Consider the following 115,343-nt stretch of genomic DNA (forward strand, 5'->3'; position numbering starts at 1 on the left):
GACCATTTGGCCCTTGCGGTTGTACATCGTCGACGTCGTCAGCCCCCGGCCTGCGACACCGCTGGTCGACATCTGATCCGAGAGGACCCAGTCCGTCAGGTCGACCGGCCGGTGAAACCACAGTGCGTGGTCGATGAGGGCGTTGAACGTGCTGACGGGGGTGGCCCGCCGCATGACGAGTGCCGGCTCGACCATCGTGGTTCCGGAGAGATAGGTCAGCAGGCAGCTGTGCAGCACCTCGTCATCCGGAACAGATCCGTTGGCCCGCCACCACATTCGCAGCCGTGGCGACGGCTCGCGCAGGTCGATGGCAAGCCGTGGCGGGGGGTCGACGTAGCGCAGCTCGAAAGGCCGGGGTGCGACCCAGTGACCGTCCAGTTCGTCCGCGTACGCGGCCAGCTGCTCGTGCATCGGCGCCAGCGAATCGGGACCGGCGATGTCGGGCATCGGCTGTTGGTAGTCGAGCGAATCGAATGGCACGTTGAACGACGCGAGCGCTTCGAGCAGGATCTGCCCGTCCTGGCGGGCCGTGATCTTGCGGGTGGACAACGTGCCACCGTCACGGGCCACGTCGACGTGGAGGTCGACGGGCTTGCGGGCATCGCCGGCTCGCACGTAGTAGACGTGCACGCTGTGCGCCGTGCGGCCCGGCGCGGTGAGGCTCGCCGCCATCAAGGACTGGGCGGCAATATGGCCCCCCACGATGTGGTGGCTCGGGTTGTCCAATTGCGTGGCGACGAAGTGGTGCTCGTCGACGCGAGCAACGTTGAGCGTGTCGATGACATCGGCCAGGATCGGCCAGGGGTAACTCACCCGGGAATCTTGTCATCCGTTTCGCCGAGGTAGCGGCCCGGGGCGTCCACCAGAAGAGCGATTTGAGCCAGCACGCGAGTCATGCCATCACGAAACGATCCTTCCGGCATCTTCGACGTGAATTGATCCGCCGGGAGCTGCCATGCCGTGATCGGCCGTCCGCGCACCTTTAGGCGGCCGCGCCTGGGGGGTCCGCACGGACGCCGAGCACCGGCTGCCGACGACGGCCATGGCCCCACCTCGCATCCCAAGGCCAACGGCCCTTGTCGTCAGCCCACACCAATTGCAGGGCACGGACACGTGGGCCGAAGAGCCCGACCGCGGACTTCAAGTGGACATCCGGATGCTCGACCTCGACCACTTCGACAAGAAATCTGTCTTGGTAATCGATATGCATTGCCGGTGCGAGCACCGTACCGTCGTCGACGATCATGTGAGCAATGGAATTGAGGACGCGACAGCTCGTGTCGGCGGGCAGACCCGTCATCAGCAGTTCGGGTAGCCCCCTACTGTGTAACCCGACCGTGTAGGCGAACGGCCTGTTATCGCTCTCGACGTACTGAACCGCCCAACCGTGGTCGCGGATGGTTGCACGCAGTACGTCCAGGTAGTCCTCGGTTGTGGCGCTTGGATTGTCGCATTGCCAGCACATCGCAGCTCCCTCTCGTAGTGGTTGCGCACCAGCATGCATGCACCCTCCGACAAGAACCTCCACCCGACCTGGCCACGGTCGTCTTGACCACTCCCCGACATAGTCTCGGTCCTCGCACCTAGGTGCCGTCGCGGTCATGATCAGCGCAAAACGCTGCTGGTGCAATCTCTCCACCGTCGTCAGATTCACTGCATCTCGACCAGTCGCCGCCGCAGCGCTTGTAGGTTCTCAACCAACATGGCGGACGCCGTTTCTCCTACCTGCAGTTTTGCAGAATTCTCATCAAAATGGCGGACCGCTTTTTCTCATCTTTGTGGCGGATCTTAGAACCGTACAGTTATGCCGGAATTTAACGGTTCGCGAACTCGCCTTCCTGAAACACCGCGGCTGACCTTATTTTGGCTCTTCAAAATACCTTGCCCCACAGGATATTTGGCCTCGGCCGGCCCCTTAAGTGAGCGTCAGGGACCTGACACGACGGTGGTATGTTAAATGAGGGTCATCCGGCTGAAACTGCGAATCAATAACCCCTTCGACGCGACCGCACCGGACGACCGACGACGCCGAGCCTGCACCCGCCATTTCCACGTCATGGAGTTTGGAAATCCGCCACCCAAGACTGGAACGAATTTCCTGAGCTCGAGCTCCTACCGCGCCATGTTGGCGAATCGCGACAGGTGCAGCTGGTGGGCGACGGTGACCGTCTTGGTCGGGCCGTTGCGGTGCTTGGCCAGAATGAAATCCGCCTCGCCCCCGCGCGGGTCGTCACGCTCGAAAGCATCCGGCCGGTTCAGTAGGATGACCATGTCCGCGTCCTGCTCCAGCGATCCCGACTCACGAAGGTCGGACAGCATCGGCTTCTTGTCGGTGCGCTGCTCGGGACCACGGTTCAGCTGGCTGATCGCGACGACGGGTACCTCGAGCTCCTTGGCCAAAAGTTTGAGATGCCTTGAGAATTCGGAAACCTCGAGCTGCCGCGACTCGACCTTCTTGCCCGACGACATCAGCTGCAGATAGTCGACCACGACCAGACGCAGATCTGCCTTCTGCTTCAGCCGGCGCGCCTTGGCGCGGATCTCCATCATGGTCAGGTTCGGCGAGTCGTCGATATACAGTGGCGCCTCGCTGATTTCGCTCATCCGCCGCGCCAGCCGCGTCCAATCGTCGTCGTTCATCCGGCCCGAACGCATATCGGCGAGTTTGATTTTCGCTTCCGCCGACAGCAGCCGCATCACGATCTCGGACTTGCTCATCTCCAGCGAGAAGATCACGCTGGCCATGCGGTGCTTGATGGAGCACGAGCGCAAGAAATCCAATCCCAGCGTGGAGTTATGCGTGGGGATCATGGCGTTGCTCGCCAAATACATGTGGCTGTCGTTATCCACTTCGACACACCGCACCGGAACGGTCTCGATCGGGCGGACGTCCACAACAAAGCGTGATCCCGAGTGCTGGGTGTTAGCACCAGCCCGGCGCTCCTTGTGCGCTATGGCTTTTCGCTGCAATGCGAACACCATGTCGTCGGTGCGGAACGTCAGCGTGTAGGCGATGCTGGACGACTCGCTGCGCCCCCGAACACGCTTGGTCGAGGTTTGGTAGCGATAGCCCAGGCTGACGATTAGCTCGGCCACATCGCAGGCCAGCCGATGGTTGGTGACGCAGAATTGGACGGCCCCGCCCACGGTCACTGTTCCGTCGGTGTCGAGCAGGCCGGCGAGCAGTTCGCGGCGCTGCGTCTCGGACCCCCGCAAGTAATCCGTCGGAATGTGCTTGTTACCAAGCACTCCCAGGGCACGCAGATGCGCCTGCAATGTCTCTGCGACGTACCCGTCTGCTTCGATTCGCATGATGAGTTCCGGATCGGCTGTGGTGATCTGCGCTGCGGCGCTGTCATCCCCCAGCCAGGCGCCCAAAGTGTATGGCTGCACTAAGAACTCGCGGTCCGGCAGGTCCAGCGCACACGCATTGACCACGCTGTGGTTCGGCCGCCGGTCTTTCGTGTCGCAACGCAACGTTTCGGCGATCTCGGCCGTCGTGCGCACGGCCGCAAAGGTCCGTTGATTCGTGTAACGGTGGTAGCCGGTCGCCGCGGCTTGCGCCGATCTCCGGGACGCGCGTGTATCGGTCAGCCACTGGTGCTCCGCGTCGGCGACGATGACTGTCCCGTCGGAGAACTCGACCTCGTAGCAGGGCCGCCCCAGCATCACTTCGGTGGCGGCCACCACCCGCGTGGGCTTCCCGTCCGCGCCCAGCAACTCATCGCCGACTGCGATGTCACGCATCGTCGTCCAGCCGGTCGGCGTCGGCAGCGGCGTGTCCAACGCCAGCGCCTTCCCCACTCCAGGCCTGGCCGCCACGATGATCATTTGCCCGGCGTGCAGACCGTTGGTCACCTCGTCGAGTTCGGTGAAACCGGTCGGCACGCCACGCGCCACCCCGCCGTTGGAGGCGATGGCGTCGATCTCGTCCATCGTCGGCTGCAGCAGATCTTCGAGCGGAACGAAATCCTCCGAGGTTCGCCGTTCGGCAACCTCGTAGATCTCCGCTTGGGCCCGGTCGACCACCTCGGCAACATCGGCACCCTCGGCGCCGGCGTAGCCGTACTGCACGACCCGCGTTCCAGCCTCCACAAGCCGGCGCAGCAGCGCCTTCTCGGCCACGATGTCCGCGTAGTAGCCCGCGTTGGCTGCGGTCGGCACCGTCGAAATCAGGGTGTGCAGATAGGGCGCGCCGCCGACCCGGCGCAGCAGGTTGCGGCGGTCGAGTTCGGCGGCGACCGTCACGGCGTCAGCGGGCTCCCCGCGCCCGTAGAGATCCAGGATCGCGTCGTAGACGTTCTGGTGTGCCGGGCGATAGAAGTCGCCGGGGCGGACCCGCTCCAGCACGTCGGCGATGGCGTCCTTGCTCAGCAGCATCCCGCCCAGCACCGACTGCTCCGCGGCCAGATCCTGCGGCGGTTGACGACTGAACTCCTCGCTGGGCGGCGGCGAGTCCATGCCAGGCGCCCGGTCATCTATGACAGCCACAGACTCAACACCTCCCTTACGAAAACATGATACGAACATACATTCGAGAGCCGACACTCAGCGACGTCGATCAAGGCACTCCCACTCCGGACCCAGGCACCCGTGAAGCCTTGCGCCGGGAAGACCGTAAACGTTGCTGGCCCGCTGTTAAAAGGGCCTCTGTTCATAAGGCTGTGCATCGTGTGTGCATATCCATCGACACCTGTGTTGAGTGGGGTGTGGAGAACCTGTGGAACAAAACGCGGCGCTGCGACATCCCTGCTGATAAGGGTCGTACACGACCGGTGAATTGGTGTGGAGAAGAATCTCTTCGGCGTGTCGTCGCAGGTTACTGCGCCGGGCGTGTTGGCTTTCGGCCATGTTTTCGGATAGTTACGAGGCGGTTAAGGGCTCCGCGCAGCGGCGTCGCCCGAATAGTTCGCCAGGTTTGCGGCGCCGCCCATCCACAAGGCAACCCTTTGGCTCACTGAGGACACAACAAAATCCGGCGGCCGCCGATTAAAGGCAGCCGCCGGATCTGAACAATCGGTGCTGCGTTAGCTGTCCGCGACGACGTTGAGCGCAACGTCGACATTGATCTCGGGGTGCAGATGCACCGCGACCGAATGGGTGCCGACCGCCTTGATATGCGACTTGGGCAACCGAATAATGCGCTTGTCGAGATTCGGGCCGCCGGCCTTCTTGATTGCTGCGGCGACGTCCCCGGCGGTCACCGAGCCGAACAACTTGCCGGAATCGGCCGCGGTCTTCACCGGCAGCGAGACCGGACCGAGCGCCTCGATCGCGGTCTTGATCTCGTTGGCGTGCCCCAGATCGCGCACGGCCTTGGTCTCGCGGGCCCGGCGGATGTCGTCGGCCTGCTTCTGTGCTCCACGCGAGGCGACGATCGCCAGGCCGCGCGGAAGAAGGAAGTTACGGCCGTACCCGTCCTTGACCTCGACAGTCTCGCCGACGGCACCGAGATGGTCGACGTCGGCCGTCAGAATCAGCTTCATCGTTTTCGTACTTTCGGTTGAGATCGGCGGCTATCGCGCCGACGAAGTGAAGGGCAGCAGGGCCACCTCGCGGGCGTTCTTGACCGCAAGCGCGATGTCGCGCTGGTGCTGCACGCAGTTACCGGTGACACGACGGGCACGGATCTTGCCGCGCTCGCTGATGTAGGTGCGCAGCAGGGTGGTGTCCTTGTAATCGATCGACTGGCCCTTCTTAGCGCAGAAGACGCATTTCCTTGTCTTGATCGGCTTTTCGGGAGCCGGGCGCCGTTTCGTGGACTTTGCCATGTGTTTGTTTCTTTCCGTTTGCTACTGGTCTTGTCTGGTTTTGAAAGTGGTGGACGTCAGAACGGAGGTTCTTCGTCACCGCCGGCGAAGGAACCCGATGCCGGGGCGCTGCCCCACGGGTCGTCCGCCGGTCCGCTGCTCGCCTGCGCGGGCGCCGACTGGCGGGATCCGCCGCCACCGCCGCTGCCGAAGCCGCCGCCTCCACCGCCACTGCGGCTGGCCTTGTTGACCTTGGCGGTGGCGTAGCGCAGCGAGGGCCCGATCTCGTCGACCTCAACCTCGACGACGGTGCGCTTCTCACCCTCGCGGGTTTCGAACGAGCGCTGCTTGAGCCGTCCGGTGACGATCACGCGTGATCCCCGGGTGAGGCTTTCCGCGACGTTCTCCGCAGCCTCGCGCCAGATGTTGCACCGCAAGAACAGCGCCTCGCCGTCTTTCCATTCCCCGCTTTGGCGGTCGTACATCCGGGGTGTGGACGCCACGGTGAAATTCGCGACGGCAGCACCCGACGGCGTGAACCGCAGTTCGGGGTCGGCAGTCAGATTTCCGACGACGGTGATAGTGGTGTCACCAGCCACTGTGTCCTCCTGGGTCCATCCCGGCTCTCGCCTGGGGACGGTAAACGGTCATGAGCATGTTCTCGCTGAGCCTACGCATAGGCGCCGACGGCGGGGAGCGCGCTCGCTACCCGACTTAGTGCTTGTCGGTGCGCATCACCTTGGTGCGCAACACCGACTCGTTGAGGCTCAGCTGACGGTCGAGCTCGGACACCGTGGCCGGGGCCGCCTTGAGGTCGACAACTACATAGATGCCTTCGGCGTGCTTGGCGATCTCGTAGGCCAGCCGGCGCTTTCCCCAGATGTCGACCTTGTCGACGCTCCCGCCGTCCTTGCGGACGACATTGAGGAACGTTTCCAATGACGGGGCAACGGTACGTTCGTCGAGCGTGGGGTCAAGAATGACCATGATTTCGTATGGACGCATGGAAACCTCACCACCTCCTCTGGTCTAAGCGGCCACGGGCGATCCGTGGCAGGAGAGTCGCCTGCGTCGGCAACCGCCCCAGGGTACCGGAACAGGTGCTGAGCGGCGAAATCCATGCAGCTACCGGGTGAATGCAGTAGTCCTTCGGTGCTGCGGGCGATAAATGTAGTAGTGCGTCCCGGCATGAACGGTCGTGGTTTCGTTACACGATGGCCGGCAACCGTTCAGGCCGATGGGAGCAACATTTCGTGGATTTCGGGTTGTTGCCCCCGGAGGTGAACTCGGGGTTGATGTATGCCGGTCCGGGGTCGGGGCCGCTGCCGGCCGCGGCGGCGGCCTGGAATGCGGTGGCCGCCGAGCTGGAATCCAGTGCCGCGGGCTACTCCACGTCGGTGTCCGAGCTGACCGGTTTGGCCTGGTTGGGTCCGTCGGCGCTGGCCATGTCGGGTGCGGCCGCCCCTTACGTGGCCTGGTTGCAGGCCGCCGCAGCCCAGGCCGGCATCACCGCCACCCAGGCGTATGCGGCGGCGGCCGCCTATGAGGCCGCGTTCGCCATGACGGTGCCCCCGCCGATGATCGCCGCCACCGAAGCCGAATACATGGCGATGTGGGTGCAAGACGCCGCCGCCATGCACGGCTACGCCGCCGACGCCTCCGCGGCGAGCACCTTGCGCGCCCGGCCTGGCCGGAACCGCGGGAATCCAACCCCAGGTCGACATCGACGCACTCATAGCCGCGCTCTCGGCCGCCGCCGAATAGCCCCCTACCCGCCTATTGCCGAGCTCGTTCGGCCAGCCGGTCGTAGGCGTCGAGCACCTCGGCGATAGTGATCACCGGGCCGTGCGGATCCTTCGCGTCGTCGTCCCACCGCCGCACCATGACCCCCTCTTCGGCGACGGGAATCGCACGGAACGCGGCGACCTCTTCGTCGCTCATCCCGCCGCCCTGCACTTTGAGCGAGGCGACCGAAGCGAGGCTGAGATGAGCGTAATACCCGGGGTCCGTGGCGACCAGGTAGCGCTTGGCCGGCACGTGCGCAGCGATGATCCGGGCGACGCGCTCACCGAGGTGTGCGCGCGCGAACTCGGCGCCGCACAGCTCGTGCGGAAGATCCGGCCATTGGGCAGCCACCGCACCGGCCCGGCCGATGTCGTGCAACGTCGCCGCGACCAGAAGCTCGTCGTCGGCGCCGGCCTGTTTCGCATGCCACCCGGTCTGCAGTGCATGCGCCCGCTGGTCCACCACCTCGCCGCCATAGGGCAGTCCGGCCAGTCCGTCGATGAGCATGCCCAACGATTCACGGGACAGGGTCATCGCGTGTCCTCGCGTGACCGGCTCGCCAGCACCGCATGCACGACCGGCCAGTGCCCGGGCGCGACGAGCGCCAGATCCGCCCGCAGGCCGGGCAGCAGCCGGCCACGGTCGGCCAGCCCCGCGGCATCCGCCGGACCCGACGTCACCAATGCGACGGCGGCGGCCAGGCCGATCCGGGCGTCGTCGACAAGGGTGAACGCCGCGGCCAGCAGGCTCGGCGGCAGGTAATCCGACGCGATCGAGGTCACCAAACCACGCTCGATCAGGTCACGGCCGGACGCGTTGCCGTTGTGGGAGCGGCCGCGCAGCACGTTCGGCGCGCCCATCACCACCGGCAGCCCCCGGTCACGCGCCGCCTGCGCGGCCGCCAGCGTGGTCGGGAATTCGGCGACCGCGCCACCTCGCGCCACCAACTCGTCCACCTCGGCTTCCGACACCGGGTCATGGCCGATCAGGCGGATCCGCCCGGCCCGCGCATGTTCGCCGAGCCAGCTCATCGCGTCCTCACGGATCCCGAGGCGCCCGCTGCGCTCGACGATAAGGTCGTCGACATGGCGCACCGCTTCGTCGGCGGTCATCCCGCGCGCACCAATCATGTAGCGCTCGTAATACGCACGGTCGGTGTACTGCCCCTGCCCGGGGGTGTGGTCCTCGTGCGAAACCAACGGGACGCCCACCGGCTTGGCGAGCCGTTCCTTAAGCGCCGCAAGCCCTTCCGCGCTGCGGACATCAAGCCGGTACAGGATCCGGTGATCCACCAGGCCCTCGGTCCGCGCTTCGACGGTCTCGCAGAGCAGTACCGCGCCCTCGATGGTGCGCGGCATGCCGCGGCCTATGCTCCGTTCGAACGCGGCGCCGTGAAACACCGTCGTCACCCCGGCCGCCCGTAGCTTGCCCTCGAACGACAACAGCGCGAACTCCATCGGTAGCTCGGCACCTGGCCGCGGCAACCGCTCGCTCTCCAGCCCGTCGCTGTGGGTGTCCACCAGACCCGGAATGCACAGCAGACCTTGACCGTCGACGTCGGCCGACAGCCCGGGCCGGTGTGGTTCGACCGCCGCGATGACGCCGTCGCGGACGGCCACCAACGCGTCGTCGATGACGCCGTCGGGCAACACCGCGCGGACGTGGCCGAGCACGTAGTCCGCCGGCGGCGTCGCCAACGGCCAGTGCCGCACCGTCCGTTCGAACACCTCGATCGTCATGCCACTCCTTCGAAAATCTCGGTCACCGCACCGTCTTTCGCGATGCGACCGTCGTGCATCAACACCACCCGAGATGCCAACCGCCGCATGGCATCCACATCGTGATAGACCCCGAGCACCGCGACGTCCCGGGTCGCCAGCGCCGCGATCAGTTCCAGCGCCGCTTCGCGATTGGCGGGGTCGAGCGCCGACACCGGTTCGTCGAGCAGCAGCAGCCGCGGCGGGCGTACCGTGCCGGCGGCCAGGTTCACCCGCTGACGCTCGCCGCCCGAGAGCACCGAGCAGTCCACATCCCACAGCACTTCGTCGAGGTTGAGCCGCCGCAACGCGTCCGCGGCCGCCTCACGCGCCTCGGCGCGGTCGACACCGCGGCGACGGGCGCTGGCGGCCACGAACGCCAACGGGCTGGTCCGCGGCGGAGCATTCAAAAACTGTGCCACGTAGCCGAATTCGCGACCGCGCAGCCTTGCCATTGCTCGGTCCGACAGTTTGGTCAGCTCGACCTCTTCGTTCGTGCGCAGCAGCACCGAGCCCGAGTCCGGCAGATAGGTGCGATGGACGCAACGAAGCAGCGAGGATTTACCGGCTCCGCTCGGGCCGGCCAGCGCGATATGCTCGCCGGCGTGCACGTCGAGGTCGACCCCGCGCAGTGAGTGCACGACGCGCCCGTCGATAGTGTGCAGCGTGAACGATTTGTGCAACGCCCGCACAGTCAGCACCGCTGCCATCGCGATCACCTCCTGGCCGCGGCGACGAGCCGCTGTGTGTAGGGCTGATGCGGGTCGCAGAACAGCTGATCGGTCAGGCCTCGCTCGATAACCCTGCCCAGCTGCATGACGACGGCGCGATCGGTCAGCGCCTCGATCACCGAGAAGTCATGGCTGACAACGACTGCCGCGACGTTGCGCTCTAACAGCAGACCGCGCAGCAGGTCCAGCACGCCGGCGGCCACCGACGCGTCCAGCCCGGTGGTCGGCTCGTCCAGCAGCAGCACCGGCGGTTCGGTCGCCAAGGCCTTGGCGATCTGCACACGTTGCCGCATGCCGCCGGAGAACGTCCCCACCGGGTCGTCCATCCGTGCTAGCGGAACCTCAACTCGCTCAAGGAGTTCGGCAGCACGGTTACGGATGTCGTGGTAGCCGCGCCAGCCCGCGGCGGTGAGCCGCTCGGCAATGTTGCCGCCGGCGCTGATCCGCAGGTCGAGGCCGTCGGCGGGGTTCTGGTGGACGGCTGCGATCGCATCGACGCGCAGCCGCCGACGGGTGGTGTCGGGCAACAGCAGCAGGTCGGTGGCGCCGTCGTCGACCGTCGCTAGATATACCGAACCCGTTGTGGCTCTTTCGCTTCCGATGACACATGCCAGCACGGTCGACTTGCCCGATCCCGATTCGCCGATCACACCCAGCGCCTCACCGGGTGCGACGTCGAACGACACATCCCAGGCCGCCACGACCGCACCGGTGTTCGGGCTGATCGCGGTGCCGTGTTCGGGCCCGGTGCCCTCGACCGCGTACACGCCGCCGGTGCCGTGCACCTTGCCGATCGAATCGACCCGCAGCATCCATTCGCGGCTACCTACCGGCATCTCGTGGCGAGCCGCCGTGCGTGGGCGGGTCGCCGGCCGGTTCGCCGCAGCGGCCCCGGCACGCCGCCGTGGGTCGGGCAGCAGGTGCAGTGGCGCCCGCTTGCGATGCGCCGCGCGGTCGGTGTCGCCGGCGCGCACCCGGGCACACCACTCGGTATCGCTGCACACGAAACCGCCTGCGGGCCCGGCCTCAACGAGAAACACGTCATCGCTGCCGCACAGTTTGCACACCGCGCCGTCCGCGTACTCCACCTCGAACGGCACGTCGTCGAATGTCACTGGGACGACGTCGGTGTGGGGCGGGACCGCGTAGATCCGTTTCTCCCGCCCGGCGCCGAACAGGTTGACGTGCTCGCAATGATGCAGCCGCGGCACGTCCCAGCGCGGAATCGGTGTGGTAGCCATGACGTAGCGCCCGGCGACCAATACCGGGTAACCCGTCGTGCGGGTGATCATGCCGTTGCGGACGATGTCTTCGTACAACCCGACCCACATTGCCGCATAATCGTTTTCGGCATGCATGCGGGCGCACTCGGCAACCGACTTCTCGACCTTGCGCAGCGGCTCGGGCACCGGCACCTGATACACCAACAGGTCGCCCGCCGAGAGCGCCTCTTCCGGGATGCGGTGGCGGGTCTGGACCACGGTCGACTCACGGGTGTCGGCCGACTCCGCGCATCCGGTGGTGGCCGCGATCATCCGGCGCAAGTTGGTGGCGTTGACGCCGCCGTCGTCGCCCTGGTCGATGACCTTCACGGTGTCACCGACGCCGATCACTGCCAACGTCACCTGCAGACCACCGGAACCCCAGCCGCGTGCCACCGGCATCTCTCGCGATCCGAACGGCACTTGGTAGCCCGGCACACACACCGCTGTCAGTGCGGCGCGGCGGATTTCGCGTTTGCCGATTTCGTCCAGGATTTCCGGCGGCGTGTCCTGTTCGGCAAGCTCGGCAAGCAGCGCGGCGGTGGTGGTCATTCGCAATCCCTCCCGGCGGGCTCGGGAACACGCACGGCGCGGCCCTCCCCGGCCGCCTGCAGCGCCTGTTTGCGTTCCACCATGGAGCGGAATGTCACGTAGTGCGGCAGCTTGAGATGCTCCAGGAATCCGCCGGAGTCCAGCCCATCGGTGGTCAGTAGCAGCAGCTGTTCGAGCGGACCGGAGCGGCCGAACCGGCGGTTGGCGACGTCCAGGTTCGCCATCGCGATGGCCTTACGTTCGTTGTGCCCGAAGCACATTCCGTACCCGACGTCGAATCTGCTGCGATCCTCCTCGGCGCCGTCGAGATCCTCGATGGCCTCGGCCTCGGTGACCCGGAACTCACCGATCGTCACCGGCTCACCGAGATGTGGATGCTTGACCTCCAACGGCAATCGCCCGTGCCGCACCTCACCGAGCGTGACCTCATGAATGTCGCCGTCGGGGCCGAGGATCGACCGGTACCACAGCCCCAACAGCGCGCCGGTGTCCGCGCGGGCCATCGTCGCCAGCGCCGCCGATCGCGGTGCCGGCGGCTGCGGCGGAATCCGGGTGATGTCAAAGGGTTCCGGGTCGTCGGCGGTGCGGTGGTCGACGACCAGGCCGGCCTCGCGCAGCAGGTCGAGGAAGCGTCGGGGACTGCGCTGCTGCGCGGTGCGCGGCGGCGTCGGGCCCCCATGCTGATCGTCGGCCGGCGCCGCGGGAGCTGTGTCCGGCTTGTCCAGCAGCCTGCGGGTGTAGTCGGTGGTGCGGCCCAGCAGTTGCGGCCCGTCCGGTTCCCGGAAGGCCGGCACGATGCGTCGCATGATGGTCATCCGGTTCGGGTCGATCGGCTCGCTGATCGCCAGACGCGGCAAGGTGGAGCGGTACGCGCGCAACAGGTGCGCGGCTTCCAGCGAATCACCTTCGGCCTGGCGCAGCGCGGCCGCCGCGGCGGCTTCGTCGAACAGACCTGCTTCCCCCATCACCCGGTCGACCGCCAGCCGGAAACGCGCGACGATCTGCTCTGAGCTCGCCCACGGAACCGGCGCGAAATCGCGGGCCCGTCGCACCAGATCCTCGGCGGCGAGAATGGCGTCCAACCCGCCGCGCGCCCCGGAATACCCCATCAGTTCTCCTCGGTGATCGTCGTGGTCCGGGGCAGGCCGACGATGCGTCCGTCGTCGGTCACCAGCAGGACGTCGATGCCGCCCGGGTATGCGGCGACCACCCCGGCGCGAGCGGCCACGAACCCGACCGTCATGCCTTGCGGCGCAATGGTTGTGGTATCACGCACACCCGGCCCCGTCAGCGTCCACCGCCGGGGTCCACCCTCCACATCGCGCACGGCGAACGACACCAGCGCGGCGTCCTGCGGTGCCTCGGCCGAACCGCGGGTGAAGCCGCGGACCTCGTCGGCGCTGACCGGTCTGACCGCGGCCACCAAACGCGCCATCTCGGCCGGCCAGATGGGGGCGGCCGTCGCGGTGGCGATCTTGTCGGCCCAATGCTCACCGGGGCGCTCCAGAACGCATACCCCGGTCGTCGAGTCGGCCAGGGCCATGATCGGAGTGATGGCGGGCGCCAGCAGCCGCAACGGTTCGCTGGGCAGTGGCATGGGTGTGCCCGGCCGGGCCAGCGCCTCGAGCACTGCCCGGAAGATCTGCTGCGAGTCCGCCGGCCGCAGCGCGGTCACATCAACTCCTCGAATTCGACGATGGTGGGGGCGAGTTCGGACCACTCGCGGTCCTGGCGCTCGGCTTGTCGCGCGGCGACCGTGTCGCACAGCCGGTCGACTTCGGCGGCGCGCAGCCGACCGGCTTCGACCTCGGCGTCGAGCACGGCGGCGGCCAGGACAGCCGCCCGGTCGTCGCCGAGCCGCATCGCCCAGCCGCGGTGGCCGGCCAGTTCGACCTCGGCGCGACAGGCCAGCACGTCGCCGAGCAGAAACCGTTCGCCGGCAACCGGCTCACGAATCTGGGTCGACACGAAACCGACCTCGGGGGCAACGAGCACCCGCACGTCGACGCCGTCGGCCAGACAGGCATCGGCCAACACCCGCAGCTCCTCCGTCTCGGCCTGGGCGAGCAACCCGCAGCGCCGGGCGCGATTCAAGGAATCACTCACCGGGTTCTCCCGGTGTGGTGCCCATGTCTTCGAGTTCGACCACCACCCGCACCGCGTCGGCCCGCGTCCACGCGCTGCTGCTCAGCAGCACACGACCGTTTTCGGCGTCACGGCTGATGCTCTCGATCCGCCACACCGGGTCACTGGCCTCGATGCCCAGGCACCGCAGCACACCGCGGGGCGGGATGTCCAGGCTCGCCCGGCACCACGCCCGCACCGGCCGCAAGCCGCCGAGCTGGCACAGCACGATGTTCACCGACTCCACGCTCTGCAGCGCGATGTCCAGGTTCGGTGCGGCCTCGATCGGGACCAGCTCCTGAGTGACCGACGCCAGCAGGTCGTCGATGAAGAAGTGCCGCACGATCCGGTACATCGGGGTGCCCGCCGGCCAGCCGAGCTGATCCGACTCCTCGGCGGCAAGCGCGATCCGCTGCACCTCCTTGGTCTGCGAGCGCGGAGTGGCGCCGCTTGCGATCACCGTGGCATGCCAGGACGGCGGCCTGTTGCGGGAGATCACGTAGTCGATGCGCCGATTGACGAAGGTGCCCGCCCCCTGGATCCGGCGGACCAAGAGTCGGCGCTCGAGTTCCTGCAGAGCCGACCGGGCCGCGGCGCGGCCGACACCGAACCGACTGGCGAGTTCGGGCTCGCTGGCCACCCGGGTACCGGGCGCGCATGCGGCCAGCTCACCGGCCAGCTGGTCGGCGATGTCCATATACCTCGCTGGTGTCACGCCATCACACTCGTCGGCCAGGTTGTCCGGACAACTTCACCGTGGTCAACGCCGACGCCACTGCAGGTGAACATCCCGAACAGTTGTTCGTTAACTTTCAGCTCACCTCGTGGCGCAGCCATACTGCCAGCGCCTCCACCGCCAGCACGGTGACGAACACCATCAGCAAGATCGTTGTCACCAAATCGAATTCGAGCACCTGCGCACCGCTGAGCAGGTCGAAGCCGATACCACCGGCGCCCACGATGCCGAGCAGGGTAGCTGCCCGGATGTTCACGTCGAGCTGATAGAGCACGTGCGCGATAAAGCTCGGCGCGGCCTGCGGCAGTGTTCCGGTGAAAAACACCTGCCCGCGCCCGGCGCCGGTTGCGTGGATGGCCCGCTGTGGACCCGGATCGACTTCTTCCAGCGAGTCCGCGACCAGTTTGCCCAACAACCCGATGCTGCCCACGCTGAGCGCGAGCGTGCCCGCCACCGCACCGAGCCCCGTGATCACCACGAATACCACCGCCAGTACCAATTCCGGAATGCCGCGGATCAGCACCACGAAGATCCGGAACATCTGCGCGACACGCGGATTCGGGGCGACATTGCGCGCGGCCAGGCAGCCGATGGGTAACGCCAGCGCGGCGCCGATCAAGGTCGCACCCAGTGCGATTTTCACCGTCAGCCACAGGTCTGACCACAGCTGCCCGAAGATGCCCGCGGTTCCGGGCGGCCAGAACAGTCCGGCATTCTTGGCGATCCCCCGCAATGAATTCACGAAATGGATCGGGTCCAGGTCCGCACCCCATGCCGATGTCAACACCACCAGCACGGTCAATACTGCATACCCGGCGCGCCGCATCCGCGCAGCCGTCCACGGCGGGCTGATCTGACCGCCGGTGTGCAGCGGCGGACTGTGCGTCGACTGCCCGCCGGTCTCGCGTAGCAAAGCCCGCCTAATCGACCCGGACAGCGACTCGACCAGGACGCACAGCGCGAGAACCACGGCGGCCAAAGCCATCCCGCGCCGATAGTCCAGTTGCTTGAATGCGGTGGCGATCGCATACCCCAGGCCGTTCACGCCGACGAAACCGAGCAGCACCGAAATTCGCAGATTGATGTCGATGCGGTGCAGTGCGGTCGCCACGAATGCCGGCATCACTTGTGGGAGCACACCGGCGGTCAGCTCCTGCCCCGCGCCGGCCCCGCTCGCGCGAATCGCCGCGCGGGGCCCCTCGTCGACGTGCTCGATCGCGTCGGCGTACAGCTTGGCGACCATGCCCGTCGAGTGCAAACCCATCGCCAGCACGCCGGTCATCGCGCCGAGTCCGAAGATCCGGAAGAACACGATGGCCATCACAACGTCCGGGACGGAACGAAGCATCACGATCAGGGCGCGGGCGCCCAACCGGGCCCCAGTGCCCGGTGTGGTGTTGGCCGCGGCCAGGATCGCCAACGGAATGCTGAGGATCACGGATAACACCGTTGCGGAAATGACGATCGCCAGCGTCTGTCCCGACAGCCGTAGCAGCTCCCCGGCGGGCGGAAAGTCCAGCGGCAGCGTGCGTCCCGCGAAACCCACCGCGTTGCGGGCGCCGTCGATGAACGTTGCGGCATTGATTCGCAGATCGGCAACGGCCCAGCAACCCACCACCACCAGGGCGCCGATGACCGACCAGGCCGCCGTGCTCCCTACCCGCGGTGCCGCCAGCGTGCGCGGCGCGGGTGGGACTGTCTCAGTGGTCACGCACGGGTCACGCGGGAGCGCCGGCGACTAGCAAAGGGTCACCATTTACGTTGGCGTACAGCGACATCGCGTCGTCGTGGTCGAGTCCGGCCACCGGCCGGTCGAGAACCACCCGCCCGTCGCGCAACCCGATCACCCGGTCGCCCCAGTTCAGTGCCAGCGTCACCTGATGCAGACTGCACAGCACCGTGAGCCGCTGCTCGGTGCTGATCTCCCGGATCAGCTGCATCACCTGGGCCGCCGATTCCGGGTCCAGCGAGGCGACCGGCTCGTCGGCGAGCAAGATCTCCGGCCGCTGCATCAGCGCCCGGGCCACCGCAACCCGCTGCTGCTGGCCGCCGGAGAGGGTGTCCGCACGTTGAAAAGCGCGTTCCAGCAAGCCAACCCGATCCAGGTGGCCGAGCGCCTCGCGGCGCACGCTGCGCGGGTAGCTGAACAGTCCGAGGCGGGGCCAGGACAGCCGGCCCAGCGCGCCGGTGCACACATTCTCCAGCACGCTGAGGCTGCCGACGAGGTGGAAGTGCTGGAACACGAAGCCGACCCGGCGCCGCAGGCGGCGAAGATCACCGGCCGTCGCGCGGCCCACGTCCGTGCCCAGTACGGTGACCGCGCCGGCGGTCGGCCGCTGCAGGCCGTCGACGTGGTGCAGCAGCGTAGATTTGCCCGAGCCGGACAGCCCCAGCAGGACGGCGATCTCACCGGGTGCGACCGAAAACGAAATGTTGTCGAGTGCGCGGATCTCGGGTCCGAAACTCTTTGTCACGCCCTCAAATCGGACGGCTACCTCTGCGATCATGACTGCCCCGCGCACTGCTTGGCGTGCGTGGTACGGCACACGTTGCGGACGCTGTCGTAGAACGCGTTGTCAACCGTCGCATAGCCCCAGCCGTTGGCTTCACCGAGATGAGCGCACGCCGGAGTACAGATGCCGTTGGCGTTCATGTAGTCGACATTGGCGTTGGGGAACGCGCCGATGATCTTTGCCTTCAGGTCGGGCGCGAGGTCATCGCTGATCCCGATCGGCGAGCCGGGAATCAGGTCCGACTTCCACACCACGGTCAGCTGGCCCGGCTTGAGCTGCCCCTTGCTCGGCAGGGTCGTGTCGATCATGCTTTCCTGCGCGAACCCGGCGTCACACTGGCCGTTGAGCACCGACAGGGCCGACGCGTCATGGCCGCCGGAAATCACTTGGGTCACATCCTTGTTCGGGTCGATACCAGCATTGATCAACGCCGCCGACGGGTAGAGGAAGCCCGAGGTCGAATTCGGGTCGACAAAGCAGATTTTCTTTCCGCGAAAATCGGCGATGCTGTTGATGCCCGTGCCGGGCCGGGTGATGCCGTAGGAGTGATAACCGGGCGGGGTGCCTTTGGCGACCGTCTCGGCTGCGATGGGGGTGACCTTGACACCGCTGTTCTGGGCGGTGATGAGCGAGAACGGACCGTACTGGACGAAGTCGGCCTTGTCGGCGCGCTGAGCCTCGATGGCCGACGAGTAGCTGGTGGCGCTTTGGAACCGGATCTGCTTGCCGGTTGCCTTCTGCAGCAACGTCATTAGGGGCTGGTAGGCCTGTTGCATGCTCTGCGCGTTCTCCGACGGGATGGCGGCGAAGACCAGCTCGTTGGGGTTGCGGCCGCCGGGCCCGCTACCGGACGTGGCGCTGGCGCCACACGCGGTCAGCAACACCGTCATCACTATCGCTATCGCGGCCGAGCCGAAAGGGCGTCGGGGGCGAGCTAACATCCGGGTTCTCCTTTTCGCCAGAAAGCGGCAGAGCAGATGCCCAGATGGTTCTGTGGGACGGTGCTGTCGAGGGGACCGGATGGTTACCAGAGGGCGAACTCCGGTAGTGGAGTCGCGTCACTCGACCGCACGAGCGCCAATGTCGGGTTATCGGCCAACTGGTCTTCGCTCGTCTGTATTCGGGACGCCCGGCCCTACGTTGGACCGCCCCAGATTGGCAGACCTCGGGAGTGGATGTCCGCGACAAATTGCCGCACCAATGTGTCGGATGGCGCGGGGACGATGGCGACGACGTCGCGCTTCACCGTCGGCCTCAGCCGGCGGACCGTACCGGCCGGGCGCGCTGACAACGCCGAGACTGGCACGATCGTGATCCCCATACCCGCAGCCGCCAGCTGGGCCGCGGTGCGTGGGCTACGGGTACGCAGCACCGGGCTGAGCACGACCTGATGCTGGGCGGCTAACTCATCCACCCAGATCGCTAGCCCGTTGGCTGGGTCGTAGTGAACGAAGGGTTCAGCCGCGAGCGCGTCGAATGGCACCGAGGCCAGCCCCGCGAACGAGTGCCCGGCCGCGGCCACCACGACGACGTCTTCCTTGCCGAAGACCTCGACGTGCGCGTCGGTGCGGCTGGGTCGTGGACCGATGGCAAGGTCGCTGCGTCCGCTTTCAATCACCTCGATCATGGCATCGGCGCTGGTGAATTCCGACAAATTGAGCTGAACGTCCGGACGTCTGGATCGCCACCGGCGCAGCACGGGAAGCAGCAGCCAAGTGGTCATGGTCTCGACGCAGGCAATGCGTATGCAGCCCGCACCCGCGCGTCCGACGCGTCGTCCCAGATCGACTGCCTGATCTGCGGCACGCAGAGCCACGCGGGCCTCTTTGGCGGTCGCGCGTCCGGCGGCGGTGACTCGAACACCCCGCCATAATCGTTCTACTACAGCTGCGCCTATCTCTTTTTCCAGGGAGGAGATTTGGTGTGAGAGCGCCGGCTGCGACATGTGCAGCGACGCGGCCGCAGCGCTCACCGAGCCGTGATCGACCAGGCCGACCAGGCATTCTAGCGTTCGTAATGTTGTCAGTTATGGAATGTATCTTCATGCGCTGAGCCATCCAATTTACGAATGCTACGCCGATGGCATAGCTAGCCGTGATCTTTGGCCTACACGGCTTTGTTGAGTTCAATCTTGAGCGTCGAAAGTGGCGCCGCCCCAGCGATATTGACGCTGCCAGGACGTGTCAGCAGCGTACGCATGGTGGAGGGGTAGGTCTGGTCGAACGCGCCTGCACGGTCCTGTCCGCTCAACGAGGCGCTTCCCTGCGCCTAGTAAGGCGACGTCCCAGTACAGCCCCACTTGCACACGCTCCTGGCAAGTATCTTGCCAGGTTGCTCCCGAGCAACCAGCCAATTCAAGTCAGCGAAGACCTCACGCGCCAATGGCAGGGTCGCTTTGGTCGGCGATTCGGGCTATGCGGTGTCGTTGATGGCCGGGATGGGTGCATCCCTGGGTATCGCAGGCGCCGATATATTGGCTGAAATGCTTTGTGCTGCAGTCCCATTCGAGCGAGCCTTTGCGGAATATGAACGCGCGCTTCGTCCGGTCGTGCTGAAGAAGCAGAGGCGCGTCCGGTGCGCGTTGGCTGGTACCGAGGTCGCGCTCCGGTCTATGGGCGCGTCGAGCCGTGCTCGGTGTTGCGCGAGTTCCGGTCATCGACCGCTGCGTGGGGGCGGTAATGGCTGGCAAGACGGAGCCGCTTATCGCCCAGATCAGCCCGTGAGCACACCGATCATCAAGCACGCAAAAAAGGAGCTACTTATGTCGGGACAAGATCGCTTGATTCGATTCATGGTGAGTCAGCCCGGAAAGGCGTTGGAAGTAAACGCGGTTCGCTGGCTTGGGTATTCACCGATGTCCCATATTTACGCGAGGCTGGGTGCGATCCCATACAACCATCCCCTGTTATTGACGACCACTGGGCGCAAAAGTGGACGGCAGAGCTCTGTTGTCTTGCCCTGGTTGGAGATCGACGGCAACGCTGTTGTCGGCCGCGTCAGCGCGCCCCGAAAGATCGGTGCCCGATCCCAACCGGGCATCTACCCGCGCAGCTGCGTGTATTCCCTCGCCCGGGCCCGCGTCGACTCGTCGGCCTTGGCGAGCGCGCCGGAGTCGAAAGGCGGCTGCGGGTCGTATTCGATCAGCAACTGTGCGGCCTGCGCGGCCTCGCGGTCGACGAGAAGCTCGGTCAGCCGCAGCGCCATGTCGATGCCGCTGGACACCCCCGCTGCGGTGATGATGTGCTGCGGCAGGTGCTCGACGACCCGGTCGGGGACGTAGCGCGCGCCCAACTCGTTGAGCAGATCGGCGGCGCGCCAATGCGTGGTCGCGGTGAGCCCGTCGAGCAATCCCGCGGCGGCCAGCAGCAGCGCGCCCGTGCATACCGAGGTGGTGAAGGTGGTGGTCGGGTGTACCGCCCTCAGCCAGTCGCGGATCGGTTCGTCGTGAATCAGCTTGCGGGTTCCGATGCCTCCGGGCACCACCACCACGTCGGGCGCACTGATTTCGTCGAAGCTGGCGTCGCAGGCCACGCCGAGCATGCCGTTCTCCGTGCGCACCTCGCCGCGTTGGTGCCCGACGAACGTCACGTCGATCGACGGAATGCGTTGCAGCACTTCGTAGGGCCCGACGGCGTCGAGTGCGGTGAAGCGCGAAAACAACGGGATTGCGACCAGAGTCATGTTTGTCCTTGAGTGCCAGCCATTTCGGTGTCGAGCAAAGGCTCGGATGCGACCGCTCGTCGCGCCCGGGCGGGACGCAGCCGGTCCGGCAACCAACCGGGCGGGGCGTCGGGGGCGCGGTCGAACGGTCCCCCGGCCGGATCGTCCACGCGACCGTTCCAGCGCACCAGATCTTCGTCGGGCCGGTAGATCTGACGAATCACCAACGCGCACAACGCCGCGACGGCGATGTCGCGCAGCAATACCGTCGTGGTGAAAAACTGCTCCGGCAGCGAGCGATTCGGGTTGCCGTACAGGTAGTACATCCGCGGCACCCACACCAGCGCGTCGATCGTCATCCACGTCAGCAAGACCCGTCGCTGCGGCAACGCCAGCACCGCAAGCGGCACCAACCACAACGAGAACTGCGGGCTCCACACTTTGTTGGTCAACAGGAATGCGGCGACGACGAGAAACAACAGCTGCGGCACCCGCGGCCGCTGCGGGGCGGTGAGCGCGATGTAAGTGATTGCCGCACAGCACACTATGAACGACACCGCGACCACCGCGTTGAGCACCGTGGGCGGCTCCCAGAAACCCAGCTTCGGATCGAAACCCCGCCATCCGGTGAAAGACTTCACCACGTTGTACAGCGAGTCCATGTCGTCGCCGCGCCGGGTGTTGAGCCGGAAGAACTCCGACCAGCCCCGCGGATACTTCACCAGCACCGGCAGATTGACCAGCAGCCAGGTCACCGCGACGACGCCGGCGGTGCGCGCCAGCGCACGGTAGCGCCCGGTTCGGATGGCCAGCACCAGCATTGGTCCCAGGAATAACAGTGGATACATCTTGGCGGCCGCGCCCAATCCGATCAGCACACCGGCGAGCACCGGTTTGCGTCGCGCCCAGGCCAGTAGCCCGGCCATCGCGAATCCCGTTGCCAGCGCATCGAAATTGGTGAATATCTGAAAGATCAGCAGCGGCGAGGCGGCGACCAGCGCCGCGTCCCAGATGCGCCGGCCGGACAGACCCGAGGTGGCCCACACGGTCGCCAGCCAGGCCAGTGCCAGCCCGAACGCGGCGATGTCGAAGAACACCACCACTTCGGCGATCACCGGAAGGGGTGCCAGCTTGCTCAGCGCGGTGTAGGTCTTGGCCAACGCCATCGACGCGTACTGGTAGAGCCCGGTCAGTACCGGATATTCCATGTAGCGCACCGCGGGCTTGCCGTCGTAACTGGTTTGCGGCGCACCGGTGGAGTCGGTTTCGATCCAGCTGGACTTGTACGGAAACATGCCCTTGTTCAACAACTCCGCGCCGTACAGCGGCACCGTGTCCGAATAGCACAACTCGTAGTAGGCGCGCTGGTTGTCCCAGTTGGCGACGCGCTGATCCCCGGCTCCCGTACCGCTGCTCTGCAGGCACGCCGCCTTAGTCGACCAGCCCAGTGCCAGGAAGACCAGGGCGATCACGAACATCACCCGCAGCGGCGTCATCAGCCGGGCGCGGCCGATCAGCGCGTGCCGGCCCACCGGCCCGCCGATCGCGTCGGCGAATGCGGCACCCAAAGAGTCTGTGCGGCTGGGGCAATCGCGGTTGTCCGCGCTCCGCAGATCCTCGGCCAGCGGCCGCGGGGAAATGGTGGCGCTCTCCTGCTGAGCGCCGGTCACGGCGGCGGTTGTCCGAATGGCGGGGCGGCCGGTTCCGGCGGCGGTGCCTGTCCCGGTGGCGGGGGCGGCGCCCCCGTGATCGTCGTCGGCGGGCCCACCGGGATCGTGATGCCCGGAGCCACCTCGATCGTGGGCTGGATGACGGTCACTTGCGGCGGAGGCGGCGGAGGCGGCGCGGGTACCCCCGCATAGCCACCGATCTCGGTCGGCTTGGGGAAGGTCTCGTTGGGGGTGCCCTTCAGCGCACCGTCCATCGTCGACTTCCAGATATCCGACGGCAGCCCCGAACCGTAAACCTCTGCACCCGAAGCGGTTACCAGCGGCACATTGTCCGCAACGGTTCCCACCCACACCGCCGTCGACAGGGACGGGGTGTATCCGACCATCCACGCGTCCTTGTTGGCCTGGGTGTCGCCCAGCTGCACCGTGCCCGTCTTGGCCGCCGAGGCCCGGCCGCCCGATAGGGCGTGGCCCCGCGAATAGGCGGCGATCGGTTGCATGGCGGCGGTGGTGTTGTCGGCGACCGCCTTGTCGATGCGTTGGTCGGCGCCCTTGTCCGAGTTGCCGGCGTCGAAAAGCACCTGGCCCTCGGCGTTGACGACCTTTTGCACCAGGTGCGGCGGGTGGTATACACCGGAAGCGGCCAGGGTGGCATATGCGGAGGCCATGTCGACCGGCCGAGTTTGGTACTGGCCCAGCACAATTCCGTTGTTGGGCGGTCCGCCCTTGCCGTCCTCGGACAGGGTGTGCGCGACGCCGGGGAAACTCTTGGCGACGCCGGCCGCGAATGCGGCGTCGGCGACGGCCTGCGGTCCGTTCTTGAGTTTGAGCATCAGCCGGTAGTAGGCCGTGTTCAGCGACATCTTGAGCGCCTCGGCGATATTGCAGGTGCCGCAATTTTCGCCGTCGACGTTGGTGATCTTGATGCCGTCGACGGTGAGCGGCGAGCTGTCGACCTGGTAGCCCAACCCGATGCCCTGCTGCAGGGCGGCCACCAACGCGAACACCTTGAACGACGATCCGGTCTGCAGCCCGGCCTGCGCGAAGTCGAAGCCGTTGGCATCCGAGCCACCGTAGTAGGCGCGGATGGCGCCGGTGTGCGGGTCGATGGACACCACGGCCGAGCGCATGTCGGGGTCTTGTCCGTCAAGGTATTTCGAGACGGCCTTCTCCGCGGCCTGCTGGGCCTTCGGGTCGATCGTGGTGGTGACCTGCAGGCCCTGAGTGTTCAGGGTCTGCTCGTCGATGTTGAACAGCTCCATCAGCTCTTTGGTGACCTGACGTTCGATCAGGCCATTGGGGCCGGTGGTCTGGTTCTGCGCACGGGCCTGATCGGGTGGCACGGTTTGTGGAAACTGCTGTGCCGCACGATCGCTCGCCGACAGGGCCTTGGTTTCCACCATGCCGTCCAGCACCCAGTTCCACCGGGCCTCGGCACCCTTGGGATCCACGGCCGGGTCCAGCGAGGAGGGCCGGCGAATCAGCGCCGCCAACAGCGCGCCCTCGGAAACGGTCAGCTGGTCGGTGGGCTTGTCGAAGTAGGCCTTGGACGCCGCTGAGATCCCGTAGGCGCCGCGCCCGAAGTAAATGATGTTCAGGTAGGCCTGCAGCACTTCGTCTTTGGACCACTCCCCCGACATCTTGGTGGCGATGACGAGTTCCTTGGCCTTACGCAGCAGGCCGGCGAACCCGTGCTGCGCGGAGCCGACGAGCGCGTTTTTCACGTATTGCTGCGTGATCGTCGACCCGCCCTGCAGATCGCCGTTGCCGAACAGGTTGTTCTCCACCGCCCGTGCGAAGCCGGTGAAGTCGAACCCGGGGTTCGAATAAAAGTTGCGGTCTTCGGCCGCGATGACGGCCTGACGAACGTGCACCGGCACTTGGTTGATGTTGATGTCGACCCGGTTGCCTTCGGGTGGAACGATTTTCGCGATCTCCGAGCCGTCGGTGGCCAGGATGGTCGAGACCTGGTTGGTGCGGATATTGCCCGGCTTGGGAATGTCGACGATGAAGTACGCCATCGCGAAGGTGACGATCGGCAACAGCACCAGGACCGCCGCGGACAGGTAGGCCGCGCGCCGCACCCACCGCCAGTTGATCTGCTCGACCCAATTCGGCCCAGCAGCCCGGTGGTTCGGCGCATCGGGTCCGCCGGTCCCGCCGGGCCGTCGCGGTGGAGGTGGCGGCGGCGGGCCTTCGGGTGGGCGACCCGAGAGCGGGCGGTCGCGCCGCGGCGGGGCGGACGACCGTCCGTCGAGCGCGGCCTTCACCTCCTCGATCGCGTCGCGGGGCGCGGGCCTCGATCCGGGACCGTCCAGGGCGGCCCTGACCTCGTCGATGGGGTCGGACCGCCGAGTAGACCGCTCGTCGACGACCGGAGGCAGGATCGTCGTCTGCCGGTCGTCGGGCGGAACGCGGCGACGGGTCCCGCCGTCGGCACGCTGCGCCGGGCGATCGGAATCGTCCGGACGTTCGGCGTGGGGTTCCTTGCTCATACGCTCAGTCGCGGACCCGCTCGGGTCATCGGGCGACTGATCGTGGCGCCCTTCGTTATTCAATGGCCGTGCGGGCGCCGTTGCGTGCCGTCCGCGGGCCGCGGGTTCCCTTGGGCGGGCGTTCCGCGCCGAGCACATACGACTTGACTAGGTGATTCCAGCTGCAGGTTCGGCACACCTCGACCACGTGAACCGAGAACTCGGTGAACTTCATCGCCAGCAGGATCAGCTCCTCTGCGGTGCGGGCCGAACCCGATACCGCGCCCAGGTGATCGCCGAACACCCACGACACGAGCGTGAGCTGTTCCTTTCGGCAGATCGGGCACATCACCTGGCTGGTTTTGCCGTGAAATTTTGCGGCGCGCAGCAAATAGGGGTTCGCATCGCAGACCTCGGTCACGCCCGTGCGGCCCGAGTAGACCTCGGCCAGCAGCGAGCGACGCCGAAGCGCGTAATCCACCACTTGTCGCTGCAGTCGCACGTTGACCAGAGTACGTCTCCCTCGGCACCGCCGATACGCAACCGAGGCTGTCGGCACCGCCGCGCCGCGGTAACAACGGGTGACTTCTACGATCATCCCCATGGCGAAATGGCTGGGCGCACCACTCGGCGGCGGAGTGACCACCGCGACGCGCGCCAAGGACACCGACCGGCAAGAGACCTGTGCGGTGCTGGACAACGCGTTCGCCGACGGCGAGCTGTCCGGCGAGGAACACCGCGAGCGCGTCAGCAGGGCCACCAATGCCGTGACGCTGGGCGACCTCAAGCTACTGGTGTCGGATCTGCAGGGCAGCACCCCGACGCGGCTGCGTGCGGCAAAGTCGAAGGCGGCGCCGGCGGTTCGCGCGCGAGGCATCGCGATCGCCGCCCTAGTGGTGTCGGTTTTGTTCGGCATGGGCCTCGGCTGGGGGCTGTACGGGAACACCAGCTCACCGCTGGACTTCACCAGCGACCCGGGCGCCAAGCCGGACGGCGTCGCGGCCGTGGTGCTGACTCCGCCCAAGCAACTGCATTCGTTGGGCGGACTCACCGGGTTGCTCGAGCAGGCCCGGAAGAAATTCGGCGACACCATCGGTTACCGGCTGCTCGTCTACCCCACCTATGCCAGCTTCTATCGCCCGGACCCCGCCGACGACCGCCGGGTGCTGGACTACGACTACCGCGGCGGCTGGGACGACCCGACCGCCTCCCCCAAGACCGATGCCAAGTCCGTCGCGGCCGACCTGGGCAAGTTCGACGTCAAGGCGGCGGTCGGCGTGTTGCGCGGAGCCCCCGAGACGCTGGGCATCAAGCCGTCCGAGGTCAAGTCGACGTACCTGATCATCGAGCCCGCCAAGGACCCGACCGCCCCCGGAACGCTGACCCTGTCGGTGTACGTGTCCGGGGAGTACGGCAGCGGTTCGATCGATTTCGCCGGTGACGGCACTCCCAAGCGGGTGAACTACCCGTCCAGCTGAATCGGCACCCGGGCTTCGAGCGCGCGCTCACGGCTTTGAGTGTGCACCCAGGGCGCGATTTCAGCTGTTTGCCCGCATGCCAACACCAGGTAGTGTTGTGGCAAATATATCGAGGCGATACTATTGCGCGACGCGTCGGTCGGACGTAACCAGCTATGCAAAGGAGGTGACTCGATGCTGGAGCTTGCCATCCTCGGACTCCTGATCGAATCGCCGATGCATGGCTATGAGCTGCGCAAGCGGCTGACCGGACTGCTCGGCGCGTTCCGTGCGTTTTCGTACGGTTCGCTCTATCCGGCGCTGCGCCGTATGCAGGCGGACGGGTTGATCGCGGAGAACGCCGCGCCGGCCGGTACTCCTGTCCGGCGGGCCCGGCGGGTGTACGAGCTGACCGACAAGGGTCGTCAGCGATTCGGTGAGTTGGTGGCCGACACCGGGCCGCACAACTACACCGACGACGGCTTCGGGGTGCACCTGGCGTTCTTCAACCGCACCCCCGCGGAAGCCCGGATGCGGATCCTCGAGGGTCGCCGCCGTCAGGTCGAGGAACGCCGCGAAGGTCTGCGTGAAGCCGTCGCACGGGCGAGCAACTCGCTCGATCGCTACACGCGTCAGCTCCACCAACTCGGCCTCGAGTCCAGCGAGCGCGAGGTCAAGTGGCTCAACGAGCTCATCGCCGCCGAGCGCGCGGCACCCGGGCTGACCGAGCCGACATAGCCACCCAAGGCATTCGAGACATAGGTAATTGAGGTTAGGAGAACGCCCTATGAGTCAGCACAAGCCGTTCCGGGCGCCAGACGCCCAGGCGTCCGAGGTACGTGTCGCCATTGTCGGCGTCGGTAACTGCGCGTCCTCGCTGGTTCAGGGCGTGCAGTACTACTGCGACGCCGACGAGAACAGCACCGTTCCCGGCCTGATGCACGTGAAGTTCGGCCAGTACCACGTCCGCGACGTGAAGTTCGTGGCGGCGTTCGACGTGGACGCCAAGAAGGTCGGCTTCGACCTCTCGGAGGCGATCTTCGCGTCGGAGAACAACACGATCAAGATCGCCGACGTGCCGCCCACCAATGTGACGGTGCAGCGCGGCCCGACACTCGACGGCATCGGCAAGTACTACGCCGAGACCATCGAGATCTCCGACACCGAGGCCGTCGACGTGGTCCAGGTGCTCAAGGAGAACAACGTCGACGTGCTGGTGTCCTACCTGCCGGTGGGCTCCGAGGAGGCCGACAAGTTCTACGCGCAGTGCGCGATCGACGCCGGTGTGGCGTTCGTCAACGCGCTGCCGGTGTTCATCGCCTCCGACCCGGTCTGGGCCAAGAAGTTCACCGACGCCGGTGTCCCGATCGTCGGTGACGACATCAAGAGCCAGGTCGGCGCCACCATCACGCACCGCGTGATGGCCAAGCTGTTCGAGGACCGCGGTGTGCAGTTGGACCGCACCATGCAGCTCAACGTCGGCGGCAACATGGACTTCCTCAACATGCTCGAGCGTGAGCGGCTGGAGTCCAAGAAGATCTCCAAGACGCAGGCCGTGACCTCCAACCTGCAGCGCGAGTTCAAGACCAAGGACGTGCACATCGGCCCGTCCGATCACGTGGGCTGGCTCGACGACCGCAAGTGGGCCTACGTGCGGCTGGAAGGCCGGGCGTTCGGTGACGTGCCGCTGAACCTGGAGTACAAGCTCGAGGTGTGGGACTCGCCGAACTCGGCGGGCGTCATCATCGACGCGGTGCGGGCGGCCAAGATCGCCAAGGACCGTGGCATCGGCGGACCCGTCGTGCCGGCGTCGGCCTACCTGATGAAGAGCCCGCCGAAGCAGCTGCCGGACGACATCGCCCGCGCGCAGCTCGAAGAGTTCATCATCGAGGGTTAGTTCGAACGAGCGCGCCGCCGCGCGGCGTGCTGCCGAACCGGATGCACCGGGCAGTTCGCACACTCTTTTTTTGTGTCGGGTGTGCGCGCGACTTCGGGGCGTGCGCTGACGGCTGAAATACCCCGGCGTTTCGCACCCTGGCCGCACACTCAAGCCCGGGACTGCACACTCGATGACACGCGTGCTGTGCAGTCGCTTAGCATTACGCGGAGTACCCCTCCACCGACGAGTCAGGCCCAGTCACGGATGAAAGTCCAGCCCGCCGCGTTCCTGCGCACGACACTGCCCCTCGACATGTCCCGCCTCGCCGAGCTCGACGGCGGGCGCTACCACTCGATCTGGCTGCCGGATCACATGGTCAGCTTTTGGCCGGACTCGATCTGGACGCCCGAATTCACCGACCTCGCCACCGTGTCACCGTCGCCGCATCGCCATCTCGACGGCCTGTCGGTAGCGGCCGCCGCCGCCGTGCTGACCGAACGGGTTCCACTGGTGAGCGCGGTCGTCGACACCGTGCGACGCCACCCGTCGCTGCTCGCCCAGACCGCGCTGACCATCGACCATCTCGCCAAGGGACGATTCATTCTCGGCCTGGGCAGTGGCGAGAGCGAGAACACGCTGCCGTACGGCTTCGACTTCTCGCGACCGGTCAGCCGTTTCGAGGAGGCGCTGACCGTGATCCGGCTGCTCTGGGAGAGCGACCGCCCGGTCGACTTCGAGGGGCACTTCTACACGCTGCACCACGCGCGCTTGGACGCCGAGCCTTATCAAGGACGGTTCCCGCAGATCTGGATCGGCGCCAGCGGCCCGCGCATGCTCGATATCGCCGGCCGCCACGCCGACGGATGGTGGCCCGCGGGGGCCTGGACCCCCGAGCACTACGCCGAGATGCTTTCGGCGGTAAGGGCATCCGCCGAGCGCGCGGGCCGCGATCCGCGGGCGATCACGCCGGGCTTCATGCAGGTGTGTCTGATCGGCGCGAGCGAGGACGCGCTGGCCGAGATCCTGCGGGCGCCGCTGGTCAAGGCGTTCCTGCTGCAGGTTTCGGCAGAGACATTGCGGGGCTTCGGGTTTGAACACCCGATGGGCCCGGCTTGGCGCGGGTTCCAGGACATCGACCCCGCGGTGCTCACCCGCGACCGGATCCTGGCGTTCCTGGACAACGTCGAGCCCGAGATGCTGCTTGCGGTCGTGCCGCACGGCACACCCCGAGACGTTGCGAAGATCATCAAAACCTATGTCGATGCCGGGTTGCGGGTACCCAAGATCCTCGACTACGGCGCCATGGCCGGCCTGGCCTACGCGGCGACTTCAGCTACGAATGTCCTTGCGGCAGAGGACGAACTGATGCAGCTGTGCGGAGATCTTTCGTGACCGCTCAACTGGATGCCGCCGAGTTGCTGCGCCGGGCGCAGGCCGAAACCGGGTTGCACGACTACGGCGACCCCACGTTGCCGGAGCGGCTCGCCGTCGCCGCAGACCATCTGAACAACCTCGGCATGGACGCCGACGGCACCCGTGAAGCGGCGCGGGTGTGCCACTGGTTGCTGACATCACGGCTGGAATTCATCGAGGACCGCAATCGCTACCCGATCGGTGACGAAGTGATCGAGGCGCCGATGTTCGTGACCGGCGAACCCCGTTCGGGGACAACGCTGATGCACGCACTGATGTCCGTCGATCCGCGCGCGCGGGCGCTGCGTTTCTGGGAGGTGATGTACCCGTCACCGCCGCCGGGGTTGGCCGCGCCGGACGACTCCCGCCGCGACCGGGCCGATGCGGACTGGCGCGAGATCAACGCGAAGATGCCCAAATGGCTGCACAGCCACCCCTACAACGACATGTTGGGCGACGGCTTGCCCGAGGACGAACGCACCTGGGCGTTCGACTTCCGGGTGATGACACCGACGGCGTGGTGGCGGGTGCCGATGCAGTCACTAGTCGGCGGCCTGGCCACCGATCCGGCCGCGCAGTACCGGCTGCACAAGGCGATGCTGCAACAGCTGCAGTACAAACGTCCGCGAAAATACTGGGTGCTGAAGGGTTTTCACGGCTTCCGGCTGCAGGAGATGTTCGCGGCCTACCCCGACGCCACCCTGGTGTGGCTGCACCGGGACCCGGTGCAGGTCGCGGCGTCGCGCACCATGATGATGGCCGATATCGCCGAGGGCATGGTCGGTCCGGTCGACCTGCACGCGCTGGCGAAAGTGCATCTGGAGTTGACCCGCGCCGGTGTCGCCAACACGATGAGCAACCCCATGGTCGACGATCCGCGCATCCTGCACGTCCGCTATACCGATTTCATCGCCGATCAGGTGGAAACCGTGCGGCGCTATTACCGGTTCAGCGGCCGGGAGGTCACCCCCGAAGCCGAATCCGCGATGCGCGACTATCTGGCCAACAATCGCGGCGACCGCTACGGCAAGTTCCGCTACTCCACGCAGCTGTTGGTGGACATCGGCGAAAACCTCGACGATTTGCACGCGGAATTCCGGCCCTTCCGCGAGCGATTCGGCGTCGCGATCGAAAACCGGGGCTGACGAGATGCCGTCCCACCAGCGCCTGTCCGTGCACAACGTCACGTTCTACGGTGCCGCGTTGGCCGAGCTGGAGACGCACTGGGCAACGCTGGGCGTATCCCGGTTGAGCATCCTGGACAGCCAGATGCTCGATTCAGATTTTCCAAAGCTGTTGCAGCACAGTGCTTATACCGTGGAGGCGGTCTATCACCTGTTCGCCGGCGGCCGGCTGACCGCTGACCCGCAAGCCGCGCGGGATGCGCTGCTGCCGGTGATCGACGCCGCGGCCGGAGTCGGGGCGCGGATGGTCTACCTGCTCACCGGCGGCCGGGACACCCTCACCTGGAACCAGGCCGCCGACCGGTTCGCCGCGATGATCGCCCCCTGCGTCGCGCACGCCCGGCAGGCCGGCGTCGCGTTGGCCGTCGAGAATGCCTCCAGCCTGTACGCCGACCTGCACATCGCCCATACCCTGCGCGACACCGTTACGCTGGCCGAGATGAGCGGGCTCGGCGTCTGCATCGACGTGTTCCACTGCTGGGCGGAAGGCGATTTCGAGGCGATGGTGCGGCGGGCCCTGCCGAGAACCGAGCTCATCCAGCTCAGCGACTACGTACTCGGCGATCGCGCGCTGCCCGGCCGGGCGGTTCCCGGCGACGGCACGATTCCGATCGAAGGATTCGTCGCCAACGCGCTGGCGAACGGCTACCCGCATGGGTTCGACCTGGAACTGATCGGGCCCCGAATCGAGCAGGAGGGTCGTCTGGAATCCGCCCGGCGCGCCTGCGCGGTCGTTGGGTCGATGCTGGACAGATTGGGTGCGTGACAATGGCTTTCGGCGATGGTGCGGACGACGCGGAGCTGCGCTCGGCGTGGACCGGGTTCTGCGCGCGGCTGCAACGCGCGGGCGACCAGGTCTTCAAAGACGCCAACGCCGCGTCGGGCGCGCAGCGGGTGGACGCGTTCCGCTTCCTGACCCAGAACCTGGGCCAGGCCTTCGATCTGTCGCTCGAGACCCGCGACACCGGCTACCCCGTACTGCACACGTTCTGCGGCCCGACCCGCAAGCTCGGCGGGGATTGCGGGGACTTCACCTACCAGCAGGTCTGGATCGACGGGCAATCCACCTACCGGCTGTGCGGAAATCGTGGCACCGCAAGGTTTTTCAACGTCACCGTGCAGGGTGCGCGGGTTCCCGGGCCCGGCGTGCTGCACGAGCCGTTCGGTGACACACCGGAGGCCAACCTGTTCGGCCGTCAACTCGGCGTCGGCGACGACGGCGAATTCGAGATCTACATCGGCGGCACGGAGCGCGGCCCCAACTGGCTGCCGACCACCGAACAATCGCGAAAGCTGTTCATCCGCCAGGGATTCGACCGCTGGGACGAGCTGCCGGCGCAAATGCGGATCGAGCGCATCGACATGTCCGAGCCCAAACCGCTGCCCAGCCCCGCGATCATGGTCGAGGCGATGCAATGGGCCGGCGATTTCGTCACCGGCCTGATGTCGGACTGGCCTGAGTTTCCGTTCAGCTACGGCGGCGTCGACGCCGCGCACCCCAACACGTTTGCGCGCGTCGGCACGACCGACGCGGACAGCAAGCGCGGCCGCGCCGCCGCCAACATGTACTGGGAGCTGGCACCCGACGAAGCGCTGATCGTCGAATTCGACGCCCACGCCGGGCTGTGGATGTTCACCAACATGGGTGTCTTCTTCAACAGCATGGACTACCTCTACCGCCCGGTGAGCTACACGCCGAGCCGCACCAAAACCGACGGCGACGGCCGCATCCGGCTGGTCATGGCGCATCGTGATCCGAATGTCCACAACTGGCTGGACACCCAGGGCTTCGAGCGCGGGAACCTGACCTACCGCCACATGCTCGACGGCGAACCCGCCGTGCTGGACACTCGAGTCGTCAAACACGACGACATCGCGCGCGTGCTCCCGCCGGACACCGTCATGGTCAGCGCCGCCGAGCGCAGCGCCGCGATGTGGGAGCGATTCCGCGGCATTCGCCGCCGTTATGTCCTCTAGTGTCAAAGATCGTGACCGAGATCTCCGAAGACGAACTGGCCGGGCTGTCCGAATTCTCGCTACTGTCCGAGAACGCCGAGCAGGCCGGTGTCGCGGGTCCGCTGCCCGACGTGGAGCGGATCGAGGTTGATACACCGAACGGCAAAGTCAGCACGCTGCGCTGGGGCGGCGGCACTCCCCCACGGGTCGTCTTTCTGCACGGTGGCGGGCAGAACGCCCACACCTGGGACACCGTCATCGTCGGCCTCGGTGTTCCGGCACTTGCCGTGGACCTGCCCGGCCATGGCCATTCCGGCTGGCGCGAAGACGGCGACTACTCCCCGCAGCACAATGCCGACGCCGTCGCGCCGGTGCTGCGCGACTTCGCACCCAATGCCGATCTCGTGGTTGGCATGTCGCTGGGCGGGCTGACCGGAATCCGGGTCGGCGCGATCGCACCGGAACTGGTCCGCGAACTCGTCCTCGTCGACGTCACCCCGTCGGCGTTGCATCGCTACGCCGAGATGACCACCGAGCAACAGGGCACCGTCGCGCTGGTGCAGGGCGAACGTGAGTTCCCCAGCTTCCAGGCCATGCTCGACGCGACCGTCGCCGCGGCACCGCACCGCGAAGTCAAGGCACTGCGCCGGGGCGTGTTCCACAATTCGCGCCGGCTCGAGAACGGCAACTGGGCATGGCGCTACGACAGCATCCGCAAAGTCCCCGACTTCGGTGATTTGTGGAATGACGTCGACGCGTTGACCGCACCCGTCACCCTGGTGCGCGGCGGTTCGTCGCCGTTCGTCACCGACGAGGATGCGGCCGAACTCACCAAGCGCGCAACGCATTTCCGGCAGGCATACGTCGTCGAGAACTCGGGGCATTCGGTGCAAAGCGATCAGCCCCGCGCGCTGATCGAGCTGTTGACCGGGGTGCTGGGCGCACGCTGAGAGTCTGAGGCTCCTACGGTGGAGGCATGACCCATCCCGTTCGCATCGGTGTCCAACTGCAGCCTCAGCACGCCCCTGAGTACCGCCACATCCGCGACGCGGTGCGCCGCTGCGAGGACATCGGGGTCGACGTCGCATTCACCTGGGACCATTTCTTTCCGCTCTATGGTGATCCCGACGGCGCGCATTTCGAATGCTGGACCGTGCTGGCGGCCTGGGCCGAACAGACTTCGCGCATTGAGTTCGGCGCGCTGGTGACATGCAACTCGTATCGCAATCCGGAGTTACTGGCCGATATGGCGCGCACCGTCGATCACATTTCCGAGGGCCGGCTGATCCTGGGCATCGGATCCGGTTGGAAAGAAAAGGACTACGACGAGTACGGCTACGAATTCGGCACCGCGGGCACCCGCCTCGACGACCTGGCCGCGGCATTCCCCCGGATCACGGCGCGGCTGGCCAAGCTGAACCCCGCACCGACCCGCGACATCCCGATCCTGATCGGCGGCAAGGGTCCGCGAAAGACCTTGCGGCTGGTTGCCGAGTACGGCGATATCTGGCACGGCTTCACCACCGTCGACACCTACCCCGCGGCGGCGGCCGTGCTGGATGAACATTGCGCCGCCGTCGGGCGCGACCCGTCCACCATCGAGAGGTCGGCCGGTGTCGAGGACAACAGCGGAGTTCGCCGCGGCGAGGGCATCGCCGGGTTGATCGCCAACGCCGAGGGACTTACCGCGTTGGGGGTGACGCTGCTGACGGTCGGTGTCAACGGGCCCGATTACGACCTCAGCGCGGCCGAGGCATTGTGCCGCTGGCGCGACAGCCGATAGGCCGTCACTTCGGGTTCGCCGTCAATTCATCCGGCAAATACCTTAACGAATCCGCAAATACATGAGAAACTTTCCACCGCTGATCGCTGGTGCGGAGCTGAACAGACGTGAAAGAGACTCATGCCGAAGAAATATGGGGTCAAAGAGAAGGACCACGTTGTCAACCACATCCTCAACCTGGTTCTGACGGGGAAGCTGCGCAGCGGCGACCGGGTCGACCGCAACGAGATCGCAGTCGGCTTGGGCGTGAGTCGCGTCCCGATCCAAGAGGCCCTGATCCAACTCGAGCACGACGGCGTCGTGTCGACCCGCTATCACCGGGGCGCGTTCGTCGAACGGTTCGACGAAGCCAGCGTGCTCGAGCATTACGAGCTTGACGGCATGCTCAACGGCATCGCCTCGGCGCGCGCCGCACGCAACCCCACGCCGCGGATCCTCGGGCAGCTCGACGCGCTGATGCGCGCGCTGCGCACCGCGAAGGATTCCCGGGTCTTCGCCGGACTCGCCGCGGAATACCGGCGCACCGTCAACGACGAGTACGCCGGGCCACGACTGCACGCCACCATCCGCGCCTCGCAGGACCTCATCCCCCGCGCGTTCTGGATGAGCTACCAGAACAATCGCGACGACGTGCTGCCCTACTACGAGGACGAAACGTCGGCAATCCACCGGCTCGACCCGGATGCCGCGCGGGCGGCGTGCGTCGGCCGCGCCTACCTGATGGCGCAGACCATGTTGGCCGAACTGTTCCGGCGCAGGGTTTTTGCGGCACCTGACGACGCCCGCCAGGTTGATTCCGACCCGCTTCCGATACTGGCGGGGTCCGAGGCCATCTGCACACAGACGTCGATGGCGGTCTAAATCGGCTCTCGCCGTGACGAGTTGCCACCCGGTCGATACGGTGACGGTGATGAACTCGTGCGAAGGCCCGCGCGCGAAGCGCGGAGCCAAGCTGTTCGGACTAGCCGCCACGATTTTGATCGTGTGCGGCCTGGTGCTGGCCGGACCCGCGTTCGCCGACAGGAATCAGTGCGCGCCGGGCGGGGTGGGTAGCGCGCGACCGTTGCCCAAGGACCTCACCACCGTCGAGGGCGGCGTCGGTCGCGACGAAGGCAACACGACCGCGACGGTCGAATCGCTCAATGCGATAGATCCCGGCGCGCTGGGCTTGAGTGCGCCGGGCGTTCTGACCGTCGGCACCCTGTCGGATGCGCCGCCATCGGTCTGCGTCGATTCGACAGGCGTATTCACCGGTTTCGACAATCAACTGCTGCGCGCGATCGCGAAAAAGATCGGCCTGCAAATCCGCTTTGTCAGTACGGATTTCTCCGCTCTGCTGGCCCAGGTAGCATCCCGGCGCTTCGATGTCGGTTCGGCCTCGGTACAAGCCACCGCCGCGCGGCGTCGCACCGTCGGGTTTACCAACGGCTACGACTTCGGCTACTACGCGCTCGTGGTGCCGCCCGGATCACCGATCAAGAGCTTCAGCGATCTGGCCGAGGGGCAGCGAATCGGTGTCGTCCAGGGCACCGTCGAAGAGCACTACGTCGTCGACACGCTGCGTCTGCAACCGGTCAAGTACCCCGGCTTCGCCACCGTCTACGGCAGCCTCAAGACACACCAGATCGATGCCTGGGTGGCGCCGGCCGCGCTGGCATCGAATCTGATGAAGCCGGGCGATCCCGCGATGGTGGTTGCGAACGCCTTCACGCCGGGTCACTTCGTCGCCTATCCGGTGGCCAACGAGAATTTGCCGCTGATCAATGCGCTCAACGCCGGGCTGGACGCCGTGATCGCCGACGGCACCTGGGCGCAGCTGTATTCCGAGTGGGTCCCGCGACCGCTGCCACCGGGCTGGAAACCCGGATCGAAAGCCGCCCCGACACCACACCTGCCGGACTTCGCCGCGATCGCTGCGAGCCTGCACAAGCCCGCGGGCCCGGTCACGCCGAAATCCACTCTCGCGCAATTGCGCGACCAATTCTTGGACTGGGATCTCTACAAGCAGGCCATCCCCATTCTGCTCGAGACGGGACTGCCCAACACGTTGATCCTGACCAACAGCGCCCTGGTCATCGGGCTGGTGCTCGGCATGGTGCTGGCCATGGCGAGCATGTCCAATTCCTGGTGGCTGCGCTGGCCGGCGCGGGTCTATACCGATATCTTCCGTGGCCTTCCCGAAGTGGTGATCATCCTCATCATCGGGATGGGCATCGGGCCGCTCGTGGGCGGGCTGACCAACAACGATCCCTACCCGTTGGGCATCGCCGCACTGGGGTTGATGGCCGCCGCCTACATCGGCGAGATTCTGCGCTCCGGAATCCAGAGCATCGACTCCGGCCAGCTGGAAGCCTCGCGCGCACTGGGATTCAGTTATCCGGCCGCGATGCGGCTGGTGGTGGTGCCGCAGGGCATCCGGCGCGTATTGCCCGCACTGGTCAATCAGGCCATCGCGTTGTTGAAGGGCTCCGCGCTGGTGTACTTCCTGGGCCTGGTCGCCCAGCAACGCGAGCTGTTCCAGGTGGGGCGGGACCTCAACGCGCAGACCGGCAACTTGTCGCCGCTGGTGGCCGCCGGCCTCTTCTACCTGTTGTTGACTGTTCCGTTAACACATTTGGTGAACTACATCGACACACGGCTGCGCAGCGGCAGCTCTGCCGACGATTCCGATGAACCTTCGGCGATGTTCACCTCCACCGTCGGCCAGGGCATGATATGACCGACGACACCGCGGGCCGGGCGTCAGTCTCCCTGGAAGCCAGGGACATTCACAAAACCCTCGGTGGCACGAAGGTGCTGCGCGGCGTCACGTTCGAAGCCCCCGCGGGTACGACGGTAGCCGTGATCGGACCGTCCGGCTCGGGCAAGTCGACGCTGCTGCGCGCCCTCAATCGTCTTCACGAACCCGACAAAGGCGACATCCTGCTCGACGGGAAGTCGGTGCTGGACGACGATCCCGACGAACTCCGCCAGCGCATCGGCATGGTGTTCCAGCATTACTACCTGTTCCCGCATCTGAGCATCCTCAAGAACGTGGCGCTGGGCCCGCGCAAGTTGCGCGGCCTGTCCACGGACGCGGCCAAAGAACTCGCGCTTACCCAGCTGGAGCGAGTTGGCCTGAAGCACAAGGCCGGTGCCCGCCCCGGCATGCTCTCCGGCGGCCAGCAGCAACGCGTTGCGATCGCCCGCGCGCTGGCGATGGCGCCGCAGGTGATGTTCTTCGACGAGGCGACGTCCGCGCTGGATCCGGAGATGGTCAAGGGAGCTCTACAGCTCATCGCCGACCTCGGGGCCGACGGTATGACGATGATTGTGGTCACGCACGAAATGGGTTTCGCCCGCTCGACGTCGGACACCGTGGTGTTCATGGACCAGGGCAAGGTCGTGGAATCCGGGCCACCAGAGCAGATATTCGAAGCGGCCAAGACCGAGCGGCTGCAGCGATTCCTGTCCCAAGTGCTTTGACGGGCTAAAAATAGTCGTCGTAGCTACCTTGTACGCCACCGATATCGGGTTAGACTGCCGACTTATGGCGGACAGCGAATCCACCGCAGCCGAGGTGACGGAGCTTGCGGAAGGCTTGCACCGCGCGCTGTCCAAGCTGTTTTCGATACTGCGCCGCGGTGACCCCAGCGGAGTAGTCGCGGGCGAATTGACCTTGGCGCAGTTGTCGATCCTGGTCACCCTGCTCGATCAAGGACCGATCCGGATGACGGATCTGGCCGCGCACGAACGGGTGCGGACCCCTACCACGACCGTGGCCATCCGCCGGCTGGAGAAGATCGGATTGGTGAAGCGCTCTCGCGACCCGTCCGACCTGCGGGCGGTGCTTGTCGATATCACGCCGCGCGGCCGCGCGGTCCATGCCGAGTCGTTGGCCAACCGGCACGCGGCCCTCGCGGCGATGCTCAGCCAACTCCCCGAGGCCGACCTGAACATGCTGACCAGTGCGCTGGCCTCACTGGAGCGCCTGGCCTCGGGCGAGCCGACATCGGGCCCCGCCGGAGGAGAATCGCCCGCACGCAAGCGTGCGTGAAAGTACCTCTTTTCCAACAGCATTGGCGATGTCCGTAGACTGAGCGCCATGCCAACCGCTCTCATCACCGGTGCCGGCGGCGGTATCGGCTCCGCCATCGCCACGGCGCTGGCCCCGACGCACACGCTGCTGCTGGCCGGTCGTCCGTCGGCCCGGCTCGACGCCGTCGCGCAGCGACTCGGCGCCACCACCTTCCCACTGGACTTGACCGACATCGACGAGATCGAGGCCAGCTGCGAAATCGTCGACGAGCTCGACGTGCTGGTACACAACGCGGGGGTGTTCGTTCCGGGCCGGGTCGCCGAGTCTCATGTCGACGAATGGCGTGCCACCTTCAGCGTGAATGTCTTTGGGGCGGTGGCCCTTACGCTGGAGCTGTTGCCCGCCCTGCGCAGCGCCCGTGGTCAGGTGGTGTTCATCAACTCCGGGGCGGGACGTACGGTTGCACCGAGGATGGCGTCCTATTCGGCCAGCAAATTCGCATTGCGCGCCTTCGCCGACTCGCTGCGCGCCGACGAGCCGGGCCTGCGAGTCACCACGATATTTCCGGGCCGCACCGACACCGAGATGCAGCGCGACCTCGTCGCGTTCGAGGGCGGTGAGTATGACGCCGCCAACTTCTTGCGACCCGAAACTGTCGCGGCGGCGGTCGCTCACGCAGTGGCCACTCCGCGCGACGGGCACGTCCACGAGGTGGTGCTGCGGCCGGGCCGGGGCTAGCAGGATTTCAGACGACCAGGTTCACCAGCCGGCCGGCAACCACGATCACCTTGCGAGGGGTGGCTCCGGCCAAGAATGCCTGGACCTTTTCATCGCCGAGGGCAGCGGCTTTCAGGGTGTCCTCGTCGGCGTTGGCGGCCACCACCACGCGTCCGCGCACCTTGCCGTTGACCTGCACCGGGTACTCGACGGTGTCGTCGACAAGATAGGCGGGGTCGGCTTCCGGGAACGGGCCGTGTGCCAACGACGTGGTGTGCCCCAATCGCGACCACAACTCCTCGGCCAGGTGCGGGGCCAGCGGTGCCAGCATCAGCACCAACGGCTCGATCGCGGCGCGGGGTACCGCGGCGCGATACTCCTTGGTGAGGTGGTTGGTGTACTCGATCAGCTTGGCCGCCGCGGTGTTATTCCGCAGGGCCGCATAGTCTTCCGCTACACCCTCGATGGTGCGGTGCAGTACGCGCAGGGTTTCGGTGTCCAGCTGCTCCTGGCCGTCGGCCACGCGGGATTCGCCGGTGCTCTCGTCGACCACCAGCCGCCAGACTCGCTGCAAGAAGCGTTGCGCGCCGATGACGTCCTTGGTCGCCCACGGCCGGGACGCCTCCAGCGGGCCCATCGACATCTCGTACACCCGCAGGGTGTCCGCTCCGTATTCGTCGCAGATCGTGTCGGGTGAAATCGAATTCTTCAGGCTCTTACCGATTTTGCCGAACTCCTGAAAGACTTCGATCTCGCCGTCGGGTCCCGGGTAGAAGAACTTGTCGCCGCGTTCGATCACCTCGTCGGCCGCGACGTACGACCCGCGGGAATCGGTGTAGGCGAACGCCTGAATGTAGCCCTGATTGACCAGCCGGCGGAATGGCTCCGACGAGGTGACGTGACCCAGGTCGTAGAGCACCTTGTGCCAGAACCTGACATACAACAGGTGCAGCACCGCGTGCTCAGCACCCCCGACGTACAAGTCGACGCCGCCGGGATCCTGCGGACCGTGCTCGGCCGGCCGCGGACCCATCCAGTACGCCTCGTTCTCCTTGGCGCAGAACCGTTCTGAGTTATGCGGATCGGTGTAGCGCAGCTCGTACCACGAGCTGCCGGCCCACTGCGGCATCACATTGGTGTCGCGGCTGTAGGGCTTCAGGCCGTCGCCCAGGTCCAGCTCGACGTGCACCCAATCGGTTGCCTTGCCCAGCGGCGGCGACGGTTCGCTGTCCGCGTCGTCCGGATCGAACAGCACCGGCGAGTAGTCCGCGATGTCGGGAAGCTCCACCGGGAGCGCGGCCTCGTTCAGCGCGTGCGGGCGGCCGTCGCTGTCGAAGACGATGGGGAAGGGTTCGCCCCAGTACCGCTGGCGCGCGAAAAGCCAGTCACGCAGCTTGAATTCGATCCGCGCGCGGCCGCGGCCCTCGGACTCCAGGCGGGCGGTGATGGCATCCTTGGCCGCCGCGACATCCATTCCGTCGAGGTAACCGGAGTTCACCAGCACGCCGTCGCCTGTGTACGCGGATTCCGAAATATCGCCACCGGCAATGACTTCCACTATCGGCAGGTGAAACGCGCTGGCAAAGTCCCAGTCCCGCTGGTCGTGGCCCGGCACCGCCATGATGGCCCCGGTGCCGTATCCCACCAGTACGTAGTCGGCGATGAACATCGGCACCGGTTTACCGTTGGCCGGATTCGTCGCGTAGCTGCCCAGGAAGACTCCGGTCTTCTCCTTGCTCTCCTGGCGCTCGAGGTCAGACTTCGCGCCGATCGCGCGCCGGTAGGCCGCTACGGCTTCCGCGGGTGTGGTGGCGCCGTAGGTCCAACTGGAGTCGACGCCGTCCGGCCAGGCGTCGGCAACGAGGTCGTCCACCAGGTCGTGCTCGGGAGCCAGCACCAGATAGGTTGCGCCGAACAAGGTGTCCGGGCGCGTGGTGAACACATCGATGTCGACGATGTCGCCGCGCGCCGTCGTCGCCGAAAACAATGCCTCGGCGCCGGTGGAACGGCCAATCCAGTTGCGCTGCATGGCCTTGATCTTGTCCGGCCAGTCCAGCAGGTCCAGGTCGTCGAGCAGCCGGTCGGAGTACGCGGTGATACGCATCATCCACTGCCGCAACCGTTTCCGGAACACCGGGAAGTTGCCGCGGTCGCTGCGGCCGTCGGAGGTGACCTCTTCGTTGGCCAGCACCGTGCCCAGGCCCGGGCACCAATTCACCATCGAGTCGGCCCGGTACACCAGCCGGTGGCCGTCGATCACGTCGGCGCGCTCCCCCGCCGACAATGTCGCCCAGTCCCGGCCATCGTCGAGACGACGGGCACCGGAATCGAATTCGGCGATCAACTCGGCGATCGGACGCGCCTTGGCGGCCCTGGTGTCGAACCACGCGTTGTAGATCTGCAGGAAGATCCATTGCGTCCACTTGTAGAACTCGACGTCAGTGGTCGAGAACGAACGCCGACTGTCGTGTCCGAGGCCGAGCCGGCCCAGCTGCCGGCGGAAGTTGACGATGTTGGCCTCGGTCCGGGTGCGCGGATGGGTGCCGGTTTGCATCGCGTATTGCTCAGCGGGCAGCCCAAAAGCATCAAAACCCAAGGCGTGCAGGACATTACGACCCGTCATCCGGAAGTAGCGGGCGTATACGTCGGTCGCGATGTAGCCCAAGGGGTGTCCGACGTGCAGCCCGTCACCCGATGGGTACGGGAACATGTCCTGCACGAACAATTTGTCGTCGGGCACCGGTACGCCGTCCGTCGGCGCCAGCGACCCCACCGGGTTGGGCACATTGAACGTCCCCAGCCGCGCCCAGTTGTCCTGCCAGGTGGCCTCAATACGCCCGGCCAGCTCCGCGGTGTAACGGAATGGCGGCGCGTCGGACTCGGTCGGAGCACCCGCAGAGTTGCTCCGAGACGAGGCGGTCGGCGATTGGGTCACGTGAACAGCGTATAAGGACGGTCTGGACGGGCGTGTCGGCCACAGGTTGATAAAGGTTGCGTTGCGCGGAGATCAGAGGTTCATCCCAGCTCTGTTTCGGCCCTGTCCAGCGCGTTTGACCTCTGGTTACAGTCACCCTCTATACGACGGATGCTGGTGGACCAGCCATTCCGGAAGGACCGACAGAGATGACTCAGATCGCCGCCCCCGGGCGTGTAATCGCCGGCGGTTTCGCCGCCAGTGTGATCGGGTTCGCCCTTTTTTCGGGTGCCACGGCTTCGGCCGATCCTCTGGTTCCGGTGCCACCGGGTCCGATCGTGCCGGTGCCCGCGCAGCAGTACATCCCTGCGGCCCCCGGTACGGCCAACAGCAACCGGTTCGTCCCCACCCCGCCGGCGGCGAATCCGTTCGCACCGCCGAGCCTCGCCTCCGCTCCCGCAGCGCCCAACAACATCGCGGCTCCGGCCGCGACGCCCAACGCCGCCGTGGTCGCGCCGGCACAGCCGACCGTGACCCCCGCGGCCTCCGGAACGCTGCGCGACTACTTCCAATCGAAGGGCGTCAAGCTCGAACCCCAGAAGCCGCAGGGATTCAAGCCGCTCGACATCACGCTGCCGGTGCCGCCGCGCTGGACCCAGGTGCCCGATCCCAATGTTCCGGATGCGTTCGCGGTGATCGCCGACCGGCAAGGCAGCAGTGTCTACACGTCAAACGCGCAGGTCGTGGTCTACAAGCTGGTCGGAACCTTCGATCCCCGAGAAGCCATCTCGCACGGCTACGTCGACAGCCAGAAACTGCTTGCCTGGCAGTCCACGAACGCCTCGATGGCTGACTTCGACGGTTTCCCGTCGTCGGTCATCGAGGGCACCTACCGCGAGGGCGATATGACGCTGAACACCTCGCGCCGCCACGTCCTTGCCACCTCGGGCCACGACACCTACCTGGTGTCGCTCTCGGTGACTACCGACCGGGCCGTGGCAGTCGCAGACGCTCCCGCCACCGACGCCATCATCAACGGGTTCCGGGTGGCCGCTCCCGGCGCCGCCGCCCCGGCCCCCGCCGCACCCGCGCCGAGCGCCGCACCCGCGCCGAGCGCCGCACCCGCCGCGGTTCCGGCCCAGGCGCCTGCCGTCGCACCCGTCCAGCCGCCCGTCGCCGCACCTACCCAGGTTCCCGCGCAGCTGGGCGTGCCCAACCAGCTGCCCTCCCCGCAGCCCGCGCCCAACCTCTTGGCCCTCGTACCTGGGCTTCCGCCCCTGCCGAACTTCAGCAGCCTCGGCTCGCGCTAATTCGGCGCCGACACAAGGGGTGTGGAGCCCGGCGCGCGCATCCGCGATCGGCCTCGTATTGTGAGGCCATGCTGATCGCTGGGGTGGTGTGCGTCTGTGCGGCGGTGGCTTCCGCCGGGTTCGGAGCCTGGTCGCTCTCTCACAACCACGCAGTCGCCGGTACTCAACTGGCGCTGCGCGCCATGGCGCCGACACAGTTGGCGGCCGCGGTAATGCTGGCCGCAGGCGGTGTGGTGGCGCTGGCCGCCTCCGCGCACACCGCGTTCGTGGTGCTGATCGTCTGCGTGGCCGGCGCCCTCGGCACGCTGGCCGCCGGCTCGTGGCAGAGTGCACGCTTCGCGCTGCGCCAAGAAGCAGCGGCGGCACCCAGTTGTGCCGGCGAGTGCAGCGCCTGCACACAGTCCTGCCACTGACGAAACCCCACCGACGCGACGTCGTGCGATAGGCCACCATGCTGAGGCGCTTGTCGACGATCCTCGATCTGTTTCTGCTGGCTTTGGCGACAACCGTCGCTATTGCCTCCCTCTTCCCCGCCCACGGCGACGCCGCCAAGGTCGCGTCGGTCGCCGCGGAATCCGCGATCGCGCTGCTGTTCTTCTTGTACGGAGCCCGGCTCTCGCCTCAGCAGGCCTGGCACGGCGTCCGGCAATGGCGGTTGCACCTGCTGGTACTGGCCACGACGTTCCTGTTCTTCCCGCTGCTGGGGCTGGCCGCCCGGGCGTTGGTGCCCTCGATCCTGACGACCGATCTCTACAACGGCGTGCTGTTCCTCTGCCTGGTCCCGTCGACCGTGCAGTCGTCCATCGCATTCACTTCGATTGCGCGGGGCCATGTTTCCGCCGCCATCGTCAGTGCCTCCTTGTCGAACATCCTCGGCATCGTGCTGACCCCACTGCTGGTGGTGGTGCTGATGAACACCAGCGGCGCCGTCCACGTGGACGGCACTTCGATCCGCGACATCGTGGTGCAGCTCTTGCTGCCCTTCGGCGCCGGCCAGCTGGCGAGGCCATGGATCGCCGGGTTCGTCAGCCGCTATGCGGCGGTGCTCAAGGTCGTCGACCGGGGGTCCATCCTGCTGGTCGTGTACACGGCCTTTTCGATGGGCGTGGTGGAGGGCATCTGGGTCAGCGTCGACATCTGGCAATTGATCCTCGTCGGCCTGGTCGCGACGGGACTGCTGGCCATCGTGCTGGTCGCCACGACGGCGACCGGCCGGCTGGCCAGTCTGGACCGCGGCGATGCGATCGTGCTGCTGTTCTGCGGTTCGAAGAAGAGCCTCGCGTCCGGGCTGCCGATGGCGCTGGTGTTTTTCCCCAACAACATCGTCGGCCTGACCATGTTGCCGCTGATGATCTTCCACCAGATTCAGCTGGTGGTGTGCGCGGTGATCGCCAGCCGGCTGGCGCGTGAGGCGGACGAAACGTCGGCGCCGGCGCAGGTGGGGGAGGAGGCCTAGTTTCGGCTGACGTCGATCGGGTGGGTGGCCAACAGCGACAGCGGCAGCGGCTGCCGGCGCAGGACCTGCCCCCACAGGTCCTCCTTCGCTCCGACGAGAACGTCAGATGGCAATGCGGACAACACAATCCAGTCGTCGCGCTCGATCTCGCCTTCGAGCTGACCGATGGTCCAGCCCGAGTAGCCCGCGTAGATCCGGACACCCTCGATCAATGGCGCGATCAGATCGGGCTCGGCGTCGAGGTCGACCATTACGATGCGCCCCGCGACATGCCGCAAACCGGGTACACCCTGCGGGTCGGCGCCGATCCGCAACGCGGCCAGGCACAGGGCAGCGTCGCGCTTCACCGGCCCACCGATGAACATCGTCTTCGGCTTGGCGGCGAGTTTGGCCCACTGCGGCAACACGTTGTAGACCGCGGTCTCGCTGGAGCGGTTGAGCACCACGCCCAGCGTGCCGCCGTCGTTGTGCTCGACGATGTAAATGACGCTGCGCCGAAACGTCGGTTCCAGCAGGTCGGTATTGGCAAGCAGCAAAGTACCCGCACGCACCCGCTGGGCAGCGGGTGCGATGTAGTCTTCGGGATCCTCGGGCGGCGGCATCAGTCCATCATCGCACTCCCGTAGCATCGCTCGGCACAAACAAACGCCGCCCGTAAGTATTTGTACTGTTATTACTGCGACGTCGAGTGCGACGATCTTTGTCCAGCCCAATCGTGGAAGTCGGTCCTGTGTTCCAAACCCGGATGCCCTCGCGTGCACCCGTCGAACTCTGGCAATCGGTGCGCGCAATGCCCGATCTGCGGCGGGTGATTGCGGTGCGCATGGCGAGTCAATTCGGTGATGGGCTTTTCCAGGCGACGGTGGCCGGCGCGCTGCTGTTCAATCCGGACCGGGCCGCCGACCCGTTGTCGATCGCGTTCGCATTCGCGGTGCTGTTCTTGCCCTATTCGCTGCTGGGACCGTTCGCCGGGGCCCTGATGGACCGCTGGGACCGACGCTGGGTACTGGTGGGCGCCAACCTGTGCCGCCTGCTGCTGATCCTGGTGATCGGCACGATTCTCGCGGTGCGCGCCGGGGAGATGTCGCTGCTGCTGGGGGCATTGCTCTTCAACGGCTTTTCACGATTCGTGGCCTCGGGACTGTCGGCGTCACTGCCGCACGTGGTGCCGCGCGAAAAGGTGGTGACGATGAACTCGGTCGCCACCGCCTCGGGCGCCATCGCGGCCTTCTTCGGCGCCAACTTCATGCTGATCCCTCGCTATTTCGTGGGCGGTAGCGATCGGGGAGCGTCCATCATCATCTTGATGGCCGTGATTCCGGTGTTGGTCGCGTTGCTGCTGTCGCTGCGGTTCGGACCCCGGGTGCTCGGGCCGGACGACACCAAGCGGGCGATCCACGGATCGGTTGTCTATGCGGTGATCACCGGGTGGTTGCACGGCGCGCGCACCGTGGTGTCCACGCCGACGGTCGCCGCGGCCCTGTCCGGCTTGGCGTCGCACCGGATGGTGGTGGGCATCAACTCGCTGGTGATCCTGTTGCTGGCGCACCACACGAAAAGCCCCGCGTTCGGCGGCCTGGGGATCGCGCTGGTGTTCTTCGCCGCCTCGGGGCTCGGCTCATTCCTGGCCACCCTGTTGACCCCTCCGGCGGTGCGCCGCTGGGGGCGCTACGCAGCGGCAAACGGTGCGTTGGCGGCGGCCGCGCTGATCGAGTTGGCCGGGGTGGGACTGACGCTGCCGGTCATGGTGGGGTGCAGCTTCTTCCTCGGGGTGACCGGCCAGATGATCAAGCTGTGCGCCGACTCCGCGATGCAGATGGACGTCGACGACGCGCTGCGCGGCCACGTGTTCGCGGTGCAGGATGCGCTGTTCTGGGTTTCGTTCATCGTCTCGATCACGGTGGCCGCGGTGTTGATCCCACCCGACGGGCACGCGCCGACGTTCGTGCTGTTCGGGTCGGCGATCTACCTGGCCGGGCTCGCCATACACAGTGTCGTCGGCCGGCGCGGTCAGCCGACTACCATTCGCTAGGAGGTCAAGATGGCGGATCCCGGGCCGATGGTGGCCGACCTGCGTGCCGAAAGCGACGACCTCGACGCGCTGGTGGCGCCGCTCGCGGCAGCGCGCTGGGCCGACCCGACGCCGTCGCCGGGCTGGAGCGTCGCACACCAAATCGCGCACCTGTTGTGGACGGATCGGGTCGCGCTGCTCTCGGTGACCGACGAGCCGGGCTTCGCCGCGGTGCTGGCCGAGGCGATGCAGGACCCCGTCGGTTTCGTCGACGCGGGTGCCGAGGAGCTGGCGACCACCCCGCCGGCCGAACTGCTCGGCGAGTGGCGGACCACCCGCAAGCGGCTGCACGACGCGCTGCTCACGGTCGACGCGGGCCGGAAATTGCCGTGGTTCGGGCCGCCGATGAGCCCGGCGTCGATGGCCACCGCGCGGTTGATGGAGACCTGGGCGCACGGGCTGGACGTCGCCGACGCCCTCGGCGTCAAGCGGGCGCCCGCCGCGCGACTGCGCTCGATCGCCCATTTGGGGGTGCGCACCCGCGATTACGCGTTCACGGTCAACCAGCTGACCCCGCCGTCCGAACCGTTTCTGGTTGAGCTGCGCGCACCCGACGGCGACACCTGGTCCTGGGGTCCGGCGGACGCCGCCCAACGCGTCACCGGGACCGCCGAGGACTTCTGCTTCTTGGTCACTCAGCGCCGTCCGCGCGGCGCCCTCGACATCACCGCGCACGGTCCCGAAGCCCAGCGCTGGCTGGAGATCGCGCAGGCGTTCGCCGGCCCGCCCGGGCCCGGGCGATGAGCGCGTAGCGCGAGGAGAGCCGGGGCATTCACCCCAAGCCCGGGCGATAAAGGATAACGAAAGCCGCCGCTAGGTCTCGTCGGTCGGCTCGCCGGCGCCGACCACGACGCGAACGCGGGCGACGTCCTTGTCGGCCTGGCCTTCCTTGCCCTGGCCCAGCATGCCGGCAGGCGACATCGGCATCGGCGAGCCGCCAATCCCGCTGCCGGTCGAGACGGTGGGGCCGCGCAGTTCGGCGGCGTTGAGCACGCCGGCACGCAGGCTGGTTGGCCGCCCGCCGGTTTCCGGCTCGAAACTGCTGGTGGGGCGGGTGTAGCTGGTCAGGCCGGCGCCGGGGAAGCCGCCACCGCCACCCACGCCTCCGCCGCCGGCTGCGCCCCCCAGGGGACCGGTTGCCCCGGCCAGCACGGCGGGCTCCGCGGCGGCACCGGCCGCTCCGGCGTTACCCGCTCCTGCCGACGAGAACGCCCCGGTCATCGACTGGAGCAGCCCCTGCGGCATGCTGGCCATCCCCTGGAAGGCATCCATCGGGGCCTTGACAACCTGCTGCAGTGGTTCGGTCAGGCCGGAGATCATTTGCAGAGGCTGTTGCATCAGTGAACTGAGCTGGCTGCCGCCCTCCGCGGGTGTGGCCGCTGCCTGCCCCGCACCTTGGGTCGCCTGGCTACCGACCTGCGTCGCGCCGTTCATGCCGGCCTGACCGGCAGCCTGTGCCACCGCCGACGCGGCGGCCGCCGGCCCGGCCGGCGAGGCACCCATCGGGGCGACGGGCGGGGGAACGGCCAACGCCGCGGTGAGTGTGGCCAGCGTGCTGGCGTAGGCCCAGCCGATGGTCGAATTGGTCGGCCAATGGTGGAGGTAGTACTCGCCGTCCCGCTCGCCCATGGCGAATGTGTTCTGACCGAAGAAATTGGTGTGGAACAGTACGTCCCACTCGAGTCGATTGGTCAGTGACACGATCGACGGGACGACCGTCGATCTCGCGAGCATGAAGGCCTCGACCGCCGCCGTCGTCACGCCGATCTTCTCCGCGGTCCAGCCCACCAGGGTGTGCAATCCGGCATTGAGGCCGAGCGAGGTGATCATCGAAGCGACCGCACCGACGCCCTGCCACTGCGCCGCCGTCGCCAGAGAGTTGACGGTTGAAATGCCGGCCGCTACTTCGTGATTCGTGGTCTCGGTGACCCACACCGCGTTGTTGGCAAGCACCGACGCCGGATTGCCCGCCTCGAAGATCTGAGCAATGATCTCGGGCGGGCCGTTGAATCTGGGGTCGGCCATTGCCGGTTAGAACGCGCTCGCGGCCGCGTTCAGTGCGTCGGTCATGACTCCAGTGGCGGACGCAAGACCCTGTGCACCAGAGAACCCGGCCCGCTGCCCGGCGTGCTCGGCCGCGGTCGCCAGGTACGCCGCACCGGTTGCGTTCAGCGCGGCGGCGAATTGCGCCGAATCGGCGTCCGGGGCCATCGGCAGCACGCCGGTCAGCGCTGCCGCGCCGGCCGCGGTGGTAGCCGCCATCTCCTGGCTGATCGCACCTTCTGTCGCCGCCGACAAGTCGACGGCGCCCGGCACCATGTCAAACAGACCGCTCATTTTGACCCTCCGTATTTCTAAATGCCCGGTTTCATCCGCGGAGGTATACCCCCTTTTGGCTGGCTCCCCACCAGGCAAGTTGTGTCCGGCGAAATATCGCGGAATGGCCCGATTCTATGGTGACCGCTGTCCGCTGTCGATTCACCTTTCCTGCGGCCCCGGCTGACGTTGCAGATCGGCCTATTCCGGGGCTCCTACCAGCACACCTTCGATCGCGCCATCGGTCGTGACGAGCAAGCCTCGCCCGGGCGGCAGTTGCTGTGCGCTGACCCGGGCGAACACTTTGACCATCGCCGGGTCGTTGTCCATGAAAAGGGTGGGCGCGCGCGAACTCGTCATCTTCTGCAGGAATGGATTCGTCACGGAGACCCCCGCCCAGTTTCCGGGCAGGCGCGAGGCAATCACGTGCAGTCCTATCTCTCGACTGCGCTCGATCAGCCCCCACAACGGAGCGCTCGCGGCCGCTTTGCCGATCGCACCGTGGGGACGCAGTTCCTGCTCGTCGTCGATCAGCAGGAAATGGTGCGGGCCTTCCCACGTGCTGCGGCTCAGCAACTCTTCCTGACTCAGGCCCGAGGGAGGAAGACGGTCGCGCATCATCGTCGCCAGTTCCTCGATCACGGCATCTATGTCGTCGGCGGTATAGGCGTACGCGCGGACGTGCGGCCCCCGAATCTTGCCGATCAGCGACGTCTTGGGATCGATGATGGTGATCTGCGCTTGCTCGGGACCGAACCGGCTCATGACCGCCTGGCCGAAGGCAGCCAGCGTCGTCGTCTTACCGCACAACTGCCGGCCCAGCACCAGCATGCTGGGCACCGTTCGAGTCGGTAAATACGTTGGCTGCAAAGCACTTTCGCCGATAGCGAAGGGGATGTTGAACGGGTCCGCCGCCACGTCGGTCTCCGTGAACGCGGCGATGATCTGCGCAAGCTGAATCTGTTCGGGCAGTCGCGCCAACTTCTCCAGCCTGCCGACTCCGGTCACCTCGGCAATGACCCCGCCGAGTTGGCGCGTCGGTATCCGTTCGCCGGCGGCCGACGTGATCTCCGGCACCCCGATCAGCACCTCATGGCCCTCCCGGGTGACGCCGAACCCGGGCCGGTCCAGGGTGTTGCGGGCGGCCTTGCGCCGCTCGAGGCCCTCGCCCATCTGGGTCTCGTCGGGATTGCTCAGCCGCAGCTGGATGCGCGCATTCGACACGTTGACCAGCGCCTGCTTTTGACCCACCAGCCATGCCGTGGCAGTGGTCGCGACGTGGACGCCGTAGGACAGGCCCTGGCGGGCGATCGAGACCAAGCGGTCTCCCATCGCGGAATCCTTGTCGTACAGGTCGCTGAAGTTGTCGACGACGAGGAAGACGTCGCCGAACTTGTCAGCGGGATCGGTTCCGCCCTCCCGCTCGGTCCCGAATCGCCGTTCCCGGAATTCGGAGATGTCGATTTGGTACTGCTTGAACGCGGCCTCGCGAGCCAGGATCAAGCCCTCGATCGACGCCACGGTTCGCGAGACGCCTTCTTTATCTGTCTGGCTGACGACGGACGCCACGTGCGGCAGATCTTCGACGGGGTATAGCGACGCCCCGATGCAGAAGAACGTGACCCGCTCGGGCCGGTACATCAACGCGGCCGAGGTGATCAACGACATCAGCGTCGTTGATTTGCCGCGCTGAGCGGTCGCCACCACCATGATGTTGTCCATCTCGGCGTCGATGGCGTGCACCCGTTGCGCGTGGTCTTCGGGGATGTCGACGACACCGACCGGGAACACCAAACCCGGGTTGTCGCCGTAGTCGACATACCACGGCCTGCCCCGCCAGCTCGCCACCAGCACATCCATCGGCTCGCTGACTTCCAAAGGTGGGAGCCATATTTGGTGAGGCGGACGCGCGCTGTGCGACATCAGCGACTCGCGGATCACGTCGACCAGCTTCTTCTTGCGAAACCCGTCGGAGTGGAACAGAAACTCGTCGGGCTCTTCGGGTTCGTCGGCAACTGCCAATGCTTCGCTATCGGCTTCGCTGAGCGGCTGGTAGGCCCAGGTTAATGACCGTGGCTGCGAAAAGCTCATGGCCACCGTCTTATTCACGTTGACCACCCGCTTGGGCACCACGAAAGGAGCGGACACGTAGAAGCAGCGGAACTGCTCCAGGTCGCGTGGCCCCACCTTGAGGAGTGCGTAGCCGTTCTCCTTCGACGGCAGATGCAGCGCCGCGTCGCTACCGATCACATCGCGCGAGTCCTCCGCGGTCTCCGCACGCAGGGCCACCCGAAAAGCGATGTTGCTCTTGACCTTACTGAGCGACGACAGGTCCAGCCGCTGACCGCCGAGTGTGAAGAAGACGTTACAGCCGCGACCTTCTTGCCCGATGTGGATGACCAAGTCGATCCACTCCGGATGATGGATGAACAACTCCAGGTATTCGTCGATGATCACCAGCAGAATCGGGACGGGCTCCAGGTCCCGCCCGGCGAGTCGCATCTCTTCGTACTCGTTGGCGTCACGCGCCCCGGCTTGGTTGAAAAGTCGGTACCGCCGGGCGATCTCGCCGTTGACGGCCTTGCGCATTCGCTCGGCCAAATGGCGGTCGTCCTTGCCCAGGTTGGACAACGAACCCGCGACATGCGGGAACCCCTGCAGGTCCTGGGCCGCCGATTCGAACTTCATGTCGACGAAGATCACGATGAACGTCTCGGGGGAGTGCGTCAACGCAATCCCGGTGCACAGCGACAGGAAGTATTCCGACTTGCCCGAACCGGAGGTCCCGATCACGACCGAGTGAAACCCGAATCCACCAAAGTCCTTGGCGCGCAGGATGATTTGTTGCAGTTCGCCGCCCTGCTTGACGCCCACCGGCATCATCGCCCATTTGTGGTCGCCGCGGCCGCGGCTTTCGCCCCAGAGCCGGTCGACGTCGAGTTCCCGGGGATCGCCGATGCCCAGCGCGCGCAGCAATTCACCGCCCTGGCTGTCGGTCTCCGATAGGTCTCCGGCGCTCATCGGGGACCAACGGGCGAGTGCTCGCGCGTACCGGTTGGCGGTGCTTTCGGCGAGCATGTCCGCCACGGCATAGAACGTGCCGCGGTGGGTGAGCCGGCCCTCGCGCAGCGCGAAACGCTCACTGTCGTCGGTGAATCCGACACCCACCCCGGCCCGGATGGCCAGCCGCAACACGGTGATGCCGGCCATGCCCTTCTGCCCGGTGACGCCTTCCCACTGCTCGGGGGTGCCGACGTTGTCGTCCACGATCACCCAGTGCGGTCCCAGCGCCAGGCCGGTGCTGGACTCGATCGGCGATGGCATGGACGTCGGGCTCATGCCGACCGGCGGTGTCCACGGTCCACGACCCTTGCGGTGCAGCTCGGCGTCGAGCGCCTCTTCCAACTCGGTGGGGGAGGTGAAGATCAACCGGCGCAGCCCACACGCGTCGAACATTTCGTCATGCTGGTTGTGCGGCAGCCACACCAGCCAGGACCACAACTCGGGGTGGCGGGTGACGACCATGACTTTGAGGTCGCTGGAGCTGTGGTAGACGGCCAGCGAGCACAGGACCGAACGGGCCAGGCTGTGCAGCTCGCCCGGATCGTCGCCGACGAAGCTGAAGCCGGGCTTCGACCGCAGGCTGAGCACCTTACCGATGCCGCGGATCTTGCTCTGCTCGAGGATGAAATCCCTTAGCGCACCGCCGGTTACGGGCTCGAGCTCTTCGCCGATCGGAACATCGGGCCACTGCAGCGACACCGCGGATTCGCTGGCTTGCTGGATCCCGATGCCCAGGCGGACGTCGAGGAAGTCCGGGTCGGCCGGGCGTCGTTCCCACATCCGCGGCCCACCGATGACGGTGTCCAACCGCTGCGGATCGCCGTGGACGAAAAGCTGGCTGCGACGCTGATTCTGGGCCGCGCGTTGCACTTCGTCGCGATCCTCGTCGAGCTGGCGCAGATAGCTGCGGCGCTGCTTTTCTTGTTCGCCCCAACTGATCCGGCGCCCTCGCCCCAAGCGCCCACTGAACATCAGCGTGCCGAACCCGACCAGACCGATCATCGGGAAGAAGCCCGACTGCAGGGATCGAATCCCCGACGCGTACATCACCACCAGCGTCCCGATGATTCCCACCAGCAGCGCGGGAATCGCGATCATCAGCAGGATGTTGCGGGGCTCGCGTTCGGGCAACGCCAACGGTGCGGCAACCGCGATGCGCACCGGCGGAACGTTCGGCGCGGGCTTGCGGCTGCCGCGGACGAAACCTCGTTTGGACATCGCTATTTAACCCCCGCCTGCCAGCTCGTTGTTGAGATCGGGAATCGGTGCCACCGCACCGCCTCCGGACACGGCATCGCGCGCGACCAGGGCAGCGTCGCGACCAATCGCCGGCCCTGCCGCGAAGGTACGCACGATCGGCCAGGGCGCTTGCACGGCCAGCCGTGGATCCAGTCCTAACGCCTGCAAGGTGGCGTGATCGGATTGAATTCCGTACCGAACACCTTGCGGTGAAATCCAATACAAGCTTTCCCGGCTGTCGGCCGTCGCGACACCGCTGGTGGTCGTCACGAAGTTCGCCGCACCCGGCAAAATCAATGTCTGTTGTGCTTCAGCGGAGTTGGGGTCGCGGTCATCGCGAACCAGGTGTACCACCCGGGAATCCATCCCGATCGATACGGGCAAACCCCGGCCGGTGAAGATCGTAATCCTGGCCTGCGGGTCGCCGGGCTGCTTCTCCCAGCCCACGCACGTCGCCGGGTTTGCCGAGGTGTCAACGAATTCCAGCTTCTCCGACGGGTAATAGTCGACGTCGAGCACGTCGACTACCGGGATCTGAATCAGCTTGTCGGGGGCGACCAGGGTAGGCGTCGTCGAGCCCTCTGAGTCCGCGGTCCGCAACAAATCGGCGACAAAGCTGGTGATCTTCTGTACGCCGTCGGGCAGCAGCACATAGAAGCCGTTGACAGCGCCGTTTGCGTCCCGGGTTTCCAGCACCCTGCCCACGATGGATCCGGGCAGCAACCGCGAGGGCGTGCCACGGCCCGGAATCACCGGCAGCACAATGGGTTCCGTTGACGGCATCGCGTCGAACAACGCGTTGGAGATTTCGATCGGGTAGGTGACACCGGGGTCGAGACCCAGGTTGAACGTCACCGACCGGTCCGCCGGATCAATGCGAGACCGCTGCCCGTGCCAGATCACATACGTCGCGCCCTTGTGGGTTGCCAGGATGGCCTGCTTGGGACGCATCGGCTCCGACCGGCCGACAGGGTCGAGCTGACCGGCGATGGCGGTCACCACGGGAGCGGTTCCGCTGCCGCGGGCGGCGGCGGCGTCGCAGACCGACCAAGCCGATTCGGCACTGGCCGTGATCGGCAAGCTGTCCGGTGCGCCGGGAATGCCGATGATCGGGCCGGTCGGGTACTTCGCGATCTCGCCGGCTCTGACCCACGTCGGAGCGCCGGCGTTGCCGACCGCCAAGCGTGCCGAGGTCAAGTTCAGCGCGGGGTAGAGCCGACCGTTGATTTTCGCGTAGACCGCACCGGTGTCGCGATCGCCGATGATCGACGACTGGCCGATCAAGCCCGAGGGCTTCATGACATGCAGGAGCGCCATCCAGCCGACGCCGATGAGAACGAGCACGATCGACAGCGCCACGGCCGCTTGCTGTTTGCGGTCGTCGTGCTTCATCCGGACCGAGAAGCGGGTGATCGCGGCGCGCAGCCGCCGGTTGTAGAACAGGTGCCCCGAATTCTGGTCCCGGTTGGACAGATTGAGTGGCACGGTCATTCTCCTTTAGGCGGTCGATGCAGGGTGCCGCATCGACACCGATATCAATGCAGCTCGCCGCCGTACCTGGCTCGATTCTCGGCTTCTGCTTCTTTCCGAAGCGCCGCGATCGCGAGGTTCAACCTCTCGGCCAGCTCTGCGTGGCCATAGCCGGTCGTCACACCGGGATGCAGCGACAGCTCGACCAACTTGCCGTCGGAATTTGTCACGACGCGAATATCCCCCAAGTCCACGCTGTACGTGACCGTCTCGGCTTGCGCGACAAGGGCTTCCCACTTGTCGGCTGCCTCGCTCAGCTCACGGAGAACGGCTTCGACGAGATCCTTGTCGCTCAGATTCGTGCGACCGCCCGACCCCGCCACCATGTCAGTATCATCGACCCCTCCAACCAGCGTCAATTCAGAGTTTTGCTGCTGACTTGGGCTGGTGAGCTCGGGGGAGTGGGGGGCAGCCCATTACCCGCGGGGCGTCGACCGGTGAGGCTATCGAGCGGCTTGAGAACTCGCAGGCACCCAACCGCCTCCTCCGCGATGATGCGGCCCAGCGACGTGTAGGCGGCGAATTGCGCTTCGGTGAACCACTGGTCGGAGGTGGGGTCGTGCGGAAAAATCGGGGTGGACGCCGCATACGTCAGCAGCCAGAACGGGCACCGTTCGCTCAGTACCGCCTTCGCGAAGATCAAGGTCCCGGTGCTCTCGTCAAGCCCCGCCGCGGCCGGGTATGTGATCGCACCCTGGACGACCGCCCCGCGGGTTATTCGGCTGTTCAGGCTGGCTAGCGCATCGTCTTTGGCGAACTGCTTTCCCGACCCCGGGGTGATGCTCTCGACGGAATAAGGGCCCGTGCGGTTTAACGTAACCTCCACGCCCAGTTCATATCTCGCCAAACGAAGCGCGTCTGTGAGGCCGACGGGTAGCGGCGGAGGATCGCCCCCTCCGTCGATCACGATAATCAGTCGGCACCGGCGCCGCAGGGCCTCGACCAGGCCCGAATTATCGTAGTGGCCGCCGTCGGTGACTTGCACCAGCCGCGCGTCGCGGTCGTTGATACCGAGGATCTCCCGGTAGAGGTAGCCCCCGCCCCGGATGCTCGGTAGCGATTTCGGCCATACCCGGGGGAGCGGGTCGGAGCCCGAACCGTTCGGGGCAGTGGACTCCCTGAGTTGGCGCACGAAGTTCGGGTTGGGCAACCAGGTGCCGAGGCGGGCACCGGAGATGGCGAGCAGCTTCTCGACGCCCTTGTTCTGGCGTCCCATCGCCGAGGCGAACGCCGCACCGCTCACGGCGACCGCCGCCTCCACGGTCAGGTCCCGTCGAATTCGGGGCGATGCCGCCTGGAACAGCTTGTCGGTGTGGAACCAACCGAGCTCGGGTCCGCCGACGTAGTCCGCACTCATCACGAACGAGACGGCGTTGAGGCCGGGCGCGGGCTTGTCCGGGCCCGAGATCGTGGCCGAGCATGCGAACACGAATTCTGGGCCGTTTGTCGTCCGGCCATACAGGTGCAGCCAGGTGGGTTCGGCGTCGTCGTACTGCGCGGCTTGGCCTTTGACTCGGCGCACGGCGAAGGTACGGGCGAGGCAGCGACGATAGAAGGGATGCAGGCTCAACGACGTGACGTCGGCAAACCCCAGGAACAATGCGACGAACGCAAGGCCGCCCAACCACCAGACCTGGGGCGGCACGTTGAGGACGCGTTCGCCCCATCCGGTTTGCGCGCAGAACTGGAAGGCGCCGGCGGCAAAGCTGCCCAGCAGTGCCAGCCACACCACCGAGAGCAGGGCCAGGGTAGCCAGGGTCAGCAACAGCGAGACGACCTCCGGCGGCAACAGACGTTTGAGCAGCCGCGGGGACGACTGCGTGCCGATGCTCTTGCTCAGCTTGTGCCTGTCGCGCCAGACGATTGCGACCAGTGCGGCCACGTAGTTGACGCCGACGACACCGGACAGCGCGGCGAACGCACCGCCCGCGCTCGATGGTGTGTGGCTGCCGGGTGCCGAGCACAGCAGCATCAATGCCGGCAAGGCGATCGTGAGCGCGAAGATCACCAGCGCGAATAGGGCGTTCGCGCGGGCCAAACCCAGCGCGTGGATCATCCGGCGTTCGCTGCACCGACTGTTCGATCTCCATTCGGTGATCAGCACGTACACGGTGCACAGCACGGCCAATACCGCAAAGACTCCCACCGCCCAGTACGCGCCGGGATGGGTCACTAATGACGCCGACTGTGGGGTATTCGAGCCGGCGGCCGAGGACTTGCTGGAGATCGGCGGGAATGCGGCGATCGGAACGACGGCCAGCAGCAAGCCTGCCACCGACCCCGCGATCACCGGAACGCTGAAAATGATCGCCAACGAAGCCACCAGATTCTTGAACACTTCCGCCAGTGCCCGGATCAAACCCAGCGGTGAATCGGCGAGATAGCTCGATCCCCGGCGGATATGGTCGAACTCCGCCGACCCCTCTTCGAACCGTTCCGAAATGTCGACGATGTTCGGCTTTGGCTTGAGTTCGTCGCCTTCGAGCTGCTCTTCGCGCTTCTGTGTGGGGTCGACCAGTTGGCGTTGTACCGCCAGCAGCCGCGCACCGGCGGCGTATCCGCCCCCCGACACCGAGATCACGTAGTCGAGGCCGTCCAACAATGTGGCCGCCTTCTTTCTTCCGGTGCTCGAGCTTGCCACTGGACCGGTAGCGCTACACGGTTTGGAGAACACCTGCATGGCGCCCATCGACACACATGCCGACCGCACGCCTCCGCCCGAAAGGCACAGTGCCCGAAGCGGTTCCGTTCGGCGTTTCAGTGCGGCGGTGACTCCCGGGACGCTATAGGCTCGCTGCCAGCTCCGCTGGTTTTCGATCACGGCCTTGAACGGCTGGCCGGAGTCTTTCATAGCCTCTTTGACGGCCGCCTGATTCGCTGTCGGCTCGGGCCAAGCCTTCGGCGCCAGCACCCCATTCCACCAAGGCGCCGGTCGAGCCCCTTCACCCGCACCCAGGCCCAACCACCGAAATACCTTGAAGGATCGCAGGATCTCGAGTATCGATGCCCGCTCGGTGCGCCGCCATCTCCGTACCCTGCGACACTTGCCTATCGTGTTGCGCAAGACGATCGCAAAAAACGCGAATATTCCGGTTGCCCCCACTGCGATTGCGGAGAACTTGATGGTGGCCGCGGCTGCGACGGCGGTGCGCCAACCGGTTCCCGCCTGGTTCAACATGTTCCACACCAGAAGGACTTCGATCAGGTTGGCGACCACCGCGATGAGCACCGCGGCGCCGATGAAGTTGGCGGCTTGGCCGCCCAGCTTGGAGCCCGCCCGAGCGCGATAGAACAATGCGCACCCTGCCAGCACCGTCCCGTACGCGGCGATCCACCAAAGGTTGCAATGTAATGCTGCCGGAAATGCCGATCTGACGTCGGCGATGGTGGATCCCGGGTCTCCGAACGTGTAGTGGGTCCACTTTGGTCTAAACGCTCCTCGCACCTCGATGCAGCCGAGCACCGCGCCTATGCCGATCAATCCGAGCGCGATGGTTACTGCGCGTGGCGACCGAAATGTAAGCATTCTCGCCTCCCAAGCCAGACGGATTAGTTGTTGGCCAACCCGGCTATCGGATAGCCGCTAGGTTGCCGCGGTCTTCAATTCATCGGGCGCCGTTGGCGACTCCCGCGTGAGCACCGATGCGGTGAACCACCACGAGAAGGTGCTCAGCTGCCGCTTAGCCGTCAAAGACGTTGTGCTCGAAGGGGATATCGGCGGCCAACTTGGTGAGTCGACGGCCTCAGTCCTCGCAATGACGTTCATAGTCCCAGCGCTCCAACCACGCCGAGAGGTGGTGGATGCCGACGCTCATGACGATCAGCACAAGGCCTTCTACGACCATCACGAGCTCGTTCATAGCCGCTCCATCTCACGGGACATCGCCGCTTGTTCCAGGTAACTCGGCCGCGTATACGGGTACTTCCGAGGCGGCCGAGGCTCGACGCTTTGCATCAACCGATGCCAGAAAGCAACGAACCGAGGACGCGGGGCTGCGACGGGCCGTGGGGCGACACCGGCGGCGGTTGCGAACATCACCTGGCGTTCGGTGATCAGAACGGTCGCCGGCGCGGTAGCGACGTGGCCTTGTGCGTGCACCGCAACAGGTTTCGCGACCGCACCGGCTTCCGCGAGCGGCGCGTGGTCGGTGGATCGGTGACTGGGCTGCGTGGGTGCCGCGGCATCGCGAGGTGACACCGCCGGTTTGGGGATGACTAGCATTTCGATCACCTGAGAGGAGTTTGCGTCCGGTGGGTCCGGCCGTCGAAGAGAAATTTACGAAGTCAACTGCATGGACGCATGCGTAGTGGACTACCTGTTCTCTAGTGAAGAACCCTCGCGATAGCGAATCGGCGACTAGCCGTCAGCTCTCGGCGGTCCACTGACTGGCCGGTCGCTCGTCCAGCTTCTGGAACCACGCCAGGTGATAGTTCGCGGAGATCGTGTCGCCGGCGACGCTGCTTTCGGTAGCGGCTAGCAATAGGCAGTTGAGCAATAGCGCGGGCACGACATCCGGATACTGGCTCAGGAGCTGATAGCGCGCGGTGTCGAGATGCACCCGCAGCAGGTCGGCTTCCTCTTCCACGACACCCGTTCCCGCAGTGGCGGCCTTCGCCAGGGTGTGCACCAACCGCGGAAGTCCGTCGCGCCAGTGCGTGACTCGACCCAGCTCCCATCCGAGATCCTCGACCGCCGGCAGTTCGCGAGCCTGCACCGAAGATTCCGTCGCGGCGAAGTCCGTGGCCCGGCCGACTCGATCGCCGGGGGTGTAGGTGGCGGTCCGGGTCGCCTCGCCGAGCCATGCCGAGGCCTTGCCGGTCCGACGTCCGGGCGCCAACAACCGCACGCCCACCGGAAGCGTGATCCCGGACGGGATCCAGCCGTGGGCGAGATCGGTGACCAACAGCGTCGTACCGTCCGCGAGATCCCCTATTGCCCAGTTCAGCCCGGGTTCTTGGCGGACAACGAATGCCAAGAGCCGGTGCAGTCGTTCGGAATCCGATTCAGCTTCGACTCGCGCCGCCGGGGCGCTGACAGGCTCCGGCTCGGGTTCCGGTTCAGCTTCCGGTTCCGCCTCGCTGACGGCCTCCGGCTCCGCCTCGCTGACGGCCTCCGGCTCCGGCTCGCTGACGGCCTCGGGCTCCAGCTCGGGCCGCACGTCCTCCGGAGGGAGCAACTTCGGCAATTGCGCGGTCTCGGATTCGGCATCGGCTGGGGCGAGCGGGACTTCCGGTAGCCCCGGAATCGCGATGTCCACCGTGGAATGCTCGGACGGTGCTCGATGCCGGCCCCCGGAAGAATCGCGCTCGTCGTCGGCGGAAATCTCCGATTCCGGCTCGTCGGCGACGGGCTCTGCGGGGACGACCGGGATGACTTGCGTGTGATCGAGCGACCGACCGCTAACAACGGGCTCTTTCTCCGGAACTACCGGGATGACCTGGGTTTCGTCGATCGCCGGCGCGACGACGTCGGGTTCGGCCGCCGGGACCGCGGGGATGACTTGCGTCTTCTCCAGGTCGGCCGTGCTGAAACGTCGAGCGACCTGCGCAGTTTGACGTCGCGCGCGCACCTGCGCCTTCATCAATTCCAGCTGGCGCATCGTCGATTCGACTCGCCGCACGGCGCGGGCACGGGCTTCGTCGATGACGCGGGCCTCCGCCGCGCGCCGGCCCACGTCGGTGAGCCCCGATCGCTTGACCATCCCCAGCTGCTTATTGGCGCTGGTGGTGATCCGCTGCAGGTCTTTCTCGAGATACTCTGCGAGCGCGGTGGTTTCGTCTGTCACGGTCGACAGCTCGGCAGGCCATAGCCCACCGATCACCCATGGGGTGCAATCGACAGGAGAGCTGAAGGCCGGCATCGACAATGATTCCCGGGTAGCTCTCCGGAGGCGCTGGCGCGCCGTCTTTCGACCGAAGATCGCCACCGGGTCAGACTACCGACATACTCCGGGCGCTCTTTACTAAAGGTGAATTGTGCGGGTGTAAGGGGCTCGGTAGCGTAAGGCCATGGCTGATTCTGCGCTGCAGCAGCAACTCGACGAGGTGCGCGTCCTGCTCGGCCGTGCCCGAGAGTTGTTCGGCGCCAATCCTATCGAGCCTCCGAGCGACATCGCACCGGATCCCGACGCCGCCAAAACCTGGCTGATCTAGGCTCGGTCGGCTAGTCCGCGCCGTCGCGGCGGCGCAGCTTGTGCGCCAACAGCTTCTCAATCGCGGCATCGAGGTCGTTCGGGGTCGGGACCTCCGCCGACGGGGTGTGTCCGGCCGCCACGATCTCATGGCGAACTTCCAGCAATGCTTTGAGCCACGACACGTCCGCGGTCAACAGGATGCCCTGGGCCAGGGTCGCGGCGTCGGTATCCATCGCCTCCTCGCTCAGCGCAACGCTGTGCATGTACCCGCCGCGGCACGAGCGGACCAGGATATGTCCGCTCGGGTGAACGGTGTCGAACGCGGGATTAGCGTCTGTCATCGACCGCCGTCGACGACGCGGCCGAGTTCGCCGGCCGCATCTTGTTCATGCTGATCCCAAGTCGTGGCAGACACGGTCAGGTTGTGCGCCATGTCGGCGTGGTCGTCCGCTTGTTGCTCATAACACTGGCGCCGGAGTTCGAGCAGTTCGCGGCCGGCGTCGCGGAGCTCACCGAAGATGGGCCCCAGTGAGTCCAGGCTCTCCTGGATGGCGGCGTGCGACGACGGAACGGTGCGCAAGTAGTCGGAGGTCTCCTGGTGATGCGTCGCGGCTTCACGTAAGTGCGCGGGCACCACATGGATTCGATCTGCCATCCGCTTTCTCCTGTTCCTGCGCCGCCGGTCGGGCCGGCGAATTCACTATTGTCCAGTGGTCGGCGTGGCCGCCGGCCGGGTCGGTGTCGGTGCGTCGGTCCTGGCTGGCGCGGTCGCGGTCGCCGCGGCCGGCGGATGCTCCCAGCCTAGAAAGCTCGGGCCGCTTACGGTGGCGATGTGCTGAATCTGGCCGTCGAGAAGCGCCTTGGTGTGGCCGAGGGCCAACGCATGGCGATCGGTGAAAATCCCGATATCTCCCGGCACGACTTGCACCGGATCAACGGGGTTGGCCACCGCGGTTCCCGGCGCGGGAATGGTGATCCCCTGCTGATGGAACGCATCCGGGATCGACGCGCCGCCCACCGCGGCCTCGATGGCCGCCGCCAGCTGCGGGCTGGCCGCGGTCACCGTCTCACCGTCGGGCAGGGTCACCGCCGTCGGGCCGGTAGGTGGTGATTCGGCCGTTGAGACATCCTCACGGGGGTCATCGTCTTCGTGCTTGTCATCCGATTCGTGCTCGGCTGGGTCCGCCTCGAGGTCATCGTCGTCCAATCCCGCCAGTGCCGGATCGGTGTCGCTGCCCTCTGGACGCCCGGGAAGCGCGCCCGGCATACCCCAACCGCCCATCGAACCTGGCCCGGGCGCCGGGCCCAGGCCAAGGTTGGGAATGCCGGGCAGCGCCGGCGGCATCGCCGACGTCGGCGCGCTCTCGGTCGGGCCCGGACCCGAATCCCCGGCCAATAGGCCAGGGTCGTCCGCCAGCAGCGAATCCAGCAGCGGATCACCTCCGGCGGCGGCAGCGTCCGGTACCCGCTCGGGCGCGGCAACCGCCGCGGGCCGGGTCTCGCCGGCAATACTCGCTGGGCTCTTCGACGCGTCATACAGCGACGTCCACGCGGCCATCAGCGCTGACTTCGAGGTGTCGTCCAGGCTGGCGGTCATGACCACGGCGCGGATGTCTCGGAGCTTGCCGATCAGGAATCGCTGAAAGTCGCGGGCGCCCGCCGGAGTGTCCAAGTCCGACCGGGTTTGCACCGCAGCCTCGGTCTCGCGCTGCAGGGCGCTCAGCGCGTCCGCGCCTTCGACCGTCTTCAGGTGGGCGTTCATGATGGCCGAAATCACTTGCAGATCCAGCTGAGAGCTTGCCGAATTCTGGTGTGCCAGCGCTGCTTCGGCGCCCGCGATGGCTTCCGCGGCGGCACCCTCGGGCCGCTGCGGCGGACCAGCCGGTCCCGCGCGCGAGCCGAACAGGCCGGGATGCTGCCGGCGGATCTTGGCCAGAATCGCGTCGAGTTGTTCCGGACGTGTGGTGGGGGTGACCACGGCGGCCAGCTCGGTCGGCGTCAGCCCGGTCTGCCACGCATTCGGGTCGCCGGTGCGGTCGCGCACGACTCTTACCGTGGCCAGTAGCTTGTCATACGTCGGCATCGGCTAACCAAACGGCGCTGCGGCCCAACGCGGGCGATGTCGCGACCCCTCCATGCCGGCTGACAGTACTGAGGCGCTCTGCTGTCGACAATTCACCGCGGTGCGGCTGTGGATGAACTTTCGCGCGCTAGTCCGCCGATACGCCGTACTCGCCCCGCAAGCTTTCCAGCACAGCCGTTTTCGCGCGATCGAGCGCGCGCGCATCCGCTACCACCGCCGCGATCTCACGTTGTTTTGCAACCAGAAACTTCTGAAACTCCCTCGCGCCCATGGACGTATCGAGGGCCGGGCTGTTGTGCTGTGGAACCGCGCGCTCGATCTCGTCGGCGATCGCATCCAGACGCCTGATGCTCTCCCGCGTCGCGGCGTGCGCGCTGGCGAGCACTTCCATCAGCGCACGGTCTGCCTCGGCGACCGAGTCATGCTGACTCGCCATCGCCGACTGCCGCGCCTGAATGGCGGCTAACGAAGGGCCCGTCTGTTCCGACATCCGTTCAACCCACTCTCATAGCGGCCGCCGAATCGCGACGTAACTGCCCAGCCGGCTGATCCGCACCGAGGCACCCGAATACGGTGCCTCGACGACGAGGTTGTCGCCGATCGCCATCTGCACGTGCCCCGTGTGCGGAAAGACCAGATCGCCGGGCCTCACTTGCGAACGGGGCACTGGAATTCCGTCGTTGATCTGCTGGTACGTGGTGCGGTCCAGATGAATACCTGCCTGCGCATACGACCACTGAACCAGTCCCGAGCAGTCGAACTGATCGGGGCCGGTCGCACCCCACACATAGGGGCGGCCCAGTCGAGATAGCGCCGCGCGCACCGCAATTCCGGCGCGACTGCTCGGCGCGGGCAGCCGCAGTCCGCGATGGTGCAGTATGCGGTAGCGCAGTGCCCGCAGCGCCGCCGAATGCCGTCGGGCGCGCAACCGGGCGGTCAATACGTGTGCCCGCTGCGCGCGAAGCCTCGCGGCCCGACGGCGCATGGCCTCGCGCTGGGCCATTGGCGTGATCGGGGTGGCGGCGGCATCGGCACGGGCCTCGTCGAGAACGTTCTTGGTCAGCGCACGGGCCTGCGCCCGGTCGCGGTGAGCGCCGGCGATGACGCCCGCGGCCGCGGCGTCCGTGCGGGCCGCCGCGCGCAGCAGTTGGTGGCTGCGGCTCACTGCGGACCGGTAATTATCTTGTTCCACAATGCTATTCAGCGTCAGGGTCGGCACGACAGGTGCATCCAGCGGCGGCGGCCGAGTAGCCCCGGCGAACAACTGATGCGCGCGGCTCAACGCCTCGATATCGCTTTCGGTCATCGGTCCCCCTCGCCGTCACCCTGGTCGGTGCCGTCTTGACGCGCCGACCCCACCGCGTCGGTGAACGCGCGAACGCGGGGGAGTACCCCGGCCGGGATCACCCCGCGATTGCGGATGTCCCACATCTCGTCACTGCTCACCCCGAGCAGCGCGGCGATGATCGCGTCCGGCAGTGACGACTGCGCGCAGGCCCGGTCGAACCGCGCGCTCAAACTGGTCGGCATCCGCTTCAGCAGCGCGCTGCGCGTTTCCTCGAGGGCTTGCAGATGCTCCATCAGCCGGTCGGTGGAGTCCGCGCCGGCGTTCACGGCCACCCGCCATGAGCTGGCGGCGAGCATCTCGGCCTTCACGCACTGCGCGATCACAGAGAGAATATACGTCTCATATTCGTTTGATGTCGTCGCCGGCAGTCGATCGATGACGGATTTGAGCGCATCGAGCTGGGCTTCGGCATAGCCTTCCAGCACTTCGGTGTCGCTGTGGCGGTCGACAACCACCGCTCCGGCCCGCGGCTGAGACATGGTTTCGGGGTGCTGCGCGGCGATCAATCGGGCCAGCTCGGCATCCGGATCGGCGGCCACCAACAATCGCGAATACGTGCCGGGCGGCAGGCCCAGGCCGTTTTCAACCTTCTGAACTGTGCTTTTGTGGGCCTTGCGGGCGCCGCGCTCCAGATAGCTCAATCCCATGATGCTGACGCCGGTCGCGGCAGCAAGCTCCGCTAGGGACCAGTCGCGCGACTCGCGCAGCGCCCGGATAGCCGCACCTGCCGATTCACGGCTCACCCGCTGGCTCCGGCCATAAGCCGGATGTTACACAGCCGGACCGCTATCGCTATGTATATACGTTTTTATCACGTTTCTCTTGCGCGGACCTCGCAGTTGTGTATACGCTTTTGTCTACGTTTCATTCCGAGCAAGGAGACTGATATGGGCCACCCCTGCGCAACCGACCCGGAACTGTGGTTCGGCTACCCCGATGACGACAGTGGTGACGGCGCGGCCAAGGCGCGTGCCTATGAGCGGTCGGCCACCGAGGCGCGGATCCAGTGCCTGCGTCGCTGCCCGTTGGCACAGCAACGGCGGTGCGCTCAGTACGCCATCGCGCATCGGGAGGAGTACGGCGTGTGGGCCGGCGTCAAACTTCCCGGAGGCCAGTACCGAAAGCGCGACCAGCTGGCTGACGCCCACGACATCCTGCGGCGCATTGCCGACGGCGAGATCAACTCCCGTCAGCTGCCCGAGAACGCGGCGTTGCTGGCACGCAGCCAGCACCAGAGCATCCCGATGCCCGCCGTGGTGCTGCACCTCCCGATCGCACAGGTGGGTCCGCGTTCAGCCGCCTGACCCGTGCGCCGCGCCTCGTGAACGTTTGTCAACCCAAACGACGAAGTATTCGACCGCGCCGGAACATCCGGCCGTCGACCCCGCGGTGGCCATGCAGGTACTGCGGCCGCCGGGCGGGTAAACCGTCGGCCCCGGGTACGGTCGCCGTATCACGCCCGCAACGAAGGGTGCACGGTGAGCAATCTCGAGACCGCGCCGGCCGAAGTCGCCTGCGGCGCTTCGCGGGTTGCGGGGACCGAGGTGCTGCACCCGCGAGAGGTACCGCTGGGTGGTCCGCGCGCCATCCGGGTGCAACGCACTCTTCCGCAACGGCAGCGCTCGTTGATCGGAGCGTGGTGCTTCATCGACCACTACGGCCCCGTCAAAGCGCGTATGGATGTTCCCCCTCATCCGCATACGGGACTACAGACGGTCAGCTGGCTGTTCAGTGGAGAAGTGGAACACCGCGACAGCGCAGGAGTGCACGCCATCGTCCGGCCGGGTGAGTTGAATCTGATGACCGCCGGCGCAGGGATTTGTCATTCCGAGGTTTCGGTCGAGTCGGATGCCGTTTTGCACGGCGTGCAGCTGTGGGTCGCCCTGCCCGATTCCGATCGCGCTAGCGGACGCGACTTCGCCCACCATGTGCCCGACCCCATCTCGCTTCCCGGCGCGCTGGCGCGAGTGTTCTTGGGTGAGCTCGGCGGCAGCCGGTCCCCAGTGCACACATTCACCCCGCTGCTCGGCGCCCAGATCGATCTCGACGCGAACGCCGAGCTGCATCTCGAGGTCGATCCGGCGTTCGAGCACGGCGTGCTCTGCGATGCGGGCACCGTGGCGATGAACGGCACAGATCTGGCGATCGCCGACCTCGGCTACCAAGGCCCGGGCAGCACCGCGGTCAAGCTACGCAATGCTGGGGATCGACCGGCGCGGGCGGTGCTGTTGGGGGGTACCCCGTTCACCGAAGAGCTGCTGATGTGGTGGAACTTCGTCGGGCGTACCCACGACGAGATCGTCGGCTATCGCCGGCAATGGGAAGACGCCGACGTGCGTTTCGGCGCCGTCGAGGGCTACCGGGGCTCAGTCACCCGACTGCCGGCCCCGCCGCTGCCGACCGCTCGGTTGCGGCCACGACCAACACCGCACGGACCGAATGGAGAGGAAACCACATGACAACCGATAAGACCGGCGCAGAAACCACGGTCGCCGAGGGGCATCAGACGTACACCATCGCCGTCGAGGGCAAGACCGTCGGCCACGCCGACTTCGCCGACCGGGGCGATCAGCGGGTTTTCTACCACACCGTCGTCGATCCCGAATTCGGCGGACGAGGCCTGGCGACCATCCTCCTCGAGGAGGCGCTGAACAAAGCGCGGGAATCCGGCAAACGGATCGTGCCGGTGTGCTCGATGGTCGAAACGGTGCTCAAGAAGCATCCCGAATTCAACGAGCACACCGACCCCGTCACCGCCGAGGTCAGGGGCTGGGCGCTGACCCGGCCGAGCAGCTGAGGCAGGTCCTCGCGGCACGAAGGCTTTACTGCGACAACTGGTCCGCGTCGGCCGGCGTCATCGGCAGCTAAACGTTGCTTGGGCCTGGCGGCTTGCGCATTCACCGGGTATCGCCTAATCACATGACATACCGTGTTCTAGCAGGATTGCTGGGCAAAACGGGCATCCCGATACGCGGCATCGGGGCCGCATACCGGAGCCCTGGGGCCTCCCAGCTAATTCAGAGGTCTCCGTGAGCAAAATGGTTGACGCAGGCGGTCAGCCCCGACGATGGCATCGTGTTGGTTTGCCGTTCACCGCAGCCACCGGCGCTGGGCCTGTTCGATCGGGAGGGAAAACGTGGATTACGCACTTCTGCCACCGGAGGTCAACTCCGCGCGCATCTATGCCGGGCCTGGCTCCGGACCGATGCTGGCAGCTGCGTCCGCGTGGGACACGCTTGCTGCCGAGCTGCATTCGACAGCAAGCTCGTATCAGGCAGCAGTCACCGAGCTGACTTCCGGACCTTGGCTGGGCCCGGCGGCGGCGACCATGGCCGCGGCCGCCGCCCCGTATGTGGCCTGGATGCGTGCCGCGGCCGAGCGGGCCGAGCAGACGGGCAGACGGGCCATCGCGGCGGCCGCCGCCTACGAAGCCGCCTTCGCGGAGACCGTGCCGCCCCCGGTGGTCGCGGCCAACCGCAGCCTGCTGGCCGCGCTGGTCGCCACGAACCTCCTCGGGCAGAACACCACGGCCATCGCCACCACCGAAGCGCAATACGGCGAGATGTGGGCCCAGGACACCGGGGCAATGCAGAGTTACGCGAGCACCTCGGCGTCGGCCACCACACTGGCCCCCTTCGATTCGCCCTCACCGAGCACCCGCACGGACGGGCCCGCGGACCAAGCCGCCGCGGTCGCCCAGGCCACCGGCAGCACCGCGGGCGACGCGCAGCGCGGCGTCTCGTCGGCTCAGCAGGCCTTCTCCGCGGTTCCCAACGCGCTGATCAACCTGGCGAGCCCACAAGACGCCTTCGGATTCGGGGGCCGGGACCTACTGGGCCTGCTGGCGGACCTGAGTGCGGTTTTTCTCGATCCGGAAATCGGGGCGGCGGGCTTTGCGGCCGACACCTCACTGGGCACCACGGCCCTTCCCTACGACGTCGGCGGGTATTGGACCGGTGTGCACACCGACGACATCGTCAGCGGCTGGGCGGGCGTGCAACCGTGGCCGGGCAACGCACCGGCGCCGCCGACGAGTTTTCCGATCATCAACGAACCCGCCTCGACAGTCTCCGGGCAGTTCCGCCACGCCCCATCGGTCGGGCGGTTGTCGGTGCCGCCGGCATGGGTGTCCGCCGCCCCCGAGCTGCGTGCGATGGCGACGGCGCTGCCGGCCGCGACCGTCGGCGCCGCCGCGCAAGCCACCGGCTCCAGCGCGGGCAGCCTGTTCAGCCAGATGGCCCTGGCGAGCATGGCCGGGCGCGCAATGGCCGGAACCACCGGCGGAGGTGGCGCAAGATTCCAGGAGCGCATCGGGATGGCCGCGCCCAAGGCAAAGGACGCGCCGCCGGCCGAGCCGGTCGACGTGCCACCGACACCAATGGGCGGCCCGATCACCAGCATCGCCGCCGAGCTACGCGAGCTCGCCTCGCTGCGGGACGCGGGGATTCTCACTCAAGACGAATTCGTCGAGCAGAAACAGCGGCTGCTGCCGCGTGATCCCTAAAGTCTGGCTAGGCCAAGTGAGCGCTGGCGTCGTGTAATTCCGTGCGGCGCAATGCCATTGGAGTGACGGCTAGCACGTCGCCGCCCTCGACCACCGCCCGCGTAATCGGCGTGAGCGCTTGGAACAGCGCCTCCACCTCGTCGTCGCTCAGTGCGTCGAGCGCCGACAGCCCGAGCGCGTCGGTGCTCGATTCGACGTGGTCCTTGAGTTCGGCGCCCGCCGCGGTGAGCGAGCCGTCGTCGTAAAGCAGGCCGCGCTCGGCCAGCCGTTGTTCGCGGTGACGCCATTCGCTGTCGTCGTAGTCGCGGGTGCGGGCGATGTAATCGCGCGGGACGCGGTCCGCCGCGGCGTGCAACACGTTGCACTCCCGGCCCGAGATGCCGGCGGCGGTCAAAACCGCCACATGGCCGTCGCCGCGGTGCTCGCGTAGCAGCGTGGTGGCATGCCACAGCGCGGCCAGCGGACTGTCCGGCCACGGCAGCGCGCGGTTGGCGGCGAACAAGGGTCGCCCGTCTACGCCCGCATGACGTGCTGCCTTTCCTGCCAATTCTGCTGCGGTACTGACGTTTTCGTCTTCTTTCAGGCCGTAGCGGCGCAGCGCCGCGACCGCTGACTCCTGCCGAGCGCGCAACGCGGCTTCCGGACCGGCGATCTGCCATGCCGCCGGCAAGGCCTTGGCGACACGTTGGGGGGCGAAGTTGTGAAAGATCGCGGTCACCAGTTCCGGCGACGCCATGCCCAGCGGGGCGGACCGGGCCGCGAAGTAGCCCATCCAGAATCCTCGGTACCCCAACTCGTCGAGGGCCTCCCGCGCCTCCGGCGCGAAATATGTCACCGCGTGCACGGGCTCGAATCGATCGTAGAAGCGTCGCGCCAGCTCCGATTTTCTGCGCACGCCTGCAGTTAACCACTGCCGCTGTGCCTGACCGATCCCGATTCGACGGAATCGACCTGTGTCACCGGCCGAGCATCGCCGGCCGCCACCGACAGAAAACCCCGGCCAATGGCCGGGGCGATGCTGTGGTGGGCGAAGGGGGACTTGAACCCCCACGTCCCGAAGGACACTGGCACCTGAAGCCAGCGCGTCTGCCATTCCGCCACTCGCCCGGGGAAAACAACCGATGGACCATATCACTGTAGTGGCCGTTCGCCATAACCGCGCCCGTGGCCGGCCCAGCCCGTTCTGCACCCGGCTGCCAAGCCTCGGAATCGGTTTGACCAGCATGGATGCGATTCTCAGAGTTCTCACGGTGACGCAGCCTCGCCGTATCCCGATACCATGCATGAGTGATGCGACACGCGGGCAAGTCGTTTGCCTTGCGCCGGCGATTTACCGCGACAAGTGCGGGCGAGCGCTGAGGCATGGGTAGCCAAAGGGGGCTGGCTGCCCGGATCGAGCGCAAGCTCGAGTCGACCGTCGGCGATGCATTTGCCCGAATGTTCGGGGGATCGATTGTCCCCCAAGAGGTTGAGGCGTTACTGCGCCGTGAAGCCGAGGACGGCCTGCAGCCGCTTGGCGGAAACCACCTTTTGGCGCCCAACGAATACGTCATTACCCTCGGTGTGCACGACTTCGAGAAGGTGGGCGCCGATCCGGATCTGACGTCGAGTGGTTTCGGTAGATACCTGGCCGACTACATCCATGAACAGGGGTGGGAAACGTATGGTGATGTCGTCGTTCGGTTCGAGCAGCTGCCGAACCTGCATACCGGACAGTTTCGCGCCCGCGGCGCTGTCAACCCCGATGTCGAGCCCCGCCCGAAGGTCAATGAACCCGCCCCGCCACAATCAAATCAGGCGTTCAGCGCAGAACCAGGAGTAGCACCAATGACTGACAACTCGAGCTACCGCGGTCAGGGGCAGGGGCGTCCCGGCGACGAGTATTACGACGAGCGTTACGGACGTCCGCAGGACGACCCACGTGCCGGCCAGGAGCCGCAAGGCGGACCCGACCCTCGCGCGGGGTACCCGCCGGAGCAGGGCGGCTACCCACCCCAGGGCGGATACCAGCCGCCTCGCCCTCCCGAGCAGGGCGGCTACCAAGATCAGCGCGGCGGCTACCCCGAACAGGGCGGCTACCCGCCGCAGGGTGGCTACCCCGAACAGGGCGGCTACCCGCCGCAGGGTGGCTACCCGGGCCAGGGCGGCTACCAAGATCAGGGTCGCGGCTACCCCGACCAGGGTCAGGGCGGCTACCCGCCGTCATATGAGCAACGTCCGCCCGCCGGTGGCGGCTATGGCGGTCAGGGCTACGACCAGGGCGGCCAGGGCTACGACCAGGGCGGGCAAGGTTACGACCAGGGCTACCGCCCGGGCGGCGGCTATGGCCAACCCGGCGGCGGGCAGCAGCCCGGCGCCGGCCAGCCGGGCTACGGCGGCGGTTACGGCGAATACGGTCGCGGGCCCGCTCGTCCCGAAGAAGGCGGCTACGCACCCCCGGCCGCGCCCGAACCGCAGCGGCCGTCCTATCCCGAGCAGGGTGGCGGATACGACCAGGGTTATCAGCAAGGCGCCCCGGGCTACGGCGGCCAGCAGGAGTATGGCGGCGGGGACTACACCCAGTACGCGGAGAACGTCCCGCCCGGCGGGTACGGCCCGGGGGCCGGTGCCGGATACCCCGAGACCGCCCACCGCGACTACGAATACGGACAGCCGGGCGAGTACGGCCAACAAGGCGGCGAGTACGGCCAACAGGCCGACTATGGCCAGCAGGCCGGCGGCGGCTACGGCGGCTACGGGCAGGGCGGTTATGGGTCCGCCGGAGCGGCGGTCACGCTGCAGCTCGACGACGGCAGCGGCCGGACGTACCAGCTGCGCGACGGCTCCAACATCGTCGGTCGCGGACAAGACGCCCAATTCCGGTTGCCCGACACCGGTGTGTCACGGCGCCACCTGGAAATCCGCTGGGATGGACAGGTCGCGCTGCTGTCCGACCTCAACTCCACGAACGGCACGACGGTGAACAATGCGCCGGTACAGGAGTGGCAGTTGGCCGATGGCGACGTGATCCGTTTGGGCCACTCGGAGATCATCGTTCGGATCCACTGAACGCACCGGGCACAAGCTGCCGTGCTTCGCCCCGCGTCGACCGCCCTCCAAGTATCGTGACGTTGCTTGGTTTCATGAGGTGCGGCGCCAGGACGGAAAGGACGCCAGATGCAGGGACTGGTACTGCAGCTGACGCGTGCCGGATTTTTAATGCTGTTATGGGTGTTCATCTGGTCCGTCCTCCGGATCTTGAAGACTGACATCTACGCACCGACCGGTGCGGTCATGGTGCGCCGCGGTTTGGTGTTGCGCGGCACGTTGCTGCCATCCCGCCAGCGCGGCCATGCCGCCCGCTATCTGGTGGTGACCGAAGGAGCGCTGGCAGGTGCACGCATCACGCTCAGCGGGCAGCCGGTGTTGATCGGACGTGCGGACGACTCGACGCTGGTACTGACCGATGACTACGCCTCGACGCGGCACGCCCGGCTGTCTCAGCGCGGCTCGGAATGGTACGTCGAGGATCTAGGATCGACCAACGGCACTTACCTTGACAGGGCGAAGGTGACCACTGCGGTACGAGTTCCAATCGGAGCGCCGATTCGGATCGGCAAGACGGCAATCGAGTTGCGCCCGTGACCCTGGTCCTGCGATATGCCGCCCGCAGCGATCGCGGCCTGGTACGCGCCAATAACGAAGACTCGGTCTATGCCGGCGCTCGACTTCTGGCCCTGGCCGACGGCATGGGCGGCCACGCGGCCGGCGAGGTGGCGTCCCAGTTGGTGATCGCCGCGTTGGCTCACCTCGACGACGACGAACCCGGTGGCGACTTGCTCGCCAAGCTCGATACGGCGGTGCGTGCCGGCAATTCGGCCATCGCCGCACAGGTGGAGATGGAGCCCGACCTCGAAGGGATGGGCACCACGCTGACCGCAATCCTGTTCGCGGGCAACCGTCTTGGATTGGTGCACATCGGGGACTCGCGCGGGTACCTCTTCCGCGACGGCGAGCTGGCCCAGATCACCAAGGACGACACCTTCGTCCAAACCCTGGTCGACGAGGGGCGCATCACCAAGGAGGAGGCGCACAGCCACCCGCAGCGGTCGCTGATCATGCGGGCGCTGACCGGCCACGAGGTCGAGCCCACTTTGACCATGCGCGAAGCACGTGCGGGTGATCGCTACCTGCTCTGCTCGGACGGGCTGTCCGATCCGGTCAGCGACGAGACGATCGCCGAGGCTCTGCAGATTCCCGACGTTGCCGAAAGCGCTTACCGTCTCATCGAATTGGCGTTGCGCGGCGGCGGTCCCGACAACGTGACGGTCGTGGTCGCCGACGTCGTCGACTACGACTACGGCCAGACCCAGCCGATTCTCGCCGGCGCGGTATCCGGTGAAGAAGACCAGCTGACGTTGCCCAACACCTCGGCAGGCCGGGCTTCTGCCATCGGCGCACGTAAAGAAGCCGCCAAACGTGTTGTGCCACAAGAGGAGCCGGTCCCGCGTCCCCGCTTCGCATGGCGGCGGACGTTTATCGTCGCCACCCTAGTGGTTCTGCTGGCACTCACCGGCCTGGCCATCGGGCGGGCCATCATCCGGAGCAACTATTACGTCGCCGAATACAACGGCATGGTGTCGATCATGCGGGGAATTCAGGGCTCGCTGCTGGGCATGTCTCTGCACGAACCCTATTTGGTGGGCTGTCTCAACGCACGCAACGACTTGTCGATCATCGGCTTCAGCCAATCCGGTGGCCACCTCGACTGCCGGCTCATGCAATTGCAGGATCTGCGGCCTGCCGCACGCGCACAAGTGTTGGCCGGGCTTCCGGCCGGGACTCTCGACGAGGCCGAATCCCAGCTGAAGGAATTGTCGGCCAACAACCTCCTGCCGCCCTGCCCGCCACCCCGAGCGACCTCGCCCCCGGCTCCACCGAGCCCGGCGACCAGCGCGACGACACCGCCGAGCGCCACCGCGCCCCCCGCCCCTTCCAGCGGCACCCCACCCACCAGCACGCCGGCAAGCCCCAGCCCCGCCAGCACCACTCCAGCAGCGCCCGCGACCACGTCGCCCACGACTCCTCCCCAGACGGTGACTACGCTCCCGCCACTCCCACCTCAGCCGGGCATCGACTGCCGGGCGGCTGCATGACCACACAGGTCCAACCGCCGGTCACGCTCGCGCCATCGCTGCCGACTCGGCGCAACTCCGAGCTGCTGTTGTTGTGCTTCGCCGCGCTGATCACCGTCGCCGCGTTGCTGATCGTCGACGCCAACCAGGCACGCGGCCTGGGCTGGGGCGTGGCCAGTTACGGGCTGGGCTTTCTGGCCTTGTTCGGAGGCGCACACCTGGCCGTTAGGCGCTTCGCCCCCTACACCGACCCGTTGCTGCTGCCAATTGTGGCGCTGCTCAACGGACTTGGCTTGGTGATGATCCACCGGCTCGACCTTGTCGGCAACGAGTTCAACGGTCGTCACCCCAGCGCAGCCCAGCAGCTGCTGTGGACCCTGGTCAGCGTCGCCGCGTTCGCACTCGTCGTCACCTTCCTCAAAGACCACCGGCAGCTCGCGCGCTACGGCTACATCTTTGGACTCACCGGGCTTGTCTTCTTGGCCGTACCCGCCATCCTGCCGGCCGCACTGTCGGAGCAGAACGGCGCCAAGATCTGGATTCGCCTGCCGGGCTTCTCAATTCAGCCCGCCGAGTTCTCCAAGATTCTGCTGCTGATCTTCTTCTCCGCGGTGCTGGTGGCCAAGCGCGGCCTGTTCACCAGTGTCGGCAAGCACCTGATGGGGATGACCCTGCCCCGCCCGCGGGACCTCGCGCCGCTGTTGGCGGCGTGGGTGATCTCGATCGGTGTCATGGTCTTCGAAAAAGACCTCGGCACTTCGCTACTGCTCTACGCGTCGTTTCTGGTAGTCGTCTACCTGGCCACGCAGCGCTTCAGCTGGGTCGTCATCGGGCTGGTGCTGTTCGCCGCGGGAAGCGTTGTCGCGTATTTCATTTTCGCGCATGTGCGGACCCGCGTGCAGATGTGGTGGGACCCGTTCTCCGACCCCGACGGCAGCGGTTATCAAATCGTGCAGTCACTGTTCAGCTTTGCTACCGGAGGCATCTTCGGCACCGGTCTGGGCAACGGCCAACCCGACACAGTGCCGGCCGCGTCCACCGATTTCATCATCGCCGCGTTCGGTGAAGAGCTCGGACTGGTCGGGCTGGCCAGCATCCTGATTCTGTACACCATCGTCATCGTCCGGGGCATGCGTACGGCGATCGCGACACGAGACAGCTTCGGCAAGCTGTTGGCCGCCGGTCTGGCCTCGACGCTGGCGATCCAGCTGTTCATCGTCGTCGGCGGTGTCACCCAACTGATTCCGCTGACCGGACTGACCACACCGTGGATGTCCTACGGCGGATCCTCACTGCTGGCCAACTACGTGCTGTTGGCCATCCTGGCGCGCATCTCGCATAGCGCTCGACGCCCGTTGCGATCCCGCACGCGCGACACGTCGCCGCTCGCGGCGGCCGGCACCGAGGTGATTCAGAAGGTATGAACACCTCTCTCCGCCGGATCTCGATGACCGTGATGGCGCTGATCGTGCTCCTCCTTCTCAACGCCACCATGACGCAGGTGTTCGCCGCCGACGGGCTGCGGGCAGACCCACGCAACCAGCGGGTCCTGCTCGACGAGTACTCCCGCCAGCGCGGCCAGATCATCGCCGGTGGCCAGCTGCTGGCCTACTCGGTGGCCACCGACAGCCGGTTCCGTTTCCTGCGGGTGTACCCCAACCCCGCGGTGTATGCGCCGATCACCGGCTTCTACTCGTTGCGCTATTCCAGCTCCGGCCTGGAACGTGCCGAGGACTCGCTGCTGAACGGTTCCGACGAGCGGCTGTTCGGACGCCGGCTGGCCGACTTCTTCACCGGCCGCGATCCCCGCGGCGGCAATGTCGACACCACGATCAACCCCCGGATGCAGCAAGCCGCCTGGGACGCGATGCAGCAGGGCTGCGGCGGGCCGCCGTGCAAGGGAGCCGTGGTCGCCCTGGAGCCGTCCACCGGCAAAATTCTGGCCATGGTGTCCTCGCCGTCGTATGACCCCAACCTGCTCTCCTCGCACGACCCCGAGGTCCAGGCGCAGGCATGGCAGCGGCTGCGCGACAACCCGGACAACCCGCTCACCAACCGGGCGATCTCGGAGACCTACCCACCCGGTTCGACGTTCAAGGTGATCACCACCGCGGCCGCGCTGCAGGCCGGCGCCAAGGACGACGAACAGCTGACGGCCGCGGCCACGATCCCGCTGCCCAACAGCACCGCCACCTTGGAGAACTACGGCGGCACGCCGTGCGGCGACCAACCGACCGTCTCGCTGAGCGAGGCCTTCGCCAAGTCGTGCAACACCGCATTCGTCCAGCTGGGCATCCTCACCGGGTCCGAGGCCCTGCGTAGCATGGCGCATTCATTCGGCCTGGACAGCAGCCCGAGCGTGATTCCGCTTCAGGTGGCGGAATCGACTGTTGGGATAATCGCGGATGCCGCCGCTCTCGGGATGTCTAGCATCGGGCAGAAGGACGTGGCGCTGACCCCGCTGCAGAACGCGGAGATCGCGGCGACCATCGCGAACGACGGCGTGACGATGCAGCCCTACCTGGTCGAGAGCCTCAAGGGACCGGATTTGGCCAACATCAGCACGACTGCGCCCTATCAGCAGCGTCGCGCGGTATCGCCGCAGATCGCCGCTAAGCTGACAGAGCTCATGGTCGGTGCCGAGAAGGCTGCACAGCAGAAAGGGGCCATTCCCGGCGTGCAGATCGCATCCAAGACCGGTACCGCAGAGCATGGCGCCGACCCGCGGAACACCCCGCCGCACGCGTGGTACATCGCATTCGCGCCCGCGCAATCGCCGAAGGTTGCCGTGGCGGTGCTGGTAGAGAACGGTGCCGACCGCCTGTCCGCAACCGGCGGCGCGCTCGCCGCGCCGATCGGACGGGCCGTCATCAAGGCCGCACTGCAGGGGGGCCCATGAGCCCGCGAGTTGGAGTGACGCTGTCCGGCAGGTACCGGCTGCAGCGCCTCATCGCCACCGGCGGCATGGGCCAGGTGTGGGAGGCCGTCGACAGCCGGCTGGGGCGGCGCGTCGCGGTCAAGGTTCTCAAGGCGGAGTTCTCCCAGGACCCCGAGTTCATCGAGCGGTTCCGCGCCGAGGCGCGCACCACCGCGATGCTCAACCACCCCGGCATCGCCGCTGTGCACGACTACGGCGAAAGCCAGATGGACGGCGAGGGTCGCACCGCCTATCTGGTGATGGAACTGGTCAATGGTGAGCCGCTGAACTCGGTGCTCAAGCGCACCGGCCGGTTGTCGCTGCGCCATGCGCTGGACATGCTCGAGCAGACGGGCCGGGCGCTGCAGATCGCGCACGCCGCCGGGCTGGTGCACCGCGACGTCAAACCGGGGAACATCCTGATCACCCCGACGGGGCAGGTGAAGATCACCGACTTCGGTATCGCCAAGGCCGTCGACGCCGCGCCGGTCACCCAGACCGGCATGGTGATGGGTACCGCCCAATACATCGCGCCGGAACAGGCACTGGGCCACGACGCCACCCCCTCCAGCGACGTCTACTCGCTGGGAGTTGTTGGCTACGAAGTGGTTTCGGGTAAGCGGCCGTTCACCGGTGACGGCGCCTTGACGGTCGCAATGAAGCACATCAAGGAGCCCCCGCCGCCGCTGCCGCCCGAGCTTCCGCCCAATGTGCGCGAACTCATCGAGATCACGCTGGTCAAGAACCCCGGCATGCGCTACCGCAGCGGGGGCCCGTTCGCCGACGCCGTGGCCGCGGTCCGCGCCGGCCGCCGTCCCCCGCGGCCCAGTCAGTCACCGCCACCCGGACGGGCCTCGCCGGCGGCCATTCCGTCGAGCCCGCAAACCCGGTCCGCCGCCGCGGTCAGTCCCCGCACTGCCGCACCGCGGCGGTCCCAGCCGACGACGAGTCGCCGCCAACCGCCGGCCCGTCGCACCTTTTCGTCGGGTCAACGCGCGCTGCTGTGGGCCGCCGGGGTGCTGGGCGCGCTCGCGATCATCATCGCGGTGCTCATCGTCATCAATTCGCGCGGCGACAATCAGCAGCAGCCTCCGCCCCCGACGGTCACCGACACCGGGACGCCGCCGGCCAACGGGCCCCCGCCGGCCAGCAAGACCCCGAGCGGTTCGGCGCCGAGTTTGCGGCTGGATTGGACGGATCGCGGCGCGATAAGCAATTCTGGATTGCAGAGCAGGCCACCCGATCTGAGCTGGGCTACCCCCTCAACGCCCAGCCTGTCGCCGGCCCGAGGCGAGACACCGTAATGACCACCCCGCAACACCTGTCCGACCGTTATGAACTGGGCGACATTCTCGGTTTCGGCGGCATGTCCGAGGTTCACTTGGCCCGCGACGTTCGCTTGCACCGCGACGTCGCGGTGAAGGTGCTGCGCGCAGATCTTGCCCGCGACCCGAGTTTCTATTTGCGCTTCCGTCGCGAGGCCCAGAACGCCGCGGCGCTGAATCACCCGGCCATCGTCGCGGTCTACGACACCGGCGAGGCGGAAACCCCCGCCGGTCCGCTGCCCTACATCGTCATGGAGTACGTCGACGGCGTCACGCTGCGCGACATCGTGCACAACGACGGACCGCTGCCGCCGCGGCGCGCGATCGAGATCATCGCCGACGCCTGCCAGGCCCTGAACTTCAGCCACCAGAACGGCATCATCCACCGCGACGTCAAGCCGGCGAACATCATGATCAGCACTACCAATGCGGTCAAGGTGATGGACTTCGGCATCGCCCGGGCGATCGCCGACAGCGGCAATAGCGTCACCCAGACCGCGGCCGTTATCGGGACCGCGCAATACCTCTCGCCGGAACAGGCCCGGGGCGATTCCGTCGACGCCCGCTCCGATGTCTACTCGTTGGGCTGCGTGCTGTACGAAATCCTCACGGGGGAACCACCTTTCACCGGAGATTCGCCGGTTTCGGTTGCCTACCAACATGTCCGGGAAGACCCGGCGGCACCGTCGCAGCGGCACTCCGGTATTTCCCCGGACCTGGACGCCGTCGTGCTCAAGGCGTTGGCCAAGAACCCGGAGAACCGCTATCAGACGGCCGCGGAGATGCGCGCCGACCTGGTTCGGGTGCACAACGGGGAACCGCCGGAAGCGCCGAAGGTGCTCACCGACGCCGAGCGGACCTCGCTGATGGCAACGGGATCTGGCTTCGGGAATCCGCGGACCGACCCGCTGCCGCGCCAGCGCCTCACCGACACCGACCCCGATCGGATGGGCGGTCCGGTCGGTCGCTGGGTCGTCGCGGTCGCCGTGCTGGCGGTGCTGACGATCGTCGTCGTGATCGCGTTCAACACGTTCGGCGGCTCGACCCGCGACGTGCAAGTGCCCGACATGCGCGGCCAGGTATCCGCCGATGCCGTTGCCGCCCTGCAGAATCGCGGCTTCAAGACGCGCACGCTGCAGAAGCCCGACTCGTCGATCCCACCCGATCACGTCATCAGCACCGACCCCGGTGCGAACGCGTCCGTGGCGGCCGGCGACGAGATCACGATCAACGTGTCGACCGGACCCGAGCAACGCGAAGTACCCGACGTGTCCTCGATGAGTTACTCCGACGCGGTCAGCAAGCTGAAGGCCGCCGGGTTCACCAAATTCAAGCAGTCGAACTCGCCGTCGACCCCCGAGCTGCTGGGCAAGGTGATCGGCACCAACCCGCCCGCCAATCAGACGTCGGCGATCACCAACGTCATCACCGTGATCGTGGGCTCCGGACCCGAGACCAAACAGGTCCCCGACGTCGCGGGCCAGACCGTCGACATCGCGCAGAAGAACCTCACGGTCTACGGCTTCACCAAGCTCACCCAGACAGCGGTGGACAGCCCCCGCCCGGCCGGCGAGGTGATCGGCACCAATCCGCCCAAGGGACAGACGGTTCCAGTGGATTCGATCATCGAGCTGCAGGTGTCCAAGGGCAATCAGTTCCTGATGCCCGACCTGACCGGCATGTTCTGGACCGACGCCGAACCACGGTTACGCGCGCTCGGCTGGACCGGGGTGCTGGACAAGGGCGCCGACGTCGACGCCGGCGGCTCCCAGTCCCACAAGGTGGTGTATCAGAACCCGCCCGCCGGCGCCGGGGTCAACCGGGACGGCATCATCACGCTGAAGTTCGGTCAGTAGCCGCCGGGTCGGGGAAATGCGGCCGCACCGCGGAACGAACCTCGTTCTCCAGGCGGCGGATCAGGGTGTCGTCGCGCGACCACCCGCAATCGGCGAGCCAGTTGGCCAGCATCCGGTGCCCGCCCTCGGTGAGGATCGACTCCGGGTGGAACTGCACACCGTGGATCGGCAACTCGGTGTGCCGCACGGCCATGATGACCCCGCTGCGGGTGTGGGCCGTCGCCTCGAGCACCCGCGGCAGCGATTCCGGCAGGATGGTCAGCGAGTGGTAGCGGGTCGCCGTGAACGGATCTGGAAGTCCTTGCAGCACACCAGCATTGGTGTGGTGGACGCTGCTGGTCTTGCCGTGCAACAGTTCGGGTGCGCGGTCGACGGTGGCACCGAAGGCGACGCCGATGGCCTGGTGCCCGAGGCAGACGCCGAGCAGCGGGGTGGCCGCCGCCGCGCACGCCCGGACCAGGTCGATCGATGCGCCCGCGCGTTCCGGGGTGCCCGGCCCAGGGCTCAGCAGCACACCGTCGAACTGCGCGGCGATGGCGGCATGGCCACCTGGGGGGTCGGAAAGCCGGGGGTCGTCGTTGCGCCACACGTCAGCCTCGACTCCGAGTTGCCCCAGATATTGCACGAGGTTGAACACGAAGCTGTCGTAGTTGTCGACAACCAGGATCCGCATCGTGTCAGGTTACCGCTCTGCCGAGCCCCGGGCCCCGCTCAGTGGGCCCTCAGTAGCCGACGGGGCCGGCCGGCTGCGCGAAATGCATGCGGACCGGTTCGCTGTGGCCGACCAACTGCACGTCGGGTTTGGCGTCCTCGTGGTAGCCGAGCCCGAACCGGACCACGTACTGCTTGTAGAGAGTCACTAGGGGAGCGGCGGCCAGGGCCGCCTGCATGGCCGCGGCGTTGCCGATAGCGGTGATCGTGTACGGCGGGCTGTAGGTACGCCCGTTGAGCAGGAGCGTGTTGCCCACGCAGCGCGGTACCGACGTCGCGATGATCCGCTGATCCTGCATCTGGATCGCCTCCGCCCCGGCGCTCCACAGGGCGTTGAGGACGGCCTGGATGTCTTGCTGGTGCACCACCAGGTCGTCGGGGGACGCATCGCGCGGGAAGCGACCGTTGGCGTCGCGCTGGGCGTCGTCGAGCGCCACCACCAGCCCCGGCCCGTGCACCGGAGTCATGTCCGCGTCAGCGGCCAGTTCAGCCGAGCGCCGCAGCATGGCCGCCAGTGCGGCATCCGAAGATCGCAGATGCGTCGAATCGATCTTGCCGGCCAGTTCGTCGCGTTCGGCCTTGAGGCGATTCACCGAGGCCTGCGTCTCGCGCACCAGGTCGACCAGCCGCGGTGCGTCGCTGCGGCGGATCTCGGCGCCGCCGGATACTCCGTGGGTGGCCGCCAGCAGCAATCCGGCCAGCAAGCAAACCAACGGGACACCGAAGCGCCACGGGGAGCGGCGGGTCTGGGTCATCGAGTCTCCAATTTCCTGGTCGGGGGGCCAGGTGGGTTAATCTCGTAGCCAAGTCCTGCGTGTAGCTATAACCGCTATCGTTGCACCCCGTCCCGTTCACCGTGATCCCGAGGTAATCATGCCCAAGTCCAAGGTCCGCAAGAAGAACGACTTCACCGTCAGCGCGGTCAGCCGGACGCCGGTGAAAGTGAAGGTCGGCCCGTCCAGCGTGTGGTTCGTCGCGCTGTTCGTGGGACTGATGTTGATCGGCCTCGTTTGGCTGATGGTGTTCCAGCTGGCGGCGGTCGGCAGCCAGGCACCGACCGCCCTGCACTGGATGGCGGAACTGGGTCCGTGGAACTACGCGATCGCGTTCGCTTTCATGATCACCGGTTTGTTGCTCACGATGCGCTGGCACTAACCAAGATCAAATGCCGAATGAATTCATCTCGGGGTCGATCCGCGGCTAACCCAGCAACCTTGTGACCACCCAATCACACGCGTGTGATTTATCCCCACTGTTGATAGCTGATGTGGATAACTGCATCGGCAGTGGTGGGAGGGGCTGAGGACCGCATGCAGCAAACACAGTGGGAGCCGCGCGCTGCGGGAGTCGCTGGTTGTGGCCTCGGCGGGTTTTTCATGGCTATCGCCAGTGTGACCGTAGTCACAGACGCGCCGGGGCGCGTCCTGGTGGGGATTGCCGGGGTGGGTCTGCTGTTGTTTGCGGGCGCGACGTGGCGAGCGCGCCCGAAGCTGGCAATTACCCCCGCCGGGCTGGTGATCCGGGGATGGTTCCGGACGCAGGTATTCCAGCACGCCGACATCAAGATCATCCGGATCACCGAGTTCCGTCGCCTCGGCCGCAAGGTGCGTTTCCTCGAGGTCGAAACGGCCGACGACAGCCTGGTGCTGTTCTCCCGGTGGGACCTCGGCACCGAGCCGCTCGAGGTGCTCGACGCGCTTACCGAAGTCGGCTACGCCGGTCGAAACGGCGCCGCGCCGGCGTAGCCAGAAGACGATCTAGGAGATCGTGATCGACTCGATGACGACCGGGTCGGTCGGACGGTCGTTGCCGTCGGTGGACGTCGTCGCGATCGCGTCGACCACCTTCTGCGACTCGGGCTCGATAACCTCGCCGAAGATGGTGTGGCGACGGTTCAGGTGCGGCGTCTGTCCGACGGTGATGAAGAACTGCGAGCCGTTGGTGCCCGGGCCCGCGTTGGCCATCGCGAGCAGGTAGGGCTTGTCGAACTGCAACTCGGGGTGGAACTCGTCGGCGAACTGATAGCCCGGGCCACCGCGACCGGTACCGGTCGGGTCGCCGCCCTGGATCATGAAGCCCTGGATCACTCTGTGAAAGACCGCGCCGTCGTAGAACGGACCGGAAGGACTGCCCGACGCGTTTTGGGTCGAGTACTCCTTGGTGCCCTGCGCCAGGCCAACGAAGTTGGCGACCGTCTTGGGCGCGTGGTTTCCAAACAGGGCGATCTTGATGTCGCCGCGGTTGGTGTGCAGTGTGGCAGTGGCAGTCTGAATCGGGCTGTTGGTCACGACACCAGAGTCTGCCATTGCCCGCAGACCCGTCCGCACCGGGTGTCGCTCGGGGCAACCGGGTGCCGAAAATCCCACCATCACGCGGCAATAGGCGCGCCGGTCTTTCTATGGTGGCAGTCTGTAGGTTCCACGGCCCGGCACAGAAAGGCGGCAGATGAGCGCTAAGGCGGAATCCCAGCTGACCCCTAGGCAGCGACTGTCCCGGGGCCTGACGTACTCGGCGTTGGGACCGGTGGACGTCACCCGCGGTGTCATCGGCCTGGGGGCGCACTCCGTGCAGTCCACCGCCTCGGAATTGCGCCGCCGCTACCGCCAGGGTCAACTGTCTCGCGAGATCGCAGCGGCGCAGGAGTCGATCGCCCAGGAGCTGGCCGCCGCGCAGGAAGTGGTTTCGAGCCTGCCGCAGGCGCTGCAGGACGCGCGCAAATCCCGGCGCCGCCGGGGCAAGCGCCCGTTGCTCGTTGCGGGAGCCGTCGCCGTGGTCGTGCTGGCCGGCGGCGCGGCCGCGTTCAGCATCGTGCGGCGCTCCACCCGCCGGGACAACCCCGAGCCGTCGCCGCGGCCGCCCAGTGTGGACGTGCAGCCACGGCCCTGACGCCGGCCCGGCAGTAGGCCGCAAATTTCACCAATTGCACTGCGGCCATTCGCCATCCGTTGTATCGCGCTACCTAGCAGCGCTGTCTGGATCGCCTTACAGTTGCGGCCACGGGGGCCGAAATGAACGGAGCGGTCAATTATGTCTCGTCTGACGAAGAAGGCGATCCTGGGTGCGGTCCTGATCAGCGCGGTGCTGTCGGTGACGGCGACGGGATGCGCCGGCGCGCCGGCACCGACGCAAATCACCACCCAATAGGGCCGATCGCCGGGGGCCGGCACCGAGCGTCGCACGTCATCTCAGGTCGGCGAAACACTTGTGCGGCTGAGGAACTCACCACAGCCGTCTGGGTCGATTTCACCTCGCGGCCGTAGTTCTCGCCGTAATATCGTAGCCCGCAAGGAAAGGTTGTGCGCCCATGGAGATCCGCGCGTTGGTGGCCGCGTTGGCCACGGTTGCCGTTGCACTCGGTATCGGCATGATCGTCGCGCCCGCCGCGCAGGCGGACCCGCCGTACGCCAATTGCAAGGCTGCCGCGGCCGACGGTCGCTACAACATCCCGCGCGGTGATCCCGCCTACCAGCAAAAGCTAGACCGGGACAACGACGGCATCGCCTGCGAATCGCACTAGGCGACTGATTCAGTCGTCGATGTGGTTTGGCGGCTGCCCGAGCGGAACGGGCTGCGCCGGGTCAACCGGGTAGCACTCCGGCGGCGGGGTGATGTCCTCGATCACGCCGCGGCCGCCGAACACCGGGTAACTGGGGCCCTGGTGGCACCGCTCCCAAACCCCATTCGGGCCTACGGGTTTGTCGCAATAAGACTCGCCCGGAACGATGGTGGCCTGACAGCCCGCCGACGCGGGTGGAGCCATTCCGATGCCAATTCCAATTCCGCCGATCGTGAGTGCCGCCCCCAGCGTCACGGTGCCGGCAACCCGCGCTGATTTCATCATGAGCCGCACGATACAGCTAATAGTGTAGGCGCGCCCGCCAAGTGGGGTCATTGCCTAGCAGCAAATGGGCGTGGTGCCGCCGATGCGGCTCAGGGGCCAACGTCGAAGGGGGAGCCGGTAATTCGGCGCACTGGCCAGAATTCCGATCGCCGCTATCAATTTGTGGAGCCTAGGGTGTGTGGAGCCTAGGGGAATCGAACCCCTGACACCTGCCTTGCAAAGGCAGTGCTCTACCAACTGAGCTAAGGCCCCTCTTCCCGGTTAACGGGTGTGGGATCAACCGCTGCCACGTGCCAAATTTCGACCCCGCGGCGTGACCGCATTACCGCCGCCACCAAGGCAATCAGTGCCAACGGCAATGCAAGTCTCACACAACGTCTTGACGGGCACATGGTTGTGGGCCTAGGAGGACTCGAACCTCCGACCTCTTCGTTATCAGCGAAGCGCTCTAACCGCCTGAGCTATAGGCCCGTACTCGCGTACAGCCGAGCGACGAGATTACCGCAATCGCCGCCCCACCCCAAACCTGCACTAATCCCGGTCGGCCAACGTGACTTCGATGCCGCCGATCAGGTCGGTCGTCAGGTTGTAGACGAACGCGCCGATCGTGGCCATCGCCGTCAGCAAGACGATGTTGACCAGGCCGATCAGCACGGCGCCACCGAAGATCGTGCCGCTCGAGACCAGTTCTCCACTGCTGCCGCTGGTGTTGTTCAGGAGGTCACCGACGTTGCTGTTGAGCTTGGCCCACACGCCCATGCCGCCGAGCACGAGGTAGAGGAACGCTACGGCGATCATCCAGACGAAGAACAGCGCCACCGAAAGCATCAGGGACACCTTCAAGGTGCTCCACGGGTCGATCCGGCGGACCTGCATGCTGGCCCGCACCGGGCCCCCTCGGCGCCGCGGCACCTGAACCAGGCTGTCCCGGTTCTCCCGGGATTCCGTGCTCGTCGTGCGCCCCGAGCCCGCCGGCTGCGACGAATCCGAGCTGCGCTCCGACGTGGTGCTGCGCTGCGATCCGCGCGGAATCCCGCCGGACAGGTCCGGCAACTCGCTGGCGTAGGCCTCGTTCGTCGGCCCGTCACCGCGACTCGGCGCGTCGAAGTCGTCCCGCCTCGACGGAGCTTGCCCCGCAGTGTTGCCACCCGAAATGAAGCGGTTCAGCCGGGCGTCGACACCGGAAGGCGGGCCCTGCGGCCGCGCCTCGGTCGGCGGTTCGCTCGGCCGATTCCCGGCGTTGGCGGCGCGGGCCGCGCCGCGCTGCCACGGCGGCGAATCCCCGCTCTGGGTGGGCGTCCCGCGCGGGTGTGCGCCGGCACGCTCGGCCGAAACATCCCCGTTCTGGCTGTCGCCCTTCTTGGGGGCACCCGGCTCGCTCGGTGAGGTCACCCCGACTCCTTACCTCCGCTGCCTGGGCCGCCCGGTCGGTGGCCCCCGCATTGTCTCTGGTCGGGCTGAGTCTAATTGCCCGCGTCCGGTGGCAGTCCCTTGGCAGGCGCCTGCCCGGCCCGCAGCCCCTGTTGGGCTAGCTCTCCGGCCCCTCGCCGCCGTCGCCTTCGTCGACCTCGTCGTCGGCGCTTTCCTCGGCGTTACGGGCAATGGCCAACAGCGTGTCGCCCTCACCCAGGTTCATCAACCGAACGCCCTTGGTCTGCCGCCCGGCCTTGCGGACCTGGCGTGCCGCGGTGCGGATGACCCCGCCGCCCGATGTGATCGCGTAGAGCTCGCTGTCGTCGTCGACGATCAACGCCCCGACCAAACTGCCACGCCGGCGGTCGTACTGAACGGTCAGAACTCCCTTACCGCCGCGACCCTGCACCGGGTACTCCTCGATCGCGGTGCGCTTGGCGTAGCCACCGGCCGTGGCCACGAGCAGGAACATGCCTTCCTGCACCACATTCAGCGACAGCAGCCGGTCGTCCTCGTTGAATCGCATGCCCTGCACGCCGGAGGTGGCCCGGCCCATCGGTCGCAGTGCCTCGTCGGTCGCCGAGAACCTGATGGATTGCCCGTTGGCCGAGACCAGGAGCAGATCGTCCTCGGCCGAGCAAAGCACGGCACCGACCAATTCGTCGCCGTCGCGCAGGTTGACAGCGACGATCCCGCCCGAACGGTTGGAGTCGAAGTCGGTCAGCTTGGACTTTTTGACCAGACCATTCTTGGTGGCCAGCACCAAATACGGCGCGTCCTCGTAGCTGCGGATCTGAATGACCTGAGCGATGCGCTCCTCCGGCTGGAAAGCCAACAGGTTGGCGACGTGTTGGCCGCGCGCCGTCCGCGACGCCTCCGGCAGCTCGTACGCCTTTGCCCGATACACCCGCCCCTGCGTGGTGAAGAACAGGATCCAGTCGTGCGTGGAGGACACGAAGAAGTGCGCGACGATGTCGTCCTGCTTGAGGCCTGCCCCCTGCACACCCTTGCCGCCGCGTTTCTGGCTGCGGTAAAGGTCCGTCTTGGTGCGCTTGGCGTAGCCGGTTTCGGTGATCGTGACGACGACGTCCTCGCGCGCGATCAGATCCTCGTCGTTGACGTCGCCGTCGGCCGCGATGATCCGGGTCCGCCGCGTGTCGCCGTGCTTCTCGACGATCTCGGCGAGTTCGTCGTGCACGATTCCGCGCTGCCGTTCCGGCTTGGCGAGGATGTCTTCCAGGTCGGCGATCTCGGCTTCGATCTTGGCCAGGTCGTCGACGATGCGCTGGCGCTCCAGGGCGGCCAGCCGGCGCAGCTGCATGTCCAGGATGGCCTGGGCCTGGATCTCGTCGATATCGAGCAGGTCGATCAAACCGGCCCGGGCGATGTCGACGGTTTCCGATGCCCGGATTAGCGCGATGACTTCGTCCAGCGCGTCCAGCGCTTTGACCAGACCGCGCAGAATGTGGGCCCGCTCGTTGGCTTTTCGCAACCGATAGGTGGTGCGACGGATGATCACGTCGAGTTGGTGCGCGACGTAGTAGCGGATCATCTGGTCCAGCCGCAGCGTGCGCGGCACGCCGTCGACGATCGACAACATGTTCGCGCCGAAGCTGGTCTGCAGCTGGGTGTGCTTGTAGAGGTTGTTCAGCACCACCTTGGCCACGGCGTCGCGCTTGACCTCGACGACGATCCGCAGGCCGACCCGGTCACTGGACTGGTCCTCGATGTTGGAGATCCCGGCGAGCTTTCCGTCGCGGACCTGCTCTGCGATCGACGTGATGAAATTGTCGTGGTTGACCTGATACGGCAACTCCGTGATGACCAGCGCGGTCCGGCCGCGCGAATCCTCTTCTACCTCAACGACTCCGCGCATCCGGATGGAGCCGCGGCCGGTGGTGTAGGCGTCGTGGATCCCCTGCGAACCGACGATCAGACCATGGGTGGGGAAGTCCGGGCCCTTGACCCGTTCGCAGACCGCGGCCAGCGTCGCCTCTTCATCGGCCTCGTGATTGTCCAGGCACCAGAACACCGCCTCGGCGAGTTCGCCCAGGTTGTGCGGCGGGATGTTGGTCGCCATGCCGACCGCGATGCCGCCCGAACCGTTGGCCAGCAGGTTGGGGAACCGGCTCGGCAGAACGGTCGGCTCCTGCACCCGGCCGTCATAGTTGGGGATGAAATCGACTGTCTCCTCGTCGATTTCGCGCAACATCTCCATGGCCAACGGCGTCAGCCGCGCCTCGGTGTACCGCATCGCGGCGGGCGGGTCGTTGCCCGGCGAGCCGAAGTTGCCCTGCCCGTCGACCAACGGGTAGCGCAGCGACCACGGCTGCGCCATCCGCACCAACGTGTCGTAGATCGACGCGTCACCGTGCGGGTGGTAGTTACCCATCGTTTCGGCGACCGACCGCGCCGACTTCGCGTGGCTGCGGTCCGGGCGGAACCCGGAGTCGTACATCGCATAGAGAACCCGGCGGTGCACCGGCTTGAGGCCGTCACGCACCTCCGGAAGCGCGCGGCCCACGATCACGCTCATCGCGTAATCGATGTAGCTGCGCTGCATCTCCTGCTGAATGTCAACCGGTTCGATGCGGTCGACGGAGTCGTCACCCGGGGGCAGCGTGGTGTCAGTCATGTAGTCCTCGTTGGTCGATCAACGGTGGCCGGTCTGATTGCTCAAACATCCAGGAAGCGAACGTCTTTGGCGTTTCGGGTGATGAAGCTGCGGCGGGCGTCGACGTCTTCGCCCATCAGGATGGAGAACAGCTCGTCGGCGGAGGCGGCGTCGTCGAGGGTGACTTGGCGCAGTACCCGGACGGTGGGGTCCATGGTGGTTTCCCACAACTCCTTGGCGTCCATTTCGCCCAGACCCTTGTAGCGCTGGATGCCGTCGTCCTTGTTGATCTTTTTGCCCCCCTTGGCGCCGGCCTCGAGTAGGCCGTCGCGTTCGCGGTCGGAGTAGGCGAATTCGGGATCGCTGCGTTGCCACTTCAACTTGTACAGCGGCGGTTGGGCCAAGAACACGTGGCCGTGTTCGATCAGCGGGCGCATGAAGCGGAACAGCAACGTCAACAACAGCGTCGAGATGTGCTGGCCGTCGACGTCGGCGTCGGCCATCAGCACGATCTTGTGGTAGCGCAGCTTGGTGATGTCGAATTCGTCGTGGATGCCGGTGCCCAGTGCGGTGATGATCGCCTGGACTTCGGTGTTTTTCAGGACGCGGTCGATGCGCGCCTTCTCCACGTTGATGATCTTGCCGCGCAGCGGCAGGATCGCCTGGAACATCGAGTCGCGGCCGCTTTTGGCCGAGCCGCCGGCCGAATCACCCTCCACCACATACAGTTCTGACTTACGCGGATCGGTGGAACGGCAGTCGGCAAGCTTGCCCGGCAAGCCACCCAGATCGGTCGCACTCTTGCGCCGCACCAACTCTCGCGCCTTACGCGCCGCGATGCGGGCCTGCGCCGAGGACACCGCTTTGTTCACAACGGTTTTCGCCTCGGACGGGTTAGCCTCGAACCAGTGGGTCAGCTGTTCGTTGCACACTTTCTGCACGAACGACTTGACCTCGGTGTTGCCCAGCTTGGTTTTGGTCTGGCCCTCGAACTGCGGTTCGCTGACCTTCACCGAGATCACCGCGGCCAGGCCTTCCCGGATGTCGTCGCCGGTGAGGTTGGCGTCCTTTTCCTTCAGCAGCTTCTTGTCTTTGGCGTACTTGTTCACCACCGACGTCAGCGCACTGCGGAAGCCCTCTTCGTGCGTGCCGCCCTCATGCGTGTTGATCGTATTGGCGAAGGTGTGCACCGACTCGGAGTATCCGCCGTTCCACTGCATGGCGATCTCGACCTCGTGGCCGGTGCCCTTGCCTTCGAAATCGATGATGCTCTGCTGAATTGGGCTTTTGGTGCGGTTGATGTGCTTGACGAAATCGACCAGGCCGCCCGGGTAGTGGAAGGTGCGCTTCTTCACCTTGTGCGGGGCGGTCGACTCGGCGGCCTTTTCTTCCGCCGTCTTGGGTGCTTCGGCGGTGTCGCTGACGACGTCGTCGACCACCTCGTCACGGGAGACTCGCTCGTCGGTGAGGTTGATGGTCAATCCCTTGTTCAGGAATGCCATTTCCTGCAGTCGGCGCGCCACCGTCTCGAAGTCGTAGTCGGTGGTTTCGAAGATGTCGGAGTCGGCCCAGAACCTGATCGTGGTTCCTGTCCTCTTGGTGGCCTCACCCTGTTTCAGCGTCCCGGGTACCGCTCGGTCGTAGTACTGCGACCACTCGTAGCCGTCTCGGGCAATGTCCACCTCGAGCCGTCTCGATAGCGCGTTGACGACCGACACCCCGACGCCGTGCAAACCACCACTGACGTTGTAGCCACTGTTCTCGCCGCCGAACTTGCCGCCGGCGTGGAGTTGCGTCATGACCACGTCGACGGTCGGTGCACCGGTGGCATGCATGGCGACCGGGATCCCACGGCCGTTGTCGGCGACTTCGACGCTGCCGTCGTCGAGGATGCGCACATCGACCTGGTTGGCGTAGCCGGCCATCGCCTCGTCCACCGAGTTGTCGACCACCTCCCAGATGAGGTGGTGCAGGCCTCGCTCGCCGGTAGACCCGATGTACATGCCGGGGCGTTTACGGACGGCCTCCAGGCCTTCGAGCACGGTGATCGCTGACGCGCCGTATTCGTCTTGCGCCTTCTTCTTCTGGGCAGCCACGGTCGGAATGCTCTCCTCGGGGTTTCATGCGGGCGGATCCAGTCACCGCAGCAGTCGCATCCCTCCACTCTACCGTGATCGGGGGCCGGGACCGATTTTCTGGGCGCGTTTCTACCTATCTGGACGCGCCGTGCGCTTAATTTCTCTATTGACGCCGCGTCCGGACGTGCGCAGCGGGGGTCCGTTTCGTTCTCGCGGATCTGAGGGGGCTAACCTTTACGTCTTGTTGATGGGAGCAATTGTCGCATTCTGTAGCTAGTGGGGTCGCGTGGTGGGGACCTGCGGTGGGAGTGCTGCAGTCCGGCGGCGTTTGGATGGAAAGGGTTTCAGCCGTCGAGAGTGCGTGTTCGTTGGCCACTAGCCGGTTGCCCTAACAGGAATAATATATAACAGATCTGTTATGCTCTCGTCGTGAGTTCGTACGGTGGAAATCTGATTCGCGAAGCGCGCCGCCGCGCCGGACTTACACAGGCCGAACTCGCCGCGCGTGCCGGCACCGCGCAACCCGCCGTCGCCCGGTGGGAATCAGGATCCACCGCCATCAGCCTCGACGATGTGATCCGGTTGATCCGACTGTGCGGGCTTGACCTCGAATTACACATCGTGACCCACGACGAAAGCGACCTGGCACAGGCCGCCCGCCTTGCTCACCTTTCGGGGCAAGATCGGCTCGATCGCCACTCACGTCTGGCACGCCAACTCAGAAAGATGCGCGAGGCCTGACATGGAACTTGATCTGGAAAGACTGTTCCAGGTGCTCAACCGCCACAAGGTGGTCTATGTACTGATCGGCGGCCTCGCCGCGGTCTATCACGGTTCCCCTTTCCCTACCGAGGACGCCGATATCACGCCTGATGGTACCCCTGCCAACCTCACCCGCTTGGCTGCCGCTCTACGAGAGCTCAACGCCAAGATTCGTACGGAATCCGTGCCTGAGGGCCTGACTTTCGCTTGCGACGCAAGGGGATTGGCGGCCGCTCAGACGTGGAGCCTCGTCACCGACGCCGGCGACCTCGACGTTGCGTTCGAGCCTTCTGGCACCCACGGTTACCGAGACCTCCACCGCGACGCTACCTCAGTCGAAATCTACGCCACCACAGTGGAAATCGCCTCACTGAGCGACGTGATCCGATCCAAACAGGCGGCCAACCGTCCAAAAGACCAACGCGTACTACCCACACTCCGGGAAATCGCCAACCGCGCCTAGTGACAAGCGCGCATCGAACTGGCGGCCTTGATCTCGGTTGCCGCCGATATCGGGCTTATTCGGTCCCCGGTGTTGCCGGGGTGCAAGGCCCGGAAGCAATCCTTGTGTGGCAGCGGCTTTCCTTGCCGGACAACGTAGTTAGCTTGACCCCCACTGAGGACTAGCTAACCGAATCCAACGGTATCGGCGGGCTGGTGAGCTGGATACCCGAATTGCTGCGTTGCATGAACCGGCGCTCGAACCTGCCCTGGATCTGCCTGCCGTCCAACTTGCCCGCGAGCACGGATGAACGCCTCAATTGTGTCAGCCGTAGGTGTCGCGCGGGCCCCGGCCGGAGATGTGTCGGGGTCCCTTTCGCCAGGAGGGGGCGGCCGGGCCGGTGATTTTCAGCGACGTCACCACACCGTTGCCCACGGCGGCCGCGATCTTGGCCAACAATTGCGCCTGGATCATCCGCAATTGCGTGGCCCAGGCGGTGGATTCGGCCGTCACGCTGAGGACGCCCTCGCTCAGCGCGGTCGGAGTCGCGTGGTCGGCGATCTGCTGACCCACCACCGACGCCCAGTGCCCGAGCACAGTGCCCTCGGCGACGCGGCCCGACCAGCCGCGCTTTTTCGCGAGGTCGCGGGCGACGCTTCCCATGGGTTGTGGATCGCGAACGTCGGGTCCCGGCCCCGACCATCTTCGCCGTTGCCCGGCGACCCGGCGCGGGACGGCATTGCCGCCGCGCCCGCGCCCGGCGTCCTTGCCCTGTGCGCGGGCCGCCGCACGCGCCTCTTCGAGGGTGCGTCGCACCAAGTCGATACCGCTGAGCCCACTTGGTGTTTCGGCGGGTGCCGCGTCGTCGCCGCTGCCGGTCATGGTTGCATCACCGAAACCCGGCCGGTGTCATCGTCTTGCAAGTCGATGTGCACCCGCCTAGCGTCCCAGCCCGCCGGGATATCTTCCAGTACCGCCGCGGTTACCAATACCTGTTCCGCCGATTCGGCCACTGCGGCCAGGGCGCGGCGGCGGGCGGCGTCGAGTTCGGCGAACACGTCGTCGAGCAACAGCACCGGCTCGCTGCCATCCTCACGAAGCAACTCATAGGCCGCCAGCCGCAGCGCAATCGCAAAAGACCACGATTCCCCGTGGCTAGCAAAGCCTTTCGCTGGTTGATCACCGAGACGCAGCTCCAAGTCGTCGCGGTGCGGGCCCACCAGACACACCCCGCGTTCCAATTCGGCGCCGCGCCGCGCCGCCAGTGCGGCCAGCAGCGCGGCTTCCAAAAACTCGCGGTCGGTACCCGTGGTGTCTTGCGCACCCTCGATACCCAACCCGTCGATGCTAGTTCGGTAGTTGATTGCCGCCGGGCGCGAACCCGGCGCCAGCAGCTGGTATGCCTTCTCCACCTCCGGTGCCAGCTGATTCACCAGATCGATCCGCGCGGCCATCAATTCGGCGCCGTGCTCGGCCAACCGGCTGTCCCACACGTCGAGGGTGTCCAGCGCGCCATGGTCGCCTCGATGCCGCGATCCGACCGATGACTTCAACAACGCCGTGCGCTGCCGCAGCACCTTCTCGTAATCCGCGCGCAGCGCGGCGACCGCCGGGCGCCGCACGGTCGCCAAGTCGTCCAGATAACGACGCCGGTCCGACGGATCCCCGCGGACCAGCGACAGGTCTTCGGGAGCAAACAGCACCGCTCGTAATACCCCGACCACCTCGCGAGTACTGCGCACCGGCGAACGGTTCAACCGGCCCTTGTTCGCCCGGCCGGCGGCGATCTCCAAATCGATCGCACATTCGCGGCCCTCGTTCACCACGATCGTCGAGATCACGGCTCGATCCGCTCCCGCGCGGATCAGTGGAGCGTCGGTTCCCACCCGGTGGGACCCCAAAGTGGTCGAATACCACAGTGCCTCAACCAAATTCGTCTTCCCAAAACCGTTGGGGCCGACGAACACCGTCCGGCCCGGTTCGAGCTCGAGGTCGGCGTGTGCCCAGGACCGAAAGTCACGCAGTCCCAAATGCCGGACGTACACCTATCCGGGCAACCGAACTGGCATCAACAAGTAGACGTAATCCGTGGGCAACGCGGAAAACGGACCGGTGCCCGTCGGATGGCTGTCCTCGTCGAACGCCGGACGCAGCAACGCCGGCTTGCCCGGCGTAGTGAAGCCGAACGACACTCGGTCGGCCTTCACCGAGCTGAGCCCGTCGGTCAAATACGTCGGGTTGAACGCGATCGTCAACGGTTCGCCGGCGAAGTCGACGGCGAGTTCCTCCTCGGCCCGTCCCACGTCGTCGGCGCCGGCCGAAAGCCGCAACGAACCCTCGGCGAATTCCATGCGCACCTGCGCACCCCGGTCCGCCACCAATGCAACCAACTTGATAGCCTCCGTCAGCTCGGCCACGTTGATCGTCGCGACCGCGGTGTGCTCGGCCGGCAACAACTGCCGAAACTTCGGGAACTCGGCGTCGAGCAGTCGCGTAGTGCTGCGCTTCCCGTTGCCGCTGATCCCGAGCAGCCCGTCTTTTCCGACTCCGGTGCCGGCGCCCAACGACAACCGAACCTCGGAACCGTCCGTACCGGTTTTGGCGGCTTCGGCCAACGTCTTGGCCGGTACCAGTACCGCCGCCTCGATGTCGGACGACAACGCCGACCACGTCAGCTCACGAACCGCCAGACGGAACCTGTCGGTGGCGGCCAAAACGACCGTCTCACCCGAGATCTCGACCCGGATGCCGGTCAACATCGGCAACGTGTCATCGCGGCCGGCGGCAATCGCGACCTGACCGATGGCCTCGGCGAACAAATCCGACGGCAAGGTCCCGGTCTCTTCCGGCAGCGTCGGCAGCGTCGGGTAATCCTCAACCGCCATCGTCGGCAACGAAAACTTGGCACTGCCGCACGTCAGCGCGACTCGATTGCCGTCGACGTAAAAGTCGATCGGCTTGTCCGGCAATGCCCGAGTGATATCTGACAACAGTCGTCCCGACACCAAAACACTTCCAGGAGAAGCGATTTCGGCCGCAATCTGTGCCTCGGCGGAAACTTCGTAGTCGAATCCCGAGATCGTCAAACCCTCATCGGAGCCGGTCAACAACACGCCGGACAGCACGGGAACCGCCGGACGGCTCGGCAGGTTCTTCGCAACCCACGACACCGCGTCGGCAAAAGATTCTCGGACCAGGCGAAACTTCAGATCGGTGAGACCAGCACTTGTCGTCGCCACGTCCATAGCGTCCCTTCACCTACCAAAGTTCAAAATCCAGGGCCCCGCAACGAACGTCCATGACGGGTAACGCGTCACGACGTCCACAACGGGAGTCGAATCACAACCGTAGAGCTTCTGCGCCCATCTTGAAAGCTAATCGCAAAGGCCGACAAGCCGAGTGGACGACAGCTTCGCGGGTGCTGTGTAGCGACGTGTCCCCAAACCTGTTCTTCAAAGAAGAAACAACGAATAGATCTCAGTACCAGTATTAAGGCCTGTGCATTCTGGGGACAGACCCACAGCGGTGCAGCTAGCACGGCGATCTGCTTGTGGATGACACGGTTGGTAACTGTGCAGCCGATGTTGGGCCACTGGGGATGGGTCGGCGGTGTGCAGGTCAGCCCAGATCGCTGCACTGTTATTTGGCACGTTTGTACACAATGCTGCGCACATCGTTGGGGTGTGACTGGAGTTACAGACGTGCGGGAAGTTTTTTGAAAAAGTTTGGCGCGCGGTGGCCGAAATCAGCGCTTGGAGCGCTGACGGATGCGAGTGGTGAGTTCTTTGACGTGATCGAAGACCTCACGCCGCTCGGCCATCTCGGACAAGATCTTTCGTTGCGCGTACATGACCGTGGTGTGGTCCCGGCCGAACGCCTGGCCGATCTTCGGGAGTGACAGATCGGTGAGCTCGCGACACAGGTACATCGCGATCTGGCGCGACTGAGCCAGCGCCCGGGTCTTGCCGGGCCCGCGTAACTCTTCGACCGTGGTGTCGAAGTATTCGGCGGTGGCGGCCATGATGGTCGCCGCGCTGATTTGCATGGTGCTGGCATCGGCGATCAGGTCGCGCAGCACGATCTCGGCCAGCGACTTGTCGATCGGCGTCTTGTTCAGCGAGGCGAACGCGGTGACGCGGATCAGGGCTCCCTCGAGCTCGCGGATGTTGCGTTCAATGCTGCTGGCGATGAGCTCGAGGACATCGTCGGGTACCGCGAGTCGTTCCATCTGTGCTTTCTTGCGCAGAATCGCGATACGGGTTTCCAGTTCGGGCGGCTGGACGTCGGTGATCAGGCCCCACTCGAACCGGGTTCGCAGCCGGTCTTCCAGGGTGGCGAGTTGTTTGGGTGGCCGGTCCGACGAGATGACGATCTGCTTGTTGGCGTTGTGCAGCGTGTTGAAGGTGTGGAAGAACTCTTCCTGGATGCCTTCTTTGCCCTCGATGAACTGAATGTCATCGACCAGCAGCACATCGACGTCGCGGTAGCTGCGCTTGAACGCGACCTTGCGATCGTCGCGAAGCGAGTTGATGAAGTCGTTGGTGAATTCCTCGGTGGACACGTACTTGACGCGCATGCCAGGGAAGAGCCGCTGCGCGTAATTGCCTGCGGCATGCAACAAGTGGGTCTTGCCCAACCCGGACTCGCCCCAGATGAAAAGGGGGTTGTAGGCGCGGGCCGGCGCTTCGGCGATGGCCAGGGCCGCGGCATGGGCAAACCGATTCGAGGCGCCGATGACGAAAGTTTCGAAGGTGTAGCGCCGGTTGAGGCTGGTTCCGCCGGCGGCCGCGGCGGCGTCGTTGCTGTGCGGCCGTTCGGCGAAGTAGTTGGGCCAGTTCTGCTCGACGCCGATCGCTTCACCGTTTTCGTCGGCCTCGTCAGCGTCACTTGACGTTTCTAGCCCGACGTCATCGGTGAAGGTGTCGCCTTGCGGAATAGGGGCGTCGTCCGCGTCGTCGGCGGGCGGAGCGATGCGCACTCCCAGTTGAATCTGTTGGCCGAGCCGTCGGCTCAGCGCATCCGTGATCGGGGTGCGCAGATGCCGCTCGATCTCGTTCTGCACAAAACTGCTCGGCACCGACAGCAGGGCGAAGCCCTCGACGATGGTCAGCGGCTGAACAAGATTGAGCCACGCGCGCTGCTGCGGGGTGAGCGGGGTGACAAGAGTCGTGCGATTACCGGGGGCACCGTCCGTGTCGGAATCGCCGTTGAGTTCAGAGACGACCGCATTCCACACTGTCGTGAAACCAGAACCGGGGTCATCGGTCAACGACGCATCTCCCTGGTCCGACATCGAGGCGCAATCATGCTGGCGACAAAGCAACTGTCCACATAGTTATACACAGGTGTGGACAGGATAGGCGTACACGGGCCGCAACCTACCGGCGACGGCTCGCGATCCACGGACTGGAGACAACCCGGGCTAGGTCGCCTGCACAGCAGGTAGATCCGCCATCATGCTTCGTTGTCGAGCGCCGCTCCGGTCTGAAACGGCATTGCCCGAAGCTAACAGTTTTCCGTGCGGCTGCCAACAGTTCTGCTGTATTCCAGTCACGTTCTTTAGGGTGTGCCAGGGCGTGCTGCGGCTTGTCGAAGATGTCGTGCCGGAGGGCCGCGCCGGAAGCCAAGATTTCAACCCGGGTGTCAGTGCGACCGTTGGGGCAGGCCAAGTTTGACCCAGCGAACGCTCGTCAGTACCCTCATACAGTCGCCCGAAAGTCGGCGATACGGCTGCGACCCAGGAGTTATTCGCCCGGGGACCGCGCCGGCCAGCAGCATGAACTACCTTTCGACCGAATCACGAAGCAATCTAGCTGAGCCAAACGTGAACGGCCGGATGGCGGGGACAAGCTTCTAGCGAAACAGAACGAGGAGAACGCCGTGGCCAAGGGCAAGCGGACCTTCCAGCCGAACAACCGACGCCGGGCGCGGGTGCATGGCTTTCGGCTGCGCATGCGTACCCGTGCCGGGCGCGCCATCGTGTCTGGGCGGCGCCGCAAGGGCCGCCGCGCGCTATCTGCCTGATCTGATCCGACAGGCGTGTTGGCGGTGCTTCCCGCGCGCAACCGCATGAGGCGGTCACGGGAATTCGACGCGACAGTGAAATATGGGGTGCGCACCGCGCAGCCCGATCTCGTCGTCCACGTGCGGCGCGGAGATGAAGGCGAACCCGGCCCGCGGGTCGGGCTGATTGTCGCGAAGTCCGTCGGTTCGGCCGTCGATCGTCATCGGGTCTCGCGCCGGCTGCGGCACGCGGTCGCCGGCATGCTGACCGATCTCGATCACCGCGATCAGGTGGTGATCCGCGCGCTGCCGACCAGCCGCCAGGTGTCGTCGACGTGGTTGGAGCAAGAGTTGCGCAGAGGCCTGCGCCGCGCCTTCGAACGCGCGGGGACGGACCGTTGACCGTGACGGCGCCGGCGCGCGCGGGAGTGGGTGTTGCAAGCAGGACCGTGGTGCGCGGGGTGGTCTTCCTGATCCAGCTGTACCGGCACATGGTGTCACCCCTTCGCCCGGCGACGTGTCGCTTCATGCCGACCTGCAGTCAGTACGCCGTCGAGGCCCTCACCGAATACGGGTTGATTCGGGGGAGCTGGCTCGCGGCGGCCCGGCTCGCCAAATGCGGACCATGGCATCGGGGAGGATGGGACCCGATACCGGAACGTGCCTCAGAACACCGGGATAGCCGGGTGGACGTTGCAGACACCAGCGCCGTCGGGGATGACCCGGCGCCGCGAGGGGAGAGTGAACCTTTTGTCGTTTGATCTGTTTAGCCTCGACTTCGTCTACTACCCGGTGTCGTGGATCATGTGGGTTTGGTACAAGCTGTTCGGCGCCCTGTTGGGACCCTCGAACTTCTTCGCGTGGGCGCTGTCGGTGATGTTCCTCGTCTTCACCTTGCGCGCGCTGCTCTACAAGCCGTTCGTGCGGCAGATCCGCACCACCCGGCAGATGCAGGAGCTGCAGCCACAGATCAAGGCGCTGCAGAAGAAGTACGGCAAGGATCGTCAGCGCATGGCGCTCGAGATGCAGAAGCTGCAACGCGAGCACGGGTTCAACCCGATCCTGGGCTGCCTGCCGATGCTCGCCCAGATCCCGGTGTTCTTGGGGCTCTATCACGTGCTGCGCTCGTTCAACCGGACGACGGGCGGCTTCGGACAGCCGCAGATGTCAGTCGCCCAAAACCGGTTGACGGGTAACTACATGTTCAGCCCGACCGACGTCGGGCACTTCCTGGACGCGAATCTGTTCGGCGCTCCGATCGGTGCGTCCATGACGCAGCGCACCGGGTTGGATGCCTTCATCGATTTCAGCCGGCCCTCAGTCATCTTGGTGGGCGCCCCGGTGATGATCTTGGCGGGCATTGCCACCTACTTCAACAGCCGGGCATCGGTGGCGCGGCAAAGTCCCGAGGCCGCCGCCAATCCGCAGACCGCCATGATGAACAAAATGGCGCTGTACGTGTTCCCACTCGGCGTCGTCGTCGGCGGTCCGTTCCTGCCGTTGGCCATCATCCTGTACTGGTTCGCCAACAACATCTGGACCTTCGGCCAGCAGCACTACGTCTTCAACATGATTGAGAAAGAGGACGAAGCCAAAAAGCAAGAGGTGCTGCAACGCCGGGCGGCCAACGCACCGGCGCCGGGAGCCAAGCCCAAGCGCAAGGCAGCGCCGGCCGGTGGCAACGGTGCTCCGCCGGCGGACGACGACAGCGCATCGACGACGGATGCCGGGGGCGGCGGGACCGAAGGAAAGACAACGGACGCGACACCCGACAAACCGGATACGGCCGGAGGCGCCGATGGCCCGGCCAACCGCGCGCCCCGACCCGGGGCTCGACCAAAGCGACGGAAGCGCTGACGAACAGTGCCACAGCTTTACCGGGCCGTCTCCGGAGAGTGACCCGAATGAGACAGGGACGGACCCATGGATGAGGGAGAGAAAATGACGGACGCTGACACCACCGAACGCGAGTTGGACACCCAGCTGGTGGTCGAGGACGAAGCCGAGGATGCGACGGCGGCAGAGGCCGGTGCGGACGATGGTGACGACCTGGAGGAGCGGTTGGTCGCCGAGGGCGAGATCGCCGGCGACTATCTGGAAGAGCTGTTGGATCTGCTGGACTTCGACGGCGACATCGATCTGGACGTCGAGGGCAACCGCGCGGTCGTCAGCATCGACGGCAGCGACGACTTGAACAAGTTGGTGGGCCGCGGCGGCGAGGTGCTCGATGCGCTGCAGGAGTTGACGCGGCTGGCCGTCCATCAGAAGACCGGCGTGCGTAGCCGGCTGATGCTCGACATCGCGAGCTGGCGCCGACGGCGCCGCGAGGAACTGGCCGCCCTGGGCGACAAGGTGGCGCGGCGCGTGCTGGAGAGCGGCGAGCGTGAAGAGCTCAAGCCGATGACGCCGTTCGAGCGGAAGATCGTCCACGACGCCGTCGCGGCGGTCGACGGAGTCCACAGCGAGAGCGAAGGCGTTGAGCCGAGCCGCCGCGTTATCGTCCTGCACGATTAGTCGGGACCGGGTTACAGCGGTGTAGTTCACCCCGCGCGCACGGTGCTTTAGGTCCGAAGACCGGAGGAATGTTTCACGTGAAACATGTCGGCGGATCCGATGGGGCAGCGGCGCCGGCCGACGCGGGGAACCCTGACGGGCCCGGCCCGGCACCCGCTGCGGCATCGGACATCTTCGGGCCGCGGCTCAACACCGCGACGGCCTACGCGGAGATCCTCGCGACGACCGGAGTGGAGCGCGGATTGCTCGGCCCCCGGGAAGTCGATCGGGTCTGGGACCGCCACCTATTGAATAGTGCAGCGGTCGCCGAACTGCTCGAGGACGGCGAACGGGTGGTCGACATCGGGAGCGGAGCCGGGTTACCGGGGATACCGTTGGCGATCGCGCGACCGGATCTCGAGGTCGTTCTGGTGGAGCCGCTGTTGCGCCGCAGCGAGTTTCTCAAAGAGGTCGTCGCCCAACTAGGGTTAGCGATCGAAGTGGTGCGCGGTCGTGCCGAAGAACCCGGGGTACGCAAACGCTTCGGTGACCGAGATGTCGCGGTGTCGCGAGCGGTTGCGGCATTGGACAAGTTGACGAAGTGGAGCATGCCGTTGCTACGGCCGGGTGGACGCATGATTGCGATCAAGGGGGAGCGTGCTCCCGACGAAGTCCAGGAACACCGGCGTGGGATGGCAGCGCTGGATGCAGTTGATGTCAGGGTGGTGACATGTGGCGCGAGCTATTTGCGTCCGCCCGCAACCGTGGTGGTAGCGCAGCGCGCAATGCGATCGGGACGCGGGTCGGCACCAAGGGCGGACAGGAGAAAGCGATGAGCTCTCCCCGGGATCGGTCCGGAGGCTCGAGTCCAAGCGTGGAGCACCCGCATCCGGCGGGGGCGCCCATCGCGCCGCCACTTGCGCCGGAGGAGGCGGTGCCGCTCGCGGACGAAGCGCCGAGCGAAACCGCGGCGGATGTTTCACGTGAAACATCGAACGAATTCGACACCCCCATCGGGGCCGCGGCGGAACGTGCGATGCGGGTGCTGCACACCACCTACCCGCCGTTGCGCCGGCCCACCCGGCGCCGCGTCTTCACGGTCGCGAACCAGAAGGGTGGCGTCGGCAAGACGACGACCGCAGTCAACCTCGCCGCCGCGCTCGCGCTGCAGGGACTCAAGACGCTCGTCATCGATCTCGATCCACAGGGCAACGCGAGCACGGCGCTCGGCATCACCGATCGTCAAGCCGGCACACCCTCGTCGTACGAAGTGCTGCTCGGCGAGGAGACGATCGAGACCGCACTGCGCCGCAGTCCGCACAGCGACCGCCTGTTCTGTGTGCCGTCGACCATTGATCTGGCCGGCGCCGAGATCGAATTGGTCAGCATGGTCGCGCGCGAGAATCGATTGCGTAACGCTTTGGCTCAGCTGGACCACTTCGACTTCGACTACGTCTTCGTGGACTGCCCGCCGTCACTGGGTCTGCTCACCATCAACGCGCTCGTCGCCGCGCCCGAGGTGATGATCCCGATCCAGTGTGAGTACTACGCGCTGGAAGGTGTGTCACAGCTGATGCGCAACATCGAGATGGTGAAGGCACACCTCAACCCGCGGCTCGACGTGACGACGGTGATCCTCACGATGTACGACGGCCGGACCAAACTCGCCGACCAGGTCGCCGAGGAGGTGCGCCGCTACTTCGGTGACAAGGTGCTGCGCACCGTCATCCCGCGCAGCGTCAAGGTGTCGGAGGCACCCGGGTACAGCATGACGATCATCGACTACGACCCCGGTTCGCGCGGGGCGATGAGCTATCTCGACGCGAGCCGCGAACTCGCGCAGCGTGACTGATCACCATCCGTGAAGGGACGACAATGACGCAGCCGTCACGCAGGAAGGGCGGCCTCGGCCGAGGCCTGGCTTCCCTGATTCCGACCGGCCCCGCCGAGGGCGACACGGGACCCGCGACCCTTGGTCCCCGCATGGGCGACGCGGCCGCCGATGTGCTGATCGGCGGGCCTGCGCAGGCCACCAACGAAATGGGTGCGGTGTACCGCGAGATCTCGCCGTCCGACATCGAGCCTAACCCGCGTCAGCCGCGCCAGGTGTTCGACGACGAGGCGCTGGCCGAGCTGGTGCACTCGATCCGCGAGTTCGGTCTGTTGCAGCCCATCGTGGTGCGCGCGGTCACCCCGTCACCGGGCGGCGCGCGCTACCAGATCGTGATGGGGGAGCGGCGCTGGCGGGCCGCCCAGGAGGCGCAGCTGGCCACCCTCCCGGCCATCGTGCGGGAGACGACCGACGACAACCTATTACGAGACGCCCTCCTGGAGAACATCCACCGGGCACAGCTGAACCCGTTGGAAGAAGCGGCGGCATACCAGCAGTTGCTCGATGAGTTCGGCGTCACCCACGACGAACTGGCCTCGCGGATCGGCCGGTCGCGGCCACTGATCTCCAACATGATCCGGTTGCTCAAACTGCCGATCGCCGTGCAGCGCAGAGTGGCGGCCGGCGTGCTGTCCGCCGGCCACGCCCGGGCGCTGCTGTCGCTGGAGTCGGGCCCGGAGGCGCAGGAAGAGTTGGCGAGCCGGATCGTCGCGGAGGGTCTGTCGGTGCGCGCCACCGAGGAGGCCGTGACACTGGCCAACCGTGGCGACGCGGCGGCCCCGACACCACAGCGCCGCAAGCCGATCCAGATGCCCGGTCTGCAAGACGTCGCCGATCGGCTGTCGAATGCGTTCGATACCCGGGTGACGGTCAGTCTGGGCAAGCGCAAAGGGAGGATCGTCGTCGAGTTCGCCTCGGTCGAGGATCTACAGCGAATTATCGACACCATGACCCCGCCCAAGGCATGACCCGTTACCCGGTGTAATTACGTCACTGTGACACCGCACGGGTTCTGGACGTGTGCCTGGCTCCCTCAAACACGGAGATCCGGTGTGTATCAAGCCTTTTCGGCATTCGCCCTGCGGCGGCATCGCACCGCGGAGCGTTTCGGCGGCCGCGTCGGCGTGGCAGTGCCAACACTGGCCCGAGAGCGACAAACTCTCCTATCCTGGAGGGGTTGGTGGTGCACCTCAGCCCGGGACACCCGGGCCTGCGGCAGTGGGCCGCGATACGCACGGAAGCCGGGAGGCAAGTGTCTGCTCGAATCACGCCCCTGCGGCTCGAAGGCTTCGAGCAGCTTCCCAAGCACGCGCGCCGCTGCGTCTTCTGGGAAGTCGATCCCGCGACCCTCGGTGATCAGGACCACCTCGCCGACCCCGAATTTGAAAAAGAGGCGTGGCTGTCGATGGTGATGCTGGAGTGGGGATCGTGCGGTCAGGTCGCGACCGCGATTCCCGACGAGCAAAGCCCGACCGACCCGCCCTGTCTGGGCTACGCGCTGTACGCCCCGCCCGGCGCGGTACCGCGGGCACATCGGTTTCCGACGGCGCCGGTGTCTGCAGACGCGGTGCTGCTGACGTCGATGGGTATCGAACCCGGGCATGCCGCCGACGACTTGCCACACGATCTGCTGGCTCGGGTCATCGACGAATTGATGCGCCGCGGGGTCCGGGCGCTGGAGGCCTTCGGTCGCACCCCCGCGGCGTCGGAGTTGTTGGATCCCGGCCTCGCCGATCGCGACGTCCAGCCGGTGCTGGAATCCCTCGGTGACTGCTCGGTCGACCGCTGCATCATCGATGCGGAGTTCTTGAAAGACGTGGGTTTCGTTGTGGTGGCACCACATTCGTACTTCCCGCGGCTGCGCCTCGAGCTGGACAAGGGCCTCGGGTGGAAGGCCGAGGTCGAGGAGGCGCTGGAGCGGCTACTGGCGAATGCTCAGCTGCAGCAGCCGGTGGGCGCCGGGTCTGCGGCGGGAAATACGTTGCAGAACAAGCAGAACGGTTAAGTACCGCCGAGGCGGGTCGTCCGTTCCACCGACAATTCGTGAGCCAGCAGCTCGGCGAAGGTGAACGTGCCCGTCGGCCGGTCGTTCTTGCCGAGCAGGTAGAGCCGCTTGACCGCAGCGAGGATGCCCTCGGCGATCGCATCGCGGGTTTGAGTCGCGAGCAGCCTGTCCCGATCGCCCGGGTTGGTGATGTAGCCGACGTCGACCTGCACGGTGGGCATCCGGGTCAGCCGCAGCAGGTCCCAGGTGCGGCCGTGCGTCCGGCAATCCCGTAACCCGGTGCGGGCCACCACTTCTCGCTGAATGAAGTCGGCGAGATTACGGCCGATCGTCGACACCGAGCCGTGCGAGTTGCCGAAGTGGAACGAGGCCACCCCGTTGGCCGAAGGGCTGACCTGAGCTTCGCAGCGCAAGCTGATCATCAGGTCGGCGCCGACGTTGTTGGCGGTGGCGGCACGTTCGGCGTCGGAGGGGCTGCGGTTGGTCGGCCGGGACAGGAAGGTCTCCATGCCGATGGCGGTCATCCGGCCCTCCAGCCGACTGGCCAAGTCCCACAAGATATCTGCTTCGCTGACCGGGCCGGCCGGCCCGTGTGCGATCAGACCGTGGTCGTCGCCGCCGCGGCCAGGATCGATGATGATCCGCTTGCCCGAAAGTCGAGGACCTGAGCGGCGGACCAGCTCTTCCTCCCGAATGGCGTGGGGCGAACCGCCGCTGACCCGTGAACTCAGAAAGTACAAGGAGCGCAAGGTTTCCGGGCCGCAGATGCCGTCGGCGGCCATCCCGTACTCGCGTTGATAGGACATCAAGGCGTTGTGCGTCTGCAGGCCGAAATGTCCGTCGACCAGACCCGTGTAGAAACCGAGGTCCTGCAGCCGAGCCTGCAACGTCGCGACGTCGTCCCCATAAAGGGGAGCACCGAATTGGTGGTACAGCGTGCGCGCACCGAGCCGGTAGGAAGCCTCTTTCAAGGCCCGGTAGGTCGCCTCGCCGACGATACCGTCGACGAGCAGGCCGCGATGCTGCTGGAACGCGCGGACAGCCTGATCAAGCTGGGCGTCGAAGACGTCGACGGCGACGTGGCGGCCCGTGGTGAGATCGTCTTCGGCGTTGTCCAATAGCCCTAGTGCAGCAAGCGAGGCCCGGATTTCGGTCACAGCTGCGCTGCGGTCACCACAGCGCAGAGCGTCGCCGTTTTCGCGGCGCGGACTCGACATACCAAGGGCCCTCCGGGACAAACTGACAGGCTTACAAACCCACTACAGCTAATCGGTATTGTCGCAGATCCTTCTCGATTTCGGGAAAACCCCAGGCCAACCGGCGGGGCATCGCCGTAAAGCGCCGATGCGCTCAGGTGAGGTCGGGGACCGCGTCGGAAAGCTCGCGCAGCAGCGCCGCCTTGCCCTTTGCGCCGACGATTCGCTTCACCGGCTGGCCGTCCTTGAACAGGATCATCGTCGGGATCGACACCACCTGGAAGTCACGCGCCGTCTCGGGATTCGCGTCGACGTCGAGCTTGGCGACGGTCAACTGATCGGACCGCTCAGCCGCGATCTCCTCGAGAACGGGCGCGACCATCTTGCATGGTCCGCACCACGTCGCCCAAAAGTCAACCAGCACAGGCTTATTGCTGGACAACACATCCGCGGAGAAGGAGGCGTCAGATACTTCCTTTGTGGCCCCGGCTTTTTCGGCGTCGCTCATCGTGGTGCTCCAATCAAATCAGTATTATCCGCACTTCCGGCCGCCGACCTCTTGCCGGCGACTTCCGACTCTTCGTGGTCGGCCAGCCAGCGCTCGGCGTCGATGGCCGCCGCACAGCCACTGCCCGCAGCGGTGACGGCCTGGCGGTAGGTGCGGTCCACCAGATCGCCGGCCGCGAAGACACCGTCCAACGTCGTATATGTGGTGTGCCCCTTGACAAGTACGTAGCCCTCGGCGTCGACGTCAATCGCGTCGCGCACCAGGGCCGAGCGCGGATCGTGGCCGATCGCGACGAACACGCCCGTCACCGGGAGCGTGGATTCCTCGCCAGTTACGTTGTCGCGCAACCGCAAACCGGTGACCGTCGTCTCGCCCTCGACCGAGAGCACGGTCTGGTTGGTCAGGAATCGGATCTTGTCGTTGCTGCGCGCCCGCTCGAGCATGATCTTCGACGCCCGGAATTCGTCGCGCCGGTGCACCAGCGTCACGCTGCGCGCGAATCGGGTCAAGAACGTCGCCTCTTCCATCGCCGAGTCGCCGCCGCCGATGACGGCGATGTCCTGGTCGCGGAAGAAGAACCCGTCGCAGGTGGCGCACGCGCTCACCCCGCGGCCCAGCAACTCCTGCTCGCCGGGCACCTGCAGGTAGCGCGCCGCGGCGCCCATGGCCAAGATGACGGCCCGGGCCTTGTAGGTCTCACCTTCGGCGGTGACCACCGACTTGACCGGTCCGTCCAGCGAAACGGATTCGACGTCTTCCATCCGCAGGTCCGCCCCGAAGCGCAGCGCCTGCTCGCGCATCTGGTCCATCAGCTCCGGGCCCATGATGGCGTCGCGGAAGCCGGGGTAGTTCTCCACCTCGGTGGTGGTCATCAGCGCACCGCCGAACGATGTCCCCTCGAAGACGAGCGGGGCCAGCTGCGCGCGGGCCGTGTAGAGGGCTGCGGTGTACCCGGCCGGACCGGAACCGATGATGATGACGTCGTGGACTGTGTCATGAGCGGTGTCGGTCATACGAGCCTTTCAGCTACAGATTTCTTCAATCGTGTCGAACGCCAGCGTAGGCGTGGGTGTTCCCACTCGTGTCGCGCAACACGTGGCACCACTTTAAGGGCGCGGGATCTGGGTGCTGGCTAATAGTCCCGTATCGGCGGCGCTGCAGTTCAGCGCCACCGCAAAGACCGCTAGGCCGGCCGGACTATCGGCGGGCAGCACCAGCAGCACGCCGGGGCGGGCATTGATCTCGATCGGCCGCGCGCCGAGCACCGGCGTGGACGAGGAATAGCCGAGACCGCCGAGGCAGGAGGCCCGCCGGGCCGGGTCGGCGAGCGGACCGTAGTCGGGAGTGCGGCCCAGCAGGCCGACGATCTCGGCCGCCGACAGCGGGATCGCCATCGGCGGGGTCGACACCGTGATGTGCATGGCGGTGGTCGGTGTACTCGGCGCGGGCTCGGGCTCGTTGAGCAGTGCCGCCGTCCCGAAGCCGATGGCCGCGAGTACCGCGCCGACACCGGCCACCCCGGCCGCAACCCGGGTGGGGCGGATGCGCGGGCGCGCGGCGTGGGAGGCCACGCCCGAAGCGCCGCCGGGGCCCGCCGACCGCAGCGCCGTGGAGATTCGGTCGGTCACCTCGGCCGGTGGTTCGGGGGCCGACTCCGGATCCGCGGCGACGGCCGCGACATCGCGCCGCACCTGGTTCAATGCGCGCAGCACCCCCTCGGCATCGGGGTCTTCGCGGACTTGCCTGCGCAGCCGGGCGGCGGCTTCGTCGTCCAGCAGACCCGCCTGCAAATCGGCGAGCGACTCGACCGTCGGCGGTGGGTCCGCTCCCGCATTCCGGGGATCCGGGTCGTGATCCGCCGGTTCGTTCTCCGCTTCGCCCATCCGCCCCAGTGTCCGTCATGCCCGGACCGGCGCTCGCGCCCGGCCCGTCAGCGCTGGCCGGCGGGGTGGTCGGGGGTGGTGTGGGCGCCGGCGTCCAGATAGCCGAGCAGGTAGGCAAGCCGCACCCGGGCCCGGGCGCACCGGCTCTTGACCGTGCCCTCGGCGATGCCGAGCAGCGCGGCGGTGTCGGCGATCGAGTAGCCCTGCATGTCGACCGCCACGATGGTGGCGCGCTGTTCGAGCGGAAGTCGCATCAGTGCGCGTTGCACCAGCATGGCCGTCTCGACCTGAGCCGTGCGGTCGGGCACCGGATAGACGTCCTCGAGCGGTGCGGTCCGGTGATATTTGGTGCGCCGCAACCGATCCAGGCAGGCGTTGACCACGATCCGATGCAGCCAGCTGCCGACCGCGGCGTCATACCGAAACGAGCCGGCACCCCGGTGCGCCGACAGCATGGCGTCCTGCAGCGCGTCTTCCGCGTCCTCGGGCGTGCGGGTGGTCAGCCGGGCCAGCCGGTGCAGCTGACGCCGGTGCCGACCGAACAGCTCCCCGAAGGCGTAGCGGTCGCCGGCGACGTGGGCGGCCAGCAGCTCGGCATCGCTGCGTTCCTGCTGGATGTACCCCCCGAAGCCCACGGCCGGACAGTAACCAATCGGTTGCCGTGCGGCACTTCACTCGAAGGGGCGGTTGTGAGTCTAGGACGCGGCCGCAACAGTGATCTCGGAGAAGCCGGCCTGGCTCTTGCCGTTGGTGGTTCCCAGCGTGGAGATCCACACCAGCAGGTTCGACGTCGGCGCGCCGGCCCTGACCGGGATGACGTTGTGACCGGGCTTCAGCGTGAACGCCGTGGCCAGCACGGTGGTGTCCTCCAGCTTCGCCGGCGAAGCCGTCGACGCGGACCGAATCTCGACCTTGGTGCCGGTGCTCGGCGTATCGATGCTGACCTGGCCGATCACGGTGGGTTTCGGCAGCTGCAGGATCAACCCTTCGCCCTGCTTGAAGTTGGGGAACGGGACGGCGTCGGTATAGATCTCCGTCGCCCAGGCGGTGGTGGGGTCGCCGTCGATCGCCTGCCCGGCCGTGCCCGGATTGTCGGGCTCACCGTCGGGTGCGTACACGGTGGCCCGGGTCGGTTTGACGATGCTGCCCGCCGGTGCGGGATTCGCCGACGACGAGGTGTTCGACGAACTCGGCCCGTTGAGTCCGAGCTCGTCCTTGTTGAGGCCACCGCCGACATTGCCGAAGATCTTGCTCACGATCGACGCCAGGACCAGCAACGCGACCACGATGATGGCGAGCGCCGCGGTGCCGCCGATGATCAGGTTGCGGCGCCGGCGCGCCAAGATCGCGTACGCCTGCCCGTTCGCTTGCGGGGTCGGAGGTGGCGGCGAATCGTCGATCGGACCCAACACCTCGGTGCGGTCGGCCACCGCGGTGGCCTGTTGTAGAAGGTTCAAAAGTGTTGATGCGCTGCGGATTCCGCCGTCTTCTTGGACCGCTCGGACCGCGACGGCCGAGATCTGGAAGGGAATGTCACGATCGATGGTGTTGGGTTCGACGGGAAGGCCCGATGCATCTCGCCCGGCCGGCGCGAGGCCGCTGCGCACCCCGAACTCCGGCAGCGGCCACCGGTTGACCAGCAGGGCATACAGCGAGGCGCCGATGCCGCGGATGTCGTCCTCCGGATTAGCGTCGGGCATCGTCGCCGGGTAGGCGAGCACCACGTCTCCGTCGATGCTGACCCGCACCCGGCTGGGGTGGTCGATGGACAGGGCGACGCCGGCGCGGTGGGCGGTGTCGGCGGCGGCGGCCAGCGACTGCATCGCCCGCACGGCGCCGACGGGCGAGGGCGCGGTGTCCGCCACTTCCTGCAGCGAGCCGCCGCGGATCCACTCCGCGACGACCAGGCCACCGCGACTGGTGTGCACGACGTCGAGCACCCGGGCGATGCCGGGTTTGTCGATCCGGCTCAGGCGCAGTGTGCGGGACAGGATCTCCTGCAGGACCTCGTCGGGCAGGGCGCCGTCCGGGTCGACGAACGTGAGCGACACCTGCCGGTCCAACGCGGTGTCGAGGGCCTGCCAGAACTGCAGGGGCGGCGCACCGCCGTGGAAGACCAGCAGCCGATACCGGCCGCCGGCGATGCGGGCGCCGGGAACCAAGTGCCCATCGTCGCCCGGCGATTCCGTAACACGTTCGCGGACGAAATCGCCGTCGCGCGGCTCCGACGGGGGCGGGCCCGATGGCTCGGGCGTGGGCTCGGCCGGAATGTCGGGCTGGAAGTCGTCGGCAGCCGGGCGCGGTCGGTCGCCGCCTGAACCCAAACTGGAGCCAGGGCCGGATGCGGCGCTCTCCAAGGGGCGGTCGGTCACCTCCGGTCCTTTCACTAGCCGGGCGTCGCCTGCCCGATCCGGAGGCCTGCGCCGGATCGGCTCCTGGACCGCATTAACCCCCGGCGGCGACGAATTCCTCTGCTCAGGGTACGTGACGGCGCCCTGCTGAGACGATCCCCGTGGCACAGCCGCCGGGCCGGATTCCAGCGCCGGCTGCGGGCCGGTGCGGCGGCCACGGCGCCGGACGGCCGCGATCGCCGCCACCGCTTCGGGGACATGCGCGCGAACCATGACCGCGACCATGATCGGCAGCATGATGAAGCCCAGCACCAACAGTCGCAGCAACGAACCGGCAGCTCCACCGTGTGCGGTCAACCCGGCCAGCCCCAGCAGCCGGTCGGCGATGTGGGCGATGAGCCCGGCGAGCATCGACGCGACGAGCGTCACCAAGACCGTCCGCACCTCCGCGACCCCGACCAGCTGGCCGCCGGCCGGCAGCAGGGTGCGCCGCAGCAGGTAGTAGCCCACCAGCGCGCCGGTGAGGAACCCCAGCCCGTTGGCCAGCCCGAGGTATCCGGCCACCAGCTGGGGGTCACTGGTCAGGTGCGGCGCGAGCACCGAGCCGGCGATCTTGACGGCCGTGATGACGAGGATGATCACGATCGGTGTCCACGGCTGCTCGCGCGCGTAGAACACCCGCAGCTGCAGCAGCACCAGCCCGTAGGGAATCAAGGTGAACGCCGACAACGCGATCGCGGCACCCAGGTATCCGGCGTCGACCCCGCCGAAGTGGCCGTAGGCGAACAGCGCGCTGCCGATCGCGGGCCCCCCGACGGTCATGAACGCCACGATCGGGATCAGCGTGATCAACGTCAGCCGGGTGGCTAGTGACAGGTCGGCGAGGACGGCCTCGGTGTCGTCGGCCGCCGCGTTGCGGCTCAGCCTCGGCATCACCACGGTCAGCACCGTCACGCCGATCATGCCGAACGGCAGCATCAGCACCAGCCACGTGTAGTTGTAGATCGCTGGGCCGGAAGCCGCTGCGGTACTGGCGATTTGGTTACCGACCACCAGGCCGAGCTGACTGATCAGCACGTAGAGCACCATCGCGGCGGCCATCGTGCCGAAGCGCTTGAGCCGTTCGTCGATGCCCCACAGCGGCCGCAGGCTCACGCGTTCGCGCCGCAGCGCGACCAGCAACACCGCGGTCTGTGCGAACACCCCCAACGTGGTGCCGATGCCGAGCACCAGCAGCTTGGCGTTGCCCATCCGGACGGGATCGACCGACAGCTCACCGGGGACGGCCAGGTACACCGCCAGGGTCGCCAGGGCGACGACGTTGTTGACTACCGGGGCCCACGCCGTCGGCCCGAAAACGTTGCGGGTGTTCAGGATTGCCATGAACACCGACGTCAGGCCGTAGGCGAGCACCTGCGGCAGCAGCAGGTAGGCGAACGCCGTGGTCAGCGGCTCGTTGACCTGCGGGCTACGGCCCAGCATCAACCGGACCAGCAGCGGCGCGGCCACCACCGACACGATGGTGGCGAACACCAGCAGCGTGGTGGTCACCGTGACCAGGCGCCGGACGAACGCGGCGCCGCCGTCGGGGTCGCTCTGCTCGGCCCGTGCCAGCACCGGCACGAAGATCGCGGTGAAGGTCGCCTCCAGTACGAGCGCGGCGACCAGGTTCGGCAGCTGGTTGGCCACCGAGAAGGCGCTGGACAGGGCGGCGCCCAGGATCGCCGCCAGCACCACGATCCGGCCGAACCCGGTGATCCGGCTGACCAGTGTCGCGAGCGCCATCGCCCACGATCGCGAGACCAGGGCGGCGTCGGACAGCTCAACCCGCCGGGTGGGCAGGTCCGTCACCGGGGGCAGCGGTCCCGTCGGCGGCGGAATCCGGTTTGGTGGCGGCGGTGGCGGTTGATGCCGCTGCGGGGGTTGCTGTGGATGGGACCGCCGGTAGGCGGGGTTCATACTCGGTGCTCTTCGTCGACGCGATCGCCGACCTCACGCGCTGGCTCGGCGGGATGGTGGTGGGGCGGGTCGGGCCGGTCCAGGTCGGCGCGGTCGGGCTGGCCGCGGAACCGATGCCACAGTCGTCGCCCGGCGAGCAGCACCAGCACCGCCGCCGCGGTCAGGGTGATCGCGAACAGCACCTTGCCGTAGGCGTTCGAGTGCACCGACATTCGCACGGGCTCGCCCAGCCGGGTGCCGTCCGGGGTTCGCAGCGTCACGTCGATCGCGACGCGCTGGGTGAAGTTCACCTCGATCGGCACCCGCAGCGGCAGGTAGCCGGGCGGCAATTCGATCTGCCCGACGTCGGTCACGGTCATCCCGGGCGGGGCGTCGACCTGCAGGCGGACCTTGATCGGCACGGCGAGCCCGTTGTGCAGCGCCACCGGCAGGGGACTGTGCTCGGTGGCCAGGGTGTAGGAGCCGCCGGGGTTGACGATCGTCACCGCGCCGAACAAGTCGTTGATCGTGTTGCCGACGACGGCCAGCCGCTGCTGGGCCTGCCCGTTGCGGCCATCGGGCGGTTCCGACTGGCTCAGCGAGCGCAGCATGTCTTCGCGCAACGGCGCGGTGTACTGGATGCCGGTCAGGCCGGTGCGCTCGTCGGTGCTCAACGCCGAGGTCAGTTTCCACAGCCGGCCGGCCTGGCCGTTGATGTCGGCGATGACGTTGTCACCGAATCGGCCGCGCTCCGGGGCGGGGACGTCGAGTGGCTGCGGCGGCCCGGGGCGGGCCGCGGCTTCGGCGATCACCGCCGGAAGTGGCCGGGGCACCCCCAAACCGGACCGGATCGTGGTGGCCAGCGCCGTCAGGATCACCTGCGCGTCATCGGCTGCCAGGTTCCATGTGGCCGGCGGGACCAGGAGCTGGGTGCGCGGCGGGGCGTCTTTATCCAGGGCATGCCAGAAGATCGAGCCCAGGGCGTCTTGGCGCCGCGCGGTGTTCGAGTCATGCGCGAGCCGCACCGTCAGCGACGGGTCCAGATAGGTCGGGACGCTGGGGCTGTTGCCCGCCCCGGCCAGCGCCGCGCCGACGGCCGGGTCGAACGGCGCGACCACCACCTGTGGGGACAGCCGCCGTGGTGCGGTGTCGACGCCGTCGGCTCCGGACGACGCCGGTGAGTCGGGGGCGACCAAGTCGCCGGCGGCGACCGCCACCGTGCTGTTGTTGGCATTGAGCAGATCGACCGCGCCGTTGGTCAGCGGCCCGTCGGGCAACAGGGTGGCGCCGCGGGCCGACGGGACGTCCAGGATGTGGTCGACGATGTCGCCGACGCTGGTGGTGGCGATCGCGCTGAGCCCCGGATCGTTGACGCGTTGCAAGGCGTCGAGGTCGGCTTGCGCGTAGGGCAGCGGGGCGACGCAGGTGCGATGGGCGAGTGCGCGCAACCGGTTCAGCCAGCCGGTCGCGGCGGTCTGCCCGTTGCCCGGATGCGTCGGGGTGCCTGGTTGCTGCGCGGGCCCGTCGGGGGAGTTCGACACCACGTAGCCGGCCGTCATCGCGTTGACCGTGACCAGCAGATCCGGGTCGATGGCGAGGCATAGCGCCCGGCCGACGGCGCCGTCGGGATCGACGTCATGACTGGTCGCGACCTCGGCCGCGGACAGCAGGATGTCCAGCCGGCCGCCGGTGGCCAGCGAGGTGGCCAGGTCGTCGTCGACCAGCCGGACTCCGATGGTGCCGCCGGGTTGACCCGGGGACAGCCGGGGACGGTCGGCCAGCGGCCACAGCATGGTGATCCACACGGGCTTCGAGGTGTCCGGCGCGACCGCGGATTCCAGGGCATCGGCGTGGTCGGGCGGCACCCCGATCACCGGCAGCAGGAACCGGGCGTTATCGAGGCGGGCGGGGGCGCCGTAGTCCGGCGTGCCGTTCGCATTGACCAGCAAGGGGTAGATCCCGGGCTGGTTGATCCCGAGGGACGACTTGGCCACCGAGCGCAGCGGCGCGGACAGGGTGAAGCCGACCTCTTGGCCACGCTGTAGTTCGGGTGCCACCGTGAGGAAGTCGGCCGCGGGCTGGTATTGATCGGTGGCGCCGTCCAGGGAGGTGCGCAGGCCCGCGGACGCGGTGACCGCGGCGGCATGTTCGAGCCGGACCATCACGTCGCGGACCGGGCGGTCACCGATGTTGGTGACCATTCCGCTGACCGTGACAACCGACGGGCTCGTCGTGGTGACGACGTCCGGGGTCACCTGGTCGATGCGGACGCGAACGAACGGCGTTGACCCGGGCTCGTTGGCCGCCGCGTGAGGCATGCCGACGGGCCCGGTGAGCAGCACCGCAAAACCGGCCACGATGCCGATCACGACGGCAAGGCGCAACAAACCGGCCCAACAGAGTCGCGGCGCGGTCACGGCCCCGGCCCGTGACCGTTCTTACGACCGCAGGGTTTGTCGCTATGCCGGGTTCGGGAATGGGTTTGCGGGTTGCGCCGGGGCGTGCTGGGCGGCAGCGGCGGCAACGAGGCGGGGCCGTCGCTCTGCAGCTTTCCGATCAGCTCGTTGGCGACCTCGGCGAGGCGACGTTCGTCGGCGTAGGCCAACCTCGACG

106 protein-coding genes, 3 tRNA genes and 1 pseudogene (2 of these 110 cut by a window edge) are annotated in these 115,343 nt (G+C 66.5%); 48 read left to right on the forward strand and 62 right to left on the reverse strand.

Annotated elements, in window-relative coordinates; translation table 11 throughout:
* From G6N55_RS17040 to rpsF, 7 genes are all read right to left on the reverse strand, one after another.
* Positions 1–813, reverse strand: partial view of an acyl-CoA thioesterase gene (locus tag G6N55_RS17040; protein ID WP_085222197.1) — the 5' portion only. It extends 51 nt beyond the left edge of the window; 813 of the gene's 864 nt are visible here — the first part of the coding sequence; it begins with the start codon at positions 811–813; its stop codon lies beyond the left edge, outside the window.
* 169 nt (positions 814–982) lie between these two features.
* Entirely contained in the window at positions 983–1,465 is a 483-nt protein-coding gene (locus G6N55_RS17045) for a DUF4262 domain-containing protein (protein ID WP_085222196.1), read from the reverse strand.
* 647 nt (positions 1,466–2,112) lie between these two features.
* Positions 2,113–4,491: a replicative DNA helicase gene (gene dnaB, locus G6N55_RS17050; protein ID WP_085222195.1), complete on the reverse strand. Its 2,379-nt coding sequence runs from the start codon at positions 4,489–4,491 to the stop codon at positions 2,113–2,115.
* A gap of 536 nt (positions 4,492–5,027) precedes the next feature.
* Positions 5,028–5,486 carry a 50S ribosomal protein L9 gene (rplI, locus tag G6N55_RS17055; RefSeq protein ID WP_085222194.1) on the reverse strand — a complete coding sequence of 153 codons (459 nt, stop codon included), beginning with the start codon at positions 5,484–5,486 and terminating at the stop codon, positions 5,028–5,030.
* 30 nt (positions 5,487–5,516) lie between these two features.
* Entirely contained in the window at positions 5,517–5,771 is a 255-nt protein-coding gene (gene rpsR, locus G6N55_RS17060) for a 30S ribosomal protein S18 (protein ID WP_025738217.1), read from the reverse strand.
* 56 nt (positions 5,772–5,827) lie between these two features.
* Complete coding sequence (locus tag G6N55_RS17065; protein ID WP_085222193.1) at positions 5,828–6,349, reverse strand: single-stranded DNA-binding protein; 522 nt, start codon at positions 6,347–6,349, stop codon at positions 5,828–5,830.
* A gap of 115 nt (positions 6,350–6,464) precedes the next feature.
* Positions 6,465–6,755, reverse strand: coding sequence for a 30S ribosomal protein S6 (gene rpsF / locus G6N55_RS17070; protein ID WP_085222192.1), 291 nt, complete (start codon positions 6,753–6,755; stop codon positions 6,465–6,467).
* A 248-nt stretch (positions 6,756–7,003) separates the two neighbouring features.
* Here rpsF and G6N55_RS17075 point away from each other — a divergent pair.
* Positions 7,004–7,426, forward strand: a pseudogene (locus tag G6N55_RS17075) (PPE family protein); the annotation flags it as partial.
* A 100-nt stretch (positions 7,427–7,526) separates the two neighbouring features.
* On the opposite strand, the gene G6N55_RS17080 reads toward G6N55_RS17075, so the two are convergent.
* The 17 genes from G6N55_RS17080 to G6N55_RS17160 form a co-directional block, all read right to left on the reverse strand.
* Complete coding sequence (locus G6N55_RS17080) at positions 7,527–8,069, reverse strand: HD domain-containing protein (RefSeq protein WP_139826839.1); 543 nt, start codon at positions 8,067–8,069, stop codon at positions 7,527–7,529.
* Positions 8,066–9,274, reverse strand: a complete 1,209-nt coding sequence (locus G6N55_RS17085) for an alpha-D-ribose 1-methylphosphonate 5-triphosphate diphosphatase (RefSeq protein WP_085222189.1) — start codon at positions 9,272–9,274, stop codon at positions 8,066–8,068. Before G6N55_RS17085 ends, G6N55_RS17080 begins: the two co-directional genes overlap by 4 nt.
* On the reverse strand, positions 9,271–10,002 hold the full coding sequence (locus G6N55_RS17090) for an ATP-binding cassette domain-containing protein (protein WP_085222958.1): 732 nt from the start codon (positions 10,000–10,002) through the stop codon (positions 9,271–9,273). Before G6N55_RS17090 ends, G6N55_RS17085 begins: the two co-directional genes overlap by 4 nt.
* 5 nt (positions 10,003–10,007) lie before the next feature.
* Positions 10,008–11,837, reverse strand: coding sequence for an alpha-D-ribose 1-methylphosphonate 5-phosphate C-P-lyase PhnJ (locus G6N55_RS17095; RefSeq protein WP_085222188.1), 1,830 nt, complete (start codon positions 11,835–11,837; stop codon positions 10,008–10,010).
* Complete coding sequence (locus G6N55_RS17100; protein ID WP_085222187.1) at positions 11,834–12,946, reverse strand: carbon-phosphorus lyase complex subunit PhnI; 1,113 nt, start codon at positions 12,944–12,946, stop codon at positions 11,834–11,836. The genes G6N55_RS17095 and G6N55_RS17100 overlap by 4 nt, the downstream gene beginning before the upstream one ends.
* Entirely contained in the window at positions 12,946–13,512 is a 567-nt protein-coding gene (phnH, locus tag G6N55_RS17105; RefSeq protein ID WP_163667374.1) for a phosphonate C-P lyase system protein PhnH, read from the reverse strand. The genes G6N55_RS17100 and phnH overlap by 1 nt, the downstream gene beginning before the upstream one ends.
* On the reverse strand, positions 13,509–13,943 hold the full coding sequence (locus G6N55_RS17110; protein ID WP_085222186.1) for a phosphonate C-P lyase system protein PhnG: 435 nt from the start codon (positions 13,941–13,943) through the stop codon (positions 13,509–13,511). Before G6N55_RS17110 ends, phnH begins: the two co-directional genes overlap by 4 nt.
* Positions 13,936–14,676, reverse strand: a complete 741-nt coding sequence (locus tag G6N55_RS17115; protein WP_139826838.1) for a GntR family transcriptional regulator — start codon at positions 14,674–14,676, stop codon at positions 13,936–13,938. The genes G6N55_RS17110 and G6N55_RS17115 overlap by 8 nt, the downstream gene beginning before the upstream one ends.
* A gap of 97 nt (positions 14,677–14,773) precedes the next feature.
* Positions 14,774–16,408, reverse strand: coding sequence for a phosphonate ABC transporter, permease protein PhnE (gene phnE, locus G6N55_RS17120; protein ID WP_085222184.1), 1,635 nt, complete (start codon positions 16,406–16,408; stop codon positions 14,774–14,776).
* Between the two features lie 7 nt (positions 16,409–16,415).
* Entirely contained in the window at positions 16,416–17,204 is a 789-nt protein-coding gene (gene phnC / locus G6N55_RS17125) for a phosphonate ABC transporter ATP-binding protein (RefSeq protein WP_085222183.1), read from the reverse strand.
* The gene (locus G6N55_RS17130; RefSeq protein WP_085222182.1) at positions 17,201–18,151 is read right to left on the reverse strand and encodes a phosphate/phosphite/phosphonate ABC transporter substrate-binding protein; all 951 of its coding nucleotides are present in this window, start codon (positions 18,149–18,151) and stop codon (positions 17,201–17,203) included. Before G6N55_RS17130 ends, phnC begins: the two co-directional genes overlap by 4 nt.
* A 194-nt stretch (positions 18,152–18,345) precedes the next feature.
* Entirely contained in the window at positions 18,346–19,236 is an 891-nt protein-coding gene (locus tag G6N55_RS17135) for a LysR family transcriptional regulator (RefSeq protein ID WP_085222181.1), read from the reverse strand.
* Between the two features lie 80 nt (positions 19,237–19,316).
* The gene (locus G6N55_RS17140) at positions 19,317–19,460 is read right to left on the reverse strand and encodes a hypothetical protein (protein WP_163667377.1); all 144 of its coding nucleotides are present in this window, start codon (positions 19,458–19,460) and stop codon (positions 19,317–19,319) included.
* A 789-nt stretch (positions 19,461–20,249) separates the two neighbouring features.
* A complete protein-coding gene (locus G6N55_RS17145) occupies positions 20,250–20,891 on the reverse strand; it encodes a DJ-1/PfpI family protein (protein ID WP_085222180.1) in 642 nt (213 codons plus the stop codon).
* Positions 20,888–22,540, reverse strand: coding sequence for a glycosyltransferase family 87 protein (locus tag G6N55_RS17150; RefSeq protein ID WP_085222179.1), 1,653 nt, complete (start codon positions 22,538–22,540; stop codon positions 20,888–20,890). Before G6N55_RS17150 ends, G6N55_RS17145 begins: the two co-directional genes overlap by 4 nt.
* Positions 22,537–25,098: a transglycosylase domain-containing protein gene (locus G6N55_RS17155; RefSeq protein ID WP_372517587.1), complete on the reverse strand. Its 2,562-nt coding sequence runs from the start codon at positions 25,096–25,098 to the stop codon at positions 22,537–22,539. Before G6N55_RS17155 ends, G6N55_RS17150 begins: the two co-directional genes overlap by 4 nt.
* A complete protein-coding gene (locus G6N55_RS17160) occupies positions 25,091–25,516 on the reverse strand; it encodes a DUF5318 domain-containing protein (RefSeq protein WP_085222177.1) in 426 nt (141 codons plus the stop codon). Before G6N55_RS17160 ends, G6N55_RS17155 begins: the two co-directional genes overlap by 8 nt.
* 100 nt (positions 25,517–25,616) lie before the next feature.
* Between G6N55_RS17160 and G6N55_RS17165 the strand changes: the two genes are divergently transcribed.
* From G6N55_RS17165 to G6N55_RS17230, 14 genes are all read left to right on the forward strand, one after another.
* Entirely contained in the window at positions 25,617–26,492 is an 876-nt protein-coding gene (locus G6N55_RS17165) for a DUF1707 SHOCT-like domain-containing protein (protein WP_085222176.1), read from the forward strand.
* A 174-nt stretch (positions 26,493–26,666) separates the two neighbouring features.
* Positions 26,667–27,209, forward strand: coding sequence for a PadR family transcriptional regulator (locus G6N55_RS17170; RefSeq protein WP_085222175.1), 543 nt, complete (start codon positions 26,667–26,669; stop codon positions 27,207–27,209).
* Between the two features lie 49 nt (positions 27,210–27,258).
* Complete coding sequence (locus tag G6N55_RS17175; RefSeq protein ID WP_085222174.1) at positions 27,259–28,368, forward strand: inositol-3-phosphate synthase; 1,110 nt, start codon at positions 27,259–27,261, stop codon at positions 28,366–28,368.
* A gap of 246 nt (positions 28,369–28,614) precedes the next feature.
* Positions 28,615–29,742, forward strand: coding sequence for an LLM class flavin-dependent oxidoreductase (locus tag G6N55_RS17180; RefSeq protein ID WP_085222173.1), 1,128 nt, complete (start codon positions 28,615–28,617; stop codon positions 29,740–29,742).
* Positions 29,739–30,908, forward strand: coding sequence for a sulfotransferase family protein (locus tag G6N55_RS17185; RefSeq protein WP_085222172.1), 1,170 nt, complete (start codon positions 29,739–29,741; stop codon positions 30,906–30,908). The genes G6N55_RS17180 and G6N55_RS17185 overlap by 4 nt, the downstream gene beginning before the upstream one ends.
* A 4-nt stretch (positions 30,909–30,912) precedes the next feature.
* Entirely contained in the window at positions 30,913–31,713 is an 801-nt protein-coding gene (locus G6N55_RS17190) for a sugar phosphate isomerase/epimerase family protein (protein ID WP_085222171.1), read from the forward strand.
* Positions 31,714–31,715: 2 nt separating this feature from the next.
* On the forward strand, positions 31,716–32,924 hold the full coding sequence (locus G6N55_RS17195) for a DUF1214 domain-containing protein (RefSeq protein ID WP_085222170.1): 1,209 nt from the start codon (positions 31,716–31,718) through the stop codon (positions 32,922–32,924).
* An 11-nt stretch (positions 32,925–32,935) separates the two neighbouring features.
* On the forward strand, positions 32,936–33,853 hold the full coding sequence (locus G6N55_RS17200) for an alpha/beta fold hydrolase (protein ID WP_085222956.1): 918 nt from the start codon (positions 32,936–32,938) through the stop codon (positions 33,851–33,853).
* 26 nt (positions 33,854–33,879) lie between these two features.
* Positions 33,880–34,686, forward strand: a complete 807-nt coding sequence (locus tag G6N55_RS17205; RefSeq protein ID WP_085222169.1) for an LLM class F420-dependent oxidoreductase — start codon at positions 33,880–33,882, stop codon at positions 34,684–34,686.
* A 120-nt stretch (positions 34,687–34,806) separates the two neighbouring features.
* Positions 34,807–35,547, forward strand: coding sequence for a GntR family transcriptional regulator (locus G6N55_RS17210; RefSeq protein ID WP_085222168.1), 741 nt, complete (start codon positions 34,807–34,809; stop codon positions 35,545–35,547).
* A gap of 49 nt (positions 35,548–35,596) precedes the next feature.
* Complete coding sequence (locus G6N55_RS17215; protein WP_085222955.1) at positions 35,597–37,405, forward strand: ABC transporter substrate-binding protein/permease; 1,809 nt, start codon at positions 35,597–35,599, stop codon at positions 37,403–37,405.
* Entirely contained in the window at positions 37,402–38,151 is a 750-nt protein-coding gene (locus G6N55_RS17220; RefSeq protein ID WP_085222167.1) for an amino acid ABC transporter ATP-binding protein, read from the forward strand. Before G6N55_RS17215 ends, G6N55_RS17220 begins: the two co-directional genes overlap by 4 nt.
* 64 nt (positions 38,152–38,215) lie before the next feature.
* The gene (locus G6N55_RS17225; protein WP_085222166.1) at positions 38,216–38,722 is read left to right on the forward strand and encodes a MarR family winged helix-turn-helix transcriptional regulator; all 507 of its coding nucleotides are present in this window, start codon (positions 38,216–38,218) and stop codon (positions 38,720–38,722) included.
* 48 nt (positions 38,723–38,770) lie between these two features.
* Entirely contained in the window at positions 38,771–39,442 is a 672-nt protein-coding gene (locus G6N55_RS17230) for an SDR family oxidoreductase (protein ID WP_085222165.1), read from the forward strand.
* 7 nt (positions 39,443–39,449) lie between these two features.
* Here the strand turns inward: G6N55_RS17230 and leuS are convergent, their stop codons facing one another.
* Positions 39,450–42,356: a leucine--tRNA ligase gene (leuS, locus tag G6N55_RS17235; RefSeq protein WP_085222164.1), complete on the reverse strand. Its 2,907-nt coding sequence runs from the start codon at positions 42,354–42,356 to the stop codon at positions 39,450–39,452.
* A gap of 188 nt (positions 42,357–42,544) precedes the next feature.
* Here leuS and G6N55_RS17240 point away from each other — a divergent pair, with 188 nt between their 5' ends.
* The 3 genes from G6N55_RS17240 (at position 42,545) to G6N55_RS17250 (ending at position 45,101) form a co-directional block, all read left to right on the forward strand.
* Positions 42,545–43,645, forward strand: a complete 1,101-nt coding sequence (locus G6N55_RS17240; protein ID WP_085222163.1) for an LpqN/LpqT family lipoprotein — start codon at positions 42,545–42,547, stop codon at positions 43,643–43,645.
* A gap of 68 nt (positions 43,646–43,713) precedes the next feature.
* A complete protein-coding gene (locus G6N55_RS17245; RefSeq protein ID WP_085222162.1) occupies positions 43,714–44,058 on the forward strand; it encodes a hypothetical protein in 345 nt (114 codons plus the stop codon).
* Positions 44,059–44,096: 38 nt separating this feature from the next.
* Complete coding sequence (locus G6N55_RS17250; RefSeq protein WP_085222161.1) at positions 44,097–45,101, forward strand: bile acid:sodium symporter family protein; 1,005 nt, start codon at positions 44,097–44,099, stop codon at positions 45,099–45,101.
* Here the strand turns inward: G6N55_RS17250 and G6N55_RS17255 are convergent.
* Positions 45,098–45,706, reverse strand: coding sequence for a YqgE/AlgH family protein (locus G6N55_RS17255; RefSeq protein ID WP_139826882.1), 609 nt, complete (start codon positions 45,704–45,706; stop codon positions 45,098–45,100). The genes G6N55_RS17250 and G6N55_RS17255 overlap by 4 nt on opposite strands.
* Positions 45,707–45,846: 140 nt before the next feature.
* Between G6N55_RS17255 and G6N55_RS17260 the strand changes: the two genes are divergently transcribed.
* Entirely contained in the window at positions 45,847–47,133 is a 1,287-nt protein-coding gene (locus G6N55_RS17260; protein ID WP_085222954.1) for an MFS transporter, read from the forward strand.
* A gap of 9 nt (positions 47,134–47,142) precedes the next feature.
* Positions 47,143–47,916 carry a TIGR03084 family metal-binding protein gene (locus G6N55_RS17265; protein WP_085222159.1) on the forward strand — a complete coding sequence of 258 codons (774 nt, stop codon included), beginning with the start codon at positions 47,143–47,145 and terminating at the stop codon, positions 47,914–47,916.
* A 69-nt stretch (positions 47,917–47,985) separates the two neighbouring features.
* On the opposite strand, the gene G6N55_RS17270 is transcribed toward G6N55_RS17265, so the two are convergent.
* From G6N55_RS17270 to G6N55_RS17295, 6 genes are all read right to left on the reverse strand, one after another.
* Positions 47,986–49,197, reverse strand: coding sequence for a PPE domain-containing protein (locus tag G6N55_RS17270; RefSeq protein ID WP_085222158.1), 1,212 nt, complete (start codon positions 49,195–49,197; stop codon positions 47,986–47,988).
* A 6-nt stretch (positions 49,198–49,203) separates the two neighbouring features.
* A complete protein-coding gene (locus tag G6N55_RS17275; RefSeq protein ID WP_179968079.1) occupies positions 49,204–49,509 on the reverse strand; it encodes a PE domain-containing protein in 306 nt (101 codons plus the stop codon).
* Positions 49,510–49,689: 180 nt separating this feature from the next.
* Positions 49,690–53,769 (reverse strand): type VII secretion protein EccCa, encoded by a 4,080-nt coding sequence (gene eccCa, locus G6N55_RS17280; protein WP_085222156.1) that lies wholly within the window; start codon positions 53,767–53,769, stop codon positions 49,690–49,692.
* A 6-nt stretch (positions 53,770–53,775) separates the two neighbouring features.
* Positions 53,776–55,275, reverse strand: coding sequence for a type VII secretion protein EccB (eccB, locus tag G6N55_RS17285; protein WP_085222953.1), 1,500 nt, complete (start codon positions 55,273–55,275; stop codon positions 53,776–53,778).
* 50 nt (positions 55,276–55,325) lie between these two features.
* Complete coding sequence (locus G6N55_RS17290; protein ID WP_085222155.1) at positions 55,326–55,646, reverse strand: DUF2710 family protein; 321 nt, start codon at positions 55,644–55,646, stop codon at positions 55,326–55,328.
* A 29-nt stretch (positions 55,647–55,675) separates the two neighbouring features.
* Positions 55,676–58,846 (reverse strand): hypothetical protein, encoded by a 3,171-nt coding sequence (locus G6N55_RS17295; protein WP_139826837.1) that lies wholly within the window; start codon positions 58,844–58,846, stop codon positions 55,676–55,678.
* Between the two features lie 435 nt (positions 58,847–59,281).
* Here G6N55_RS17295 and G6N55_RS17300 point away from each other — a divergent pair, with 435 nt between their 5' ends.
* Entirely contained in the window at positions 59,282–59,515 is a 234-nt protein-coding gene (locus G6N55_RS17300) for a hypothetical protein (protein WP_085222152.1), read from the forward strand.
* Between the two features lie 169 nt (positions 59,516–59,684).
* Here the strand turns inward: G6N55_RS17300 and G6N55_RS17305 are convergent, their stop codons facing one another.
* Positions 59,685–61,106 carry a DUF5631 domain-containing protein gene (locus G6N55_RS17305; RefSeq protein WP_372517588.1) on the reverse strand — a complete coding sequence of 474 codons (1,422 nt, stop codon included), beginning with the start codon at positions 61,104–61,106 and terminating at the stop codon, positions 59,685–59,687.
* Positions 61,107–61,329: 223 nt separating this feature from the next.
* Here G6N55_RS17305 and G6N55_RS29410 point away from each other — a divergent pair, with 223 nt between their 5' ends.
* Positions 61,330–61,473 (forward strand): hypothetical protein, encoded by a 144-nt coding sequence (locus G6N55_RS29410; protein ID WP_169718492.1) that lies wholly within the window; start codon positions 61,330–61,332, stop codon positions 61,471–61,473.
* Positions 61,474–61,483: 10 nt separating this feature from the next.
* Here the strand turns inward: G6N55_RS29410 and G6N55_RS17310 are convergent, their stop codons facing one another.
* The 6 genes from G6N55_RS17310 to G6N55_RS17335 all read right to left on the reverse strand — a co-directional run bounded on the left by G6N55_RS17310 (position 61,484) and on the right by G6N55_RS17335 (position 65,628).
* The gene (locus tag G6N55_RS17310) at positions 61,484–61,795 is read right to left on the reverse strand and encodes a DUF2694 family protein (RefSeq protein ID WP_085222150.1); all 312 of its coding nucleotides are present in this window, start codon (positions 61,793–61,795) and stop codon (positions 61,484–61,486) included.
* Positions 61,792–62,109 (reverse strand): ESX-1 secretion-associated protein, encoded by a 318-nt coding sequence (locus G6N55_RS17315; RefSeq protein ID WP_085222149.1) that lies wholly within the window; start codon positions 62,107–62,109, stop codon positions 61,792–61,794. Before G6N55_RS17315 ends, G6N55_RS17310 begins: the two co-directional genes overlap by 4 nt.
* Before the next feature lie 45 nt (positions 62,110–62,154).
* Complete coding sequence (locus G6N55_RS17320; RefSeq protein ID WP_085222148.1) at positions 62,155–63,537, reverse strand: DUF4226 domain-containing protein; 1,383 nt, start codon at positions 63,535–63,537, stop codon at positions 62,155–62,157.
* A 127-nt stretch (positions 63,538–63,664) separates the two neighbouring features.
* Positions 63,665–64,027, reverse strand: a complete 363-nt coding sequence (locus tag G6N55_RS17325) for a DUF4226 domain-containing protein (RefSeq protein ID WP_085222147.1) — start codon at positions 64,025–64,027, stop codon at positions 63,665–63,667.
* A 15-nt stretch (positions 64,028–64,042) separates the two neighbouring features.
* Positions 64,043–64,843, reverse strand: coding sequence for a C40 family peptidase (locus tag G6N55_RS17330; RefSeq protein WP_085222146.1), 801 nt, complete (start codon positions 64,841–64,843; stop codon positions 64,043–64,045).
* Positions 64,840–65,628, reverse strand: coding sequence for a helix-turn-helix domain-containing protein (locus G6N55_RS17335; protein ID WP_085222145.1), 789 nt, complete (start codon positions 65,626–65,628; stop codon positions 64,840–64,842). Before G6N55_RS17335 ends, G6N55_RS17330 begins: the two co-directional genes overlap by 4 nt.
* A 144-nt stretch (positions 65,629–65,772) precedes the next feature.
* Between G6N55_RS17335 and G6N55_RS17340 the strand changes: the two genes are divergently transcribed.
* From G6N55_RS17340 to G6N55_RS17355, 4 genes are all read left to right on the forward strand, one after another.
* Entirely contained in the window at positions 65,773–66,189 is a 417-nt protein-coding gene (locus G6N55_RS17340) for a WhiB family transcriptional regulator (RefSeq protein ID WP_085222144.1), read from the forward strand.
* Positions 66,190–66,363: 174 nt separating this feature from the next.
* Positions 66,364–67,344 carry a pirin family protein gene (locus G6N55_RS17345; protein ID WP_085222143.1) on the forward strand — a complete coding sequence of 327 codons (981 nt, stop codon included), beginning with the start codon at positions 66,364–66,366 and terminating at the stop codon, positions 67,342–67,344.
* Positions 67,341–67,682, forward strand: a complete 342-nt coding sequence (locus tag G6N55_RS17350) for a GNAT family N-acetyltransferase (RefSeq protein ID WP_085222142.1) — start codon at positions 67,341–67,343, stop codon at positions 67,680–67,682. Before G6N55_RS17345 ends, G6N55_RS17350 begins: the two co-directional genes overlap by 4 nt.
* A gap of 339 nt (positions 67,683–68,021) precedes the next feature.
* Positions 68,022–69,389: a PPE family protein, SVP subgroup gene (locus tag G6N55_RS17355; protein WP_085222141.1), complete on the forward strand. Its 1,368-nt coding sequence runs from the start codon at positions 68,022–68,024 to the stop codon at positions 69,387–69,389.
* 7 nt (positions 69,390–69,396) lie between these two features.
* Here the strand turns inward: G6N55_RS17355 and G6N55_RS17360 are convergent, their stop codons facing one another.
* Together G6N55_RS17360 and G6N55_RS17365 are read right to left on the reverse strand one after the other, a co-directional pair.
* On the reverse strand, positions 69,397–70,284 hold the full coding sequence (locus tag G6N55_RS17360; RefSeq protein WP_085222140.1) for an SCO6745 family protein: 888 nt from the start codon (positions 70,282–70,284) through the stop codon (positions 69,397–69,399).
* Positions 70,285–70,410: 126 nt separating this feature from the next.
* Positions 70,411–70,496, reverse strand: a tRNA-Leu gene (locus G6N55_RS17365).
* Positions 70,497–70,751: 255 nt separating this feature from the next.
* Here G6N55_RS17365 and G6N55_RS17370 point away from each other — a divergent pair.
* The 7 genes from G6N55_RS17370 (at position 70,752) to pknB (ending at position 80,601) form a co-directional block, all read left to right on the forward strand.
* Positions 70,752–72,437, forward strand: a complete 1,686-nt coding sequence (locus G6N55_RS17370; protein ID WP_085222139.1) for a DUF3662 and FHA domain-containing protein — start codon at positions 70,752–70,754, stop codon at positions 72,435–72,437.
* Between the two features lie 108 nt (positions 72,438–72,545).
* Complete coding sequence (locus tag G6N55_RS17375; protein ID WP_085222138.1) at positions 72,546–73,013, forward strand: FHA domain-containing protein FhaB/FipA; 468 nt, start codon at positions 72,546–72,548, stop codon at positions 73,011–73,013.
* Positions 73,010–74,524, forward strand: coding sequence for a PP2C family protein-serine/threonine phosphatase (locus G6N55_RS17380; protein ID WP_163667382.1), 1,515 nt, complete (start codon positions 73,010–73,012; stop codon positions 74,522–74,524). The genes G6N55_RS17375 and G6N55_RS17380 overlap by 4 nt, the downstream gene beginning before the upstream one ends.
* Positions 74,521–75,927, forward strand: a complete 1,407-nt coding sequence (locus G6N55_RS17385; protein ID WP_085219479.1) for an FtsW/RodA/SpoVE family cell cycle protein — start codon at positions 74,521–74,523, stop codon at positions 75,925–75,927. The genes G6N55_RS17380 and G6N55_RS17385 overlap by 4 nt, the downstream gene beginning before the upstream one ends.
* Positions 75,924–77,402, forward strand: a complete 1,479-nt coding sequence (gene pbpA / locus G6N55_RS17390) for a D,D-transpeptidase PbpA (RefSeq protein WP_085219481.1) — start codon at positions 75,924–75,926, stop codon at positions 77,400–77,402. The genes G6N55_RS17385 and pbpA overlap by 4 nt, the downstream gene beginning before the upstream one ends.
* Complete coding sequence (locus G6N55_RS17395; protein WP_085219483.1) at positions 77,399–78,724, forward strand: serine/threonine-protein kinase; 1,326 nt, start codon at positions 77,399–77,401, stop codon at positions 78,722–78,724. Before pbpA ends, G6N55_RS17395 begins: the two co-directional genes overlap by 4 nt.
* Positions 78,724–80,601, forward strand: a complete 1,878-nt coding sequence (pknB, locus tag G6N55_RS17400; RefSeq protein ID WP_085219485.1) for a Stk1 family PASTA domain-containing Ser/Thr kinase — start codon at positions 78,724–78,726, stop codon at positions 80,599–80,601. The genes G6N55_RS17395 and pknB overlap by 1 nt, the downstream gene beginning before the upstream one ends.
* Here the strand turns inward: pknB and G6N55_RS17405 are convergent.
* Both G6N55_RS17405 and G6N55_RS17410 read right to left on the reverse strand, forming a co-directional pair.
* Entirely contained in the window at positions 80,579–81,274 is a 696-nt protein-coding gene (locus G6N55_RS17405) for an aminodeoxychorismate/anthranilate synthase component II (RefSeq protein WP_085219487.1), read from the reverse strand. The genes pknB and G6N55_RS17405 overlap by 23 nt on opposite strands.
* 49 nt (positions 81,275–81,323) lie before the next feature.
* On the reverse strand, positions 81,324–82,067 hold the full coding sequence (locus G6N55_RS17410) for a DUF881 domain-containing protein (protein WP_085219489.1): 744 nt from the start codon (positions 82,065–82,067) through the stop codon (positions 81,324–81,326).
* Positions 82,068–82,185: 118 nt separating this feature from the next.
* Between G6N55_RS17410 and crgA the strand changes: the two genes are divergently transcribed.
* Positions 82,186–82,467, forward strand: a complete 282-nt coding sequence (gene crgA / locus G6N55_RS17415; protein WP_069401009.1) for a cell division protein CrgA — start codon at positions 82,186–82,188, stop codon at positions 82,465–82,467.
* Positions 82,468–82,622: 155 nt separating this feature from the next.
* Entirely contained in the window at positions 82,623–83,057 is a 435-nt protein-coding gene (locus tag G6N55_RS17420; RefSeq protein WP_085219491.1) for a PH domain-containing protein, read from the forward strand.
* A 12-nt stretch (positions 83,058–83,069) separates the two neighbouring features.
* On the opposite strand, the gene G6N55_RS17425 is transcribed toward G6N55_RS17420, so the two are convergent.
* Positions 83,070–83,618, reverse strand: coding sequence for a peptidylprolyl isomerase (locus tag G6N55_RS17425; protein WP_085219578.1), 549 nt, complete (start codon positions 83,616–83,618; stop codon positions 83,070–83,072).
* Positions 83,619–83,757: 139 nt separating this feature from the next.
* On the opposite strand from G6N55_RS17425, the gene cwsA reads away from it, so the two are divergent.
* Positions 83,758–84,198, forward strand: a complete 441-nt coding sequence (gene cwsA / locus G6N55_RS17430; RefSeq protein ID WP_085219492.1) for a cell wall synthesis protein CwsA — start codon at positions 83,758–83,760, stop codon at positions 84,196–84,198.
* A gap of 478 nt (positions 84,199–84,676) precedes the next feature.
* Positions 84,677–84,829, forward strand: a complete 153-nt coding sequence (locus tag G6N55_RS17435; protein WP_372517619.1) for an excalibur calcium-binding domain-containing protein — start codon at positions 84,677–84,679, stop codon at positions 84,827–84,829.
* Positions 84,830–84,838: 9 nt separating this feature from the next.
* On the opposite strand, the gene G6N55_RS17440 is transcribed toward G6N55_RS17435, so the two are convergent.
* The 6 genes from G6N55_RS17440 to gyrB all read right to left on the reverse strand — a co-directional run bounded on the left by G6N55_RS17440 (position 84,839) and on the right by gyrB (position 91,276).
* The gene (locus G6N55_RS17440) at positions 84,839–85,153 is read right to left on the reverse strand and encodes a CDGP domain-containing protein (protein WP_232078771.1); all 315 of its coding nucleotides are present in this window, start codon (positions 85,151–85,153) and stop codon (positions 84,839–84,841) included.
* Between the two features lie 179 nt (positions 85,154–85,332).
* Positions 85,333–85,405: transfer RNA gene (locus G6N55_RS17445), tRNA-Ala, on the reverse strand.
* 145 nt (positions 85,406–85,550) lie between these two features.
* Positions 85,551–85,624, reverse strand: a tRNA-Ile gene (locus tag G6N55_RS17450).
* 60 nt (positions 85,625–85,684) lie between these two features.
* Positions 85,685–86,545 carry a DUF3566 domain-containing protein gene (locus G6N55_RS17455; protein WP_085219496.1) on the reverse strand — a complete coding sequence of 287 codons (861 nt, stop codon included), beginning with the start codon at positions 86,543–86,545 and terminating at the stop codon, positions 85,685–85,687.
* A 136-nt stretch (positions 86,546–86,681) separates the two neighbouring features.
* Positions 86,682–89,201, reverse strand: coding sequence for a DNA gyrase subunit A (gyrA, locus tag G6N55_RS17460; protein ID WP_085219498.1), 2,520 nt, complete (start codon positions 89,199–89,201; stop codon positions 86,682–86,684).
* 41 nt (positions 89,202–89,242) lie between these two features.
* Complete coding sequence (gene gyrB / locus G6N55_RS17465; RefSeq protein ID WP_085219500.1) at positions 89,243–91,276, reverse strand: DNA topoisomerase (ATP-hydrolyzing) subunit B; 2,034 nt, start codon at positions 91,274–91,276, stop codon at positions 89,243–89,245.
* A gap of 411 nt (positions 91,277–91,687) precedes the next feature.
* Between gyrB and G6N55_RS17470 the strand changes: the two genes are divergently transcribed.
* Complete coding sequence (locus G6N55_RS17470) at positions 91,688–91,999, forward strand: helix-turn-helix transcriptional regulator (protein ID WP_232078772.1); 312 nt, start codon at positions 91,688–91,690, stop codon at positions 91,997–91,999.
* Position 92,000: 1 nt separating this feature from the next.
* A complete protein-coding gene (locus G6N55_RS17475; protein ID WP_085219505.1) occupies positions 92,001–92,483 on the forward strand; it encodes a hypothetical protein in 483 nt (160 codons plus the stop codon).
* Positions 92,484–92,786: 303 nt separating this feature from the next.
* On the opposite strand, the gene G6N55_RS17480 is transcribed toward G6N55_RS17475, so the two are convergent.
* The 4 genes from G6N55_RS17480 to dnaA form a co-directional block, all read right to left on the reverse strand.
* Positions 92,787–93,344, reverse strand: coding sequence for a DUF721 family protein (locus G6N55_RS17480; RefSeq protein WP_085219507.1), 558 nt, complete (start codon positions 93,342–93,344; stop codon positions 92,787–92,789).
* Positions 93,341–94,507, reverse strand: a complete 1,167-nt coding sequence (gene recF, locus G6N55_RS17485) for a DNA replication/repair protein RecF (protein ID WP_085219509.1) — start codon at positions 94,505–94,507, stop codon at positions 93,341–93,343. Before recF ends, G6N55_RS17480 begins: the two co-directional genes overlap by 4 nt.
* The gene (gene dnaN / locus G6N55_RS17490; RefSeq protein WP_085219511.1) at positions 94,508–95,707 is read right to left on the reverse strand and encodes a DNA polymerase III subunit beta; all 1,200 of its coding nucleotides are present in this window, start codon (positions 95,705–95,707) and stop codon (positions 94,508–94,510) included.
* Positions 95,708–96,207: 500 nt separating this feature from the next.
* Complete coding sequence (gene dnaA, locus G6N55_RS17495) at positions 96,208–97,731, reverse strand: chromosomal replication initiator protein DnaA (RefSeq protein WP_085219581.1); 1,524 nt, start codon at positions 97,729–97,731, stop codon at positions 96,208–96,210.
* Positions 97,732–98,342: 611 nt separating this feature from the next.
* On the opposite strand from dnaA, the gene rpmH reads away from it, so the two are divergent.
* The 9 genes from rpmH to G6N55_RS17540 all read left to right on the forward strand — a co-directional run bounded on the left by rpmH (position 98,343) and on the right by G6N55_RS17540 (position 104,854).
* On the forward strand, positions 98,343–98,486 hold the full coding sequence (rpmH, locus tag G6N55_RS17500; RefSeq protein ID WP_003874369.1) for a 50S ribosomal protein L34: 144 nt from the start codon (positions 98,343–98,345) through the stop codon (positions 98,484–98,486).
* A gap of 24 nt (positions 98,487–98,510) precedes the next feature.
* Complete coding sequence (gene rnpA, locus G6N55_RS17505; protein WP_085219583.1) at positions 98,511–98,867, forward strand: ribonuclease P protein component; 357 nt, start codon at positions 98,511–98,513, stop codon at positions 98,865–98,867.
* A gap of 2 nt (positions 98,868–98,869) precedes the next feature.
* A complete protein-coding gene (gene yidD, locus G6N55_RS17510; RefSeq protein WP_085219513.1) occupies positions 98,870–99,226 on the forward strand; it encodes a membrane protein insertion efficiency factor YidD in 357 nt (118 codons plus the stop codon).
* Positions 99,183–100,322 carry a membrane protein insertase YidC gene (gene yidC, locus G6N55_RS17515; protein WP_276072104.1) on the forward strand — a complete coding sequence of 380 codons (1,140 nt, stop codon included), beginning with the start codon at positions 99,183–99,185 and terminating at the stop codon, positions 100,320–100,322. Before yidD ends, yidC begins: the two co-directional genes overlap by 44 nt.
* An 84-nt stretch (positions 100,323–100,406) precedes the next feature.
* Entirely contained in the window at positions 100,407–100,979 is a 573-nt protein-coding gene (locus G6N55_RS17520) for a Jag family protein (RefSeq protein ID WP_085219585.1), read from the forward strand.
* Between the two features lie 68 nt (positions 100,980–101,047).
* On the forward strand, positions 101,048–101,794 hold the full coding sequence (gene rsmG, locus G6N55_RS17525; protein WP_085219517.1) for a 16S rRNA (guanine(527)-N(7))-methyltransferase RsmG: 747 nt from the start codon (positions 101,048–101,050) through the stop codon (positions 101,792–101,794).
* The gene (locus G6N55_RS17530; protein WP_372517589.1) at positions 101,791–102,810 is read left to right on the forward strand and encodes a ParA family protein; all 1,020 of its coding nucleotides are present in this window, start codon (positions 101,791–101,793) and stop codon (positions 102,808–102,810) included. Before rsmG ends, G6N55_RS17530 begins: the two co-directional genes overlap by 4 nt.
* A gap of 23 nt (positions 102,811–102,833) precedes the next feature.
* A complete protein-coding gene (locus G6N55_RS17535) occupies positions 102,834–103,817 on the forward strand; it encodes a ParB/RepB/Spo0J family partition protein (protein WP_085219519.1) in 984 nt (327 codons plus the stop codon).
* Between the two features lie 284 nt (positions 103,818–104,101).
* Positions 104,102–104,854: an acetyltransferase gene (locus G6N55_RS17540; protein ID WP_085219589.1), complete on the forward strand. Its 753-nt coding sequence runs from the start codon at positions 104,102–104,104 to the stop codon at positions 104,852–104,854.
* On the opposite strand, the gene G6N55_RS17545 is transcribed toward G6N55_RS17540, so the two are convergent.
* From G6N55_RS17545 to G6N55_RS17580, 8 genes are all read right to left on the reverse strand, one after another.
* Entirely contained in the window at positions 104,851–106,071 is a 1,221-nt protein-coding gene (locus G6N55_RS17545) for an N-acetylmuramoyl-L-alanine amidase (RefSeq protein WP_085219521.1), read from the reverse strand. The genes G6N55_RS17540 and G6N55_RS17545 overlap by 4 nt on opposite strands.
* A 133-nt stretch (positions 106,072–106,204) precedes the next feature.
* Positions 106,205–106,558: a thioredoxin gene (trxA, locus tag G6N55_RS17550; protein WP_085219523.1), complete on the reverse strand. Its 354-nt coding sequence runs from the start codon at positions 106,556–106,558 to the stop codon at positions 106,205–106,207.
* Positions 106,555–107,571 (reverse strand): thioredoxin-disulfide reductase, encoded by a 1,017-nt coding sequence (gene trxB / locus G6N55_RS17555; protein WP_085219525.1) that lies wholly within the window; start codon positions 107,569–107,571, stop codon positions 106,555–106,557. The genes trxA and trxB overlap by 4 nt, the downstream gene beginning before the upstream one ends.
* A 93-nt stretch (positions 107,572–107,664) precedes the next feature.
* Entirely contained in the window at positions 107,665–108,441 is a 777-nt protein-coding gene (locus G6N55_RS17560; RefSeq protein WP_085219527.1) for a hypothetical protein, read from the reverse strand.
* 47 nt (positions 108,442–108,488) lie between these two features.
* The gene (sigM, locus tag G6N55_RS17565) at positions 108,489–109,076 is read right to left on the reverse strand and encodes an RNA polymerase sigma factor SigM (RefSeq protein ID WP_085219529.1); all 588 of its coding nucleotides are present in this window, start codon (positions 109,074–109,076) and stop codon (positions 108,489–108,491) included.
* A 60-nt stretch (positions 109,077–109,136) separates the two neighbouring features.
* Positions 109,137–112,673: a lipid II flippase MurJ gene (locus G6N55_RS17570; protein WP_372517620.1), complete on the reverse strand. Its 3,537-nt coding sequence runs from the start codon at positions 112,671–112,673 to the stop codon at positions 109,137–109,139.
* Positions 112,674–112,747: 74 nt separating this feature from the next.
* Entirely contained in the window at positions 112,748–115,147 is a 2,400-nt protein-coding gene (locus tag G6N55_RS17575) for a DUF6049 family protein (protein ID WP_085219533.1), read from the reverse strand.
* Positions 115,144–115,343, reverse strand: the 3' end of a protein-coding gene (locus tag G6N55_RS17580) for an NUDIX hydrolase (protein ID WP_085219535.1). Its footprint extends 532 nt past the window's final position; 200 of the gene's 732 nt are visible here — the last part of the coding sequence; its start codon lies off the right edge, out of view; the stop codon is at positions 115,144–115,146. Before G6N55_RS17580 ends, G6N55_RS17575 begins: the two co-directional genes overlap by 4 nt.

Origin of the sequence: Mycobacterium florentinum, from assembly GCF_010730355.1 — a bacterium.
GTDB classification, from domain to species: domain Bacteria; phylum Actinomycetota; class Actinomycetes; order Mycobacteriales; family Mycobacteriaceae; genus Mycobacterium; species Mycobacterium florentinum.

Bases quoted from the DNA above. Each gene is read 5' to 3' on its own strand.
- gyrA (WP_085219498.1), bottom strand. From the start codon at position 89,201: ATGACTGACACCACGCTGCCCCCGGGTGACGACTCCGTCGACCGCATC.
- G6N55_RS17320 (WP_085222148.1), bottom strand. From the start codon at position 63,537: ATGCCGACGTATGACAAGCTACTGGCCACGGTAAGAGTCGTGCGCGAC.
- pbpA (WP_085219481.1), top strand. From the start codon at position 75,924: ATGAACACCTCTCTCCGCCGGATCTCGATGACCGTGATGGCGCTGATC.
- G6N55_RS17395 (WP_085219483.1), top strand. From the start codon at position 77,399: ATGAGCCCGCGAGTTGGAGTGACGCTGTCCGGCAGGTACCGGCTGCAG.
- G6N55_RS17230 (WP_085222165.1), top strand. From the start codon at position 38,771: ATGCCAACCGCTCTCATCACCGGTGCCGGCGGCGGTATCGGCTCCGCC.
- G6N55_RS17175 (WP_085222174.1), top strand. From the start codon at position 27,259: ATGAGTCAGCACAAGCCGTTCCGGGCGCCAGACGCCCAGGCGTCCGAG.
- G6N55_RS17095 (WP_085222188.1), bottom strand. From the start codon at position 11,837: ATGACCACCACCGCCGCGCTGCTTGCCGAGCTTGCCGAACAGGACACG.
- G6N55_RS29410 (WP_169718492.1), top strand. From the start codon at position 61,330: ATGGCTGATTCTGCGCTGCAGCAGCAACTCGACGAGGTGCGCGTCCTG.
- G6N55_RS17260 (WP_085222954.1), top strand. From the start codon at position 45,847: ATGCCCTCGCGTGCACCCGTCGAACTCTGGCAATCGGTGCGCGCAATG.
- G6N55_RS17130 (WP_085222182.1), bottom strand. From the start codon at position 18,151: ATGTTAGCTCGCCCCCGACGCCCTTTCGGCTCGGCCGCGATAGCGATA.
- G6N55_RS17290 (WP_085222155.1), bottom strand. From the start codon at position 55,646: ATGGTGGCGGGGTCGGGCGGTCGCACGAATCTGAGCGACAAGGATCTC.
- G6N55_RS17530 (WP_372517589.1), top strand. From the start codon at position 101,791: ATGAGCTCTCCCCGGGATCGGTCCGGAGGCTCGAGTCCAAGCGTGGAG.
- G6N55_RS17310 (WP_085222150.1), bottom strand. From the start codon at position 61,795: ATGACAGACGCTAATCCCGCGTTCGACACCGTTCACCCGAGCGGACAT.
- G6N55_RS17170 (WP_085222175.1), top strand. From the start codon at position 26,667: ATGCTGGAGCTTGCCATCCTCGGACTCCTGATCGAATCGCCGATGCAT.
- G6N55_RS17195 (WP_085222170.1), top strand. From the start codon at position 31,716: ATGGCTTTCGGCGATGGTGCGGACGACGCGGAGCTGCGCTCGGCGTGG.
- rpsR (WP_025738217.1), bottom strand. From the start codon at position 5,771: ATGGCAAAGTCCACGAAACGGCGCCCGGCTCCCGAAAAGCCGATCAAG.
- G6N55_RS17440 (WP_232078771.1), bottom strand. From the start codon at position 85,153: ATGATGAAATCAGCGCGGGTTGCCGGCACCGTGACGCTGGGGGCGGCA.
- G6N55_RS17220 (WP_085222167.1), top strand. From the start codon at position 37,402: ATGACCGACGACACCGCGGGCCGGGCGTCAGTCTCCCTGGAAGCCAGG.
- G6N55_RS17385 (WP_085219479.1), top strand. From the start codon at position 74,521: ATGACCACACAGGTCCAACCGCCGGTCACGCTCGCGCCATCGCTGCCG.
- G6N55_RS17435 (WP_372517619.1), top strand. From the start codon at position 84,677: ATGATCGTCGCGCCCGCCGCGCAGGCGGACCCGCCGTACGCCAATTGC.
- G6N55_RS17245 (WP_085222162.1), top strand. From the start codon at position 43,714: ATGCTGATCGCTGGGGTGGTGTGCGTCTGTGCGGCGGTGGCTTCCGCC.
- G6N55_RS17410 (WP_085219489.1), bottom strand. From the start codon at position 82,067: ATGACCCAGACCCGCCGCTCCCCGTGGCGCTTCGGTGTCCCGTTGGTT.
- G6N55_RS17215 (WP_085222955.1), top strand. From the start codon at position 35,597: ATGAACTCGTGCGAAGGCCCGCGCGCGAAGCGCGGAGCCAAGCTGTTC.
- G6N55_RS17520 (WP_085219585.1), top strand. From the start codon at position 100,407: ATGACGGACGCTGACACCACCGAACGCGAGTTGGACACCCAGCTGGTG.
- yidC (WP_276072104.1), top strand. From the start codon at position 99,183: ATGACCCGGCGCCGCGAGGGGAGAGTGAACCTTTTGTCGTTTGATCTG.
- G6N55_RS17545 (WP_085219521.1), bottom strand. From the start codon at position 106,071: ATGTCGAGTCCGCGCCGCGAAAACGGCGACGCTCTGCGCTGTGGTGAC.
- G6N55_RS17210 (WP_085222168.1), top strand. From the start codon at position 34,807: ATGCCGAAGAAATATGGGGTCAAAGAGAAGGACCACGTTGTCAACCAC.
- G6N55_RS17475 (WP_085219505.1), top strand. From the start codon at position 92,001: ATGGAACTTGATCTGGAAAGACTGTTCCAGGTGCTCAACCGCCACAAG.
- dnaN (WP_085219511.1), bottom strand. From the start codon at position 95,707: ATGGACGTGGCGACGACAAGTGCTGGTCTCACCGATCTGAAGTTTCGC.
- G6N55_RS17205 (WP_085222169.1), top strand. From the start codon at position 33,880: ATGACCCATCCCGTTCGCATCGGTGTCCAACTGCAGCCTCAGCACGCC.
- G6N55_RS17560 (WP_085219527.1), bottom strand. From the start codon at position 108,441: ATGGGCGAAGCGGAGAACGAACCGGCGGATCACGACCCGGATCCCCGG.
- G6N55_RS17295 (WP_139826837.1), bottom strand. From the start codon at position 58,846: ATGCTTACATTTCGGTCGCCACGCGCAGTAACCATCGCGCTCGGATTG.
- G6N55_RS17100 (WP_085222187.1), bottom strand. From the start codon at position 12,946: ATGGGGTATTCCGGGGCGCGCGGCGGGTTGGACGCCATTCTCGCCGCC.
- rpsF (WP_085222192.1), bottom strand. From the start codon at position 6,755: ATGCGTCCATACGAAATCATGGTCATTCTTGACCCCACGCTCGACGAA.
- G6N55_RS17375 (WP_085222138.1), top strand. From the start codon at position 72,546: ATGCAGGGACTGGTACTGCAGCTGACGCGTGCCGGATTTTTAATGCTG.
- phnC (WP_085222183.1), bottom strand. From the start codon at position 17,204: ATGATCGCAGAGGTAGCCGTCCGATTTGAGGGCGTGACAAAGAGTTTC.
- trxA (WP_085219523.1), bottom strand. From the start codon at position 106,558: ATGAGCGACGCCGAAAAAGCCGGGGCCACAAAGGAAGTATCTGACGCC.
- G6N55_RS17350 (WP_085222142.1), top strand. From the start codon at position 67,341: ATGACAACCGATAAGACCGGCGCAGAAACCACGGTCGCCGAGGGGCAT.
- G6N55_RS17315 (WP_085222149.1), bottom strand. From the start codon at position 62,109: ATGGCAGATCGAATCCATGTGGTGCCCGCGCACTTACGTGAAGCCGCG.
- G6N55_RS17535 (WP_085219519.1), top strand. From the start codon at position 102,834: ATGACGCAGCCGTCACGCAGGAAGGGCGGCCTCGGCCGAGGCCTGGCT.
- G6N55_RS17300 (WP_085222152.1), top strand. From the start codon at position 59,282: ATGCCAGAAAGCAACGAACCGAGGACGCGGGGCTGCGACGGGCCGTGG.
- rplI (WP_085222194.1), bottom strand. From the start codon at position 5,486: ATGAAGCTGATTCTGACGGCCGACGTCGACCATCTCGGTGCCGTCGGC.
- G6N55_RS17240 (WP_085222163.1), top strand. From the start codon at position 42,545: ATGACTCAGATCGCCGCCCCCGGGCGTGTAATCGCCGGCGGTTTCGCC.
- G6N55_RS17180 (WP_085222173.1), top strand. From the start codon at position 28,615: ATGAAAGTCCAGCCCGCCGCGTTCCTGCGCACGACACTGCCCCTCGAC.
- G6N55_RS17405 (WP_085219487.1), bottom strand. From the start codon at position 81,274: ATGCGGATCCTGGTTGTCGACAACTACGACAGCTTCGTGTTCAACCTC.
- G6N55_RS17090 (WP_085222958.1), bottom strand. From the start codon at position 10,002: ATGGCAGCGGTGCTGACTGTGCGGGCGTTGCACAAATCGTTCACGCTG.
- G6N55_RS17190 (WP_085222171.1), top strand. From the start codon at position 30,913: ATGCCGTCCCACCAGCGCCTGTCCGTGCACAACGTCACGTTCTACGGT.
- G6N55_RS17080 (WP_139826839.1), bottom strand. From the start codon at position 8,069: ATGACCCTGTCCCGTGAATCGTTGGGCATGCTCATCGACGGACTGGCC.
- G6N55_RS17480 (WP_085219507.1), bottom strand. From the start codon at position 93,344: ATGACCGGCAGCGGCGACGACGCGGCACCCGCCGAAACACCAAGTGGG.
- G6N55_RS17045 (WP_085222196.1), bottom strand. From the start codon at position 1,465: ATGTGCTGGCAATGCGACAATCCAAGCGCCACAACCGAGGACTACCTG.
- G6N55_RS17225 (WP_085222166.1), top strand. From the start codon at position 38,216: ATGGCGGACAGCGAATCCACCGCAGCCGAGGTGACGGAGCTTGCGGAA.
- pknB (WP_085219485.1), top strand. From the start codon at position 78,724: ATGACCACCCCGCAACACCTGTCCGACCGTTATGAACTGGGCGACATT.
- cwsA (WP_085219492.1), top strand. From the start codon at position 83,758: ATGAGCGCTAAGGCGGAATCCCAGCTGACCCCTAGGCAGCGACTGTCC.
- G6N55_RS17265 (WP_085222159.1), top strand. From the start codon at position 47,143: ATGGCGGATCCCGGGCCGATGGTGGCCGACCTGCGTGCCGAAAGCGAC.
- G6N55_RS17330 (WP_085222146.1), bottom strand. From the start codon at position 64,843: ATGACCGAAAGCGATATCGAGGCGTTGAGCCGCGCGCATCAGTTGTTC.
- G6N55_RS17425 (WP_085219578.1), bottom strand. From the start codon at position 83,618: ATGGCAGACTCTGGTGTCGTGACCAACAGCCCGATTCAGACTGCCACT.
- eccCa (WP_085222156.1), bottom strand. From the start codon at position 53,769: ATGTCCAAACGAGGTTTCGTCCGCGGCAGCCGCAAGCCCGCGCCGAAC.
- G6N55_RS17145 (WP_085222180.1), bottom strand. From the start codon at position 20,891: ATGACTCTGGTCGCAATCCCGTTGTTTTCGCGCTTCACCGCACTCGAC.
- G6N55_RS17275 (WP_179968079.1), bottom strand. From the start codon at position 49,509: ATGAGCGGTCTGTTTGACATGGTGCCGGGCGCCGTCGACTTGTCGGCG.
- G6N55_RS17370 (WP_085222139.1), top strand. From the start codon at position 70,752: ATGGGTAGCCAAAGGGGGCTGGCTGCCCGGATCGAGCGCAAGCTCGAG.
- G6N55_RS17250 (WP_085222161.1), top strand. From the start codon at position 44,097: ATGCTGAGGCGCTTGTCGACGATCCTCGATCTGTTTCTGCTGGCTTTG.
- G6N55_RS17165 (WP_085222176.1), top strand. From the start codon at position 25,617: ATGGCGAAATGGCTGGGCGCACCACTCGGCGGCGGAGTGACCACCGCG.
- G6N55_RS17085 (WP_085222189.1), bottom strand. From the start codon at position 9,274: ATGACGATCGAGGTGTTCGAACGGACGGTGCGGCACTGGCCGTTGGCG.
- trxB (WP_085219525.1), bottom strand. From the start codon at position 107,571: ATGACCGACACCGCTCATGACACAGTCCACGACGTCATCATCATCGGT.
- rsmG (WP_085219517.1), top strand. From the start codon at position 101,048: ATGTTTCACGTGAAACATGTCGGCGGATCCGATGGGGCAGCGGCGCCG.
- G6N55_RS17340 (WP_085222144.1), top strand. From the start codon at position 65,773: ATGGGCCACCCCTGCGCAACCGACCCGGAACTGTGGTTCGGCTACCCC.
- G6N55_RS17270 (WP_085222158.1), bottom strand. From the start codon at position 49,197: ATGGCCGACCCCAGATTCAACGGCCCGCCCGAGATCATTGCTCAGATC.
- G6N55_RS17325 (WP_085222147.1), bottom strand. From the start codon at position 64,027: ATGTCGGAACAGACGGGCCCTTCGTTAGCCGCCATTCAGGCGCGGCAG.
- G6N55_RS17420 (WP_085219491.1), top strand. From the start codon at position 82,623: ATGCAGCAAACACAGTGGGAGCCGCGCGCTGCGGGAGTCGCTGGTTGT.
- crgA (WP_069401009.1), top strand. From the start codon at position 82,186: ATGCCCAAGTCCAAGGTCCGCAAGAAGAACGACTTCACCGTCAGCGCG.